97 protein-coding genes, 2 tRNA genes and 1 pseudogene (1 of these 100 only partly in view) are annotated in these 114,747 nt (G+C 68.2%); 45 read left to right on the top strand and 55 right to left on the bottom strand.

Annotation, left to right across the window (positions count from 1 at the left end):
* The 19 genes from KF903_RS01960 to pnp form a co-directional block, all read left to right on the top strand.
* Positions 1–157 carry the final stretch of an NADH-quinone oxidoreductase subunit D gene (locus KF903_RS01960; RefSeq protein WP_291210317.1) on the top strand. The gene continues 1,097 nt to the left of window position 1, outside the view, so only the last 157 of its 1,254 coding nucleotides appear in the window; the start codon falls outside the window, past its left edge; its stop codon occupies positions 155–157.
* A complete protein-coding gene (gene nuoE, locus KF903_RS01955; protein WP_291210315.1) occupies positions 154–681 on the top strand; it encodes an NADH-quinone oxidoreductase subunit NuoE in 528 nt (175 codons plus the stop codon). The genes KF903_RS01960 and nuoE overlap by 4 nt, the downstream gene beginning before the upstream one ends.
* A 75-nt stretch (positions 682–756) precedes the next feature.
* Entirely contained in the window at positions 757–2,067 is a 1,311-nt protein-coding gene (gene nuoF, locus KF903_RS01950; protein WP_291210312.1) for an NADH-quinone oxidoreductase subunit NuoF, read from the top strand.
* A gap of 109 nt (positions 2,068–2,176) precedes the next feature.
* Positions 2,177–4,519, top strand: coding sequence for an NADH-quinone oxidoreductase subunit NuoG (gene nuoG / locus KF903_RS01945; RefSeq protein WP_291210308.1), 2,343 nt, complete (start codon positions 2,177–2,179; stop codon positions 4,517–4,519).
* 64 nt (positions 4,520–4,583) lie between these two features.
* The gene (gene nuoH, locus KF903_RS01940; RefSeq protein ID WP_291210639.1) at positions 4,584–5,576 is read left to right on the top strand and encodes an NADH-quinone oxidoreductase subunit NuoH; all 993 of its coding nucleotides are present in this window, start codon (positions 4,584–4,586) and stop codon (positions 5,574–5,576) included.
* Positions 5,577–5,586: 10 nt separating this feature from the next.
* The gene (nuoI, locus tag KF903_RS01935; protein WP_291210306.1) at positions 5,587–6,075 is read left to right on the top strand and encodes an NADH-quinone oxidoreductase subunit NuoI; all 489 of its coding nucleotides are present in this window, start codon (positions 5,587–5,589) and stop codon (positions 6,073–6,075) included.
* 16 nt (positions 6,076–6,091) lie between these two features.
* Complete coding sequence (locus tag KF903_RS01930) at positions 6,092–6,718, top strand: NADH-quinone oxidoreductase subunit J (protein ID WP_291210303.1); 627 nt, start codon at positions 6,092–6,094, stop codon at positions 6,716–6,718.
* Complete coding sequence (gene nuoK / locus KF903_RS01925) at positions 6,715–7,020, top strand: NADH-quinone oxidoreductase subunit NuoK (RefSeq protein WP_291210300.1); 306 nt, start codon at positions 6,715–6,717, stop codon at positions 7,018–7,020. The genes KF903_RS01930 and nuoK overlap by 4 nt, the downstream gene beginning before the upstream one ends.
* A gap of 141 nt (positions 7,021–7,161) precedes the next feature.
* Complete coding sequence (gene nuoL / locus KF903_RS01920) at positions 7,162–9,186, top strand: NADH-quinone oxidoreductase subunit L (protein WP_291210297.1); 2,025 nt, start codon at positions 7,162–7,164, stop codon at positions 9,184–9,186.
* Positions 9,187–9,208: 22 nt separating this feature from the next.
* Positions 9,209–10,717, top strand: a complete 1,509-nt coding sequence (locus tag KF903_RS01915; protein ID WP_291210295.1) for an NADH-quinone oxidoreductase subunit M — start codon at positions 9,209–9,211, stop codon at positions 10,715–10,717.
* Between the two features lie 8 nt (positions 10,718–10,725).
* Positions 10,726–12,198, top strand: a complete 1,473-nt coding sequence (gene nuoN / locus KF903_RS01910; RefSeq protein ID WP_291210293.1) for an NADH-quinone oxidoreductase subunit NuoN — start codon at positions 10,726–10,728, stop codon at positions 12,196–12,198.
* A 123-nt stretch (positions 12,199–12,321) separates the two neighbouring features.
* Positions 12,322–12,398: transfer RNA gene (locus KF903_RS01905), tRNA-Met, on the top strand.
* Positions 12,399–12,662: 264 nt separating this feature from the next.
* Positions 12,663–13,175, top strand: coding sequence for a ribosome maturation factor RimP (gene rimP, locus KF903_RS01900; protein WP_291210290.1), 513 nt, complete (start codon positions 12,663–12,665; stop codon positions 13,173–13,175).
* A gap of 238 nt (positions 13,176–13,413) precedes the next feature.
* Positions 13,414–14,907, top strand: a complete 1,494-nt coding sequence (nusA, locus tag KF903_RS01895) for a transcription termination factor NusA (protein ID WP_291210288.1) — start codon at positions 13,414–13,416, stop codon at positions 14,905–14,907.
* A 146-nt stretch (positions 14,908–15,053) separates the two neighbouring features.
* Positions 15,054–17,702 carry a translation initiation factor IF-2 gene (infB, locus tag KF903_RS01890; protein WP_291210286.1) on the top strand — a complete coding sequence of 883 codons (2,649 nt, stop codon included), beginning with the start codon at positions 15,054–15,056 and terminating at the stop codon, positions 17,700–17,702.
* Between the two features lie 110 nt (positions 17,703–17,812).
* Positions 17,813–18,157: a 30S ribosome-binding factor RbfA gene (gene rbfA / locus KF903_RS01885; protein ID WP_291210283.1), complete on the top strand. Its 345-nt coding sequence runs from the start codon at positions 17,813–17,815 to the stop codon at positions 18,155–18,157.
* Positions 18,158–18,258: 101 nt separating this feature from the next.
* Positions 18,259–19,155, top strand: coding sequence for a tRNA pseudouridine(55) synthase TruB (truB, locus tag KF903_RS01880; RefSeq protein ID WP_291210280.1), 897 nt, complete (start codon positions 18,259–18,261; stop codon positions 19,153–19,155).
* Positions 19,156–19,368: 213 nt separating this feature from the next.
* A complete protein-coding gene (rpsO, locus tag KF903_RS01875) occupies positions 19,369–19,638 on the top strand; it encodes a 30S ribosomal protein S15 (protein WP_291210277.1) in 270 nt (89 codons plus the stop codon).
* Positions 19,639–19,820: 182 nt separating this feature from the next.
* Positions 19,821–21,923: a polyribonucleotide nucleotidyltransferase gene (gene pnp, locus KF903_RS01870; RefSeq protein ID WP_291210274.1), complete on the top strand. Its 2,103-nt coding sequence runs from the start codon at positions 19,821–19,823 to the stop codon at positions 21,921–21,923.
* Between the two features lie 205 nt (positions 21,924–22,128).
* Here pnp and KF903_RS01865 read toward each other — a convergent pair whose 3' ends face one another.
* Positions 22,129–22,911: a PDZ domain-containing protein gene (locus KF903_RS01865; RefSeq protein ID WP_291210271.1), complete on the bottom strand. Its 783-nt coding sequence runs from the start codon at positions 22,909–22,911 to the stop codon at positions 22,129–22,131.
* A 165-nt stretch (positions 22,912–23,076) separates the two neighbouring features.
* Here KF903_RS01865 and KF903_RS01860 point away from each other — a divergent pair, with 165 nt between their 5' ends.
* Both KF903_RS01860 and KF903_RS01855 read left to right on the top strand, forming a co-directional pair.
* Positions 23,077–23,442: a PadR family transcriptional regulator gene (locus KF903_RS01860; RefSeq protein WP_291210268.1), complete on the top strand. Its 366-nt coding sequence runs from the start codon at positions 23,077–23,079 to the stop codon at positions 23,440–23,442.
* Positions 23,439–24,347 (top strand): sensor domain-containing protein, encoded by a 909-nt coding sequence (locus KF903_RS01855; RefSeq protein ID WP_291210265.1) that lies wholly within the window; start codon positions 23,439–23,441, stop codon positions 24,345–24,347. Before KF903_RS01860 ends, KF903_RS01855 begins: the two co-directional genes overlap by 4 nt.
* A 5-nt stretch (positions 24,348–24,352) precedes the next feature.
* Here KF903_RS01855 and pbpC read toward each other — a convergent pair whose 3' ends face one another.
* Both pbpC and KF903_RS01845 read right to left on the bottom strand, forming a co-directional pair.
* Entirely contained in the window at positions 24,353–26,725 is a 2,373-nt protein-coding gene (gene pbpC / locus KF903_RS01850; protein WP_291210262.1) for a penicillin-binding protein 1C, read from the bottom strand.
* A 108-nt stretch (positions 26,726–26,833) separates the two neighbouring features.
* Positions 26,834–31,762, bottom strand: coding sequence for an alpha-2-macroglobulin (locus KF903_RS01845; RefSeq protein WP_291210260.1), 4,929 nt, complete (start codon positions 31,760–31,762; stop codon positions 26,834–26,836).
* A 309-nt stretch (positions 31,763–32,071) separates the two neighbouring features.
* On the opposite strand from KF903_RS01845, the gene KF903_RS01840 reads away from it, so the two are divergent.
* Positions 32,072–32,461 (top strand): PsiF family protein, encoded by a 390-nt coding sequence (locus KF903_RS01840; RefSeq protein WP_291210257.1) that lies wholly within the window; start codon positions 32,072–32,074, stop codon positions 32,459–32,461.
* A gap of 209 nt (positions 32,462–32,670) precedes the next feature.
* Here the strand turns inward: KF903_RS01840 and KF903_RS01835 are convergent, their stop codons facing one another.
* Together KF903_RS01835 and rlmJ are read right to left on the bottom strand one after the other, a co-directional pair.
* Positions 32,671–33,258 (bottom strand): hypothetical protein, encoded by a 588-nt coding sequence (locus KF903_RS01835; protein WP_291210254.1) that lies wholly within the window; start codon positions 33,256–33,258, stop codon positions 32,671–32,673.
* Between the two features lie 91 nt (positions 33,259–33,349).
* Positions 33,350–34,201, bottom strand: a complete 852-nt coding sequence (gene rlmJ / locus KF903_RS01830; RefSeq protein ID WP_291210251.1) for a 23S rRNA (adenine(2030)-N(6))-methyltransferase RlmJ — start codon at positions 34,199–34,201, stop codon at positions 33,350–33,352.
* 78 nt (positions 34,202–34,279) lie between these two features.
* On the opposite strand from rlmJ, the gene KF903_RS01825 reads away from it, so the two are divergent.
* Positions 34,280–35,629 (top strand): replication-associated recombination protein A, encoded by a 1,350-nt coding sequence (locus KF903_RS01825; RefSeq protein ID WP_291210249.1) that lies wholly within the window; start codon positions 34,280–34,282, stop codon positions 35,627–35,629.
* Positions 35,626–37,269 carry a D-alanyl-D-alanine carboxypeptidase/D-alanyl-D-alanine-endopeptidase gene (dacB, locus tag KF903_RS01820; protein ID WP_291210246.1) on the top strand — a complete coding sequence of 548 codons (1,644 nt, stop codon included), beginning with the start codon at positions 35,626–35,628 and terminating at the stop codon, positions 37,267–37,269. The genes KF903_RS01825 and dacB overlap by 4 nt, the downstream gene beginning before the upstream one ends.
* Positions 37,270–37,712: 443 nt before the next feature.
* On the opposite strand, the gene KF903_RS01815 is transcribed toward dacB, so the two are convergent.
* Both KF903_RS01815 and KF903_RS01810 read right to left on the bottom strand, forming a co-directional pair.
* Positions 37,713–38,039: a hypothetical protein gene (locus KF903_RS01815; RefSeq protein ID WP_291210243.1), complete on the bottom strand. Its 327-nt coding sequence runs from the start codon at positions 38,037–38,039 to the stop codon at positions 37,713–37,715.
* Positions 38,039–38,683, bottom strand: a complete 645-nt coding sequence (locus KF903_RS01810) for a hypothetical protein (protein WP_291210240.1) — start codon at positions 38,681–38,683, stop codon at positions 38,039–38,041. The genes KF903_RS01815 and KF903_RS01810 overlap by 1 nt, the downstream gene beginning before the upstream one ends.
* A 242-nt stretch (positions 38,684–38,925) precedes the next feature.
* Between KF903_RS01810 and serS the strand changes: the two genes are divergently transcribed.
* Positions 38,926–40,203 (top strand): serine--tRNA ligase, encoded by a 1,278-nt coding sequence (gene serS, locus KF903_RS01805; protein ID WP_291210237.1) that lies wholly within the window; start codon positions 38,926–38,928, stop codon positions 40,201–40,203.
* A gap of 10 nt (positions 40,204–40,213) precedes the next feature.
* Here the strand turns inward: serS and KF903_RS01800 are convergent, their stop codons facing one another.
* The 3 genes from KF903_RS01800 to KF903_RS01790 all read right to left on the bottom strand — a co-directional run bounded on the left by KF903_RS01800 (position 40,214) and on the right by KF903_RS01790 (position 42,744).
* Positions 40,214–41,308: an ionic transporter y4hA gene (locus KF903_RS01800; RefSeq protein ID WP_291210234.1), complete on the bottom strand. Its 1,095-nt coding sequence runs from the start codon at positions 41,306–41,308 to the stop codon at positions 40,214–40,216.
* Between the two features lie 173 nt (positions 41,309–41,481).
* Positions 41,482–41,565 (bottom strand) — tRNA-Leu (locus KF903_RS01795).
* A 36-nt stretch (positions 41,566–41,601) separates the two neighbouring features.
* Positions 41,602–42,744 carry a homoserine O-acetyltransferase gene (locus KF903_RS01790; protein ID WP_291210231.1) on the bottom strand — a complete coding sequence of 381 codons (1,143 nt, stop codon included), beginning with the start codon at positions 42,742–42,744 and terminating at the stop codon, positions 41,602–41,604.
* 112 nt (positions 42,745–42,856) lie between these two features.
* On the opposite strand from KF903_RS01790, the gene KF903_RS01785 reads away from it, so the two are divergent.
* Genes KF903_RS01785 through KF903_RS01775 form a run of 3 tightly spaced genes read left to right on the top strand, consistent with a single transcriptional unit; the run spans position 42,857 to position 45,065 of the window.
* Positions 42,857–43,477 carry a CDP-alcohol phosphatidyltransferase family protein gene (locus KF903_RS01785; protein WP_291210228.1) on the top strand — a complete coding sequence of 207 codons (621 nt, stop codon included), beginning with the start codon at positions 42,857–42,859 and terminating at the stop codon, positions 43,475–43,477.
* Complete coding sequence (locus KF903_RS01780; RefSeq protein WP_291210226.1) at positions 43,474–44,421, top strand: phosphatidate cytidylyltransferase; 948 nt, start codon at positions 43,474–43,476, stop codon at positions 44,419–44,421. The genes KF903_RS01785 and KF903_RS01780 overlap by 4 nt, the downstream gene beginning before the upstream one ends.
* Before the next feature lie 2 nt (positions 44,422–44,423).
* On the top strand, positions 44,424–45,065 hold the full coding sequence (locus KF903_RS01775; protein WP_291210223.1) for a lysophospholipid acyltransferase family protein: 642 nt from the start codon (positions 44,424–44,426) through the stop codon (positions 45,063–45,065).
* 28 nt (positions 45,066–45,093) lie between these two features.
* On the opposite strand, the gene KF903_RS01770 is transcribed toward KF903_RS01775, so the two are convergent.
* From KF903_RS01770 to KF903_RS01755, 4 genes are read right to left on the bottom strand one after another with little or no spacing between them, the layout of a single operon-like run.
* A complete protein-coding gene (locus tag KF903_RS01770; protein WP_291210220.1) occupies positions 45,094–46,320 on the bottom strand; it encodes a hypothetical protein in 1,227 nt (408 codons plus the stop codon).
* Complete coding sequence (locus KF903_RS01765; RefSeq protein WP_291210217.1) at positions 46,320–46,829, bottom strand: cytochrome c-type biogenesis protein; 510 nt, start codon at positions 46,827–46,829, stop codon at positions 46,320–46,322. Before KF903_RS01765 ends, KF903_RS01770 begins: the two co-directional genes overlap by 1 nt.
* Positions 46,826–47,371: a DsbE family thiol:disulfide interchange protein gene (locus KF903_RS01760; protein WP_291210214.1), complete on the bottom strand. Its 546-nt coding sequence runs from the start codon at positions 47,369–47,371 to the stop codon at positions 46,826–46,828. Before KF903_RS01760 ends, KF903_RS01765 begins: the two co-directional genes overlap by 4 nt.
* The gene (locus tag KF903_RS01755; RefSeq protein ID WP_291210211.1) at positions 47,368–49,350 is read right to left on the bottom strand and encodes a heme lyase CcmF/NrfE family subunit; all 1,983 of its coding nucleotides are present in this window, start codon (positions 49,348–49,350) and stop codon (positions 47,368–47,370) included. The genes KF903_RS01760 and KF903_RS01755 overlap by 4 nt, the downstream gene beginning before the upstream one ends.
* A gap of 59 nt (positions 49,351–49,409) precedes the next feature.
* On the opposite strand from KF903_RS01755, the pseudogene KF903_RS01750 reads away from it, so the two are divergent.
* The 5 genes and pseudogenes from KF903_RS01750 to KF903_RS01730 all read left to right on the top strand — a co-directional run.
* Positions 49,410–49,594, top strand: a pseudogene (locus KF903_RS01750) (IS1634 family transposase); the annotation flags it as partial.
* A gap of 306 nt (positions 49,595–49,900) precedes the next feature.
* The gene (locus tag KF903_RS01745; RefSeq protein ID WP_291210207.1) at positions 49,901–50,119 is read left to right on the top strand and encodes a hypothetical protein; all 219 of its coding nucleotides are present in this window, start codon (positions 49,901–49,903) and stop codon (positions 50,117–50,119) included.
* Between the two features lie 112 nt (positions 50,120–50,231).
* Positions 50,232–50,819 carry a hypothetical protein gene (locus KF903_RS01740; protein WP_291210205.1) on the top strand — a complete coding sequence of 196 codons (588 nt, stop codon included), beginning with the start codon at positions 50,232–50,234 and terminating at the stop codon, positions 50,817–50,819.
* Between the two features lie 106 nt (positions 50,820–50,925).
* Positions 50,926–52,086: an ABC transporter permease gene (locus KF903_RS01735; protein WP_291210203.1), complete on the top strand. Its 1,161-nt coding sequence runs from the start codon at positions 50,926–50,928 to the stop codon at positions 52,084–52,086.
* A gap of 1 nt (position 52,087) precedes the next feature.
* Complete coding sequence (locus KF903_RS01730; RefSeq protein WP_291210200.1) at positions 52,088–53,278, top strand: ABC transporter permease; 1,191 nt, start codon at positions 52,088–52,090, stop codon at positions 53,276–53,278.
* A 72-nt stretch (positions 53,279–53,350) separates the two neighbouring features.
* On the opposite strand, the gene KF903_RS01725 is transcribed toward KF903_RS01730, so the two are convergent.
* From KF903_RS01725 to KF903_RS01640, 18 genes are all read right to left on the bottom strand, one after another.
* Positions 53,351–53,611, bottom strand: a complete 261-nt coding sequence (locus tag KF903_RS01725; protein ID WP_291210197.1) for a hypothetical protein — start codon at positions 53,609–53,611, stop codon at positions 53,351–53,353.
* 121 nt (positions 53,612–53,732) lie between these two features.
* Positions 53,733–53,861 carry a hypothetical protein gene (locus KF903_RS01720; protein ID WP_291210194.1) on the bottom strand — a complete coding sequence of 43 codons (129 nt, stop codon included), beginning with the start codon at positions 53,859–53,861 and terminating at the stop codon, positions 53,733–53,735.
* Positions 53,845–54,534, bottom strand: a complete 690-nt coding sequence (locus KF903_RS01715) for an ABC transporter ATP-binding protein (protein ID WP_291210192.1) — start codon at positions 54,532–54,534, stop codon at positions 53,845–53,847. The genes KF903_RS01720 and KF903_RS01715 overlap by 17 nt, the downstream gene beginning before the upstream one ends.
* 48 nt (positions 54,535–54,582) lie before the next feature.
* The gene (locus KF903_RS01710; protein ID WP_291210190.1) at positions 54,583–55,812 is read right to left on the bottom strand and encodes an efflux RND transporter periplasmic adaptor subunit; all 1,230 of its coding nucleotides are present in this window, start codon (positions 55,810–55,812) and stop codon (positions 54,583–54,585) included.
* Positions 55,813–56,022: 210 nt separating this feature from the next.
* A complete protein-coding gene (locus KF903_RS01705) occupies positions 56,023–56,373 on the bottom strand; it encodes a high-potential iron-sulfur protein (protein WP_291210187.1) in 351 nt (116 codons plus the stop codon).
* 300 nt (positions 56,374–56,673) lie between these two features.
* Positions 56,674–57,129, bottom strand: coding sequence for a cytochrome c (locus KF903_RS01700; protein ID WP_291210184.1), 456 nt, complete (start codon positions 57,127–57,129; stop codon positions 56,674–56,676).
* A 37-nt stretch (positions 57,130–57,166) separates the two neighbouring features.
* The gene (locus tag KF903_RS01695) at positions 57,167–58,300 is read right to left on the bottom strand and encodes a lipid A deacylase LpxR family protein (protein ID WP_291210182.1); all 1,134 of its coding nucleotides are present in this window, start codon (positions 58,298–58,300) and stop codon (positions 57,167–57,169) included.
* Positions 58,297–59,157: a TIGR00730 family Rossman fold protein gene (locus tag KF903_RS01690; RefSeq protein ID WP_291210180.1), complete on the bottom strand. Its 861-nt coding sequence runs from the start codon at positions 59,155–59,157 to the stop codon at positions 58,297–58,299. Before KF903_RS01690 ends, KF903_RS01695 begins: the two co-directional genes overlap by 4 nt.
* Complete coding sequence (locus KF903_RS01685; RefSeq protein WP_291210177.1) at positions 59,154–60,563, bottom strand: MBL fold metallo-hydrolase; 1,410 nt, start codon at positions 60,561–60,563, stop codon at positions 59,154–59,156. The genes KF903_RS01690 and KF903_RS01685 overlap by 4 nt, the downstream gene beginning before the upstream one ends.
* A gap of 7 nt (positions 60,564–60,570) precedes the next feature.
* The gene (locus KF903_RS01680; RefSeq protein WP_291210174.1) at positions 60,571–60,774 is read right to left on the bottom strand and encodes a DUF2892 domain-containing protein; all 204 of its coding nucleotides are present in this window, start codon (positions 60,772–60,774) and stop codon (positions 60,571–60,573) included.
* Positions 60,775–60,785: 11 nt separating this feature from the next.
* Positions 60,786–62,321, bottom strand: a complete 1,536-nt coding sequence (locus KF903_RS01675; protein WP_291210171.1) for an efflux transporter outer membrane subunit — start codon at positions 62,319–62,321, stop codon at positions 60,786–60,788.
* Complete coding sequence (locus KF903_RS01670) at positions 62,318–63,445, bottom strand: ABC transporter permease (RefSeq protein WP_291210169.1); 1,128 nt, start codon at positions 63,443–63,445, stop codon at positions 62,318–62,320. The genes KF903_RS01675 and KF903_RS01670 overlap by 4 nt, the downstream gene beginning before the upstream one ends.
* 3 nt (positions 63,446–63,448) lie before the next feature.
* Positions 63,449–64,615: an ABC transporter permease gene (locus KF903_RS01665; protein ID WP_291210167.1), complete on the bottom strand. Its 1,167-nt coding sequence runs from the start codon at positions 64,613–64,615 to the stop codon at positions 63,449–63,451.
* Positions 64,612–66,348 carry an ATP-binding cassette domain-containing protein gene (locus KF903_RS01660; protein WP_291210164.1) on the bottom strand — a complete coding sequence of 579 codons (1,737 nt, stop codon included), beginning with the start codon at positions 66,346–66,348 and terminating at the stop codon, positions 64,612–64,614. Before KF903_RS01660 ends, KF903_RS01665 begins: the two co-directional genes overlap by 4 nt.
* Before the next feature lie 34 nt (positions 66,349–66,382).
* A complete protein-coding gene (hlyD, locus tag KF903_RS01655; RefSeq protein ID WP_291210161.1) occupies positions 66,383–67,408 on the bottom strand; it encodes a secretion protein HlyD in 1,026 nt (341 codons plus the stop codon).
* Positions 67,405–68,013: a TetR/AcrR family transcriptional regulator gene (locus KF903_RS01650; RefSeq protein ID WP_291210158.1), complete on the bottom strand. Its 609-nt coding sequence runs from the start codon at positions 68,011–68,013 to the stop codon at positions 67,405–67,407. The genes hlyD and KF903_RS01650 overlap by 4 nt, the downstream gene beginning before the upstream one ends.
* Positions 68,014–68,103: 90 nt before the next feature.
* Positions 68,104–69,456, bottom strand: coding sequence for an ATP-binding protein (locus KF903_RS01645; RefSeq protein WP_291210156.1), 1,353 nt, complete (start codon positions 69,454–69,456; stop codon positions 68,104–68,106).
* Positions 69,453–70,118 carry a response regulator gene (locus KF903_RS01640; RefSeq protein WP_291210153.1) on the bottom strand — a complete coding sequence of 222 codons (666 nt, stop codon included), beginning with the start codon at positions 70,116–70,118 and terminating at the stop codon, positions 69,453–69,455. The genes KF903_RS01645 and KF903_RS01640 overlap by 4 nt, the downstream gene beginning before the upstream one ends.
* A 186-nt stretch (positions 70,119–70,304) precedes the next feature.
* Between KF903_RS01640 and KF903_RS01635 the strand changes: the two genes are divergently transcribed.
* From KF903_RS01635 to KF903_RS01625, 3 genes are all read left to right on the top strand, one after another.
* On the top strand, positions 70,305–70,592 hold the full coding sequence (locus KF903_RS01635; protein ID WP_291210150.1) for a PepSY domain-containing protein: 288 nt from the start codon (positions 70,305–70,307) through the stop codon (positions 70,590–70,592).
* Positions 70,589–71,131: a cytochrome b/b6 domain-containing protein gene (locus KF903_RS01630; protein WP_291210147.1), complete on the top strand. Its 543-nt coding sequence runs from the start codon at positions 70,589–70,591 to the stop codon at positions 71,129–71,131. The genes KF903_RS01635 and KF903_RS01630 overlap by 4 nt, the downstream gene beginning before the upstream one ends.
* Positions 71,132–71,253: 122 nt before the next feature.
* Positions 71,254–73,545, top strand: coding sequence for a heavy metal translocating P-type ATPase (locus tag KF903_RS01625; RefSeq protein ID WP_291210145.1), 2,292 nt, complete (start codon positions 71,254–71,256; stop codon positions 73,543–73,545).
* A 129-nt stretch (positions 73,546–73,674) separates the two neighbouring features.
* On the opposite strand, the gene KF903_RS01620 is transcribed toward KF903_RS01625, so the two are convergent.
* The 3 genes from KF903_RS01620 to KF903_RS01610 are packed head-to-tail and all read right to left on the bottom strand — an operon-like array spanning position 73,675 to position 78,040.
* Positions 73,675–74,391, bottom strand: coding sequence for a c-type cytochrome (locus tag KF903_RS01620; protein ID WP_291210142.1), 717 nt, complete (start codon positions 74,389–74,391; stop codon positions 73,675–73,677).
* A 10-nt stretch (positions 74,392–74,401) separates the two neighbouring features.
* Positions 74,402–76,972: an MtrB/PioB family outer membrane beta-barrel protein gene (locus KF903_RS01615; protein WP_291210139.1), complete on the bottom strand. Its 2,571-nt coding sequence runs from the start codon at positions 76,970–76,972 to the stop codon at positions 74,402–74,404.
* Positions 76,973–76,987: 15 nt separating this feature from the next.
* Positions 76,988–78,040, bottom strand: a complete 1,053-nt coding sequence (locus KF903_RS01610; protein WP_291210136.1) for a DmsE family decaheme c-type cytochrome — start codon at positions 78,038–78,040, stop codon at positions 76,988–76,990.
* A gap of 270 nt (positions 78,041–78,310) precedes the next feature.
* Between KF903_RS01610 and KF903_RS01605 the strand changes: the two genes are divergently transcribed.
* Positions 78,311–79,300: a LysR substrate-binding domain-containing protein gene (locus KF903_RS01605; protein WP_291210133.1), complete on the top strand. Its 990-nt coding sequence runs from the start codon at positions 78,311–78,313 to the stop codon at positions 79,298–79,300.
* Here KF903_RS01605 and ccmE read toward each other — a convergent pair.
* The 9 genes from ccmE to KF903_RS01560 form a co-directional block, all read right to left on the bottom strand.
* Positions 79,280–79,753, bottom strand: coding sequence for a cytochrome c maturation protein CcmE (ccmE, locus tag KF903_RS01600; RefSeq protein WP_291210130.1), 474 nt, complete (start codon positions 79,751–79,753; stop codon positions 79,280–79,282). The two genes, KF903_RS01605 and ccmE, sit on opposite strands and share 21 nt — an antisense overlap.
* Positions 79,750–79,938 (bottom strand): heme exporter protein CcmD, encoded by a 189-nt coding sequence (gene ccmD / locus KF903_RS01595; protein WP_291210128.1) that lies wholly within the window; start codon positions 79,936–79,938, stop codon positions 79,750–79,752. Before ccmD ends, ccmE begins: the two co-directional genes overlap by 4 nt.
* A complete protein-coding gene (locus tag KF903_RS01590; RefSeq protein ID WP_291210125.1) occupies positions 79,931–80,692 on the bottom strand; it encodes a heme ABC transporter permease in 762 nt (253 codons plus the stop codon). Before KF903_RS01590 ends, ccmD begins: the two co-directional genes overlap by 8 nt.
* Complete coding sequence (gene ccmB / locus KF903_RS01585) at positions 80,689–81,372, bottom strand: heme exporter protein CcmB (RefSeq protein WP_291210122.1); 684 nt, start codon at positions 81,370–81,372, stop codon at positions 80,689–80,691. The genes KF903_RS01590 and ccmB overlap by 4 nt, the downstream gene beginning before the upstream one ends.
* A complete protein-coding gene (gene ccmA / locus KF903_RS01580; protein WP_291210119.1) occupies positions 81,369–82,055 on the bottom strand; it encodes a heme ABC exporter ATP-binding protein CcmA in 687 nt (228 codons plus the stop codon). Before ccmA ends, ccmB begins: the two co-directional genes overlap by 4 nt.
* 295 nt (positions 82,056–82,350) lie before the next feature.
* Positions 82,351–83,817 (bottom strand): hypothetical protein, encoded by a 1,467-nt coding sequence (locus KF903_RS01575; protein WP_291210117.1) that lies wholly within the window; start codon positions 83,815–83,817, stop codon positions 82,351–82,353.
* 118 nt (positions 83,818–83,935) lie between these two features.
* Positions 83,936–84,490 carry an ECF-type sigma factor gene (locus KF903_RS01570; protein ID WP_291210113.1) on the bottom strand — a complete coding sequence of 185 codons (555 nt, stop codon included), beginning with the start codon at positions 84,488–84,490 and terminating at the stop codon, positions 83,936–83,938.
* A gap of 92 nt (positions 84,491–84,582) precedes the next feature.
* Entirely contained in the window at positions 84,583–87,480 is a 2,898-nt protein-coding gene (locus KF903_RS01565) for a serine/threonine-protein kinase (protein WP_291210110.1), read from the bottom strand.
* Complete coding sequence (locus KF903_RS01560) at positions 87,477–88,208, bottom strand: class I SAM-dependent methyltransferase (RefSeq protein ID WP_291210107.1); 732 nt, start codon at positions 88,206–88,208, stop codon at positions 87,477–87,479. The genes KF903_RS01565 and KF903_RS01560 overlap by 4 nt, the downstream gene beginning before the upstream one ends.
* Positions 88,209–88,350: 142 nt before the next feature.
* Here KF903_RS01560 and KF903_RS01555 point away from each other — a divergent pair, with 142 nt between their 5' ends.
* Positions 88,351–88,839 carry a peptidylprolyl isomerase gene (locus KF903_RS01555; RefSeq protein ID WP_291210105.1) on the top strand — a complete coding sequence of 163 codons (489 nt, stop codon included), beginning with the start codon at positions 88,351–88,353 and terminating at the stop codon, positions 88,837–88,839.
* A 70-nt stretch (positions 88,840–88,909) separates the two neighbouring features.
* Here KF903_RS01555 and KF903_RS01550 read toward each other — a convergent pair whose 3' ends face one another.
* Both KF903_RS01550 and KF903_RS01545 read right to left on the bottom strand, forming a co-directional pair.
* Positions 88,910–89,392: a C40 family peptidase gene (locus KF903_RS01550; RefSeq protein ID WP_291210102.1), complete on the bottom strand. Its 483-nt coding sequence runs from the start codon at positions 89,390–89,392 to the stop codon at positions 88,910–88,912.
* An 84-nt stretch (positions 89,393–89,476) separates the two neighbouring features.
* Complete coding sequence (locus KF903_RS01545) at positions 89,477–89,794, bottom strand: hypothetical protein (RefSeq protein ID WP_291210100.1); 318 nt, start codon at positions 89,792–89,794, stop codon at positions 89,477–89,479.
* A 78-nt stretch (positions 89,795–89,872) separates the two neighbouring features.
* Here KF903_RS01545 and KF903_RS01540 point away from each other — a divergent pair, with 78 nt between their 5' ends.
* From KF903_RS01540 to gorA, 3 genes are read left to right on the top strand one after another with little or no spacing between them, the layout of a single operon-like run.
* The gene (locus KF903_RS01540) at positions 89,873–91,129 is read left to right on the top strand and encodes an FAD-dependent oxidoreductase (protein WP_291210098.1); all 1,257 of its coding nucleotides are present in this window, start codon (positions 89,873–89,875) and stop codon (positions 91,127–91,129) included.
* A 39-nt stretch (positions 91,130–91,168) separates the two neighbouring features.
* Positions 91,169–92,083 (top strand): SPFH domain-containing protein, encoded by a 915-nt coding sequence (locus KF903_RS01535; RefSeq protein WP_291210095.1) that lies wholly within the window; start codon positions 91,169–91,171, stop codon positions 92,081–92,083.
* Positions 92,080–93,441 (top strand): glutathione-disulfide reductase, encoded by a 1,362-nt coding sequence (gorA, locus tag KF903_RS01530; protein WP_291210092.1) that lies wholly within the window; start codon positions 92,080–92,082, stop codon positions 93,439–93,441. Before KF903_RS01535 ends, gorA begins: the two co-directional genes overlap by 4 nt.
* Before the next feature lie 36 nt (positions 93,442–93,477).
* Here the strand turns inward: gorA and KF903_RS01525 are convergent, their stop codons facing one another.
* The 3 genes from KF903_RS01525 to KF903_RS01515 form a co-directional block, all read right to left on the bottom strand.
* Complete coding sequence (locus KF903_RS01525; protein ID WP_291210089.1) at positions 93,478–95,085, bottom strand: carboxyl transferase domain-containing protein; 1,608 nt, start codon at positions 95,083–95,085, stop codon at positions 93,478–93,480.
* Positions 95,086–95,219: 134 nt separating this feature from the next.
* On the bottom strand, positions 95,220–95,780 hold the full coding sequence (locus KF903_RS01520) for a hypothetical protein (protein ID WP_291210086.1): 561 nt from the start codon (positions 95,778–95,780) through the stop codon (positions 95,220–95,222).
* 136 nt (positions 95,781–95,916) lie between these two features.
* Positions 95,917–97,089 carry an acetyl-CoA C-acyltransferase gene (locus KF903_RS01515; RefSeq protein WP_291210083.1) on the bottom strand — a complete coding sequence of 391 codons (1,173 nt, stop codon included), beginning with the start codon at positions 97,087–97,089 and terminating at the stop codon, positions 95,917–95,919.
* Between the two features lie 146 nt (positions 97,090–97,235).
* Here KF903_RS01515 and KF903_RS01510 point away from each other — a divergent pair, with 146 nt between their 5' ends.
* The gene (locus KF903_RS01510) at positions 97,236–101,054 is read left to right on the top strand and encodes a two-component regulator propeller domain-containing protein (RefSeq protein ID WP_291210081.1); all 3,819 of its coding nucleotides are present in this window, start codon (positions 97,236–97,238) and stop codon (positions 101,052–101,054) included.
* A gap of 106 nt (positions 101,055–101,160) precedes the next feature.
* Here the strand turns inward: KF903_RS01510 and KF903_RS01505 are convergent, their stop codons facing one another.
* The 5 genes from KF903_RS01505 to KF903_RS01485 form a co-directional block, all read right to left on the bottom strand.
* Positions 101,161–102,636, bottom strand: a complete 1,476-nt coding sequence (locus KF903_RS01505; protein ID WP_291210078.1) for a DUF3369 domain-containing protein — start codon at positions 102,634–102,636, stop codon at positions 101,161–101,163.
* A gap of 384 nt (positions 102,637–103,020) precedes the next feature.
* Positions 103,021–104,178 carry an isovaleryl-CoA dehydrogenase gene (locus KF903_RS01500; protein ID WP_291210075.1) on the bottom strand — a complete coding sequence of 386 codons (1,158 nt, stop codon included), beginning with the start codon at positions 104,176–104,178 and terminating at the stop codon, positions 103,021–103,023.
* A 104-nt stretch (positions 104,179–104,282) separates the two neighbouring features.
* On the bottom strand, positions 104,283–105,599 hold the full coding sequence (locus KF903_RS01495) for a M20/M25/M40 family metallo-hydrolase (protein WP_291210073.1): 1,317 nt from the start codon (positions 105,597–105,599) through the stop codon (positions 104,283–104,285).
* Between the two features lie 86 nt (positions 105,600–105,685).
* Positions 105,686–107,461, bottom strand: a complete 1,776-nt coding sequence (locus KF903_RS01490) for a diguanylate cyclase (protein ID WP_291210070.1) — start codon at positions 107,459–107,461, stop codon at positions 105,686–105,688.
* A 37-nt stretch (positions 107,462–107,498) separates the two neighbouring features.
* Positions 107,499–108,602 carry a Glu/Leu/Phe/Val dehydrogenase dimerization domain-containing protein gene (locus tag KF903_RS01485; RefSeq protein ID WP_291210067.1) on the bottom strand — a complete coding sequence of 368 codons (1,104 nt, stop codon included), beginning with the start codon at positions 108,600–108,602 and terminating at the stop codon, positions 107,499–107,501.
* A 268-nt stretch (positions 108,603–108,870) separates the two neighbouring features.
* Here KF903_RS01485 and KF903_RS01480 point away from each other — a divergent pair, with 268 nt between their 5' ends.
* From KF903_RS01480 to KF903_RS01470, 3 genes are all read left to right on the top strand, one after another.
* Entirely contained in the window at positions 108,871–112,428 is a 3,558-nt protein-coding gene (locus tag KF903_RS01480; RefSeq protein ID WP_291210064.1) for a methylmalonyl-CoA mutase family protein, read from the top strand.
* A gap of 95 nt (positions 112,429–112,523) precedes the next feature.
* Positions 112,524–112,805: a type II toxin-antitoxin system RelE/ParE family toxin gene (locus KF903_RS01475; protein ID WP_291210062.1), complete on the top strand. Its 282-nt coding sequence runs from the start codon at positions 112,524–112,526 to the stop codon at positions 112,803–112,805.
* A 16-nt stretch (positions 112,806–112,821) separates the two neighbouring features.
* The gene (locus KF903_RS01470) at positions 112,822–113,112 is read left to right on the top strand and encodes a HigA family addiction module antitoxin (RefSeq protein WP_291210059.1); all 291 of its coding nucleotides are present in this window, start codon (positions 112,822–112,824) and stop codon (positions 113,110–113,112) included.
* Positions 113,113–113,547: 435 nt separating this feature from the next.
* Here KF903_RS01470 and KF903_RS01465 read toward each other — a convergent pair whose 3' ends face one another.
* Positions 113,548–114,588 carry an integron integrase gene (locus KF903_RS01465; protein WP_291210057.1) on the bottom strand — a complete coding sequence of 347 codons (1,041 nt, stop codon included), beginning with the start codon at positions 114,586–114,588 and terminating at the stop codon, positions 113,548–113,550.
* Between the last annotated feature and the right edge of the window lie 159 nt (positions 114,589–114,747).

Below are 114,747 nucleotides of genomic sequence, written 5' to 3'. Positions count from 1 at the left end.
GTCTGACGGCGCCAACAAGCCGTTCCGCATGCATTGCCGCGCGCCGAGCTTTGCCCACCTGTCGTCGATGGACACGATCGTGCGCGGGCACATGCTGCCGGACGTGGTGGCGATGATCGGTACCTATGACGTGGTCTTTGGAGAGGTCGATCGATGAAACCGACGGGCACCTACGCCGAGGTCAAGGACGTCGATCCGCTGGTCGTGCTCAGCGCCGACACGCGCGCGCACATCGACCATTGGCTCGGCAAGTTCCCAGCCGATCGCAAGCGTTCGGCGTTGATCCAGGGCCTGTGGGCGGCGCAGGAACAAAATGGCGGCCACCTGACCGACGCGCTGATCACCGCGGTGACGCGCTACCTTGGCCTGCCGCCGGTGTGGGGCTACGAGGTGGCGACGTTCTACTCGATGTTCGAGACGCAGCCGGTCGGTCGTCACAACGTGGCGATCTGCACCAACATCTCGTGCTGGCTCAACGGTGCCGAGGAGATCGTGCGCCATTGCGAGGAGAAGTACGGCATCAAGCTCGGCGAGAGCAGCGCCGACGGTCGCATCTACCTCAAGCGCGAGGAGGAATGCCTGGCCGCTTGTTGCGGCGCGCCGATGATGGTGGTCGATGGCCACTACCACGAGCAGCTCACGCTGGCCAAGGTCGACCGCATCCTCGATGAACTGAAATAGGCGGCCGCCGCTGCCGCTGCGCAGCGCGGCTTCCGTCCGCTCCCCAGACATTCTCACCACCTCCACGACTCCGACATGGCATACGGCAATCCACCCCAGGAACACCAGGTCGTCTACACGACGCTGCACTTCGAGCAGCCGTGGACGCTGGACAATTACCTGAAGGTCGACGGCTACAAGGCGTGGAAGAAGATCCTCGCCGAGAAACCCGATCCGGCGTCGATCATCGACGAGCTCAAGAAGAGCGGTTTGCGCGGTCGCGGCGGCGCGGGCTTTCCCACCGGGCTGAAGTGGTCGTTCATGCCCAAGGGCAGCATGCAGAAGTACATGCTGTGCAATTCCGACGAGTCCGAGCCGGGTACCTGCAAGGACCGCGACATCCTGCGCTTCAATCCGCATGCGGTGGTCGAAGGGCTTGCCATCGCCTGCTATGCGACCGGCACCAGTGTCGCCTACAACTACATGCGCGGCGAGTTCCACCACGAGCCGTTCGAGCATTTCGAGCAGGCGCTCAAGGATGCCTACGCGGCCGGCCTGCTCGGCAGGAACATCCAGGGCTCGGGCATCGACGTCGACATCCACGGCGCGCTTGGCGCCGGCGCCTACATCTGCGGCGAGGAAACCGCGCTGATGGAATCGCTCGAAGGCAAGAAGGGCATGCCGCGCTTCAAGCCGCCGTTTCCGGCCAATTTCGGCCTGTACGGCAAGCCAACCACGATCAACAACACCGAAACCTATGCCTCGGTGCCGACCATTCTCAACAAGGGCGCCGAGTGGTTCCTCGCCCAGGGCAAGCCCAACAACGGCGGCCCCAAGGTGTTCTCGGTATCGGGCCACGTCAACCGGCCCGGCAATTACGAGATCAAGCTCGGCACCCCGTTCCGCGAACTGCTGGACATGGCCGGCGGCGTGCGCAACGGCCACCAGCTCAAAGCCGTGATCCCGGGTGGCTCCTCGATGCCGGTGTTGCCGGCCGAAGTGATGCTGGAACTGACGATGGACTACGACGCGATCCAGAAGGCCGGTTCGGGTCTGGGCTCGGGTGCGGTCATCGTCATGGACGAGACCACCTGCATGGTGCGCGCCTGCCAGCGCATCAGCCGCTTCTACATGAAGGAAAGCTGCGGCCAGTGCACGCCATGCCGCGAAGGCACCGGCTGGATGCAGCGCATGCTCACGCGCATCGTCAATGGTCAGGCGCAGTTGTCCGACCTGGATCTGTTGCGCGAGGTGACCGGCCAGATCGAGGGCCACACCATCTGCGCGTTCGGCGAGGCGGCGGCGTGGCCGGTGCAGGGCATGCTGCGCCACTTCTGGCCCGAGTTCGAGTATTTCATCAAGCACGGACGTTCGATCGTCGACGACCGCGTCGGGGTGGCCGCATGAACCTGCGCGCGCACGAGGCATCCCGCGCCGCTGCGCCTGCGTCGGTGCGGCTGCGTGGCGGGATCGGCCTGCCGCTGCTTTCCGCCTTCCGCTTCCCGGCCTTGCAGTCATGAGCGCCCAGCCCGCAGTACCCGGCGTGCCGCCGGACCACGTCACCATCGAGATCAACGGCCAGTCGCTGGTCGTGCCGAAGAACTCGATGATCATCCAGGCTGCCGACAAGGTCGGCATCCCGATTCCGCGGTTCTGCTACCACAAGAAGCTGCCGATCGCCGCCAACTGCCGCGAGTGCATGGTCGAAGTCGAGATGGGCGGCCGCATGATGCCCAAGCCCGCACCGGCCTGCGCCACACCGGTCGCCGACGGCATGCGCGTTTGGACGCAGTCGGCCCGCGCGCTGTCCGGCCAGCGCAACGCCCTCGAATTCCTGCTCATCAACCACCCGCTGGACTGTCCGATCTGCGACCAGGGCGGTGAGTGCGAGCTGCAGGACCTGACCATGGGCTTCGGTCGCTCGGTCAGCCGCTTCGTCGAGCACAAGCGCACGATTGCCGACGAGGATCTGGGACCGCTGGTCGCCACCGAGATGACGCGCTGCATCCATTGCACGCGCTGCGTCCGCGTCATGGCCGAAATCGCCGGCACCAACGAACTCGGCGGCATGGAGCGCGGTGAACGCCTGCAGATCGGCACCTACGTCGGCAAGCCGCTCATGAGCGAGCTGTCGGGCAACGTCATCGACGTGTGTCCGGTCGGCGCCCTCACCAACAAGCCGTTCCGCTTCAAGGCGCGCGCCTGGGAGCTGATCGCGCGCGAGGGCATCGGTTATCACGATGCGCTCGGTTCCAACCTGTGGCTGCATACGCGCCGCGGCGAAGTGCTGCGCACGGTGCCGCGTGACAACGAGGCGATCAACGAATGCTGGTTGTCCGACCGCGACCGCTACAGCCACGAAGGCCTGGTGGCCGCTGATCGCGCCGCTCAGCCGCTGATCCGCAAGAACGGCGAACTCGTCGCGGTGCCCTGGGACGAGGCGATCGCATTCGTCGCCGCCGGGCTGCGCGCCGCCAATGGCGATCTCGCTGCGCTGGTGGCACCGCTCGCCTCGAGCGAGGAAGGCCATCTGCTCGGGCGCATCCTGCGCGGCTTGGGGAGTGATGCGATCGACCATCGCCTGCGCACCCAGGACTTTGCCGATGCGCCGTTCGCGCAGCCGTTCCAGATGTCGGTCGAGCACATCGAGAAGGCGCGTCACGTGCTGCTGCTGGGCTGCAACCCGCGCCACGAGATGCCGCTGCTGCACCAGCGCCTGCGCAAGGCCGTCAAGGCCGGCGCGCAAGTCCATGCGCTCAACCCGGTCGACTTCGACTTCGCGCTCGAACTGGCCGGCAAGCAGATCCTCGCCCCGTCGGCACTCGTCGACGCGGCCTTGGACCTTGCCAAGGCGGCCAACGATCTTGGCCACCTGCCGCAATCGACGGCGTTGGCGCGTCTGCTCGAAGGCCGTCAGGCCGGTGCGGCCGCCGCGGCGATGGTGAAGACGCTGGTCGAGCTGCGCGGCGACGCGGTGATCCTGCTCGGCGAGACCGCGCTCAACCATCCGCGCGCCTCGGCGCTGCGCGCCGCCGCGCACTTCCTTGCCAAGGTGACGGGTGCGGCCTGCAACGAGATTCCGTCGGGCGCCAACGCGATCGGCCTCGCCCGCGCCGGCGCGCAGCCGCGCAGCGGCGGCCCCGATGCAGCGGCGATCCTGGCGCGGCCACCGCGCAGCCTGGTCGTCTACCAGGCCGGCTCGCAGGACACCAGTGCGCCGGCGGCCTTCGACGCCGCGCGCAGCAACGCGCAGTTCTGCGTCTACATCGGCGCCTACGCCTGCAATGGCGTCAAGCGCACCGCGCATGCGGTGCTGCCGATTGGCCTGCCGCCCGAGGTGGAAGGCAGCTACACCAACGTCGATGGCATCACCCAGTCGCTGGCCGCCGGTGCCCGCTTGCCGGGCGAGGCCCGCGCCGGCTGGCGCGTGCTGCGCGCGCTCGGTGCGGCGCTCGCGCTGCCGCATTTCGACTTCGCCGACATCGGGGAACTGCGTGCGCAGATGGCCAAGGCCGATGCGCCGATGGGCGCCGCAACCGGTCGCATCGCCGATGCGGCACCCGCTGCGGCCTTCACCCGCGTCGCCACCACGGCGATCTACCGCAGCGATCAGGTCGTGCGCCGTGCGCCGTCACTGCAGGCGCACCCGCTGTCGCGCCAGGCCGGCGTAACGCTCAATCCGCAGGATGCGCTCGCGCTGGGTCTGGCCGATGGCGGCAGCGCCTCGGTGTCCGGCGTGGTGCTGCCGGTGACGATCTCCTCGGCAGTGCCGCCTGGCGCGGCCTGGATCGAGGCCGGCCATGCCGCGACGCGCGCGTTGCCGCCGCACGGCGCCTCCCTGGACATCGCCAAGGCGTGACGACGACATGAACTACATCATCGACGCCTACCAATTCTGCGCTTCGTACTTCCCGACGCTGACCATGGCGGTCGCGTTGCTGCTGTTCCCGCTGTTGCCGGTCATCATCGCGGTGGCGATGTACGTGTGGTGGGAGCGCAAGGTGATCGGCTGGATGCATATCCGGCTGGGCCCGAGCAAGATCGGTCCGTTCGGCCTGGCGCAGACCTTCGCCGACGTGTTCAAGCTGCTGCTCAAGGAAATCATCTATCCGGCCAAGGCCAACAAGGGCCTGTTCCTGCTGGCCCCGCTGTGGGCCCTGGTGCCGGCGCTGGCGGCGTGGGCGGTGGTGCCGATCGGCTCGCACGTGGCCTGGTCCGATGCCAACGCCGGCCTGCTGTTCCTGCTGGCGATGACCTCGATGGGTGTGTACGGCATCATCATCGCCGGCTGGGCCTCCAACTCGCGCTATGCGATGCTTGGCGCGATGCGCTCGGCGGCGCAGGTCGTCTCCTACGAGATCGCGATGGGCTTCTCGCTGGTCAGCGTGCTGATCCTGGCCGGCAGCCTCAACCTGTCCGACATCGTCAACGCGCAGGCCGGCAGCAAGGGCCTGTTCGATTGGTTCTGGCTGCCGCTGCTGCCGATGTTCATCATCTACTTCGTGTCGGGCGTGGCCGAGACCAATCGTCTGCCGTTCGACATGGCCGAGGGCGAGTCGGAAATCGTCGCCGGCTTCCACGTCGAGTATTCGGGCGCGCCATTCGCGGTGTTCTTCCTGACCGAATACGCGAACATGATCCTGGTCTCGTTCATGGTGCCGCTGCTGTTCCTCGGCGGCTGGCTGTCGCCGTTTCCGGTCAGCTGGGGTTGGCTCGGTGCGCCGGGTTGGTGGTGGTTGTTCGCCAAGATGTTCTTCTTCGCCACCGCCTACCTGTGGCTGCGCGCGACCTTTCCGCGCTACCGCTACGACCAGATCATGCGGCTGGGCTGGAAGGTGTTCATCCCGATCACGCTGGCCTGGGTGTTCGTGGCTGGCTGCATGAAGTACTTCGGTTGGGTCGTGGCGGGAGCTTGAGATCAAGACAATGAACAAGGTCGTCGATTACCTCAAGAGCCTGATGCTGCTCGAGCTGTGGGCCGGCATGTCACTCACGCTCAAGTATCTGGTGCGCCCCAAGTACACGGTGCGCTACCCGATGGAGCACATCCCCAAGTCCAACCGCTTCCGCGGCCTGCATGCGCTGCGCCGCTACCCCAATGGCGAGGAGCGCTGCATCGCCTGCAAGCTGTGCGAGGCGGTGTGCCCGGCACTGGCGATCACGATCGACTCGGCGCCGCGCGAGGATGGCAGTCGCCGCACCACGCGCTACGACATCGACCTGTTCAAGTGCATCTACTGCGGCTTCTGCGAGGAGAGCTGCCCGGTCGATTCCATCGTGCTGACCTCGATCCACGAGTACCACATGGAGCAGCGCGGCGAGAACATCATCACCAAGCCGCAGTTGCTCGCGATCGGCGACCGGTTCGAGAAAGACATCGCCGCGGCGCGCGCGCAAGACGCGCCGTTCCGCTAATGACGAGAGCGCCCGCATGACCTTTCCGCTCATCAGCTTTTACCTGTTCGCGGCGATCACCACGTTCGCTGCGCTCGCCGTGGTGTCGGTGCGCAGTCCGGTGCACGCCGCGCTGTGCCTCGTGCTGACCTTCTTCTCGGCGGCCTGCACCTGGCTGCTGGCCGATGCCGAGTTCCTCGCCATCGCACTCGTGCTGGTCTACGTCGGCGCGGTGATGGTGCTGTTCCTGTTCGTGGTGATGATGCTCGACGTCGACATCGACCCACTGCGCGAAGGCTTCATCAAGGCGTTGCCGGTCGGGCTGGCGGTGGCGATCGTGATGCTGGTCGAGATGCTCGCGCTGATCGGCGTGCGCTCGCTGCAGGTGCCGCAGATCGCCGACCCGGCGCTCGCTGCCGGCATGTCCAACACGCAATGGCTGGCGCTGGCGCTGTTCAACCAGTTCCTGCTGCCGTTCGAGGTCGCCGCGTTGATCCTGACGGTGGCGATCGTGGCGGCGATCCCGCTCACGCTGCGCCGGCGCAGCGGCGTGCGCATGCAGAACCCGGCGCAGCAGGTGCGCGTGCAGGCGCGCGAGCGCATCCGCGTGGTGAAGATGGCGGCCGAACGGCCTGCGCCGCAGCCGGAGACGACCACGCCATGATCACGCTCGCGCACTACCTCACGCTCGGCGCGGTGCTGTTCTGCATCGCGGTGGCGGGGATATTCATCAACCGCAAGAACGTCATCACGCTGCTGATGTCGATCGAGCTGATGCTGCTCGCGGTGAACACGAACTTCATCGCGTTCTCACGCTTCCTCGGCGACGTGTCGGGTCAGGTGTTCGTGTTCTTCATCCTGACCGTGGCGGCGGCCGAATCGGCGATTGGTCTGGCGATCCTCGTGGTGCTGTTCCGCAACCGCGCCACGATCAACGTCACCCAGATCGACGACCTCAAGGGGTAAGGCAACACATCCTTCCCCTGGCGGGGAGGGCGGCGCCCGGCGCCAGCGCAAGACCCGGTTGCCGGCAGTCGCCGCCAGCCGGTGCCGCAGGGCCCCTGCCGCCAACCGGCGGCAAGGGTGAACGAACTGATGGAAATGGTCATGATCCTGAGTACCACCGTCCTGTTGCTCATCGTCCTCGCGCCGCTGTTCGGCGCGGTGGTCGCGGGCCTGCTGCGCAACGTCATCGGGCGCGCCGCTTCGGCCGGCGTCACGATCCTCGGCGTGGCGGTGTCCTGCGCACTGTCGCTGCTGGTGTTCTACCAGTTGGTGTGGGGCGGGGCGGCCACCTACAACCACAACATCTACACCTGGTTCGAGGTTGGTCCGGTCAGTGCCCATATCGGCTTCCTGGTCGACCGCCTGACCGCGATGATGATGGTGGTGGTGACCTTCGTGTCGCTGATGGTGCACATCTACACGATCGGCTACATGGCCGACGACAAGGGATTCTCGCGCTTCTTCAGCCACATCGCGCTGTTCACGTTCTCGATGCTCATGCTGGTGATGAGCAACAACTTCCTGCAGCTGTTCGTCGGCTGGGAGCTGGTGGGCCTGGTGTCCTACCTGCTCATCGGCTTCTGGTTCGAGCGGCCGTCGGCGGTGTATGCGAGCCTCAAGGCGTTCGTGGTCAATCGCGTCGGTGACTTCGGGTTCATTCTCGGCATCGCCGGCGCGCTGTACTGGTTCGGTTCGCTCGACTACGCCAACGTGTTCGCAGCGGCCAAACTGCCGAGCGTGGCCGGCCGTACCGTCGAGATCTTCGCCGGCCATCCGTGGAGCGTGGCGACCATCGTCTGCATCTGTCTGTTCGTCGGTGCGATGGGCAAGTCGGCGCAGGCGCCGCTGCATGTGTGGCTGCCCGATTCGATGGAAGGCCCGACCCCGATCTCGGCGCTGATCCATGCCGCCACCATGGTCACGGCAGGCATCTTCATGGTGGCGCGCATGTCGCCGTTGTTCGAACTCAGCGAGACCGCGCTGAGCTTCGTGCTGTTCATCGGCGCCACCACCGCGCTGTTCACCGGCCTCATCGGCATCGTGCAGAACGACATCAAGCGCGTGGTGGCCTATTCGACCCTGTCGCAGCTTGGCTACATGACGGTGGCACTGGGCGTGTCGGCCTACGCGGGCGGCGTCTACCACCTGATGACCCATGCCTTCTTCAAGGCGCTGCTGTTTCTCGGCGCCGGCTCGGTCATCATCGCGATGCATCACGACCAGGACATGCGCCGCATGGGCGGCCTGGCCAAGTACATGCCGATCACCTGCATCACGATGTGGCTCGGCTCGCTGGCGCTGGTGGCGGCACCGGGCTTCGCCGGATTCTTCTCCAAGGACGCGATCATCGAGGCGGTGGCCGAATCGCACCGCGCGTTCTCCGGCTACGCCTACTTCTGCGTCATGGCGGGTGTGTTCGTGACCTCGCTGTACAGCTTCCGCCTGCTCTACATGACCTTCCACGGCAAGGAGCGCTTCGTGGTGGAGCAGGGCGGCCACGGCCACCATCACCACCACGAACCAGGTCATCTCGATCACCCGCCGCGCGAGTCGCCGTGGGTAGTCACCGTGCCGTTGATCCTGCTGGCGATTCCGTCGGTGGTGATTGGCTGGAATACGGTGGGCCCGGCGCTGTTCGGTGGCTGGTTCGGTGGTTCGATTCAGGTGCTGCCGCGCAACGACGTGCTGGCCGAACTCGCGCACGGATTCCATGGGCCGCTCGCGAGCGTGCTGCACGGCTTCACCCAGTGGCCGTTCTGGATCAGCCTTGCCGGCTTCGTGGTGGCAACCTGGATCTGGCTCTACCAGCCGTCGATCGCCGACAAGGCCGCCAAGGCGCTGCGCCCGCTCTACAACATGCTCGTGAACAAGTACTGGGTCGACGACCTCTATCGCGCGCTGTTCGTCGGCGGCGGCCAGGCGCTGGGACGCGGCTTGTGGAAGGGCGGCGACGCCGCCGTCATCGACGGCGCCATCAATGGCTCGTCGGCACTGGTCGACCGCACCGCCGGCGTCGTGCGCTGGGTGCAGTCGGGATACCTCTATCACTATGCGTTTGCGATGATCCTTGGCCTCATCCTGCTGCTTGGCGGGTTGTGGTGGACACTCGCGCACGCCGTGGCCTGATCGACACGGAACCGGACCCGCCATGCCTGCTTCACATCTACTGAGTTTGCTGATCTGGCTGCCGATCGTCGGCGCGATCCTCGTTCTCGTGTTCGGCCGCCAGGCGCAGACCGCGCGCTGGCTCGCGCTCGGGTTTGCGGCGGCCACCTTCGTGTTGTCGATCCCGCTGTGGACCGGCTACGACACCGGCGGACCGGTGATGCAGTTCGTGGAAAGCCTGCCGTGGATCAACGCGCTGCATGCCAACTACGCACTCGGCGCCGATGGCATCTCGGTCGCCTTGATCGTGCTGACCACGCTGGCGCACCTGCTGGTGGTGATCGGTTCGTGGGGCCAGATCAAGGATCGCGTGCCGCTGTTCATGGCGGCGCTGCTTGGCATGGAGGGCGTGCTGGTGGGCGTGTTCGCGGCCACCGATGCGTTGCTGTTCTACGTGTTCTTCGAAGCCATGCTGATCCCGATGTTCATCATGATCGGCGTGTGGGGCGGACCACGGCGCATCTACGCCACGCTCAAGTTCTTCATCTATACCTTCTTCGGCTCGATCTTCATGCTGATCGCGCTGATCTACCTGCACCTCAAGACCGGCGAGTTCTCGCTGGCGTCGTTCGCCAGCGCCTCGCTCAGCAGCAAGGAGCAGGCCTGGTTGTTCTTCGCCTTTGTCGCCGGATTCGCCATCAAGGTGCCGATGTGGCCCGTGCACACCTGGTTGCCCGACGCGCACGTGGAAGCGCCGACCGGCGGCTCGATCATCCTCGCCGCGATCATGCTCAAGGTCGGCGGCTACGGTTTCATCCGCTTTTCGCTGCCGATCACGCCCGACGCGAGCCTGGAATATGCCTGGGTGATGATTGCCGCCTCGCTGATCGCGATCGTCTACATCGGCCACGTCGCGCTCGTGCAGCCCGACCTCAAGAAGCTCATCGCCTATTCGTCGGTCGCGCACATGGCCTTCGTCACGCTGGGCACCTTCATTGCGCTGGCACTGGTGCGCGAGGCCGGCAACCCGGCGGGCGCGCGGCTCGGCATCCAGGGCGCGATGGTGCAGATGATCTCGCACGGTTTCGTCTCGGGCGCGCTGTTTGCGTGTATCGGCATCATGTACGAGCGCATGCACACCCGCCTGATCAAGGATTACGGCGGTATCGGCCACGTCATGCCGTGGTTCGGCGTGTTCTGGGTCCTGTTCGCGATGGCCAACTGCGGCCTGCCCGGAACCAGCGGCTTCGTTGGTGAATTCATGGTCATTCTGGCCTCGTTCCAGACCAAGCCGCTGATCGCCTTCATCGCCGCCTACACCTTGATCATCGGCGCCGCCTATTCGCTGTGGCTGGTCAAGCGCATCATCTACGGTCCCGTGGCGAACGACCACGTTGCGGCGATGCGGCCGCTCGATGCGCGCGAGTGGATCGTGCTGGCGGTATTTGCGCTGGGCGTGCTGGCCGTGGGCGTGTATCCGAAATTCCTCACCGACCTGATGGAGCCGGCCGTGCAGCAGATCGTCACGCAGCTGGGGCAGGCCAAGGTATGAACCCGACCATGATTGCCTTCAACAGTGCCGACCTGGCCACCCTGGCGCCGGAGATTTTCCTGCTCGGGGCGACCTGCGCGATCCTGCTCATCGACCTGTTCCTCAAGCCGAGCCAGCGCAACGTGACCCATGTGCTGGCCTTGCTGGCGCTGGTGGTGACCGCGGTGCTGCTGTGGCGCGGCGCGAGCGCGCCGCGTCTGCTGGCCTTCAACGGCATGTTCGTCCGCGATGGCGTGGCCGCGATCCTCAAGTTGTTCATCGTGCTGACCACGGCGCTGGTGTTCCTGTACAGCCGCAGCTACATGCGCGAGCGCAAGTTGCTGGTCGGCGAGTTCTACCTGCTGCTGCTGTTCGCGACGCTCGGCATGATGCTGCTGGTGTCGGCGGGCAGCCTGGTGACCGTCTATCTCGGCCTCGAGCTGCTCACGCTGAGTTCGTACGCGCTGGTCGCGCTCAATCGCGATTCGGTGCTGTCCTCGGAAGCGGCGATCAAGTATTTCGTGCTCGGCGCGCTCGCCTCGGGCATGCTGCTGTACGGTATGTCGATGCTGTACGGTGCCACCGCCACGCTCGATCTCGCCAAGATCCATGCGGTGGCCGATTTCTCGGCGGCCAGCCCACACCGCACGCTGCTTGCCTTCGGTCTCGTGTTCCTGGTTGCCGGCATCGGCTTCAAGCTTGGCGCGGCGCCGTTCCACATGTGGTTGCCCGACGTCTACCACGGTGCGCCCACCTCGATCACGCTGTTCATCAGCTCGGGCTCCAAGCTGGCGGCGGTCGGCATGGCCTATCGCCTGCTCGAGGGCGCGCTCGGCGGCATGAGCGGCGACTGGACCCTGATGCTGAGCGTGCTGGCGGTGCTGTCGCTCGCGGTCGGCAACGTGGTCGCGATCGCGCAGACCAACCTCAAGCGCATGCTGGCCTATTCGACGATCTCGCACATCGGCTTCCTGCTGCTGGGCTTCATCAACGGCACTGCCGCCGGTCTCGCCGCGGCGCTGTTCTACATGATCTGCTATGCGCTGATGGCCGCCGCTGCATTCGGCGTGATCATGCTGCTGGCGCGCGCCGGCTTCGAGGCCGAGGAGATCGATGACTTCAAGGGTCTCAACCGGCGCAGTCCGTGGTACGCGGGCATGATGGCGATCACGATGTTCTCGTTGGCCGGCGTGCCGCCGCTGTTTGGATTCTTCGCCAAGCTCATGGTGCTCAAGGTGGTGATCGACGCGGGCCACCTGTGGCTGGCGATCGTGGCGATCATCTTCGCCATCGTCGGCCTGTTCTACTACCTGCGCGTGGTCAAGGTCATGTACTTCGATGCGCCGGCCGATGACAGCGAACTGGCCTTGCCGGCCGATCTCCCGTTCCGTTGGGCGCTGTCGCTCAACGCCCTCGCGCTGGTCGTGCTCGGCGTGGCGTGGAGCCCGTTGCTGGACTGGTGCAACCAGGCGCTGGCGGCCTCGCTCTCGGCGTCGCCCTGAGGTCCTGCGTTGAACTGGCGCCTGGCGGCCCCATTTCGGTGGCCCGGTGCCCGGCGAGTTACGCTCGGATGCATCGTGGTTGTTGCCGAGGCTATGCGATTGCGGCTATCCTAGGCGACTCGGTGCGGGGTGGAGCAGTCTGGCAGCTCGTCGGGCTCATAACCCGAAGGTCGCAGGTTCAAATCCTGCCCCCGCTACCAAACAGCCTCGCCTGCCAGCGAGGCATGGTCAGGGAGGAGGCCGCGAGATGCGGCTTTTTTCTTGGCCTCGGTACGCCCAGGGACGCGGCGTGCAGTGGCGGTCAGGGACGATCGTGGTGAGGCATGGGCGCAGGATGCGCCGACTGCATTGCGCAGGCCGCCGATGTTGGATGCGACACAACGGCGAACGACGGAATGGGCCTCGGGCCCATTTTTTGTTTGTGTTTCCCGGAATTTGGTAGCGCGCGCAGCGCGTCAGGACGAATGGACAGCACGCAGTTGCAACAGTTGATCGAGCCGTTGGTCACCGCCCTTGGGCTGGAACTGGTCGGTATCGAATTCGCCACCGGTGCCGGTGGCGGGCTGCTGCGCGTGTACATCGACGAGCCCGAGCAGGGCGTCGGCATCGAAGATTGCGAACGCGCCAGCCGCGAGATTTCGGCCTTGCTCGACGTCAACGACCCGATTGCCGGGCGCTACACGTTGGAAGTGTCCTCGCCCGGTCTCGAGCGCCCGTTGTTCACGCCGGCCCAGTTCGAGCGTTATCAGGGCGAACGGGCCAAGGTCACGGTCGGCCTGCCGCTGGATGGGCGGCGCCGCTTCCAGGGGGTGATCGCCGCCGTCGAAGGCGACCACGTCACGATCGAGCAGGACGGCAAGGCGGTGTCGATCGCCCACGCCAACATCGTCAAGGCGCACCTCGTGCCTGACTATGCGGCGCTGGGACTGGCTCCGGCCAAGCCCGGCAAGACGGGTGGCGGCAAACGCGGCAAGTAGCGAGATCGCGCGCCGGCATCCGCAGGTGGCGGACGTGGGCGCGGCATGCGGCGGCAGGTGGATGCGCCGGTGCAGCACGGGATGGACGGCCCACCGGTGACCGGCGAGGCAGGCCAAGCAAGGCGACAGGACGTCGCGGCAACAGGCAAGACGCGCGGCCCGGCGCGCAACACGGGCGAACAATCAAGTTTCTGCATACCGGTCGGGCGACGCCGTGTCGTACCGAGGGAGTCAGGCAATGAGCAAAGAACTGCTGCTGGTCGTCGATGCGGTCGCCAACGAGAAGGGCGTGCCCAGAGGCGTCATTTTCGAGGCGATGGAAGCGGCGCTGGCGTCGGCGGCCAAGAAGCGCTACGCCGAAGAGGATGTTACGGTGCGCGTCGCGATCGATCGCGAGAGCGGCGCCTATGAGACGTTCCGGCGCTGGGAAGTGGTCGCTGATGACGTGGTGATGGAGTCGCCCGATCGTCAGTTGCGCCTGATGGACGCGGTCGACGAAGTGCCCGGCATCGAAGTCGGTGAGTTCATCGAGGAGCCGATCGAGAATCCCGAATTCGGGCGCATCGCCGCCCAGGCGGCCAAGCAGGTGATCGTGCAGCGCGTGCGCGAGGCCGAGCGGGCGCTGGTCGTCGATGCCTACAAGGATCGCGTCGGCGAGCTCATCACCGGCATCGTCAAGCGCGTCGAGCGTGGCAGCGTCTATCTCGACCTGGGCGGCAATGCCGAGGCTTTCGTGGCGCGCGACCGCAGCATCCCGCGCGAACCGGTCCGTACCGGCGACCGCCTGCGTGGCTATCTGTATGAGGTCAAGACCGAGCCGCGCGGGCCACAGTTGTTCGTATCGCGCACCGCACCCGAGCTCATGATCGAGCTGTTCAAGCTCGAGGTGCCCGAGGTTGGCCAGGGCCTGGTCGAGATCAAGGCCTGTGCGCGCGACCCCGGCGATCGCGCCAAGATCGCGGTGATCGCCCACGATAATCGCACCGACCCGATCGGCGCCTGCATCGGCATGCGCGGATCGCGCGTGCAGGCGGTGTCCAACGAGCTCAACGGTGAGCGCATCGACATCGTGTTGTGGAACGAAAATCCGGCCCAGTTCGTCATCAACGCGATGGCGCCGGCCGAGGTGCAGTCGATCATCGTCGACGAGGAAAAGCACTCGATGGACATCGCGGTGGCCGAGGACAAGCTGTCGCAGGCGATCGGTCGCGGTGGCCAGAACGTGCGCCTGGCCAGCAAGCTCAGCGGCTGGCAGCTCAACGTGATGACGGCCGATCAGGTGCGTGAGAAGAGCGAGGCCGAGCAGACTGCCGCCCGCGAGCTGTTCATCGGCAAGCTCGAAGTCGATGGCGAGATCGCGCAGATCCTCGTGCAGGAAGGCTTCTCCACGGTCGAGGAAATCGCCTACGTGCCGACCGCGGAACTGCTCGGCATCGAGGGCTTCGACGAGGACATCGTCGAGGAGCTGCGTGCGCGTGCGCGCGACGCGCTGCTCACCGACGCGCTGGCCGTCGAGGAGGGCATCGACCAGAACCAGCCGGCTGCAGATCTGCTGGGTGTGGAAGGCATGGACGAGCCGTTGGCGTTCGAGCTGGCCTCGCATGGCGTGGTCACGCGCGAGAACCTCGCCGACCTCGCCACCGATGAATTCATGGAGCTGGGCATCGACGGGATCGACGAGGACCAGGCAGCGGCGTTGATCATGGCGGCGCGCGCAGTCGAGGCCTCATAAGCACACCAGGGCAAGCTTCCGCTGCGGCGGAACAGTCGGCGGTAACGGGCGCGCCTGCGCCGTCCCGCCAGCGGCAGGCGTCAGTGCGGAGCGCCGCCGCGGCGACAACAGCCGCAGATTCGCACGGGTCACGGAGTACTCAATCGATGTCGGACGTCACCATCAAACAACTGGCCAAGGTGCTCGGCACCCCCGTCGACAAGCTGCTTGCGCAGCTTGGCGAGGCCGGCATGAAGTTCTCCGACCCCGATCAGGTCATCAGCAGCACCGAAAAGGTCAAATTGCTCGGCTTCCTGCGCCGTACCCACGGCAAGCAGGAGGAGGCATCGGCGCCGAGCGCGGCGGCGCCGCGCCAGATCACGCTCAAGCGACGCACGGTGAGCGAAATCACGGTGGTGCCGGGCCAGCGTGGCGCAAGCGCCAAGACGGTCAACGTCGAGGTGCGCCAGAAGCGGACCTACGTCAAGCGCAGCACGGTCGAGGAAGGGCAGTCGGTGGACCCCGAGCGCGAGGACGCGCTGCGCAAGCTGGCCGAATCGCAGCTCAAGCGCGAGGCCGAGAGCCAGGCGCTCGCCGACGCCGACCGTCGTCGTCATGAGGAAGATGCACGCATGCGCGCCGCCGACGAAGCGCGCCGCGCGGCCGCCGACGCGGCCGAGGAAGAGGCGCGCCGTCAGGCCGAGCAGGCCGTGGCGCCGAATCCTGCCGCCGTGGTCGACAGCGTGGCAGCGGCGGCACCGGCCGCCGAACGGCCGCGTCCGGATCGGCATCGCGAAGGCGGTGCCGGCGCGGCGGCGGGCGATGCGGCGCATCGGCCGCGTGTCAAGCATGGTTCGCATCGCATGCAGGATGACGGTGGCGGCGATGACGCCAGCGCCGGCGCCGGCGCCGGCGGGGCGCGCTATTTCGGCAACGAACTGCACCTTTCGCGCGAGGGGGCGGCGCGCCGCACGGGTCGCAAGAAGACCCGCACGCGCGTGGTCGAGCCAAGCCGTTCGGGCGGCAGTCATGCATTTTCGCGTCCGACCGCGCCGGTGGTCCGCGAGGTGGCTGTCGGTGAGACGATCACGGTGGCCGATCTGGCCGCACGCTTGGCGATCAAGGGCGCCGACGTGGTCAAGACCTTGTTCAAGATGGGTGTGATGGTCACGATCAACCAAGTCATCGATCACGATACCGCCGTGCTGGCGGCCGAGGAACTCGGCCACAAGGTGGTCGAGGCCGCCGACACCAGCGCCGAATCGACGCTGCTCGCGCGCCAGGCTGCCGACGAAGGCGAGACCGCCGCGCGCCCGCCGGTGGTCACGATCATGGGCCACGTCGACCACGGCAAGACCTCGTTGCTCGACTACATCCGCCGCACCAAGGTCGCCGCGGCCGAAGCCGGTGGCATCACCCAGCATATCGGTGCCTACCACGTGGACACGCCCAAGGGCGTCATCACCTTCCTCGACACGCCCGGCCATGCCGCGTTCTCGTCGATGCGTGCGCGCGGTGCGCAGACCACCGACATCGTCGTGCTCGTGGTCGCCGCTGACGACGGCGTGATGCCGCAGACGATCGAGGCGATCAATCACGCGCGGGCGGCGAAGGCCCCGCTGATCGTGGCGATGAACAAGATGGACAAGTCCGACGCCAACCCCGACGCGGTCAAGCAGGGACTGGTGCAACACGAAGTGGTGCCCGAGGAATGGGGCGGCGACGTGCAGGTGGTGCCGCTGTCGGCCAAGACCGGCATGGGCGTCGACGCGCTGCTCGATGCGATTTCGGTGCAGGCCGAAGTGATGGACCTCAGGGCCGTGCCCGAGGGCCGCGCCAGCGGCGCGGTGATCGAATCCAGCCTCGACAAGGGCCGCGGTCCGGTCGCGACCGTGTTGGTGCAGCAGGGCCTGCTCAAGCGTGGCGACTTCGTCGTCTGCGGCGTCGAATATGGTCGCGTGCGCGCGCTGTTCGACGAGACCGGAAGGCAGGTCGAGTCGGCCGGTCCTTCGATCCCGGTGCAGGTGCTCGGCCTGTCGGGCGTGCCGCAGGCCGGCGACGATTTCGTCGTGGTCGCCGACGAGCGCCTGGCCAAGGACGTCGCGCAGCAACGCCAGACCAAGCGCCGCGAGACGCGCCTGGTCAAGCAGGCCGGCAATCGCATGGAAGACATCATGGCGCAGATGGGCGAGGGCACCGCTCAGCTCACGCTCAACATCGTCGTCAAGGCCGACGTGCAGGGTTCGGCCGAAGCGCTGCGTGAGGCGCTTGGCGCCATCAGCACCGACAAGATCAAGGTCAACGTGGTCGCTTCCGGCGTCGGTGGCATCACCGAGTCCGACGCCACGCTGGCGGCGGCGTCGAAGGCCGTGATCATCGGCTTCAACGTGCGCGCCGATGCCTCGGCGCGCAAGGTGATCGAAGCCAATGGATTGGACCTGCGCTACTTCTCGATCATCTACGACGTGATCGACCAGGTGAAGCAGGTCGCCACCGGGCTGCTCGGCACCGAGGTGCGCGAGGAGATCATCGGCATCGCCCAGGTGCGCGACGTGTTCCGTTCGTCCAAGTTCGGTGCCATCGCCGGCTGCATGGTGGTCGAGGGCGTGGTCAAGCGCCACAAGCCGATCCGCGTGCTGCGCGACAACACGGTGATCTTCGAAGGCGAGCTCGAATCGCTGCGTCGCTTCAAGGAGAACGTCGACGAGGTTCGCAACGGCACCGAGTGCGGCATCGGCGTCAAGCAGTACAACGACGTCAAGCCGGGCGACCAGATCGAATGCTTCGAACGCATCGAGGTGCAGCGGACGCTGTAACGCGCGAGCCATGATTGGTGATTCGTGATTGGCCAGTGCAAACAACGCGACACGGAATCGCGGCTGCGGCTTTCCCGAATCACCAATCACCAACCACCCATCACGACCCCATGCCCGCCAAATCGTTCAACCGCTCCGACCGCGTCTCGGCCGAACTGCGCCGCGAACTGGCCGTGCTCGTGCACGCTGCGGTGCGTGAACATGCGCTGCCCTCGGTCAGCGTGTCGGACGTGGAAGTCACGCGCGATCTCGACGTCGCCACGATCTACGTGACCGCCTTGCTCGGCGACGAGGGGCCGGCCGCCACCAAGGCACTCAATGCGCTGGCCAAGGACTTCCGCCGCGAGCTGTCGCGGATGATGAAGCTGCGCCGGGTGCCCGAATTGCGCTTCCGCTACGACGACTCGGTCGACAAGGGCGAACGCATCGAGCAGTTGTTGCGCGAAAAGCCGTGATCGGTGATTCGGAAAAGCCATCGGCGCGCCACCGGCGGGTGCGGCGAGCCTCCTCCACATCGCCGCCGCGCGGCCTCGAATCACCAATCACGAATCGCCCATTGCGGCCGCTGAGCGGCATCCTGCTGCTCGACAAGCCGCAGGGCCTGAGTTCCAACGCGGCCTTGCAGAAGGTGCGCCATTTGCTGCGCGCTGCCAAGGGTGGCCATACCGGCAGTCTCGACCCGCTCGCCACCGGCCTGCTGCCGCTGTGTTTCGGTGAGGCGACCAAGATCGCCGGCCTGCTGCTCGGCTCGCGCAAGGCTTACGATACCGAGGCGCTGCTCGGGGTGACGACGACGACCGACGATGCCGAAGGCGCGCCCGTCGCGCGGCGCGCGGTGCCGCCGCTCGACGCCGCGGCGATCCGCGCCGCACTCGCGACGCTGACCGGTCGCATCGTCCAGGTGCCGCCCGTGTACAGCGCGCTCAAGCAGGACGGCGAACCCCTGTACCGGCGGGCGCGCCGCGGCGAGGAAGTCGTCGCCGCGCCGCGCGAGGTCGAAGTGGCGCGCTTCGAGCTGCTCGCCCACCAAGGCGAGCGGCTGCGCCTGCTGGTGGAGTGCGGCTCGGGCACCTATGTGCGCAGCCTGGTGCGCGACCTTGGCGAGCGGCTCGGCTGCGGCGCACACGTGACCGCGTTGCGGCGCCTGTGGGTGGAGCCGTTCCTCGCCCCGCGCATGTACACGCTCGACGAGCTCACGCGACTGGCGGATGACGATGCGGCACTCCAAGCGCTGCTGCTGCCGTTGGAACAGGGACTGGCCGGCTACCCCCAACTGCGGGTCGACGCGGCGCAGGCAGGGCGTCTGCGCCAGGGGCAGGCGATCGACTGGCCCGGCGCCAGCGGCCGTGGCGTCGCCCTCGACGCCGCCGGGCGCGCGGTGGCATTGGTCGAGGTCGAGGCAGGCCGGATGCGCGCGCTGCGTGGCTTCAACCTCGCCCCTGGCCTGGATTGACATCGCATCGTCTTGATCGTGGGGTTGTTTTCGTGCCGGGCCAGCCGTGTGGGCGCTGCCGCCAATGTCACGATCGGTGCCGCGCCCGCCGCGCTTGTCGCATGTACCCCGGAAAAGCCTTACAATGAGCGGCTTTTTCAAGCACTTCACTAACGTGGTCTGTGCTGTCGACAGGCCGGGCCACGCCGGACGTCTCATCACGAGGTAATCATCATGTCGCTTTCCACCGAACAGACATCCCGCGTCATCGCCGACTTCGGTCGTGGCAAGAACGATACCGGCTCGCCGGAAGTCCAGGTCGCGCTGCTGTCGGCGCGCATCGAGCACCTGTCCAAGCATTTCGCCGACCATGGCAAGGACCACCACTCGCGCCGCGGCCTGCTCAAGATGGTCAACCAGCGCCGCAGCCTGCTTGCCTACCTCAAGAAGAAGGACGGCGAGCGTTACAAGGCGCTGATCGAGCGTCTGGGCCTGCGCCGGTAATTGCCCTTCCCCCGCAGTGGTGGTCTGCCGGTGCGTTCATTCCTGGACGCAACCGGGTGGGCTCCATCACGGGGGGATGGCGTTTTACGCTGCATGCAACTCCAGAGCGGCCACCCGTGGCCGCACTCTTCAAATAGAGCGCGTTCCATGGGGGGCGCGCTTTCCCAGACAGGACAACCAACGTGGCGAAAGTAAGCAAGTCGTTCCAGTACGGTAAGCACATGGTGACGCTGGAGACGGGTGAAATCGCCCGCCAGGCGTCCGGCGCGGTGATGGTGTCGATGGACGGCACCGTGGTGCTGGTCACGGTCGTTGCTGCCGCCAAGGCAAAGGAAGGCCAGGATTTCTTCCCGCTCACGGTCGACTACGTCGAGAAGTTCTACTCGGCCGGCCGCATCCCGGGTGGCTTCTTCAAGCGCGAAGGCCGCCCGACCGAGAAGGAAACGCTGACCAGCCGCCTGATCGATCGCCCGGTGCGTCCGCTGTTCCCCGAGGAATACAAGAACGAAGTGCAGGTCATCGCCCAGGTGGTCTCGCTCAATCCCGAAGTGGATGGCGACATCCCCGCCATGATCGGCGCCTCGGCAGCCCTGTCGCTCGCCGGCATCCCGTTCCAGGGCCCGATCGGCGCTGCCCGGGTCGGCTACGCCGATGGCCAGTATCTGCTCAACCCGACCGCCAGCGAGCTCAAGGCTTCGCAGTTGGATCTGGTCGTCGCCGGCACCTCCAACGCGGTGCTGATGGTCGAATCCGAGGCCAAGCTGCTCAGCGAAGAGGTCATGCTCGGTGCGGTGGTGTTCGGCCACAAGGCCCTGCGCGCGGTCATCAACGCGATCAACGAGCTGACGGTCGAGGCTGGCACCAAGCCGTCAACCTGGCTGGCGCCGGCCAAGAACCAGGCGCTGATCGGCGCACTCAAGGACGGCGTCGGCGACAAGCTCGCGCAGGCATTCCAGATTCGCGACAAGCTGCAGCGCCGCGATGCGATCAGCCAGCTCAAGCAGGACACGTTGGCCGCACTGGCCGGTCGCGCCGAGGCCGAAGGTTGGGCCGCAGCCGAACTGGCACGCGAATTCGGCGAACTCGAATACCGCACGATGCGTGACGCCGTGCTGGCCAGCAAGATCCGCATCGACGGTCGCAAGCTCGACGACATCCGCCCGATCACGGTGCGCGTGGGCGTGCTGCCGCGCACGCACGGCTCGGCGCTGTTCACGCGCGGCGAGACGCAGGCGCTCGTGAGCGTCACGCTTGGCACCGCGCGCGATGCGCAGATCATCGACGCGCCGGAAGGCGAGTCGAAGGATCCGTTCCTGTTCCACTACAACTTCCCGCCGTTCTCGGTTGGCGAGTGCGGTCGTTTTGGTGCGCCCAAGCGCCGCGAGATCGGCCATGGGCGCCTGGCCAAGCGCGGCGTGCAGGCCGTCAAGCCGTCGATGGAGCAGTTCCCGTACGTGCTGCGCGTGGTCAGCGAGATCACCGAGTCCAACGGTTCCTCGTCGATGGCCTCGGTGTGCGGCTCGTCGCTGGCGATGATGGATGCCGGCGTGCCGCTGACGGCGCCGGTGGCTGGCATCGCGATGGGCCTGGTCAAGGAAGGCAGCAACTTCGTGGTGCTGTCCGACATCCTCGGTGACGAGGATCATCTGGGCGACATGGATTTCAAGGTGGCCGGGTCGTCGGCGGGCATCAGCGCGCTGCAGATGGACATCAAGATCGACGGCATCACCGAGGAAATCATGCAGGTCGCGCTGGAGCAGGCCAAGCGTGGCCGCCTGCACATTCTCGGCGAAATGGGCAAGGTCATCAGCACCTCGCGCAGCGAGATGAGCGAGTTCGCCCCGCGCCTGCTGACGATGAAGATCCATCCCGACAAGATCCGCGAGGTCATCGGCAAGGGCGGCGCCACCATCCGCTCGATCACCGACGAGACCGGCGCCACCATCGACATCAGCGACGATGGCACGGTGGTGATCGCCTCGGTCAACCGCGATGCCGGCGAAGCCGCGAAGAAGCGCATCGAGCAGATCGTGTCCGACGTCGAGCCGGGCCGCATCTACGAGGGCAAGGTGGCCAAGCTCATGGATTTTGGCGCCTTCGTCACGATCCTGCCCGGCAAGGACGGCCTCGTGCATGTGTCGCAGATCTCCAACGAGCGCGTCGAGAAGGTTTCCGACAAGCTCAAGGAAGGCGATATCGTCAAGGTCAAGGTGCTCGAAGTCGACAAGCAAGGTCGCATCCGCCTGTCGATGAAGGCCGTGACCGAGGACGGCGACGGCAACTGATGGGCTGATCTCAAGTGGTGAACGAAGAAGCGGACTGCGGTCCGCTTCTTCGTTTGCGGACCGGTGCCGCGCGCTGGCCGCCACCATCACCGGCGCTGGCCATCGCCAGTGCGCCGATGTAGATCGTCGCCGCGGGGTCACCTTTGCTGACGGCCGGTTCGGCGCGATGCGGGCGGTGGCCCGCCCCGCCAGTTGTTGCGCAGCCTTAGCGCCGTGCCGGCTCCTCGGGCCGCGTGCCGCCGGCCGCTGGCGCCTCGCCGAGACGCACGATGCGCTGCGAGGTCTCGCCATTGCGCACGGTGGTCAAGGTGATGCTGCGGCCCGCGTTGGCGCGCAATTCGGCCGCGAATGCAGCCTTGTCGGCGATGGCGCGATTGTCGATCGCGATCACGTAGTCGCCGGCCATCAGGTTGGCACGTGCGGCCGGCGTACCGCCCATGACGCTGCCGATCTCGACGCCGCCCTTGCCGCCCAGATTCGTGCGCTCATCCTCGCGCAGGTCGCGGAAGGTGGCGCCGAAGGCGAGCCGGTAGCGCACGTAGTAGGTCGCGCCCCAGGCGTCCGCGCCGGGCTCATTGGCCGCCGATTCGAGCATGGCGGCTGGCGGATAGACGATGACCCGCTCGGCACCGGCTTCGGCGGCATGCTGGTCGATCGCCTTGCGCACGAAGGACTCGCTCCCGTGGTAGACGCCATGACCGATACGCACGAAGCCGGCCATGCCGAGGCGGTCGTCGTCGGCGTCGAAGGAGTGACCATTCTCGATCGTGGCCGCGGCCGGCGGTGCGCTGCTGCGCATGCGCGCGACCTCGTCGGCGTCGCGGTCGGGCACGTACTGCGCGACCGGTTCATTGGCGGCCGCTGCCGCCGGAGGCGGCGACGCAGTGACCGGCGGCGTGGTGCTGACATGATGCGACACGCTGGCGCAGGCGCCCAGCATGAGCGAGGCGAGGGCGGCGAGCGCAGGGCGCGGACAGGCTGGAGTCATTGCGGTTCCCGATTTCGGCAGAGCCAAGGTGCACATTGCAAACTCCGGCGCCGTTTGGCAACTGCTGTCACAGGCGCGCTGCCGATGCCGACATGACTTCCGACCCATGCACTAGTATCAAGTCAACACTATTATGGTGTCGTAACTAGCGCAGCGGGGTGGGCCATGGCCACAGCCGAAACCGAAGTCCACCTGTGGAAGTTCCACAAGGAGCTCTCGGCCGGCATCGTGTCGCTGGTGTTGCTCGGCGTGCTGGCTGCGGCCCGGCAGCCGATGTACGGCTACCAGATCGCACGCCAGCTCGAGCTGACCGGCGAGGGCGTGCTCAGCGGCAAGCAGAGCGCGTTGTACCCGGTGCTGCGCAATCTCGATACCGCCGGTCTGCTCGCCAGCGAAGTCGAGCCGTCGGTGGCGGGGCCGCCGCGGCGCTATTACCGCATCACGCCGCTTGGTCGGCGCGTGCTCGAACAGTGGACCTATGCGTGGGCGACCACGCGCGATTTCGTCGATACGGTGCTGGAGGGAGCATGAACACGCCCGCGACCATCCGCGAGTACCTTGCACAACTGCGCGCGGCGCTGGCCGGCGCCGATCCGGCCTTGGTGCAGGATGCGCTGTATGACGCCGAGGATCACCTGCGCTCGGAAATGGCCGACCATCCCGACACGCCCGAGGCCGAGCTGCTGGCGCGCATCGTCAACAGCTATGGTGCGCCGGCCGAGGTGGCGGCGATCTACGTCGACCAGGAGCGCGTGGTCGAGCAGGCGCTGCGGCCGCCACAAGTGCCGGCGCGGCGCAGCGCATTGGGCCGCTTCTTCGGGGTCGCCGCCGACCCACGCTCCTATGCCGCACTGTTCTACATGCTGCTGTCGCTGGCGACCGGCGTGTTCTACTTCACCTGGGTGGTGGCCGGGCTGTCGTTGTCGCTCGGACTGTCGATACTCATCATCGGCATCGTGGTGCCGGTCGTATTCTTCGGTTCGGTGCGCGTGTTGGCCTTGGTCGAGGGCCGCATCGTCGAGGTCCTGCTCGGCGAGCGCATGCCGCGCCGCCCCGTCTACGCCGATCGCGAACGACCGCTGCTCAAGCGCATCGGCGCCATGTTCACCGATCCGCGCACCTGGTCGACACTGCTTTACATGCTGCTCATGCTGCCGCTCGGCATTGCCTATTTCACGATCGCCGTGGTCGGTATTGCGCTGTCGCTGGGGCTGGTGTTCGCGCCGGTCGCGGTGCTGCTGTCGCAGTATGGCGCGTTCGACGGCAACGTCGGCATCCAAATCGACGGCGAAATGATCGTGCCGCCGCTGATGGTGGCGCCGGCCGCCTTGATCGCCGGCGTGATACTGCTGTTTGCGACGCTGCACGTCGCGCGTGGCGTCGGGCGGCTGCAGGGCGCGTTGGCCAAGCACCTGCTCGTGCCGTCGTCGCGCTGAGGTGCTCAGCGCAGCACGCGCACCTGCACCTGCGCGGTAGCGCCACCGGAGCCGAGCGCGGTGATCGTCTGCGCGCCCACGTCCGGGAACGCGTGCTCGATCGTCGCGCTCGCGAGCGTGGTGCCGATGAGGCGGCCATTGACGAGCCAAAGCACTTCGTCGCGGGCGCCGAGCGCGCGCAGGCGCAGCGTCGCCGGATTGGTGCTGTTGGGCGCACGCGCGATCGTGGCGCCATCGGCGACGCCATCGATGCGCAGCGATTGGGTGGCATCGAGGCCATCGTCGGCGCAGCCCGCGGCGAGTGGCGGCAGACTGGCACGGCGACGCAGTTCGGCGGGCAGCCATGGGTAGGCCAGCGCCGGCCAGCGCGCCACCTCGACCTCGCGCTCATGCGCGCGCGTGCAGCCCGCGCTGAGCCGCGCGCCGCTGCGGGCGTCGACGCGCACACGCACGAGACCGGCATGCCAGTTGTGCGCGTCGCGCTCGGGCAGGGTGGGTGCAATGACGCCGTCGAGGACCCAGGCCGTTTTCTTGAGGTGGCACAGTTCGGGATGTTGCGGATCGGGCGCCAGGCCGAGCGGCCAGCAGATGTCGACCTGGCTCACGCTCGCGGGTGGCGGTGAAGGGGTCGCCGCGATCGCGCTGCGTGGCAGGCCGTCGATGATCTGGAACAGCAGCGGCAGTGCAGTGACGGCACCGTACTGGCCCGGCAGTGGGGTGCCGTCGGGACGGCCGAGCCACACCGCCACGGTGTATTGGCGCGTCGCGCCGATGGCCCAGGCATCGCGAAAGCCGTAGCTGGTGCCGGTCTTCCACGCTACCCGTGGCCGCGAACCGGGGTCGAAGGTGCCCGGCGCATAGCCGGGGCGCGGGTTCGCTTCGAGAATGTCGCGCACGATCCATGCCGCGCCGGCCGAGAACAGATGCCGGTCGAGCACGGGTTCGTCGCTGCGGTAGCGCACGCGACCAGCCACGCCCGCGCGGTTGAAGGCGGTGTAGGCACCGACCAGATCTTCCATGCGTGCGCCGACCCCACCGAGGATGATCGGCAGGCCCGGGGTGGCACCGCGCGGCAGGCGCAGGTCGAGCCCGGCGTTGGCCAGCCGCGCCACGAAGCGCGCCGCACCGACGCGGTCGAGCAGGTCGACGGCGGGCACGTTGAGCGACAGGCGCAGCGCCTGCGCCGCACCGATCGGACCGTTGTAGGCGCCATCGAAATTGCCGGGGCGATAGTCGCCGAATGATTGCGGTGCGTCGATCAGGAGGCTCTCGGAGTCGATCAGGCCGTCATCGAGTGCGAGCGCGTACAGGAACGGCTTGAGCGTCGAGCCGGGCGAGCGCGCCGCCCGCACCATGTCGACATGGCCCAGTCGCCGCGCGTCGCCGAACGCGCCGGAGCCGACGTAGGCGCGCGCCTCGAGGCTGGCGTTGTCGACCACCAGCACGGCTGCCGAGGTGCGTTCGGGCAGATGCACGAGGTACTGCGTCACGCGTGCCTCGAGCGCGTGCTGCAGCGCTGCGTCGATCGTGGTGGCGATGCGGCGCGCGCGTGGCTGTTCGACATGCAGGCGCTCGGCAAGCAGAGCCGCGCTCAGCGGCGGCTGCAGGCTGCGCGCAGCCACCGCCTCGATGCGCGCGTCGCGCACTTGCGCCGGCGACCACACACCAAGCGCGGCCATGCGCTCGAGGACCTTGTCGCGCGCCGCCTGCGCCGCCTGCGGATTGCGGTCGGGACGCAGCCGGCTCGGCATCTGCGGCAGCACCGTGAGCAGCGCGGCCTCGGCGTGCGACAGGCGTGCGGCCGGCTTGCCCAGGTAGGCCCATGACGCCGCCTCGACGCCCTCGATGGTGCCGCCGAACGGGGCGTGGTTGAGGTAGAGCGCAAGGATCTGCGCCTTCGACAGATGGGCTTCGAGCTGCAGTGCGCGCAGGATTTGCAGCAGCTTGCCGCCGAAACTGTGCGGCGTGCCGTCGAGGATGCGCGCCACCTGCATGGTCAGCGTCGAGCCACCCGAGACGAGGCGCCGATGGCCGATCCACTGCGCGAAGGCACGCCCGAGCGCGAGCGGGTTGACGCCGGGGTGACGGTAGAACCAGCGGTCCTCGTAGGTCAGCAGCGCCTCAACGTACAGTGGCGACACGTCCGCCGCCTGCACCGGGTAGCGCCATACGCCGTCGCGATCGGGGAATGCGCGCAGCGGCGTGCCGTCGCGCGCCAGGACCACGGTACTGCCGCCGTTGGCATCGGGCAGCGGCAACGGGAACAGGCGGTCGAGTGCGAACGCGACGACGAGCAGCGCCAGCAACGTGACCGTGACCCGCCTGAGCCAGCGATGACGGATCCGGAACGTTGACGTCCGACTGCGGGGGGCTGCCATGTCCATCCAAGCCTGCGTGGCGGCGCGCATCGCCTGCCACGCCGCTGCGGGTTGCGGTGGCTGCGCCGGCCTTGCCGCGTCACGGGCAAGGCCGGCGCAGCCACCCGATTACGGTTGAACCACCTTGATGCTGGCCGGGGCACTCTTGCCGACGCCGCGCACCTGCGGCCGATACATGTCCTCGATCAGCGGCGGCGGCACCTGGAACGTGCCCGGGCTGACCGCGCGCACGAGGTAGAACACGTGCGCCTGTTGGCCCTTGTAGAGGTTGAGCGCCGCCACGTAGCGATCGTCGCGGAATTCCTCATGGCGCACTTCGGCGGCTTGTGCGCGGTCGGTGATCGTGATGCCGTCGACCACCACGTCGGCCCACTGGCGGGCATCGGTGAGGTTGAAGTTCTCGATCTCCAGCCCACCCGGAAGCAGGTCGGTGAGCAGTGCGTCGGGCATCGCCTCGCGCGCCTCGATGCGCAGGCCGACGATGAGCCCGTCGCCCTCCTTGAGCGGCGCCGGCTCCCACGGCTTGCCGTCGAGCGTGTAGAACGTGCGCCGGATCGATATCTGGCGGTCGTCAGGCGTCGGCGCGACCTTCGGCACGCCGACCACGTCGGTGCTCACGTACAGCGGCAGATCGCCCTGCGGCATGAAGCGCACGCCGGCGGCGAGGTCGGCCGCAGTGAAGTTGCGGCTCCACAAACGCTCCGGACTGATCGCGCTGCTGTTGCCGCCGATCGCAAGCGTGCCAGCCACCGCCGTGTCGCCGTCGGCGATCAGCGCCTTGCCCAGACGCGCGATCGCCACCTGCTCCTGCGTGCTGTAGTAGTGCCACTTCTCGTCATTGCGCGAGGTCAGGCTGCGCGCGAGATCGAACACGCGCGCCTCGTACTCGGGCTTGGACAGGCCGTACTGGTGCACGAGGGCGATCATCAGCGCGGTGTCGCGCAGGTCAGAGCCGTAGTCGCCGAGATACCACGGCCGCTCGACCTTCTTGGCAAAGGCTTCGGCGACGGCCTTGTCGGCGCGCTGCTGGTCGCCCATGAGCTTGAGCGCCACACCCAGGTGCACCAGCGGCAGCGCGGTCAATGATTTGCCGCGGTCGTTGTCGAACAGTGCGCGCAGCGTGCCCAGCGGCGCGCGGTTGACGCGCGCGAGCACGTAACCGGCATAGGCCTGGTTGGCAAACCGCAGGTGGTCGCTTTGCTCGTAGCCGTAGAACGGCTGGCCGCCCGACAACAGATCGTCGTTGAGGCGCTTGAGCGACTTCTGCAGCATGTCGTCGGGGACCAGGAAACCGGCATCGCGCGCGTCTTCGAGGAACTCGACCACGTAGGGCGTGATGAACTCGCTGACGTAGCTGTCGCCGCCCCAGAACGAGAAGTTGCCATTGGGCACTTGCATCGAGGCGATGCGACCGATGGCGCCGTCGACGCGCGCCTTGCGCTGCTCGACGGACAGGCCCGTGGTGTGCAGGTTCTGCGCCAGTTTGTCGTCGAGCAGCAGGCTGCCGTAGCCCTTGCTGGTGGTCTGTTCGATGCAGCCGTAGGGGTACTTGAGCACGTCCTGCAGCACGGTCGCGAACGGCAGTGGCGGCAGGCTCGACACGGTCAGCCTGGCCAGCGCAGAGTCGGCCAGCAGGTCGCCGATGGCGCTCGTGCCGAGCGTCACCGGCTCGAGCTGGTCGAGCTGGCGCGGCGTCGAGCGCAGCACGCTCGGCCAGGCCGCGCGCACGGCGAGTTCGAAATGGCGGTTGAGTTTGATGTCGCCACCGCTGGCGGTGAGGCTGATCTTGCCCACGCCGTAGCCTTCGAGCGCGGTCAGCGGGAAGTTCAGTGTCGCCTTGGCGCCATCGGCGAGCTTGAGCTTGCGTTCGCCCTGCGCGACCGACAACGGCTTCTCCGCATTGACCTTGAGCGTGAACTCGCGTTCGCTGCCGGAGAAGTTCTGCAGATCGAGCGTGAGTTCGGAGCGGTCGCCCGGTGCCAGCACGCGCGGGGTGGAAATCTCCGCCACCAGCGGGGCACGCACGATCGTTTCCGCATCGGCACCGCCGTACTGGGTGTCGCTGAATGCCTGCGCGGTCACGCGCACGGTGCCGTTGAAGTCGGGCATCTTGAGCGCGATCCTGGCTTCGCCCTTGGCGTCGAGCGCCACCGGTCCCGAGAACAGATCGACCGTCAGCACCTTGGCCGTCGGGCGACGCGCCTGCGGCAGCGGACCCAGCGCCATGTCGCCGCCATAACGCAGCTTGGCGGTGGCGCCGTCGAAGCTCTCGATGATGCGGCCATACAGGTCGTAGGCGTCGATGCCGAGCGCACGCTGGGCGAAGAACCAGGCGTTGGCATCGGGTCGTGCGAAGCGCGTGATGTTGAGGATGCCGACATCCACTGCCGACACGGTCACATAGGCCTGCTTGCCGGCCAGCGCCGGCGCCTTGACCGTGACCGGCAGATCGGTTTCGGGTTTCATCTGCGGCGGCGCTTCGATCGCGACATCGATCTTGCGCTCGCTGCGATCCATCTTGACCCAGGCTTCGCCGATCGCGCGTGCCGGCGTGATCTTTTCGGCGGCCGAGCCGCCGCGCAGCACGAGCGCGGTGACGTACACGTCGTGGCGCTCCCAGTCCTTGGTGACCGGGATCTCGAACGTGGCACCGGGTCGGGCGTCGATGTTGCGCGTGTACAGCAGGTGGTCGGACTCGACCAGCAGCACGCCCGGTCCCGACTGCGGTGGCGTCACCGTGACCTTGAGCGTGTCGCCGGCGCGATAGCTGGGCTTGTCGAGCGCGAGCTTGACCTTGTCGGGGCGTGCTTCCTTGCCGCGGTTGTCGTCGCTCCAGCTCCAGCCGGCGTAGAACGGCAGGCGCGTGGTGAGCTTGGTCGCCGGATCGAACACCTCGAGCCGATAGTTGCCCCAGTCCACCGATACGTCGAACTTGACGGCCTTGCCGGCTTCGGCACTGATCTCGCGCTTTTCCGCCTCTTCGTAGCGCGATGCGTATTCGAAGTGCCAGCCATTCGCCTTGTCGAAGCTCCAGTGGAAGTCGCGGTACTCGCGGATCAGTGCGATGCGCAGGCCGCTGCCGGCGACCAGTTCGCCCTTGGCATCGCTGCGGATCAGTTCGAAGGCGGCCCTGCCACGGGCGTCGGCGCCATCCTTGAGGTCGAACAGCGGACGCACGCCGACCAGGGCAGTGGCCGGCCAGACGCTGCGCTTGAGCGTGCGCGTGACGGCGCGACCGCCGGTTTCGTGCACGCTGCCCGAGATGATCGCCGCTACCGGGGTCGCGGCCTTGGCGGCTTCGCCAAGATCGATCTGGGTGCTCAACGCCCCGTTCTCGTCGAGCACGTCATCGACGACATCGTCGGCCTGCTTGGGAATGTCGATGGTCGGATCGCCGAACCAGAAATCCTTGTGTGCCTCGACTGGATGCTGGTCGACGGCGAGCGTGAGGCGCGCGGTGAAGCGGTTGCCGGCGGCCGGTGCGCCGTACAGGTAATCGCCCTGTACCTCGAGATCGAACGGCTCTCCGGGCTTGATCGTGTCCTGCGCTGTCGTCAGGGCCAGCTTGAGGCGCTCGGGCAGGAATTCCTCGATGCGGAACGTCATCCCCTGCGCCGCTTCCTTGGACTTGGGGTCGGTGCGGAACTCGACCTGCCAGCGCCCGGTCGGCGCGTCGGCCGGAATCAGGTGCGACCACTGGAAGTAGTTGAGCTCCTGCGGGTCGAGCCGCGCCTGCGCGAACTCGCGGCCGTCAGGCTGCTTGAGCGTGATGAACAGTGGCTGCGGCTTGATCGGGTTGCCGTCGAAGTCGCGCAGCAAGGCGCTCAGCGCGATCGTTTCGCCGGGGCGGTACAGGTCGCGGTCGGCCCAGGCAAACACTTCGAACCAGGTCTGCTTGCGGCCGGCCACGGCAAAGTCCGACAGGTCGAGCGCGGGTTGGTTGAACGGCAGCAGCGACACGTCACGACCGCTGCGACCGACCAGCACATGGGAGCTGTCGAGCGAATAGGCCAGCTCGGCATTGCCGTTGCCGTCGGTGCGGCCGCTGACGAGGTTCTCACCCTTGTCGTCGAGCACGCCCAGGTCGACGCCGCTGATCGGCGCGCCGGACTTGAGCGAAGCCGCGTGCACGAACAGCGTCTTGCCGTAGCTGCGCACGTGCAGGCCGATGTCGCTGACGAAGAAGAAGCTGGTCTCCTTTTCGTCTTCGAACGTGCCGGCTGGTTTCATCACCGCGAAGTACAGACCCGGCTGCGCCAGCTGGGTGATGTTCTGGATCGGGATGTAGTTGAGCGCGCGCTCGTTTTCCTTGCCGGTGAGTGCGAAGCGGTTGGCGTACACCGAATCGGCGATCTGCACGATCGGTGCGCCGGCGCGGCCCCAGCCCCAGCGCGGATCGAGCTCCCACGAGCCGCGCTTGCCGTTCTTCTGGTAGGCCGCGAAGAAATTGGCGACCTCGTTGTCGCGCACGCGCAGGAACTCGATGTCGACATCCTTGACGTTGACCGACACCACCGGCAGGCCGCGGGTGTCGCGCGCCGGCAGCACGCTGCCCTGCGAGGCGAATGCCGCGTTGGGCTGCATCGGCCCGCTGTAGACATCCTTGACGACCTCGCTGCCCAGCGTCTTGCCATCGGCCGCCGCGAGCTCGCCCTTGATGTGCACGCTGTAGCTGCGGTCAGCCTGCACGAAGGGGAAGTACAGGGTCTTGCCATTCTCGTCGAGCGACCAGCTGCCCTCGACGCTGGCGCCCTTGTCGTCCTTGACCGTGATGAGCGTGTCGAAGGCCTGGGTGCCGACCAGCGGCTGGCTGAATTCGAGCATGAGTGCGAGCGAACCGTCGCGCTGGGCGGCGTGCGCCGAGGCCAGGCCGAAGCCTTCGATCTTCGTCGCCTGGCCCGTGGCCGCCGGTTTTGCCGGCGCAGCGCCCTGCGGCGCCGGCACGGTATCGGAGGAGGGCTTGCAGGCGGCAAGCGCGAGGGCCAACAGCAGGCCGGAAAACACGCGCAGCAAGGCGCCGGGTGAACGCAATTCCATTGTGAACTCCCACGGTGTTTGATCGCTTGCAGTATAGCCGCAGGCATGTGGCAAACCGCGGGCAGCAGGCTTGCAGAAACGTGGCGTGGTTCATGCGTGGCGCGCGTGCCGCGTCACGCAGTGGCGATCGGCCGGAGCCTGCGATGGCGGTGATTTCCTACATCGTGGCGGCCGCTTTCCACGCCGCCCACGCGACCGTTTCCGGCGCCAGCTCGCGCAGTCCTGCGCTGTTGCCGGCGCACGCGTCGCCCGACACTGGCCCTGCCGTCGCCAACCGGCGCGGACACCCACTTCGACAGGAGAATTCCCATGCAGTCCAAGACGATTTCGCTGTTCGCACTGGCCCTCGTGCTCGCCATCGGCGCCGGCGTCGGCCACGCCGAGGAAACCACCAAGACCGGCAAGCCGCTCACCGTGCAGCAGGCCCGCATGAAGTCGTGCAATGCCCAGGCCAAGGCCGACGGGCTCAAGGGCGACGCGCGCAAGTCCTATCTGAGCAGCTGCCTCAAGGGCCAAGGCAAGGACGCTGCCGCCGATGCCGCGCCGGCGCCGGTGCTTGCCACGGCACCGAGCCCCAAGCAGGAGCAGCGCAAGGCCTGCGGCGCCGAGGCCAAGGCGCAGGGCATCAAGGGCGATGAGCGCAAGGCCTTCGTCAAGCAGTGCATGCAGCGACCGCTTGCTGCCAGCGCCGAGGGTTGAGCGTCCTGGCGGTGGCGGCGCCACGGCGGGCCATCCACGGTCACCGCGGTGCCGCTGCCGCTGCGGGTCCGCACGCTGCGCGGTCGCGGCATCGATTGGCGTACGGCATCGGCTCGGTTCACTGCCGCGCCGTGAACGGGACCGGGCCTGCGCCGGCGCCGCTGCCGCCGTGTCGGGAGAGTGGCGCAACCCACTTTCCCGGCTGCGTGCTAGTCCATCAGTGTGACCACGCGCACGATCCAGTACGCCTGGTAGGCGATGTGGACGCCGACGACGGCCAGCTGGGTGGAGGCTCGGGTCGAGGCGCAGGCGATGATGCACAGGGCGAAGCCGAGCGGAACCTGGATCACGTAGTCGACACTGAGGTTGCTCCAGTGCGCGTCGCCCTTGATCAGGGTGTCGACGATGTCGAGCACGAAGGTCAGTGCGAGCAGGCCGAAGAACCAGTAGCGCCGCCGCATCAGGTAAGCCTCGTAGCCGCCATACTCGTCGATGTCGTCGGGGAACAGCAGCGCAGCCATGAGATACAGCGTGATCGTGTAGCCGATGAGGAAGGCGAACGTGCCGAAACTCCAGCGCGGTAGTTGCGAGAGCTGGAACTCCCACCACCAGAACAGCACGAGTTCGACCAGGATCGAGCCGGCCCACAACAGGTGCACGGCCGACAGGCGGTACCGGCCCGGATGCTGGATGAGGCCGGCAAAGCCGGTCAGGAGCTTGGACATCGCCAGGCCAACGACCATGCCCATGACGATGCGGATGTGCGGAAACAGCTGGTCGGTGAACTGATCTGCCACGCGTGTTCCTGCACGATTTCCGGGGGGGGGGAGTATGCACCGGCTCATGTCCGCCGTGCAGCAGGTGCGCCACCGTGCAGGCGCGGCGCGGTCAGCGCTTGAGCCACTCGATGCGGTGCCGGGCCCCGCCGGCATCGCCGGCGAGCAGGGTGGTGAGCGATGGCAACCACTGTGCGAGCGCCTGATCGAACTGCCATGGCGGGTTGATGATGGCCATGCCGCAGCCATTGAGGCGCAGTGGCGAGTTGTCCGGGTGCAGTAGCAATTCGGCCTGCACCACGTCAGCCGCGCCCGTGAGCGCGCCCAGCCAGCGCTGGAACGGCACGATCGTCTCGCGCAGCTTGATCGGATACCAGATCGCGTAGATCGCATTGGGCCAGCGCGCCAGTGCCGGCGTGAGCGCCTGCTCGATGGCGGTGAACTCGCCGCCCTGGGCCTCGAACGGCGGATCGATCAGCACGAGACCGCGGCGGGGCGTGGGCGGCAGCAGGGCCTTGAGCGCGGCATAGCCGTCGCGCTCGTGCACGACGATGCGCGCGTCACCGTGCATGAGCGCACGCAGCGCAGCGGCTTCTTCAGCCTGCAGCTCGCACAGGATCGCGCGATCCTGCGCGCGCAGGCACTCGCGCGCGAGCAGCGGCGAGCCCGGATAGCGCGCGAGCCTGCCGTCCGCGTCCATGCCGTAGGCGAGGATCCGTGCCGCATAGTCGGCCAAGGCCGGCGGCAGCCGTTCGGCGCGCAGCACGCGGTCGATGCCGCCCAGGTATTCGCCGGTGCGCTGGGCCGCGTCGCCGCCGAGGTCGTAGCTGCCGCGGCCGGCGTGGCTGTCGACATAGCAGAACGGTGCCGGCTTGGCGCGCAGCGCGTCGAGCAGGCCGAGCAGGATGACGTGCTTGAACACGTCGGCAAAGTTGCCGGCGTGGAAGGCGTGGTGGTAGTTCATGCGCGCAGGCGGGACGATCCGGCGCGCATTGTCGACCGCGGCGCGCTGGCGCGCCAGCGGCTGGCTTATCATGTGTCGATGTCGCGCCGTTCCTCCGCCCCGCGGCCCAGCGCGGGCCTGTTCGCCGAATCGACTGCGCTGCAGCCGCTGGCCGAACGCATGCGCCCGCGCAACCTCGACGAGGTCGTCGGTCAGCCGCGCCTCTTGGCGCCGACCAGCGCGCTGCGCCGGTCGCTCGAGGCCGGCCGCGTCCATTCGATGATCCTGTGGGGCCCGCCCGGCTGCGGCAAGACCACGCTGGCGCTGTTGCTGGCGCAGTATGCGCAGGCGCAGTTCCAGGCCCTGTCGGCCGTCATGTCGGGCCTGGCCGAGGTGCGCGCCGCACTGGCGCAGGCGCAGGCGCGCCACGAGCAGGGCCTGCGCAGCGTGCTGTTCGTCGACGAGGTGCACCGTTTCAACAAGGCGCAACAGGATGCGTTCCTGCCCTGGATCGAGCGTGGCGTCATCGTCTTCGTCGGTGCCACCACCGAGAACCCGTCGTTCGAGCTCAATTCGGCGCTGTTGTCGCGCTGCCGTGTGCACGTGCTCGATGCGGTGCCGGCCGAGGCGATCGAGCTGGCGCTGCGGCGCGCGCTGGAGGATCGCGAACGTGGCCTGGGTGAGCTCGGGCTGGAGGTCGATGCAACGACACTGGCGACGCTGGCGCAGGCTGCCGACGGCGATGTGCGGCGCGCACTCACGTTTCTCGAGATTGCCGCCGAGCTCGCCGTCGATGGTCGGATCGACGAGGCCACCCTTGGCCACGTGCTGGCCGATCGCACGCGACGTTTCGACAAGGGCGGCGAGCAGTTCTACGACCAGATCTCGGCACTGCACAAGTCGGTGCGCTCGTCCGATCCGGATGCCGCGCTGTACTGGCTCGTGCGCATGCTCGATGGCGGCTGCGACGGCGCCTATCTCGCGCGGCGCATCACGCGCATGGCGATCGAGGACGTCGGCCTCGCCGATCCGCGCGCCTGGCCGCTGACGCTCGACGCCTGGAACACCTGGGAACGGCTCGGTAGTCCCGAGGGCGAGCTCGCCCTGGCGCAGGCCGTGCTCTATCTCGCGCTCGCGGCCAAGAGCAATGCGGGCTACGCCGCGTTCAACGCCGCGCGCGCCTGTGTCGGCGAAACCGGCACGCTCGAGGTGCCGCTGCACCTGCGCAATGCGCCGACCCGCCTCATGAAGTCGCTTGGCTATGGTCGCGGCTACCAGTACGACCACGCGGTCGCCGGTGGCGTCGCGCTCGACCAGCAATGCCTGCCCGACGCGCTCGTTGGGCGCGAGTTCTACACGCCGAGCGAGCGCGGCCTGGAGGCGCAGATCGCGGCGAAGCTCGCGAGCCTGCGCGAGGCGCGCCGCGCGGCGCGGGAGCGCAAGCCATGAGGCGCACGCTGATCGGGGCGGCATGGCTGGCGATGTGGCTGATGGCCGGCGCCGCGGCGCAATCGCCGCCCGCTGCCAGCCCGCCAGTTGCTGCGCCACCAGCGGCACCCACGGCGGCGCCCACCGCGGCGCCCCAGCCGGCAGCCCAAACCGCCGCACCGGCGGGTCTGGCCGAGCGCATCGACGTGCATATCGGTGCGCCGCGGTTCGCCGCCGCGAGTTGGGGCATCGAGATCATCTCGCTCGACAGCGGGCGCATCTGGTATGCGCACGATGCACAGCGCCTGCTGGTGCCGGCCTCGAGTGCCAAGCTCTACACCGCCGCGTTGGCGCTCGACAGTCTCGGCGCCGACTACCGTTTCGCCACCAGCCTGCTCGCCAGCGCGCGGCCACTGCGCGATGGCACGCTGCGCGGCGATCTCACCCTGTATGGTCGCGGCGACCCGACGCTCGGCACCGAGATGCATGCGCGCTGGGCCGAGGAGCTGGCCGAGGCGCTGCGCAAGGCCGGCGTGCGCAAGGTCGACGGCGATCTCATCGCCGACGCCACCTGGTTCGCCAACGCGAGCTTCGGCGGCGGCTGGGAGGCCGACGACCTGCAGAGCTGGTTCGCCGTGCCGGCGTCGGCACTGAGCATCGGCGAGAACGTCGTGCGCGTGTACGTGGCGCCTGGCGCCAAGGCCGACACCAGCGCGCGCCTGCGCTTCGATCCGCCCGTGTTCGCGCAGGCATTCGAGCTCGACAACCGCTTGCGCACGGTGGCGCCGCCGGTGCGCAGCGACATCGGCCTCATCCGCCGCCCGGGCGAGCATCGCCTCAGCGCGTTCGGCCGCGTCGCGCTGGGCGCCGCCGAGACCGAGTTCCGCCTGTCGCTGCCCGACCCCGCGCTGTTGGCGGGCCAGCTCCTGCGCCAGGCACTGGCCGATCGCGGCATCGAGGTCACCGGCAAGCTGCGCAGCGTGGCCTGGCCCCGCGTTAACGAGGCGCTCGCGGGCGAGCGGGTCTGGCACATTGCCGACAGCTGGTCGCCGCCGCTCGAGCGCGTGCTCGAACGGGGCCTCAAGCTGTCGCAGAACCTGTACCTGCAGAACCTGCTGCTGACGGTCGGCGCGCAGGAGCGCGAGCGCGCGGCAGCCGCGGCGAACGGGCAGGACGCCGCCACTTTCCTGACCAGCGAGCAATATGGGTTGCGTGCGATGCGTCGCTATCTCGGTCGCATCGGCATCGATCCGGGCGAAGTCGTGCTCGACGATGGCGCGGGCCTGTCGCGACGCAACCTCAGCAGTGCCGCTGCGTTCGTCAAGCTGCTGGTGGCCAACGCCGATGCCCCGGCGCTGCGGCCGTTCCGCAGTGCCTTGCCCGAAGCCGGTGTCGACGGCACGCTGGCGCGGCGGCTCAAGGACGAAGCCACGCGCGGTCGCGTGTTCGCCAAGACCGGTGCGATGCGCAACGTCGCTTCGCTGGTCGGCTACGCGACTGCGGCTAGCGGCGAGCGACTGGCCTTCGCGCTGATCCTCGACAACTACGTGCGCGCGGCCGACGCCGAGCGTGCGAGCGCCGAGCTCGATGCGATCGTCGCGATGCTGGTCGAGGCACCGCGCAGCGGCCCGCCCACGGTGCTGGCCGCGCCGCAGCCATGAATCGCGAAGTGCGTTGATGCAAGCCGCCGCGATCGGGGTGGCGCAGGATGGCGCGCACCGACGCAAGGGACAACGCCGAGAACGGCGCAACGGCCAGCCCTGGCCAACCACACCGGCCACGCCCCGGATCAGGCGCGGTGTCACGCGCTTGCGCCGCCTCCAGCCATCCCGGAGACGGCGCGAAAGGGACGAGTGGATTTCCCGTGCGTCCGCGCGAGACTGGCTTTCCGGTCTGCAATGCGCACTACGGTCGGATACCGGGATGTTGCGTTTCGATGCGAGTGGCGGCGAGCCTGCCATGGCCAGCCGCGGGACAGGTCCGCCTCGTTCAGTCGAAACCGTTGCAGCAGATGCGGTCACTTCCAGCCGGCCGCACCATCACGGCGGCGGGATCGCCTCCAGCTGGCCGCAAGGCGGCTCTGCGCAAGACGCTTCCGCCGACCTCACGGTCCGTCGAAGCCGTTCCGGAAGATGATGTCATGGGCGGCGCTGTGCGGGTTCCACAGCCCCGTGGTCAAGCGGTAGCTGGCACTGGTACCGGCAGCGCCGAACACGGCGTCCCCCAGCGACGAATGCAGGACGTAGCTCGACGACATCATGACATCGGCGCCAGCGTTCAACGTCGATATCGGGATCGAGTAGCTGACGCTGGATGGGCCAGCAGCGAAAGCGAAGGGAGCCAGCAGGACGGCCATGACCGCGGCCGTCCGTGCCGATGGTTTTGCCTTGCGGCACCCGGCATGTTTGCCAGCAAGGTGATGCATGGCCATCAATTCTCCCGTGCCGGGACGCGGCAGCATTGCACCCACGCGCGCGTGCTCTGCGCGGTGCTTCCGAGGTTGTAGGTGAAAATGGTTGCGCTCCCGTTGCTGATCACAGAATCCGCCACCACCACGTTCGCCGCGGCTTCGATACCCATTCCGGTCGCGGTATAGCCAGTTGGGCAGACTGCCGACACGCCGAAACCATACCTGTTGGCGGGCACGTTCACGAAACTGCCGAACTGACGCGTGCATTCGATGGCGAACGCATCGGAGCTCGCGGCGCGGATGGCATAGGCGCTGGCGCTGATCGGTTGCCGCGGCGACAGCGTTTCGCCGTTGATGATGATCTGCAAATAGGTGGGGCCGGTGAACGTCACACTGGAGACATCGAGCGCGACGTTGAACACGCCATTGGTGACGGCGACCGAGGCAAAGGTATTGCTGGCAAGCTGCGTGCCGCCGCTGGGTTGGTCCCAAATGGAGGCGATCAGCGTGGCGACGCCGTTGATCGGCGTTCCACCCGGCGATGTCAGGTATCCCTGGTAATTGAGCGTGCGTGGCACCTGTGCCATCGCGGTGGTGGCCGCAGCCAGCGTCAGCACGAGCGCGGCAAGCCCGCGCGAGATGAATCGTCGGTACATCGACAGCATGACCCTCGCTCCCTGACACGCCGCAACGCATGGGCAACTGGAGGTGCCTCGCGCGCAGGTCGCGGTTCTGCGTCGGGAGCACGCGGCAATCTAGTCCGGCTCTTTCGGGTGGTCAATGCCGAAGGCGCGAGCGCCGAGTCCGATGCGGTCGTCGTGCTGCCGGTCGCGGCGGCGCGGCCACGGTGCGGGCTGCGCCGCAGCTATAATCAGCGGCTTGCATCGTTCCAGCCGGAGCCCATTCCATGCTCGATCCCGCCCTCCTGCGCGGCCAGTTGGCCGACACCGCCGCGCGGCTCAAGACGCGCGGATATCTGCTCGACGTCGCCGCGTTCGAGGCGCTCGAAGCCGAGCGCAAGCAGGTGCAGACCCAGACCCAGGAGCTGCAGAACCTGCGCAATACGCGCTCCAAGGCGATCGGCCAGGCCAAGGCCAAGGGTGAGGACTGCGCCGCGCTGATGGCCGAAGTGGCCGGTCTGGGCGACCAGCTCAAGGCCAACGAGCAGCGTCTGGGCGAAGTCCAGGAGCGCGTGGCTGCGCTCGCGCAGGGCATCCCGAACCTGCCCGACGCGGCCGTGCCGCTCGGCAGCGACGAAGGCGGCAATGTCGAACAGCATCGCTGGGGCACGCCGCGGCGCTTCGACTTTGCGGTCAAGGATCACGTGGAGCTGGGTGCGCGTCACGGCTGGCTCGATGGGGACGCCGGAGCCCGGCTGTCGGGGGCGCGTTTCACGGTCCTGCGCGGCGAGCTGGCGCGCCTGCACCGGGCGCTGGCGCAGTTCATGCTCGACCTGCACGCGGGCGAGCACGGCTACCTCGAATGCAACGTGCCGCTGATCGTCAACGCCGACAGCATGCGCGGCACCGGGCAGTTGCCCAAGTTCGAGGAAGACCTGTTCTCGACCACGGTCGGCGACACCCGGCGCTACCTGATTCCGACCGCCGAGGTGTCGCTCACCAATCTCGCGCGCGAGGCGATCGTCGAGGCCGCCACGCTGCCGCAGCGACTGACCGCGCACTCGCTGTGCTTCCGCGCCGAGGCCGGTTCGCACGGCCGCGACACGCGCGGCATGATCCGCCAGCACCAGTTCGAGAAAGTCGAGCTGGTCAGCATCACGCAGCCGGCCGACAGCATGGCCGAGCATGAACGCATGACGCGCTGCGCCGAAGTCGTGCTCGAGCGGCTTGGCCTGCCGTACCGGCGCATGTTGCTGTGCACCGGCGACATGGGGTTCTCTGCCGCCCGGACCTACGACCTCGAAGTGTGGCTGCCCTCGCAGGACAGCTACCGCGAGATCTCCTCGTGCTCCAACTGCACCGACTTCCAGGCACGGCGCATGCAGGCACGCTGGCGCAATCCCGAGACCGGCAAGCCCGAACTCGTGCACACGCTCAACGGATCGGGCGTTGCGGTCGGCCGCGCGCTCATCGCGGTGATGGAGAACTACCAAAACGCCGACGGCTCGATCACCGTGCCCGAGGTGCTGCGGCCATGGCTCGGTGGTCTCGCCCGAATCGCCTGAGGCGGGCCGCTCAGGGCACGATCGACAGCACGAGGAAGATCACGAAGATGCCCAGATGCACCGCGCCCTGCAGGATCGTGGTGCGTCCGGTGCCCAGCGTCAGCAGGCTCGTGAACAGCGTCAGCAACAACAGCACCTGATGCTCGGCCGACAGGCCCAGCGTCAGCGGTCGCCCGGTGCCGATCGCGATCGCGGTCACCACCGGAATGGTCAGGCCGATGCTGGCCAACGCCGAACCGAGCACGAGGTTGATGCTGTTCTGCAGATCGTTGCGGATCGCCGACAGCGTCGCAGCAAGGCCTTCGGGTGTGAGCACCACGGCGGCGATCACCACGCCGACCACCGACTGCGGCAGACCGGCGGCATCCACGGCCGAATCGAGCGGGAACGACAGCAGCTTGGCCAGCATGATCACGGCGATGAGTGACAGCGGCAGCAGGATCGCGCTTGCGCGCAGCACCTTCGGCAGCGGCGGCGCGTGGGGCTCGGCATGCTTGCCCGCCGCGGCCAGCGGCAGGAAATAGTCGCGGTGCCTGACCGTCTGCACGAACAGGAACACGACATAGAGCAGGAATGTCACCACCGCCACCGCGATGAGCTGCAGCGATGAAAAACGGTGCTCGCCGCCCGACGGCACGTAGTTGGGCAGGATCAGCACGAAGGTCGCCAGCACGCCGAGCACGGCCATCGCGCCGCTGGCCGCATCGAGGCGGAACACCTGTTCGTGGTGACGCCGTCCGCCCAGCAACAGGCACAACCCGATCACGCCGTTGAGGACGATCATCACCGCCGAGAACACGGCATCGCGTGCGACTTCCTCGCTGCCCTCGGCGCCAGCGAGCATCAGGGTGGCGATCAGCGACACCTCGATCACGGTCACGGCCACTGCCAGCAGCAGCGAACCCAGCGGCTGGCCCACGCGCAGCGCAACGATCTCGGCATGGTGCACGGCTGCGAACACCGCGCCGCCGAGCAACACCGCGGCCAGCAGGAGCAGCCATGCCGGCGCGGCGCCAGTCGCCAGCGCGCCGGCGCCAAGCACGAGCGCGAGCACGGGCCACAGCCAGGCCCACAGCGGCAACTGCTGCAGATGAGCTTCCTTCATCGACGTGGTCCCCCTGACCAACCGGTGCGGCGCCACCGCGCCGCGCAGCGCTCGACGCTAGCACGGCACCGTGCATCGGCACCACGGGTGGACGATCGCCCTTGGTCGCCGCGCAGCGGGCCGGATTGCACGCGCGATACGCATCATGGGCTGGCGCGTGGAGCAGGATTGTGTGCCGAAGGTGGGACTCGAACCCACACGCTTTTAAGGGCGGCGGATTTTGAGTCCGCTGCGTCTACCGATTCCGCCACTTCGGCCCGATCCGGCAACGGCGCGGGGTCGCGCAGTATATGTCACGAGGCTTGGCCTGCGCGAGCGGGCTGGGTGCCGGCGCCGGCCATCGTGGCCAGGAAGCCACCGATCGCGGCACCGAAGCGCACCGTGTCGACGAGAAAGGAGTCGTGGCCCTGCGGGCTGTCGAGCGCAACGAATTCGACCTCGGCGCCGGCCATGCGCAGACCATCGGCGATTTGCTGCTGCTGGCGCAGCGGAAACAGGATGTCGCTCTCCACGCCGATCACGAGCGCGCGCTCCACGCCCAGACCCTGCAGCGCGGCCTCGACCTTGCCGTGGCCGTATTCGGCCAGATCGAACCAGTCGCTGGCACGCGACAGGTACAGGTAGCTGTTGGGATCGAAGCCACGCACGAAGCGGGCCGCATGGCCGGCCAGGTAGGACTCGACCTGGAACTCGAAACCGAACGGATCATCGTCGCGCTGGTCGGCATCGAGCCGGATGCGCGCGAAGCGGCCCTTCCACTCCATCGCGGAGCGATAGGTGATGACGCCGAGCTTGCGCGCGATCGACATGCCCGCTTCGGGGTAATGCGCATCGTCATAGTTGCCGCCGTTCCAGTTCGGGTCGAGCCGGATCGCCTCGCGCTGCAGCGAGCGGATCGCGATCGCGAACGGCTGCGCCTGGGGTGCGGTGGAAATGCTGATGTGGCTGCGCGCGCTGCCGGGATGGTGGGTGAGGTAGGCCAGCGCGGCCATGCCGCCCATCGAATTGCCGAGCAGGCAGGCCAGCTTGTCGATGCCGAAGCTGCGCACGAGCTCCCAGGCGGCGTCGGCGGTGTCTTCGAGCGTGATGTCGGGAAAGTCGAGCCGGTAGGGACGGCCCGTGCGCGGGTCGAGATCGGCCGGGCCGGTCGAGCCCTTGCAACTGCCGAGCGTGTTCGGGCAGATCACGAACCAGCGCGTGGTATCGATCGCCTTGCCGGGACCGATGATGTCCTCCCACCAACCGGGCGAGGGGTCGCCGGCACTCGATGCGGCATGTGCACTCGGCGACATGCCGGTGAGAACGAGCACCGCGTTGTCGCGCGCGGGTGCCAGCGTGCCCCAGGTTTCGTAGGCAAGCCGCGCGCCGACCAGTTCGCCGCCGCGTTTCATGCGCAACGGCGAGGGCAGGTTGAAGTAGCGGCGGGCATCGGCCATGGCGGGCGCTGGAACATTGTGGGTCTGCCACTGTAGCGGTGCCCGCAGCACAGGCCAAGATCGGCGCCTGCATATCGTTCTGCTATGTTGGCGCGCGTTGCCGGGATCCCTCATGCCAAGCATCTATCAGCTCAAGCCGATGTTCCAGCGGCTGCTGCGACCGCTCGTGCGCGGTCTCGCGCGCGCCGGCATCAGCGCCAACCAGGTCACGCTCGCCGCCGTGGTGCTCGCCGCCGCAGTCGGCGCCAGCGTCATGGTCGAACCCGATCGCCGCGTGTTGTGGCTGTTGCCGGCGGCCTTGTTCGTACGCATGGCGCTCAATGCGATCGACGGCATGCTCGCGCGCGAGCATGGCCAGATGTCGCGGCTTGGGGCGATCCTCAACGAGCTGGGCGACGTGGTGGCCGACGCCGCCATGTACCTGCCGCTGGCGCTGCGTCCGGAGTTCGCGCCGATCGCGCTCGTGTTGCTGGTCGTGCTCGGCATCCTCGTCGAGATGACGGGCGTGATCGGGGTCCAGATCGGCGCCAGCCGCCGCTACGACGGTCCGCTCGGCAAGAGTGACCGGGCCTTCTTGTTCGGTGCGCTCGGCCTGCTGCTCGGCAGCGGCGTGCCCAGTGGGGCCTGGCTGGCGTGGCTGCTGTGGCTGGCGGTGGGCCTGTCGGTGCTGACCGTGGTCAACCGCGCGCGCGGCGCGCTGACCGAACTGCGCCAGCGCGGGAGCGCGGCATGAACCCGCTGCAGTTGTGGGTGCCGCCGAGCGTGCTGTGGGTGGTGGCGGCGGTCGTTGGCGTGCTCGTCGTCGCCAGCGTGATCGTGGCGGTCTTGCGCCGCGGCGATGACGCGGGCCGGCATGCCGAGCTTGCCGCGCGGGTGCGGTCGTGGTGGGTGCTGGTGACGATCTTCGCGCTGGCGATCTCGTTCCGCCGCGGCATCGCGATCGCATTCTTCGCGCTGTTGTCGTTCCTCGCGCTCAAGGAATACCTGTCGCTGATCCCGACGCGGCGTGCCGATCGCCGCGTGCTGTTCTGGGCGTATCTGTGCGTGCCGCTGCAGTATTTGTGGGTCTGGCAGCAGTGGTACAACATGTTCCTCATCTTCATCCCGGTGTGGGCATTCCTGTTCATCGCGATGCGCATGGTGCTGCGTGGCGAGACGCGCGATTTCCTGCGCGCGGCCGGTTCGATCCACTGGGGTCTGATGACGATGGTGTTCGGTCTGAGCCACCTGGCCTGGCTGCTCGTGCTGCCGGGCGCCGCCCCGGTGGCGGCACATGGCGCGGCGCTGTTGCTGTTCGTGGTGCTGCTGACCGAGCTCAACGATGTCATGCAGTACGTGTGGGGGCGCACGCTGGGTCGGCACCGGATCATCGAGAGCGTGAGTCCAAAGAAGACCGCGGAGGGACTCATCGGCGGCATACTCACGACGACACTGCTGGCGGTCGCGCTGGCGCCGTTGCTGACGCCGCTCACCCGCACCGACGCGATCGCGGTCGGGCTCATGATCGGTTGCGGCGGCTTCATCGGCGACGTCACGATCTCGGCCCTCAAGCGCGACATCGGCGTCAAGGATTCCGGCACGCTGATCCCGGGGCATGGTGGCATCCTCGATCGCGTCGACAGCCTGCTGTTCACGGCGCCATTGTTCTTCCACTTCCTCATGTACTTCTATTTCTGACCATGGGCGCGCTGCTCCGGCTGTTGTTCTACGGCGTGCTCGTGCGCGGCGTGGTGCTCATCGTGCTCGGCCTCAACGTGCGCCACCGCGAACGCCTGCCCACGCGGGGGCCGGCCATCCTCGCCGCCAACCACAACAGTCATCTCGATGCGATGGCGCTGATCAGCCTGCTGCCGCTGCGCCTGTTGCCGCGCGTGCGGCCCGTGGCGGCCGCCGACTACTTCCTGCGCAACCGGTGGCTGGCCTGGTTTGCGCTCAACGTGGTCGGCATCGTGCCACTCAATCGGCAGCGCCAGCATGCGCATGACGACTTGCTGGCACCGGTGGCGGAAGCGCTCGAGCGTGGCGACATCCTGATCTTCTTTCCCGAGGGCTCACGCGGTGAACCCGAGCAACTGGCCGAGTTCAAGACCGGCCTGGCGCGCATCGCCGAGCGCCGGCCCGATGTGCCGGTGATCCCGGTGTACACCTACGGCCTCGGCAAGGCGCTGCCGAAAGGTGAATGGATGATCGTGCCGTTCTTCGTCGACATCTTCGTCGGCGAACCGTTGCGGTTCGACGGCGATCGCGGCGCATACATGGAGCGCTATCGCAGCGCGATGGCTGCACTTGCGCTCGAGGAAAAACACGCCGACTGGACCTGAGCGGGCAGGGCGCCACGTGGCGGTCCGCTCAGGGCACCACGCTGTCGATCGTGAGCCGGATCGGTTCGCTGCGGTGCACGTCGAGCGGCGCCGTCGACGCCTGCAGGTCGCCACTCTGCGGCGTGGCCTGGCCCGAGCGCGAGATGCGCGCGCCGACGATGATCTCGGGGACGTCGGAGAGTTTGAGCGATGGCAGCATGCCCATGCTGTCGTCGAGCTTGACCGTGGTGGGCAGGTCCGCTGCCTTGAGGCGCGCGATGGCCAGCGGCATCGGCGGGCCATTGGCGGCGCGGGCGAACACGAACAACGTGGCATTGCCATCGACCCGCGCGGCGAGCTTCGGATCGACGCGCACCTCGACGGTCAGGGCAACGGGCGGGGCGGCAGCCGCAGCTGCAGTGGCCGCCGACGCGCCGGCGGGTGCCCGAGCGGGCGCCGGTGCCGGTTTGCCATCGAGTTGGGCCTGCGCCTGGGCGATCTGCGCGCGCACCGCGTCGGCCACGTTGGCGTTGTCCTTGACCAGCGGCAGCAGCGTGTTCCAACGCGCCACCGCCGCGGCGAAATGGCCGTCCTGGTAGTCGCTGATGCCGAGCAGCCACAGTGCGCGTTGATTGTTGGGTTCGATGCCGGCAACCGCTTCGAGCAACTGGCGCGCTTCGCCGGCGAGGCGATGATCGGGCGCGGCCAGCGCCAGCGCCTGGGCAAGTTCCACGCTGAGCGTGGTATCGGTCGGTGCGAGGTCGTGGGCGTGGCGCCAGGCGTCGACCGCAGCCGCCGCATCGCCCATCGTGGCGTAGGCACGGCCGAGCAGGGCCCAGCCTTCGACATCGCCCGGTTCCTGCTTGAGGCGCGCGGCCAGCGCGGCCACGGCCTGTTGCATGTCGGCGGCGCTGGCGTGCTCGCCCGCGCTGCCGGCAGCGCTGCCGACAGCGCGCGGCGCCTGCGGCACGAGCGCGGCCGGCGTGCCGACCCAGCGGTAGAGCACGACACTCGTGGCCGGCACCAACAGGGCCACGCCCAGGATCAAGGCCAGCGGCGCACCGCGCGCCGCTGGCGAGGCTGCCGGCGCGGGGGGCAGTGCGGCGCGTTTGCGCGCGTATTCCTCGCCATCGAGCACACCGGCCGCACGCACCGCATCGAGTGCGCGCAGACGTTCGTCGCCGCCAGCGGAACGGCGGCGGGTGAGCGGCAGCAGCACGAAGGCGAGCGCCGCCAGGGTCATGGCGACGGCGCAGGCGACAAACAACAAAGGCATTACCAGTCGTCCTCGGCAGGCGGTGGTGGGTGGTCGGCCCGATGGGCCAGGCTGCGCTTGCGCACGGTGGCGAACACGATCGCGCCACCGATGATCACGATGAGGGCAGGGCCGAACCACAACAGCGACGTGCCCGTGCGCAGCGGCGGATCGTACAGCACGAAATCGCTGTAGCGCTCGGTGAGCCAGGCCTTGATCTGCTCATCGCTCTTGCCGGCCTGCATCTGCATGAACACTTCACGGCGCAGGTCGGCGGCAAGCGGGGCCGAGGAATCCTGCAGACTCTCGTTCTGGCACACGAGGCAGCGCAACTGCTTGGCGAGATTCTGGAAGCGCACTTCCTGCGCATGGTCGGCGAATGGCAGCGGATCGACCGCGGCGACGGCCAGCGTGGCGATGGTCAGGCACAGCGCAAGCAGGACGTGCGCGAGCCACGACCGGTGCCGGCGCGAGGGCCGTGCCGCCGACGTGGCGTCGGCCTGCCGCGCGATGTCGAGCGCGGCGGTCATCGCGCCGCCTCCTTCATCGCCGCGATGCGCGGCAACAGCTCCCGCTCGATCACCTCGGGCGTGATCGGACTGATGTACTTGAAGCGAATGATGCCCTTGCCGTCGACGAGGAACGACTCGGGCGCGCCGGTGACGCCGAAGTCGATCGCCACCTTGCCCGGCAGGTCGGCGATCACGACGTCGTAGGGATTGCCGTACTGCGCGAGCCAGCGCTTGGCGTCGCCCGGCTCGTCCTTGTAATTGAAGCCGACCAGCCTGATGCCGAGGCGCTTGCCCTCGCGCATGAGGATCGGATGCTCGTCGCGACAGGCGAAGCACCAGCTTGCGAACACGTTGAGCAGGTAGGGCTGACCGGCGAGATCGCGGCTGCCGAGCATTTTCGAGGGGTCGTCCAGTTCCGGCAGCGTGAACGTCGGCGCCGGCTTGTCGATCAGCGGCGACGGCACTTCGCGCAGGTCGTGCGTGCTGCTCCACCAGATGCCGAAACCGAGCAGTACCACCAGCAGGCCAAAGCCGAGCAGCGGCAACACACGTGCGTTCATGCGTGGGAACCCTGGGCAGGCAATGGCGCTGCGGTGGCTGCTGCGGCCTGCTTGCGGCTGGTCGAGTGGACGCGGAAGCGCTTGTCGCTCGCGGCGATGAATCCGCCCAGCATCATCAGCAGTGCACCGAGCCAGATCCAGCGCACGAATGGTTTGACGTAGATGCGCACCGCCCAGGCGCCGTCCGTGCCGACCGGTTCGCCGAGCGCAACGTAGAGGTCGTGCACGAGGCCCGGCTTGAGCGCGGCCTCGGTCTGGATCTGCGAGTTGCGCAGGTACTGGCGCTTCTGCGGCGACAGCGTGGCGATGAGGCGCTCCTGCTCGAAGACCTGGATCGTGCCCTGCTGCGCGCTGAAATTGGGGCCGCGCGTGTCATGCACTCCGTCGAACTGGAACCTCAGCGCACCGATCTCCACGCTCTTGCCGGGTACCATGCGCACGTCACGCTCGATGCTGGTCGACTCGACCACGAGCACGCCAGCCACGAACAGCGCCACGCCGAGGTGCGCGCAGATCATGCCGACCATCTCGGGTGTGTAGCGGCGCCCGGCCGGCGCATTGCGCCAGCGCGACAGCGCGTAGAGCACGATGCCAAGGCCGATCCACAGCGAGCCCGCCGTACCGGCCAGCGCCTTCCACGGCAGGTTCGCCACCAGCAGCCAGGCCGCGGCGGTCGCGACCATGGCGAGTACGAATGCGGGCAGCAGCGCGCGCGCCGCCTTGCCGAGATCGGCGCTGCGCCAGTGCAGGAACGGGCCGAACGGCAGCAGCAGCACGATCGGCAGCATGAGCAGGATGAACATGAAAGCGAAGTAGGGCGGCCCGACCGATACCCGCCCCAGCGACAGTGCATCGCCGATGATCGGGAACAGCGTGCCGAGCAGCACCATTGCCGCGGCGCAGCCGAACAGCAGGTTGTTGATGAGCAGCGCGGTTTCGCGCGAGGCCGCCGCGAATGGTTCTCCGCCGGCAACCTTGGGTGCGCGCAGCGCATAGATCAGCAACGAGCCGCCGACGACGACCGTGAGGAAGGCAAGGATGAAGATGCCGCGCTTGGGATCGGTGGCGAACGCATGCACGCTGGTGAGCACGCCCGAGCGCACGAGGAAGGTACCCAGCAGCGACAGCGAGAAGGCGAAGATCGCCAGCAGCAAGGTCCAGGCGCGGAACGAGCCGCGTTTCTCGGTCACGGCCTGCGAGTGGATCAGCGCGGTGCCGACCAGCCACGGCATGAACGAGGCGTTCTCGACCGGATCCCAGAACCACCAGCCGCCCCAGCCGAGCGTGTAGTAGGCCCACCACGAGCCGATCGCGATGCCGAGCGTGAGAAAGGCCCAGGCGACATTGGTCCACGGCCGCGACCAGCGTACCCAGGCGACGTCGAGGTGGCCGCCGAGCAGCGCGGCGATGGCGAAGGAAAATGCGACCGAAAACCCGACGTAACCCATGTACAGCATCGGCGGATGCATGATCATGCCGGGGTCCTGCAGCATCGGGTTGAGGTCGATGCCATCGACCGGCGCCGGCAGTACGCGGGCGAACGGGTTCGACGTCACCAGCGTGAACAGCAGGAACCCGGCGCTGATGAAGCCGAGCACGCCGAGCACGCGCGCGATGAAGTCGGCGGGCAGCTTGTGGCTGAACGCGGCGACCGCCGCGCTCCACAGCGCGAGAATGAGAACCCACAGCAGCATCGAACCTTCGTGGGCGCCCCACACGCCCGAAAAGCGGTAGAACCACGGCAGCATCGAGTTGGAGTTCTGCGCCACGTAGGCGACCGAGAAGTCCTGGCTGAGGAACGCCCAGGTCAGCAGCGCGAAGGCGGCGGTGACGAACACCGCCTGGCCCGCGACCGCCGGGCGCGCCACCGCGATCAGGGCGGCGTTGCCGCGCTGGGCGCCGACCAGCGGCAGCACGCATTGCAGGACGGCAAGGATGAGCGCGAGGATCAGCGCGAATTGGCCTAGTTCGGGAAGCATGCACACACCACGCCAACGGGACGTGTCAGCTTACTCGACCTGGCCGCGGAGGGGGTAGCATCCTCAAGGCCGAGCCGCATGCCGACCTCTTGAGCTTCTCGCGCGACGAGGCGTCGCTGGCGCAGGCCGAACGGCTCGACGGCAAGCTGCTCCTGATCACCAACACCACGGTCGCGCCCGCAGTAGTCGTCTCGCGCTACAAGGCCTCGCTGACATCGAGCGCGGCTTCCGGGTGCTCAAGAGCGTCTGCAATCCTCGCACGGCACGCATGGGCGTCACTCTTCTTCTGGTTTTGTCGACCCGAAGCGTGCGCCATGCGCGAACTTTCATCCACTCGATCGTGTCGCAACCCATTGAGTTTCTTCAGCACAACGTGGCGGAAGGTCGGACTCTGACTCCGGTTTTCTCACATGCTCGACGCCCCGGACTCTTGGGCGCTCGGCGGCGAGCAGGTGATGCGCAGCGGCCAGACGAGCCTTTCGTTCTTGACAAGAAAGAGAAGGGGGGGGTATGAACAATGTTACAGGGGAACACAAGTAAGGAGATCATCATGAAGATCGTATCTACTTCTTCCCTCACGCCGAGGGCGCTGACACTGAGCATGATCTTGGGAGCCTGCGCATTCGGCGGTACGATGCTGGCGACATCGGCGATGGCCAGCAGGGTCGCCATCAATCCGGGCGCGACGATTCAAGGTTGCACTACCACCTGCGGCTGGAGCCAGTCTCAAGGTTGGCACTGCGAAATCACTTGTACCTTGCCGTTTTAATAGTGCCAAGGCAGCAGGAGTTCATCTGAACCTTGCGAATGTCATGACTTGACCCCGCCGCGTATCTTCATGCAGACCACGCGCGGCGGGGTCCCTGTTGAAGGGAATGAACATGAAGGCTCAAGCATCGATAGGTACGCTTGCATTATGGCCGGCGCTGTTACTGCTTCTCTTGCCGCTCGGATTGCAGGCAGCCGACGCCGCGAAGGGCTCCGACAAGGGGTTGGCGCAATTCATTCAAAACCAGGAAGAAGCGCCCGGCCCGAACATCGGCAAAGCACTTCCAGCGAATATTGAGGTGAAGGACAGTGCCGGCAAGAGCGTTGAACTGCGCACGCTTCTGCACGGACCGGCCGTCGTCGTCAAGACCTTGGACGGTTGCCCTCCCTGCAGTGCGCTGACCGATTACTTGAAGGCCCACGGCAAGGAGTACATGAAAACCCATGGAGTGCAAATCGCGGTACTGACGCTCGGTTCCAACAACCCCGATGTCGCCGGCGCGAGCTACCCGGATGGCGTGCAGGTATTGCACACGCCGAGCATGCTGATGGACACCCTGATCGGCGGAACGACCGTGCCAGCCGTGTATTTCTTCGACAAGGATCTGACCTTGGTCGGCACGCACAGCGGCCTGTACAACGACCGCGAGGACGCCATCACCGCAGCGCTCGCCTTCCCGAAGGCGGCGTCCGCGCAATAGGGCACAGCACGGCTTTGCAAGCTCAGGGATGAGCTTCGACCCACTCGAACAACCTTCAATTGCCCGTGTACAGCCTCCCGATACGCTTTCGTGACCTGTGCGCGCCATGATCGCCATGCGTTTTGCCGCCCGCGCGATCATCGACGCGCCAGGCCGAACGAGCTATCTCGTACTCGTCCTCGCCTTGGCCACCATCGCCTGGATCACGTTGAGCGTGCTGGCGGCACCGTTTGTGCCGACGCGCGATGCGGGTAACCGCATGCGCGTCACCCTCGCCGTCAACAACGCCAATTCGGGCCAGCCATTGCCACTGCGTTACGCGAAGCGCATTGAAACGATACCGGGTGTGAACGGTGTCGTGTATTCGACGGTTTTGGTCGTCACCTGCAAGGACAATGCGCCGGCCGTATCGATCCAGGCATTTGGCGGGTCGCTGCAGGGAGTCCTGAATATTCCCATATGGCCACCGGCTTCACAGGAGCTTGATTCGCTGCAAAAGAAGTGGCTCGCCGATCCGATGGCGATCCTGGTTGGGGCACGGGCGGCCAAGGACTGCGGATGGCGGGCTGGCATGGGCGTATCGCCCAGGAATTTCTTTACCAGCCGACCGATCGAGATGCATGTCGCGGGTGTTCTCCCACAGCAGGAAGATCCGATTGGCAATATCGTCAGCTTGGGCCATTACGATTATTTCAACCGCGCCGCGGCCGTCCCCGGGCGCGACGATAGCGTCGGGGAAATCATCGTTTACCCGCGCGATCTGGGTGACGTCAACGTGGTGGCCGCGCGCATCGAGGAAGCGTTGGCGCACGACGACCCGCCGATCCAGACGAATACGGAATCCATGCTGCAGAATGCACTGGCGCGCTACGGACAGGCGCAATACGTACTCGGTTATGTGATGTTGGCGACGTTCCTGTGCGCGGGACTGGTCTTGATCAGCGTACTCGCGCACGCGATCGCGCAGCGCCGCGCACAGATGGCGATCGTACAGGTCCTGGGGTTTTCGCGCGGTGTTCTATTGCGCGCGTTCGTGTTGGAAAATTTCTTCATCGTAATTTCTGGCGCCGGCCTGGGCGTTGCTTGCAGCTTGCTGTTGCTACACCTCCTGCCCGCTGAAATGGGCCTGTTTTTCGGCAACTTCACCATCCCCGAGTGGACGTGGCTGGGATTGCCGATCTGGCTCGCCGCAGTGTCGATCGCGGCGCTGATCGTTCCGGCGATCACGATCGCCGCGCTGCGGCCCGTAGACGTGCGGGTCGCCTGAGATGCGCGGCCTGCGTGAAGTCCGCGGCGCACTCGCGCAGGCCCTGCTGGCCACGGTGGTCCGACCGCGTCACGCCTTGCTGAGCGGCGCCGGATTCCTGATTTCCAGCGCGACCCTGCTCGGATTGTTGACCATCCCAGCGGGGCTTTCCGGACTGGCGGCGCACACGGGCCGGGATGACATCGCCGTGGTCATGACCGGCAATCAACCCAGCGAAGCCGTCGGCGGCATGAACGATGCGGAAAAAATCACCTTGCTCGGCAACCTCCCCGGAGTGGCACACGCCACAGACGGCTCTGCGCTGGTGGCCCCACAGTTGGTGGTTAACATCAAGTTGCGTCGGCGTGACGGAACACCCGCCGACGTAATCCTGCGCGGCGTGTCGCCGCTGTTCTGGCAGGTGGTCGGCGATGACGCACAGATCATCCATGGCCAGTCGTTCAACGCAGGCCTGCGGGAACTTATCACTGGGGTCGGCGCGGGGCAGGATTTCGTCGCGCTCGACACCGGTGCGCAGGTGCTGATCCGCAAACGCCCTTGGCGTGTCAGCGGCGTATTCAACGCTCGCGGTGGGCTGTGGGAATCGGAACTGTGGACGGATCTTGGCAGCTTGCAATCTGCGTGGAATGCGCCGGGCCGGGTCAGTACTTTGTGGGTGAAACTGACCTCACCCGCTGCGTTCGGCACCTTCGAGGCCGCCCTGTCGAACAACCCGTCGCTCAAGGGCCTGTCTGCGGTGTCGCAACGCGATTACTATCGCTTCCAGGTCGGTTTCATCTACCGCTATACGCAGATCGCCACCTGGGGTATCTCGATCCTGCTCGGACTGGCCGCGCTGCTAGCCATCGCCAATGCATTGCACATGGCGCTGGGAGCGCGTCGCCGCGAGACCGCACTTCTACGCGCGCTGGGATTCCGCAAGCTTCCGTTGGCCATGGCCATGCTGATCGAGGTGATCGTCATCGGCTTGGCCTGCGTCGGCATCGTGATCCTCGCCGGCTGGCTGCTACTCGACGGGCGCAGCATCGCCAGCGCAACGTTCTTCCAGTCTATCCAGTTCCCGCTTCGTGTCAGCGCCGGCGTGATGTGGTGGACCGTTCTGTATACGGTCGTTCTGGGTGTGCTCGCGGCACTGTGGCCGATCGCGAGCGCGCTGCGTGAACCGCTGGCGAGATCGGCTGCCGAGCACTGAATGCATGCGCCGGCCGCACCGCAACCTGCACATTCCAATCCTGAAATGAGCCTGTAGCAACCGGTGTTGGGGTCACGCGGCGGCAGTTTTGTGGATCAGGACGAAGAGGGCTTTGCGCTCGGTGTTGAGCTGGCTTGCGGCTTGGCTGCCGGTCATGGCGTGGGCGAGCTGATCGAGTCGTTCAACGGTGACGCCGGGCTTGAGGTACTGGTCGGCATTGGGCAGTGAGCTGAGCTGTTCATAAGAGGGCATGGTTTCGTAGCGGTAGCGGCGGCGCTGCCGGCCCTTCTCGTCGAGGCGGATCTCTGGGAAGAGCAGGGCCGGTAACGGCATCGACCATGTTGATGAGGTAGATGCCCATGATGCGGTCGAAATCGCCTTGATGGACGGGATCCACGCGCAGGAGGTCTGTCTGGCGGTTGGGGTGGGGGCGGCGCCGCTGGCCGATCGGGACCTAGGTAGAGCGGGTCGGCTCGATGTGGCCGAGCTGGCCGCGATCGCCCGCGCGGCGTCGCAGCTTGTACAGGTGGGCCATCGAGATCGTGGCCAGGCGTGCATGGGTGGCTTCAGGCAGCAGCGCCACTCTCCACGAGCGTGCCCTTGTCCAGATGCAAGGTGTGGGTCGCGTATTCGGCGGCCTTGGGGTCGTGCGTGACCATGATGATGGTCTTGCCGTGCTCGCGATTGAGCATCTGCAGCAGGCCCAGCACGTCTTGCGCCGACTGGCGGTCCAGATCGCCGGTCGGCTCGTCGCAGACCAGCAGGTCGGGGTCGGAGACGATCGCGCGCGCGATCGCCACGCGCTGCTGCTGGCCGCCCGACAGTTCGCTCGGCTTGTGGCTCACGCGGTCGGTCAGGCCCACCAGTTGCAGCGCGATGGCCGCGCGACGGCGCCGCTCGGCGGCACCGAGCCGCGTCAGCAGCAGCGGCAGCTCGACGTTCTTCTGCGCCGACAGCATCGGCAGCAGGTTGTAGAACTGGAACACGAAGCCGACGTGCTCGCTGCGCCACTTGGCCAGCGCCCCTTCGCCGAGCCGGTCGATGCGCTCGCCGTCGACCACGAGCGTGCCCTGGCTGGGCGAGTCGAGTCCGCCGATCAGGTTGAGCAGCGTGGTCTTGCCCGAGCCCGACGGCCCCATCAGCGCGAGGAAATCGCCCTGCGCGATGTCGAGATCGATATGGTGCAGCACCTCGACTTTCTGCCGGCCGCGCTCGTACACCTTGCTGAGGTTGCGGATTTCAACGATGTTGCTCATGTCGGCTCCTGCAGGTGGTGATGCGCGCCTGCGCAACGGTTGCATGCATCAATGACGCGCGCTGTCGACGCGCGCACCATCGCCGAGTTCAGCGCCCGGCTTGCGCACCACGCGCACGCCGGCGCTGATGCCCTCGACGAGGCGCTGGTCGGCAAAGACCTGTCCGGGCGTGACGGCGCGCCGCCGCGCGCGATCGCCCTCGACCACGAATACGACGCTCTTGCCGTCGCGCTGCACGATCGCATCGCTTGGCACGAGCACGCCGCTGGGTGCCGGTGCCGCGCCAGCGCCGTCCTTGTCGTCCTCGAGGAAGGACACCCGGACGCCCATGTCGGGCACGATGCGCGCATCCTTCTGGCCCAGGCCGATGCGCACCTTGACCGTGGCCTTGCCGCGGTCGGCCGCGGGAATGATCGCGATCACGTGCGCCGGGATCTTCCAGTCGGGATAGGCGTCGAGCACGGCCTCGACCGGCTGCTGCGCGACGACGCGCTGGATGTAGGCCTCGTTGACATCGACCTCGATCTCGAGCGAGTCCATGTCGACGATCGTGCCGACGCCGGTGCGCGTGAAACCACCGCCGGCCGACAGCGGCGAGACGATCTCGCCGACCTGGGCGGCCTTGGCCGTGACGACGCCCGCGAACGGCGCGCGCACCGTGCAGTAGTCGAGCTGCACCTGCGCCGCGTTGACATTGGCCTGCGCCACCTCGACCTGGCGCGCCTGCGCATCGGCCTGGGCGCGCTGACTCGCCACCTGGGTGCGCGCCAACTCCACGGCCTGTTGCGACACCAGGTGGCGCCCGACGAGCTCGGCCGCCCGCGTCGCGTCGCGCTCGCTCTGCGCGAGCTGCGCGCGCACCTGCACGAGCTGCGCCTGCGCCGCGCGCAGGCCGGCCTGCGCCTGTGCCAGCATCGCCTTCTGCGCCGCATCCTCGAGCGTGGCCAATACCTGCCCCGCCGCGACGCGCTCGCCCTCCTCGATCAGCACCTGGGTCAGCGTGCCCGTGATCTGCGCCGACACGGTCGCCTGCCGCCGCGCGGTCACATAGCCCGTTGCCTGCAGCACGGCCATGCTGCTGGCGCCGGCAGCCTGCGGCGCACTGGCCAGCGCGGTCTCCACCGGCAGCGCGCGTGTGCCGCGCAGCAGCCACCAGCCGCCGGCCGCGACGACGAGCACGAGGGCGACGCCGGCGACGAGCCACGGGCCACGCGTCGATGGCCGCACCGGGGTGCTGCGGTCGATGCGTAATTCCGTGAGCAACTTCGATTGATCCATGGATTTGGACGCATGCCAATGGGGAGCGCGGGCTTGTCAGAGTACGATTGCGCACAGTGCACGCGCGGTGACGATGCGACCACTCCGCGTGGGAACGGGACGGCGCACGCGGCCGCGGCGAATCGACGCGGGCGGCGCGGCCATCGGCAGGCATGAAAAGCGCGGGAGCAACGCGTGCTCCCGCGCCGGGTGGGACTGCCGAGGCGGGGATCAGGCCTTGTTGGCGTGCGCCGAACACCAGCCCTTGGTATGCACCGACTTGCCCGGGAACAACTGGCAGGGACCGTACTCACCGCTGCCTGCGGTGAAGAACTTGCAGTTGGCACAGTCCTGGGTCGGCTTGTGCATCGGGAACTTCTTGTCGTCGACCGTGTTGGTGTCCTCGGTGTAACCCAGCGCCGCAGCCGTCGGATCGGTGACCTGCAGGTGCGGCAGATCGTCGGCACGTGCATGCCTGGGCAGGACGCTGGCCACGAGCACGGCGCTTGCGCCGATGCTGGTGGTCTTGAGGAAGCGGCGGCGACCCTGGTCGATGCTGCCTGGCTTGTTGTCGCTGGACATCGTCTGTCTCCTGTCTGGCTCAGCCCACGCTGAGGCGGGAACCATGCGCCGATTGGTGCGGCGTTTCAAGTGGTCGAACGAGTGCGTTCGGCAGCGCGAACGATCGCCGCCAGCAGTACGGTGCACGGCCCGCGCTGCACCCAGCAGCGCGCGCCAAATCACCATGGATTGCACTGCAACCGACTCGCAGGCAACGCTCACCTCCTACGGTCGTGTTGCAACGAGGGCACCCGTGGCGCGGCCTTCCGCGAAGGCGGGAACGCATCGCGGCCGGCGCACCCGCCATGAGCCCGAACGCCGTTACGGTTTCGTGCCCCGGAAATGCGCCCCGAAGGCCGCGCGGAATTCGCGATGGCACTGCAGGCAGGCACGCTGGGTGCTCGCGAATGCGGCAATCACGGCCTCGCCGTCGGTCTGCGCCGCGGCGGCGGTGAGCGCCGCGGCCGCATCGTGCACCTGGCTGTCGTAGCTGCGGAACTTGCCGGCATTGCTGCCCAGCCAGCCGAGTATGCGCAACTTCTCCTCCGTGGCTGGCTGCGGATGGCGCGCAATGGCGGGCGCAGTGCTGGCCACCAGCGCCCAATCCTCGGTGGCGATTGCCCCCACGATGGTTTGCATGTCGCGACCCAGTTGCTGCATCACGCCGCGCAGCGCCAGATCGGTTGCGGGTGGTTCGGCGCGTGCGCCGCCGATGGTCGCGGCGCCGCCGAATGCGAGCAAAGCCAGTGTTGGCAGCCGTGGTGGGATGGACCTCATGTCGATTCCAATGCTTGATGCGGTACGGGGCGCATCTTCAATACTCCAGGCTCAGGGCGATCGAGCCGAACGCGTGGTTGCCGTGTTGCCCTCGGAACTCGCGGGTGCGCCACACGCGCATGACTGCAAGACGCATGCCGTGGCCGGCGACGAGCCATTGGCTGCTGATGCCCACCGCGGCTTGCATCAGCAGCGGCCGGCGAGTGACATGGTGGCTGTTGCGCCACAGGTTGCCGTCGAGCGAGAAATCCCAGGCGACCGCCTTGGCCTCGACGCTCGCGAATGCATGCGTGCCAGGTCGCGGTGCCTGCGCGGAGCGCGGCTCGCTGGTGCGCAGCGCGGCCGTCACCGATGGCGGTCGGTTCTCGGCGCCAGGCCGGATCGGATAGCTGCCGAAGTCGTTGGGCAGGTTCCTCCCCGCACGCCACTCGATCGTCGCGCTGGCGGCTGTCTCGATGTTGCCCAGGCGCAGTGCGTGGCCGACGATCACGTCGCTGGCCCAGCCCGGCTGGATCGCGCCTTCGGCGAGGCGGCGGTACCTGCGCTCCATCGCCACTTGCACGGCCGGCTCGCTGTGCAACTGGTGCGACCAGCCGCGGAAGCGTTCGATGCCGCGCAGCCGATGCACGAGCTGCTGCGACTCGCGCGCGAGTGACCATGGGCCGATCACGCCGAAGTTTGCCTCGCGGCTGTCGAGCCGTTCCCAGTCCGACCCCGCCGGTTGCGAGCGCCGGTTCCAGGTCAACCCGGCGTACAGCAACCCCGCATAGGGGCGATCGTCGACGATGAGGTCGCGCCGCTGATGATCGGCCGGCGTGTACATGGCCTGGCCAGCGCGCACCACGAGGTTGCGCGTGGTGCCGGGCTCGCCGTGCCAGAAGCCGGGGTCGAGCGCGGCGATGAAGTTCGCGAAAGTGCGCGCGGGCCGCGGCAGGCATGGCCGGCCGCCGTCGTCGATGTCGTGCGACACGCGGGCCAACGCGACACCGTTGGTGTAATTGCGATCGGTGCCGGCGAACAGGTCATTCTCCAGGCGAAGCGTGGCGCCACGCCAGCCGATGGCGCCGTCACACGCCGCGACCGTGGGTACGGCGCCGAGGGCGAGCCAGGCCGCGATGGCAGCGGCCGCACGCTGCCGCAGCCGGCGTAGTGGTGGCGATGGGGCGGTCACGGCGCGCACTGCATCTGGCCGCCGTGGAAGCGTTCCAGCGCCGCGATGATTTCCTCGGCGCTGTCGACGCAGTCGAACAGCTCGGTGTCGGAGGCGGCGATGTAACCCTCGTCGACCAAGTAGGGGAAGTCGACCACCCGCCGCCAGAACTCGCGCCCGACCAGCACCACAGGGATCCGCGGCATCTTGCTGGTCTGGATCAGGGTAAGCACCTCGAACAGCTCGTCGAGCGTGCCGAAGCCGCCCGGGAACGCGACGAGGCCGCGCGCATGCATGAGGAAGTGCATCTTGCGCAGCGCGAAATAGTGGAAGCGGAACGCGAGTTCCGGCGTCATGTAGGGATTGGGCGCCTGTTCGTGCGGCAGCGTGATGTTGAGGCCGATCGAACGCGCACCGGCCTCGAACGCACCGCGGTTGGCGGCTTCCATGATGCCCGGGCCGCCTCCGGTCACGACGACGAAATCGCAGCGTTCGCGTTGTTGGAAGCGCTTGGAGATCATGTTGGCGAACCGCCGCGCCTGTTCGTAGTGATCCGCCTGGTCGACGCGTCGGCGCGCCCGCGCCAGCTCGTCGGCGAGCGCACTACCGGTCGTCGTGCTGGTGGCCTGGCGCTGCAGCGCCGCCAGCCGCTCGCGTGCGCTGTCGGCATCGCGGATCCGCGCGCTGCCGAACACCACCACGGTCGAGTGCACGCCCTGTTCGCGCAGCGCGCGTTCGGGTTTGAGCAGTTCCAGTTGCAGCCGCAGTGGCCGCAGGTCGTCTGCGCCGAGCAGATCGAGGTCCTCGTAGGCGAGCCGGTAGGCGGGCGACTGCAGGATCGCCCGCCGGCGTGCGTCAAGGTCATGGTGGTCGCTCATGGCGCACTCGGGCCCCGCGGCGGCCAGTCCAGCAGCTGGCCGCGCGTGGGCACGTCCACGCGCCAGCCATGGCGTGCCCGCAGCGCGTCGTGTAGCGCCTGCGCGGCAGCCAGTTCGCCATGCACGATGAAGCAGCGTGCGGGCGGCCTGCGCAGGGCACCGGCCCAAGCGAGGAGCGCGGCGTGGTCGGCATGCGCCGACAGTCCGCCAACCTGGTGGATTGCCGCGCGCACCGGCACATCCTCGCCGAACAGCCGCACCTGACTCGCCCCATCGAGCAGGCGCCGCCCGAGCGTGCCCTGCGCCTGATAACCAGGGATCAGCACACTGCATTCGCGGCGCGGCAGGTTGTGGCGCAGGTGATGGCGGATGCGGCCCGCGTCGCACATGCCGCTGGCGGAGATGATGATGGCGCCTGCGCGGATCCGGTTCAGGGCGATCGATTCGGCAACGCTGGCTGTGAAGCTGAGATAGGGCAGATCAGCGCCCTGAGCGTGCCAGTCCGCGAGGTTCCGCGCCTGCGCGTCGAACAGCGCAAGGTGCGCACGCGTGATGCGCGTGGCCTCCGCTGCCATCGGCGAGTCGACGAAGATGCGCAGGTCATGCAGGCGGCCGAGGCGGGTGAGCCGATGCAGGTGGTAGAGCACCTGTTGGGTGCGGCCGACCGCGAACGCGGGCATCACCACGTTGCCGCCGCGCTCGAACAGTGTCCGCTCGACGATGTCGATCATCGCCTGTTCGGTCGCGGCAAGGTTGGCGTGCAGGCGGTCACCATAGGTCGACTCGAGCACGAGGATGTCGGCGCTGTCGATCGGGGTCGGATCGCGCAGGATCGGTCGGCCCGGCTGGCCGAGGTCGCCGCTGAACACGAGCTTGGTGGTGTGGCCGGCTTCTTCCACCCACAGTTCGATGATCGCCGACCCGAGGATGTGCCCGGCATCGCGGAAGCGGGAGCGGATGCCGTGGCGCGGCGCGAATTCGCGATCGTATGCGACGGCCTGCAGGTGCGTAAGGCAGCGCTGCGCGTCGGCGAGCGTGTACAGTGGCACCGCGGCATCGTCGCGCCCGCGCTCGCGCGCACGACGAGCCTCGCTTTCCTGGATGTGCGCGCTGTCGGGCAGCATCACGCCGAGCAGGTCGATCGTCGCCGCAGTGGCGTGGATGCGGCCCGCGAAGCCGTCGCGCACGAGCTTGGGTAGCAGACCGCTGTGGTCGATGTGGGCGTGCGTGAGCAGCACGCAGTCGATGTCGGCGGCTGTGAACGCGAAGGGCTCGCGGTTGCGCGCCACCGCGGCACGGCCGCCCTGCACCATGCCGCAGTCGATGAGCAGGCGGCTGCCGGCCGCCTCGAGCAGGAAGCACGAGCCCGTGACTTCGCCAGCGGCGCCGAGGAACTGGAGCCTCACGTCATGCTCACTCGGGCTTGCGCAGGTGGCAGGTGTTGAGGCCGAGCAGGCGATAGCCCGGGCAACGCCCAGCCAGGCCGGTGGCCAACGGCATGATGCCGATGAGCCCGCCCCAGCGCCACGGTGAGTCCAGCCACAGCGGCAGGCTCAGCAACGCCAGTCCGATGATGATGCGCGCTGCGCGGTCTAGGGTACCGACGTTGATCTGCATGGTCTTCTCCTTCAGTAGGCCGCAGTGTGCGGGGGTGGGGTGGCGGCAAGGGCGTGGCCCGGCGATGGCGCCTGTACCGAGGCGGCGTCCGCGCCCCAGCCACCACCCAGTGCCTTGTAGAGCGCGACCAGCCGGGTCGTAGCGGCGGTTTGCGCCTGCGTGCTGGCCAGTTGCGCTTCCTGCAGCGTGCGTTCGGCGACGAGCACTTCGAACAGCGCGATGTCGCCGGCGGTGTGGCGTGCGCGCGCGTGGTCGCAACTGCGGCGCGCAGCCGCCAGCGCATGCTGCTGGCGCGCGAGGGTGTCGAGGCTGGCGCGATACTCGGCGAGCGCGCGCTCGGCCTCGCCCAGCGCGGCCAACACCACCTGTTCGTAGACGGCTGCTGCCTGGCGCTGCGCCGCCTCGCGCGCGCGGATTTCCGCACGCACTCGCCCGCCGTCGAACACGCGCCAGGAAATCAGCGGCAGGAGCGAGAAGCGGCTGCTCGATCGATCGAGCCACTGGCTCGCGTCGAGTGCCTGGAAGCCGCCGCCGACAGCGATCGAAAGACGCGGGAACAGCTCCGCGGTGGCAACGCCGACGTCGGCACTGCTGGCGGCCAGCCGCCGTTCGGCGGCTGCCACATCGGGGCGGCGCCGCAGGATGTCGGCGCGCTCGCCCACCGGCAGCGGCAGCAGCCGCGGGGCCGCCGGGGGCGCATCGAGCAGCGCGAGCTCGCGCTCGGGTGGAGCGCCCAACAGTACGGCCAGTCCCAGTACCGTGGCGCGCTGGCGCGCCTCGATCGCGGGCAGCAGCGCGTCGGCGGCGGCCCATTGCGCGGTCGCCGTGTCGAGGTCGGCTCTGGCGGCATCGCCGTTGGCGAGGCGCTCGCGAGTCAGCGCGAGCGTCTGCGCGCGCAACTGCACCAGTGCACGCTGGCTTCGTAGTTCAGCGGCCGCGCCGCTGGCCTCGTACCAGGTACGCGCAACTTCGGCGGTGACGCGCATGCGCACACCGCTGGCATCGGCCGCCATCGCGGCCAGCCGTGCGTCCGCCGCCTCCAGCGCACGCCGCTGGCCGCCCGCGAGATCGATTTCCCATGCCGCGTCGAAGCCCACGTCGTGAATCGTTTGGGTGGCGTCGAGACCGGGCAGGGCGCCGACAGGGAGCGGCCCGTGACGACTCTGCTGGCGGCGATTGACGTTGCCCGAGCCGGCCACGACTGGCTGGCGTCCGCCGGCCGCGCGGTCGCGTAGCGCGCGTGCCTCGTCGATGCGCGCGGTGGCCTGGCGCAGGTCGAGGTTGTGGCGCAGGGCGGCATCGATGAGCCGATCCAGTTGCGGGTCGCCGAGGTTGCGCCACCACTGCGCTAGATCGGGCGCTGGCGTGGTCGCCGGCGGCGGGTCGACCCAGCCATTGCCGACATCGACCGCGGGCGGTGCTCGGTAGTCGGGTCCAGCCGCGCAACCAGCGAGCATCGCGGTGGCCAAGAGCAGCACCAGCGGCCGCCGTGGTGCGCGCGCCGCTCGCGCCAAGAGGTGCGGGTCCTGCCGGTCGAATTGATTCATTGCAATCGCCCCCGGACGAACATCGCGGCCATGCTGAGCGTGGCGATGGCGATGAGCGCCAACGGCCACAGGTTGCCGAGGACGTCACCCGCCGACATCGCCTTGAGGAAGCTGCCTTCGACGATGATGAGGAAGTGGGTCAATGGGATGGCCTGCGCGGCCCATTGCAGCGCCAGCGGCATGTTCTCCACCGGTGTCGCGAAACCCGACATGAGTACGGCCGGGACCCCGATCGCGAACGCGCCGAGGATCGCCTGCTGCTGGGTCATGCTGACGGCCGAAATCATCAGGCCGATGCCGACGGCCGACAGAATGAACAGCACGAGGCTGGCGAGCAGCAGCACGAACGAACCGCTGAACGGGATGCCGAACGGCCCGGTCGCGGCGGCGACCATCAGCAGACCCAGCAGCGTGCCGATGGCGAGCGCGGGCAGCGACTTGGACACGATGATCTCCAGCGTCGAGGTCGGCGATACCAACAGTTGGTCGAAGGTGCCCAGCTCGCGCTCGCGCGCAATCGACAGCGAGGTGATGAGCAGCGCGCTGAATAACGCGAGGATACCGGTCAGTCCTGGCACGATGAACCAACGATAGGTGAGGTTGGGATTGAACCAGTGGCGCACCACCACCGCCGGACTGGCCGCGGCGCCGTCGGTGTCGGCCTGCGCGCCGAGCTCGGCGGCGATGCTCGCGAGGTAGCCGACCGTGATCTGGCCGGAGTTGCTGCGGCGGCCATCGACCAGTACCTGCACATGGGCGGTGCCGCCCGCGGCGATCGTGCGCGAGAAATCCGCCGGTATCGCGAGCGCGGCGATGACCTTGCCGCGGTCGAGCAGGTCGCGCACCTGCGCGGGATTGTCGACGACACGCACCTGGGCGATGAAACGGGCGCTGTGCAGGCGCTGCACCAGTTCGTGCGACCAGCGTCCGGCGTCCTGGTCGTAGACCGCCACGTCGACGTTGCGCACCTCGAGCGTCGCCGCGAAGGCGAACACCACGAGCTGCAGCAGCGGCGGTGCGAACACGATCATGCGGCTGCGCGGATCACGCAGGATGCTCAGCACTTCCTTGATGAACTGGGCGTGCAGGCGGGTGAAGGACAGCGAGGAGGGTAACCGGCGCATGGGTCACGGCTCCAGGTTCTTGCGCGTGGCGCGCTTGGCAAACAGGAAGAACACCGCGCCGATCGCCGCCATCGCGAACAGGTTCGGCAGGAACACGCACCACACGTCCCCGGCGAGGAACACGGTCTTGAGCGAGGACACGAAATGGCGGGCGGGAATGAGCCAGGTCATCGTGCGGATCGGCGCTGGCATTGCGTCGATCTCAAACAGGAAGCCCGACAGCATGAAGGCCGGCAGGAATCCCGAGAACAGCGCGATCTGCGCCGCGAGGAACTGATTGCGGGTGAGCGAGGAGATCAGCAGTCCCTGGCCGAGCGCCGGCACCATGAACACCGCCGACAGCAGCAGGAGCGCGGCCAGCGAGCCGTGCAGCGGCACCGCGAAGGCGAACGTCGCCAGCGCGGTGGCGGTGAGCATCGACAACATGCCGAGCGCGAAATAGGGCAGTAGCTTGCCGACTAGGATCTCCACCACCGAAGCAGGTGTGGACAGCACCGCCTCCATGGTGCCGCGCTCCCACTCGCGCGCGACCACCAGCGCGGTGAGCATGGTGCCGATGATCGTCATCACGATCGCGATCGCGCCGGGCACCAGCGCGCGGCGGCTCTCGAGCTGGGCGTTGAACCAGTAGCGTGGCTCCAGTGCCAGCGGAGTCGCACTCGCCGCGCCGTCGCGCCCCGTTCGCCAGGTCTGCACCACGCCCTGCGCGTAATTGCCGACGAAGTTCGCGGTGTTGGGGTAGGAGCCGTCGGTGATGATCTGCAGCAGCGGCCCGTCGCCGGGGCGCGCGAGGCGCTGCTCGAAGTCCTGCGGGATTACCACGAAGCCGCGCAGCGTGCCGGCCACCAGCGCATCGGCGACCTCGCGACGATCATGTGCGAAGTGCGCGTCGAGATACTCGGTAGCCGCGAATGCGGCGGCCAGCGATTGCGCGGTGGCGGCGGGTGATTCCACCACCACCCCGATGCGTACGTGACGCGCGTCGAGCGATACCGCGTAGGCGAACAGCAGCAGGAGCACCACCGGTAGCACGAATGCGATCAGCAGCGTGGACGGATCGCGCAGGGCCTGCAGGCTTTCCTTGTACACGAGTGCGAGCAGGCGCCGGCCGTCGAAGCGCCGTAGGTGCGCGCCGACCAGTGCCTGCATGCGGGCGCGCGGTGTGCTCATGCCGCGGCCAGTTGCAGGTCGGCGGCCTCGACGAGATGGATGAAGGCATCCTCCATCGTCGGGTCGGGTCGGGCGCTGTCGATCGCGCGCCGCTTGAGCTGGTCAGGCGTGTCCAGCGCGATGAGCCGCGCGCGGTACAGCATCGCCACACGGTCGCAGTACTCGGCCTCGTCCATGAAATGCGTGGTGACCATGATCGTTACGCCCCTGCGCGACAGGCCGTTGATGTGGGTCCAGAACTCGCGGCGCGTGATCGGGTCGACACCCGAGGTGGGTTCGTCGAGGAACAGCACCGGCGGCCGGTGCATGAGCGCGCAGGCGAGTGCCAGACGCTGCTTGTGGCCGAGCGGCAGCGCGTCGGGTGCCGCCGCCAGCCACGGGCCGAGATCGAAGGTGTCGATCATGTCTTCGATGCGTCCGCGGCGCGTGGCGCCGTCCAGCCCGTACACGCCGGCCGCGAATTCGAGGTTCTGCCGCACCGACAGCAGCCCATAGAGCGAGAATTTCTGCGCCATGTAGCCCAGCCGGCTCTTGGCCGCGCCCGTCGCATGCCGCAGATCATGCCCCGCAACCTGCGCCTGGCCCGAACTGGGCTTGAGAAGGCCGCACAGCATCTTGAACGTAGTCGACTTGCCCGCGCCGTTCGGACCCAGCAGGCCGAAGATTTCACCCTGGCGGACCTCGAAGCTCACACGGTCGGTGGCGGTGAAGTCACCGAAACGCTTGGTCAGGTCGCGGCACGACACCGCGCTTGGGGAATCCAGCTCCACCGGCGGCAGCCGTTCGGCGAGCGCAGAGGTGCCGCCCGGGCCGCCGCCGAGCAGGTCGATGAAGGCGTCCTCGAAACGCGCGGGGACCGCGGCGAGCTCGACCCGCGCCTGTGCCGCGAGGGCACGGATGTCGTTGCTGGCGGCACCTGCTCGCAGCACCACGCGCACGCCGGCGCCCTGGATCACGCCGTCGCTGACACTGTCCAGGTCCAGTGCGGCGGTCAGCAACGCGCGGCGGCCGGCACCGACGTTCTCGAGCCGGAAACTGCGCTCACGCAACTGCGCGGTGAGCCGCTGCGGCGGGCCGTCGAACAACAGCCTGCCCTCGTGGAGCAGCAACACGCTGTCGCAGCGCTCGGCTTCGTCGAGATAAGCCGTGGACCACACCACGGCCATGCCATCGTCGGTGAGCGCCTGCACCATGCGCCACAGGTCCTGACGGCTCACCGGGTCGACGCCCACGCCGGGCTCGTCGAGCAGCAAGACCTTGGGCCGCGCCATCAACGCGCAGGCGAGGCCGAGCTTCTGCTTCATGCCACCCGACAACTTGCCCGCAAGCCGCGCGGTGAACGGCGCCAGCCGCGTGAACTCGAGCAGCTCGGCGAACAGATCGGCGTTGCGGGTGGTGTCGAGCCCGCGCAGCCGCGCGTACAGACGCATGTTCTCGAGCACGGAGAGGTCTTCATACAGGCCAAAGCGCTGCGGCATGTAGCCCGTCGCGTGGTGGATCGCATCGTTGTCGACGACCACATCGAGCCCCGCGACGCTGGCACGTCCCGTGCTCGGCGTAAGGAGTCCGGCAAGGATGCGCAGCAGCGTGGTCTTGCCGGCACCATCGGGGCCGACCAGGCCGGTGAGACGCCCGGTATGGATGGTGGCGCTGACGGCGCGCAGTGCGGTGAGTGCGCCGAACTGCTTGTGCAGCCCGTCGATCACCACCGCCGGTGCGGGCGTGGCGGTCATCGTGGATGGGCTGGTCTGGCCTGCCACCGACATCTCAGCGGCTCCGCGGTGGTGCCGCGCCGGCATCGATGTCGACCGTCACCGGCATGCCCTGGCGCAGCGCCAGATCGGCATCTTCGATGACGATGCGAAGACGGTACACGAGGTCGGTGCGCAGGTCGGGTGTCTCCACCGTCTTGGGCGTGAACTCCGCACGCGGCGAGATGAAACCGATCCGGCCGCGATAGCTGTGCGCGGAGGAATCGGTGCGCACCTGCACGTGCATTCCCGGCGCGATACGCCCCAGGTGCGGTTCGCCGACATAGGCGCGCACGTAGACCGGTTGGTCGAGGCTGAGGCTGTACACCGGGGTCTGGCTGGCGACCATGCTGCCCGGCTCGCGAATGCGCGCGATCACGGAGCCGGTGGATGGCGCCACCAGCTCGGTGTCGGCGAGTGCAGTGGCGGCTTGAGCACGCGTGGCCTGCGCCGCGGCGACCCGTGCTTCGGCAGCGGTGATGTCCTCATGGCGAAAGCCCTCGCGTGCCTGCGACAGCGCCGCAGCGGCGGACTTGGCGGCGGCGGCAGTCTGGTCGCGCAGCGTGCGTGCCGCGTCGACGGTGCGCTGGCTGCTGGCGCCAGTGGCGAGCAGGCTTTGCTGGCGCAGGAAGTTGCGCTCGGCATCACGCGCGGTCGCAGTCGCTTGGTGGTATGCCTGCTCGGCCTGATCGATCTCCTGCGGGCGCAGGCCGCGTCGCAGCTTGGTCAGTTCCGCCTGCGCAACCCGTACCGCGGCGTCGGCGGCAGCCAGGGCATCGGCGTAGGGTTGGGCATCGAGCGTCGCGAGGCGCGCGCCGCGGCTGACGGTGTCACCCTCGTCGAACTCCATCGACGCGATGCGACCCGGTTGGCGGAAGGCGAGCTGCACCTCGCGGATGTCGACGTTGCCATACAGGCGCAGCGTGGTGCCGGATTTGTGGCCGCGGTACATCCAAGCGGCCGCCGTGGCCGCGATGACCAGCAGCGCTACGAGCGCGGTGATGATGCGTTTGACGCCGGTGCGCTGGGCTAGGCCGCTCATCGGTGCACCCCAATGCCACGACGGTAGATCGCAAATGCCGCGGCGGCATCGCGGCGCATGCGCGTGGTGGCGCCGGCGAGCAGCGATTGCACGACCAGACCCTGGATCGTGCCGATGAACAGCGTCGCGGCGGCGTCGACATCGAGCTGCGGGTCGATGTCACCCGCAGCCTTGCCCGCGTCCAGCAGCTTGCGCAGCCGCTCACCGTAGTGGCGGATCATCGTCTGCACGAGCTTGCGCGGCAGGCTGTCGCGGCCGCGCTGCAGTTCGGCGAACACCATCCGAGGCACTCCGGGGTGGCGCGCGACGAAGTCGACGTGGGCCATGAACACCGCCTCAAGCGCGGCAAGCGGCGAGCCTGCCGCGGCGGCAGCCTCGTCGATGCGTGCGAGCAGGCGCTGGCTGACCCATGACATGGTCGCCTCGAGGATCGCTTCCTTGGTGGGGAAGTGGCGGAACAGCGCGCCCTGGGTCAGTCCCATGCGCTCGGCAATCGCGGTGGTGGTGATGTCGGCCGGATTCTGCTCGGCCGCCAGTTTGACCACGGTTTCCACGGTAGCCGTGCGGCGCTCTTCGGCTGGCAAATAGGTCGGACGTGAGGTCACCGGCAATCCAAAAGTAAGTGAGCAATTACTAACATATAGAGAAAGTGCGAGCCGTGCAAGTGGCGCCGCAGCGGGCAGCGTCCGGACTGGTCAGCTAGGGGTGAAGCGAACGCTGACGCCGAATCCGGAGCCGGGTGTGAGTCCGCTGCCAAACTCGACGCGCGCGTGGTGGGCGGCCGCGACGCGATCGACGATCGACAAGCCCAGCCCGCTGCCGGTGGCGCGGTTGTCGCTGCCGCGGAAGAAGCGGTCGCGCAGGCGCTCGCGCTCGTCCGGTGCAACGCCGGCACCGTCGTCGGCCACGCGCAGCAGCAACACATCGCCGTCGGGCCGCACCTCGACCACGGCACGCCCGCCGTGGTTGCCGTACTTGATCGCGTTGTCGAGCAGGTTATCGATGAGGACCGAAAGCATCGCCGCGTTGCCACGCAGCGTCGACCCTGCGCTCGCGTTCAGCTCAAGCTCGATGCCGGCGCGGAGGGCTGCGTCGGCGTGTCGCGCTATCGCGTCGGCAGCGAGCTGCGCGAGATCCATGTGGGCCTGCCCCCCAGCGGGTGCGTACTCCAGTCGCGCCAACAGCAACAATTGCTCCGCAAGGTGGCTGGTGCGATTGACCGCGGCGATCACCTGCGCGATCGCCGTGCGTCGCGCCGCCTCGTCCGTGGCGCGCAGCGCGACCTCGGCCTGCACCTTGATCGCGGCCAGCGGCGTGCGCAGTTCGTGCGCGGCATCTGCGGTGAACGTGCGTTCCCGATCGAGCGAGCGCGCGAGCCGCGCCAGCAGGTCGTTGAGTGCTGCCACCAGTGTGCCGACCTCGCGCGGTATCCGCTGCACTTGCAACGGTTCGAGGCGGCCGGCATCGCGCGCGGCGAGTGCGTGCGACAGCCGGGCCAGTGGCTGCAGGCCTCGACGGATGCTGGCCCAGGTGAGCAGGGCGAGCAGCGGCAGCGACCATAGCAGCACCTGACCCATGCGTCCGGTAAGCTCACGCACCGGGTGTTCGCGCACGTCCAGCGGTTCGAGCACGGTCACGCGGTAGGCGTGATGCCGGTCCACCACGCTGTAGCTGCGCCAGGCACGCCCGTCGATCGTGCGCGTGGCGTAGCCGTCCGCATCCGCATCCGGGATGGCCGGCGCGCCGGCACTGGCCAGCAGCAGCTCGCCGCGATCGTTCCACACCTGGAACGCCAGTGGCTGCACGCTGTCGTCGCGGTCGGCGTCGAACGCTTGCATTGCTGCCGCGCCAGCCTGTACAAGCCGCGCGAGCCGTTTGAGGTCGAGCACGAGCAAGGTGCGAGCGGCCTGCTGCAGGCGCACGTCGGCGAGTTCATTGATCTCGGCGCGTGCCTTGTCGTGGCCCGCGACCAGCATCGCCACCCATACCAACAGCGCGCTGCCGACCAGCAGCAGCAACAGGCGGCGTTGCAGCGAGAACCGCGTCATGGCTCATCCCGCGGAATCAGGTAACCCACGCCGCGGATCGTCCGGATCAGCTCGCTGCCGAGCTTGCGCCGCAGGTTGTGGACGTGCACCTCGATCGCGTTGCTCTCGATCTCCTCATTCCAGCCATAGAGGCTCTCCTCGAGCCGGGTCCGCGACAGCGCTGTGCCTCGATGGTCAAGCAGTTCCACGAGCACCGCGCACTCTCGCCCTGACAACGCGATCGTCTCGCTCCCGCGCGTCACCGTGAGGCTCTGCGGCTGCAGCACGAGGTCGCGATAGCGGATCGCATCGACGCTGCGGCCGTGCGCGCGGCGCAGCAGGGCGCGGACACGGGCGATGAGCTCGGTGAGGTCGAATGGCTTGACGAGGTAGTCGTCGGCGCCGGCCTCAAGCCCGTCGACGCGGTCAGGAATGGTATCGCGCGCGGTCAGGATGAGTACCGGCACGTCACTGCCTCGGGCGCGCAATTGGCGCAGTACCTCGATGCCGTCCACGCGGGGCAGGCCGAGGTCGAGCACGACAAGTTCGTAGGCGGTGGTCTGCAGCGCGAGTTGCGCGCTGCGTCCGTCGTGGGCCCAGTCGATCGCGAAGCCGGCCTGCCTGAGGCCGACTTCGATGCCGTTGCCCAAGTGCGGATCGTCTTCCACCAGCAGGAGGCGCATCGTCGGGATTCCGTGTTGGACGCCGACCGGTATGGTCGACCCAGCTTAAGCGCTTCTGAAGCACAACGCTGCACCGGCGCCCACGCGACGGGGCCTTAAGACTGACTTCAGCCGCCGCGCTCACCGTGCAGCTGTGCCGTGCGGCACACCGGAATCGCCGGATCACTCCAGAAATGAGGAATCATCATGCACGTCAATCTGCTCCCTCTCGGCATCGCGTTTGCGCTCGCCGCCGCCACACCAACGGCGCATGCCTCCACCTACGACGGCGACTGCACCGACAAGCCCAAATCCGAATGGCTGAGCACCACCGAGGTCAAGGTGCGCTTCGAGGCGCAGGGTTACGTGGTCGGCAAGGTCAAGTCCAGCGGGACCTGTTACGAGGTGTACGCGCGCGACAAGGATGGGGCGAAGGTCGAGCTGTTCGTCAGTCCCGCCGACGCACACGTGGTCAGCCAGGCGGGCGCAAAATGAGCACATCCTCGCCGGTCGGCCACGCTACGGTGCTCGTATGGGACATCGCGGTGCGGGTGTTTCATTGGTCGCTCGTGATCGCCTTCGCCGGTGCGTGGCTGCTCGCTGAGGACGGCGGCAGCCTGCATCAGGCGTTCGGCTATGGTGTGGTCGGCCTTGTCGCGTTCCGGATCGCGTGGGGGTTCGCCGGTACCGCCCATGCGCGATTCACGGACTTCGTGCCCTCGCCGCACAGCCTGCTCGCCTACCTGCGGGACGTGATGGCGCGCCGCGAGGTGCGCCATCTCGGCCATAACCCGGCCGGTGCGGCGATGATCCTCGCGCTGTTGCTGTTGCTGACCGCCACCGGCGCCACCGGTTGGCTGCAGACCACCGACGTCGGCTGGGGCAGCGAACTGCTCGAGGAGGTGCACGAGTTGTTCGCAACCACCACGCTGGTCTTCGTCGGCCTGCACGTGGCCGGCGTGATCTTGAGCAGTGTGCGGCACCGCGAAAACCTCGTGCGGGCGATGTTCACGGGGCGCAAGCGCGCCGGATGAGGTGCTGGCGCGGCTGCACAGCGTCGCCGCAAACACGTATGCTCGCGTGTGGTGCCGGTTGCCGGCGGCGGCACCACGCGTTGCGGACGGGCTTCGCGCCGGCGTGTCATGCGGGGCTGGCCGTGTTCGATCGCTGGCGTGTGGATCTGGGCGTTTTCGTCATCTGCGGTGGCGGGCTCGTGCTCGGTGCGCTCACGTGGCTGCTCGGCGAGCGTGCCGTCGCCACCGCGGCCTGGATCCTCGCGGCGATCGCGGCGCTGCTGCCGCTGGCGTGGCAGGTATTGGGCGCGCTGCGGCGGCGCGAGGCCGGGGTCGATGTGCTGGCGCTGGTCGCAATCGGCGGCGCACTGCTGCTGCACGAGCATCTGACCGCCGCCGTGATCGCGCTCATGTTCGCTGGCGGCACGCTGCTGGAGAGTCATGCCGAACGGCGCGCGCGGCGCGAGCTGTCGGCATTGCTCGCGCATGCGCCGCGCAGTGCGCAGCGCTATGAGGGCGGCGGGCTCGTCGACATCCCGCTCGAGGCGATCGCGCCGGGCGACCGCCTCGTGGTGCGTCACGGCGAGGTGCTCGCGGTCGATGGCACGCTCACCGCCGAGCGCGCCGTGCTCGACGAGTCCACGCTCACCGGCGAGTCGCTGCCGGTGACCTGGTTGCGTGGCGATCGCCTGCGCAGTGGCGCGATCAACGCCGGCGATGCGTTCGACATGGTGGCCACTGCGGTCGTTGCCGACAGCACGTTCGCGGCCGTGGTGCGCCTGGTCGAAGCGGCGCAGCAATCACGCGCGCCAGCGGTGCGGCTCGCCGATCGCTACGCGCTGTGGTTCGTGCCGCTCGCGCTGCTGCTGGCGGCGCTGGCCTGGCTCGTGAGCGGCGATCCGCTGCGCGCGCTCGCGGTGCTGGTGGTGGCCACGCCCTGTCCACTGCTGCTGGCCGTGCCGATCGCCGTCGTGGCCGGCATTTCGCGCTGTGCGCGCCGCGGCATCCTGGTCAAGGACGGCGCCGCCCTCGAAGGCCTCGCGGCGAGCCAGACCCTGTTTTTCGACAAGACCGGAACATTGACCGGCGGTCAGGCGCGCCTGATCGGCATCGAAGGCGTGGCCACGGCGGATGCCGACCACCTGCTTGCGCTGGCGGCCTCGCTGGAGCAGTTGTCGAGCCACGTGATCGCGACCGCCGTGGTCGGCGCCGCGCGCCAACGCCAGCTCGCGCTGCAGGTACCGCGGGAAGTCAGCGAGAGTGCCGGCGCCGGCATCAGCGGCCGCATCGATGGCGCGCGCGTGAGCGTGGGCTCGCTCGATTACGTGAGCCGCGTGGCGAGCGTGCCGCTGCCGATGCGCGCGCTGCTGGAGCGTTCACTCAACGAGGGCGCGTCGGCGGTGCTGGTTGCGGTCGATGGACAGTTTGCCGGCATGTTGTTGCTGGCCGACCAGCTGCGCGTGGAAGCGCCGCGCGCGCTGCGCCTGCTGCGGCGCAGTGGCATCGGCCGCATCGTGATGCTCACGGGCGATCGCCGCGAAGTGGCCGAGGCGATCGGCGCGGGCCTGGGTGTGGACGAGGTGCTGGCCGAGCACACGCCGGCCGGCAAGCTCGCGGTGATCAAGGCCGCGCGTGCCAACGGGCGCACCGTGATGGTGGGTGACGGCATCAACGACGCGCCCGCGCTGGCCGCCGCCGACGTCGGCGTGGCGATGGGCGCACGCGGTGCCACCGCCTCGGCCGAGGCGGCCGACATCGTCCTCATCGCCGACCGCCTCGATCGCCTGGCCGAGGCGCTGCGCATCGCGCGCGACACGCGCCGGATCGCGCTGCAGAGTGTATTCGCGGGCATGGGCTTGTCGTTGTTGGCGATGGCTGTGGCCGCGCTCGGCTACCTGCCGCCGTTGTATGGCGCGGCGCTGCAGGAGGCGATCGATGTGGCGGTGATTCTCAATGCGCTGCGCGTGCTGCGCATCCAGCCGCTGCGCACGAGCCAGTATCGCCTCGATCCGGCGCAGGTCGAGCATTTGCATGCCGAGCACCGCGAACTCGAGCCCGTGCTCGACCGCCTCAGCGCAGTGGCCGATCGCCTGCCGACACTGCAGGGCGACGCGTTCGTTGCCGCCGTGCGGGAGGTGGAGGCGATGCTGCGCGAACGCGTGCTGCCGCACGAGCAGGCCGACGACCACGAGGTCTATCCGCAGATCGCCGCCTTGCTCGGCGGCGACGACCCGCTGGCGGCGATGAGTCGCAGTCACCGGGAAATCTTCCGCCTGCACCGTCGTCTGGCTGGCCTCGTCGCTGGGCTGTCAGCGCCGCAGGTCGATGCGCGCGCACGGCAGGAACTGCAGCGCACGTTGCATGCGCTCGATGCGATTTTGCGCCTGCATTTCCTGCAGGAAGAAGAGATCTACCAGAATCTGGCGCCGGACTGACGGCCCGCCGCGCCGAACCGGCACGCGGATCGGTGGTCGGCGCACGCCGACCCGCCGCTCGCTGCAGCGCAGCGCCGACACCGATACCGGCAGCGGGCGTCACGAGTGCCGCGCGTGGCGGCGGCACGCTTACTGGTGCTGCGTGCCCCCGCGCGACACCAGCCACGCGGCAAGGCCATCGATGGCGGCGTCGTCGAGCCCGCGCGCGACGCCGTTCATGATGAAGTCGTTGCTCGAGTTGGGTGGGTCGCCATCGCGATAGGCGCGCAGGCGCGCGGCAAGGTAGGCGGGGTGCTGGCCCTGCAGGATCGGCCAACCCGGACGCTGCGCGATGCCGTCGGCGTTGGTGCCGTGGCAGCCCTGGCAGGGCGGCACGCCGCGCTGCGCGTCGCCGCTGTGGAAGATTCGCTCGCCCAGCTCGATGGCGGCCGGATCAGCACTGGCGTCGTGGGCGTGAGCCAGCGGCTGCGAGGCGAAAAAGGCCGCAAGATCGCGCACGTCCTGATCGCTGAGTGGCGCGAGCTGTTCGGTCATCGGGGACTGGTAGCGATATCCGTGCTTGAGCTCGATGAGTTCCCAATACAGGAAATCGGCCCGCTGACCGCCGAGGTTGGGAAACGTCGGCACCGGCGTGTTGCCGTCCTGGCCATGGCAGGCCCGACACACTTCGGACTTGGTCTGGCCCGCGGCGGCATCGCCGTGGATCGGCGCATGGCCGCGCTTGTCGAGCCATTTGCCCGCTGCGGTCGGTTTGGCCGTCGATTGGGCCTGCGCGCTGACGGCGGCCGCCAGCAGCAGCGGCAGCAGGATGAACAGGGCGCGGCGGGGCATCGTGTTCGCATTCATCTCGCCCACCTCACAACTTCACGTTGAGGAGCACGCCGACGAGGTTCGCGCGGTAGCTCTGCGGACCGCCATCGGTGTAGACGCGATGGTCGTAAATGCGGTTGGCGTCGAAACCGGCGTAGTGCCAGTCGCTGACGTGGCCGCGCTCGTAGTAATCGAACACGCGCAGCGACACGCGCTGGTGGATCGGTACGGTGACGCCCACCGTGAACGATTGCACGCGGTAGGTCATGGCGGGGAAGCCGCCGCTGCCGGGTCCGGTGCCGGTCACGGTGCCCGGGTACGCCAGTGCACTCGAGCCGGCGTAGCTGTAGTCGTCGAGCCCGCGCGATTGCACGTAGTTCCAGTTGGCGTCGATGCGCACGTGGCCGATGCGATGGTCCAGCGTGGCGCCGCCGTAGAGGTTGCGCTGCGAATCGCGCAGCCACCACTGGCCGATCAGTGCGTAGTTGGGGCCGCCCAGCGACGGGTCGACGCCGGCACCGGCCTGTTGATCCTGCACATTCGACAGGCTGAGCTGGGAGCGATCCCACGCGCCGTAGAGGCTGAGGCTCGTGGTCGGTCGTGGCTGCCATTCCCACTGCAACGTGGCGCTGTTGGTATTGAGCGCGCGCCGACCGATGACGGCATCGTAGGAGTTCCAGTCGCCGCGCAGCGAAGCGCTGATCGTCATGTCGTCGCGCGGCATGACGGTTGCCATCACGTCGACCTTGTGCGTGCGTCGGCTCGACAGGTCGTATTTGCGCATCGCCTCGACCGTGTGCGAGGGCGTGCCTGCGGCCGGCGGAACATAGCCGGGCAGACTGGTGGAATAGAAGTGGTGATAGGGATCGAAGTTGTAGCGGTCGCCACTGGAGTCCTTCCATGTGTAGTTGACGCGCAGGGTCAGCCAGTCGGTGGTGCGATTGACCCAAGTCAGCTTCAGGCTGGTGTCGTCGAGCCGGGTCCGTTCGCGATTGGTTGGTTCGAAGCGGTTGAGCGCGAGCGTTGCGCCGAGTGTGTTGGCGCTGCCAAGGCGCCAGTCGGCGCCGACATCGGCATCGATCGTCTGCAGATCGAGCGGCATACTGCGCACTCGGGTGAGGTTGGATGCCATCCTCAACGGATTGAACAACCCCACTTCGCCAGGCACGATGCTGCCCTGGGATCCGTTCTCCGCGATGTAGCCATAGTCGCCGGTCAACGGATTCCACGCCAGGTAGCCATTGCGGTAGTCATCGCGATTGAAGCGCAGCCCGCCACGCAGCGACAGCGTTGCGGTGGGGCGTAGCGAAGCCCGCGCATCGAGCAGCGTGGTGTCGATGCTCATGTCGGCCGTGCGCCGTGACAGTGCAGCCGGCGTGTTCCATTTCGAACAGTCGAACAGGAATGGGTTGGCCGGGCCGAGTGCGAGGTTGCCACCGAGCCCGATGCCGAACACGCCTTGGCAATCGATCGGTGCGATCAGCGTGTCGTCCTGGCTCATGCGACCGGCCGAGGCGGTGAGCGAGAGCTCGCCATCCAACGGCAGCTTGCGCGTGAAGCTGGCCTTGACGTTGTGGTAGTCGTTGTCGGGCTCCATCGCCATCTGACCGGTGGTCAGTGGCGCCGACGCCGAACCGGGAACGACGGCCCACAGCGCGAACGGCATCTGGTAGGTGTAGCGCGTCCAGCGGTCGCGGTAGAACGAGCCGCTGTAGCCTAGTTCCATGCGCCAGCTGCGGCTGGCATAGCGCAGGCCGGCGTTGAGGTTCAGCGTGTGGTCGTCGATTGGCTTGGGGGTTTCCAACACCCCACCGTTGGCCGGGAACGGGTAGTTGAAGAAGAATGGCCCGCCATAAGGACGTGCGCCGCTGCGTTGCTCATCGGCGAGGTTGGCATAGGCCGTCCACTGCGAACTCAGGTACATGTTGAAGCCAAGGCCCTGCTTGGAACGCGTGACCGACAGGCTCTGATCGGGCCGCGCCGCGATGACGGTTGCGACCTGTTGCGGCGTGCTCGCCGCGGGTGTGAGTCCGGCCGGTAGTGTCAGCGTGTTGCTGCCGACGCCGTCCCACAGCGAGCGCGCGTTGCGGCTGAGCACGTTCGGCATGTCGCGCAGGAAGGCCTGTACCTTGTAGCTGCCGGCGCGGCCGAACACCGCCTGGTAATACTGGTCGTCCTCGCTGATGCGACTGGCGCGCACGTTGGCGTAAGTGCCATCGGCGGGGCGCTGCCAGGTGTAGTCGAGCAGGCCGAGGACGAGGCCGCTATCCCAGTCGACGTAGCGATTCCACAGCGCGTTGCGATCATCGCCCGAAGTCGCGACAGCGCCGATCTGCAGCACGCCGTAGCCGATCCAGGCGCCGAAGTCGTCGACATGCGGGTCTTCCGCCGGGCACATGTACAGGTACCCGGTCGGCGTGCGCAGCTCGCCTGAACGCAGCCAGCTCGTGCCGCGATGGTCGACCGACTGGCTGGCGGCACCGGCACTCGGATCGAACTTGTTGGCGCGCCAGGTATCGACGCCGACACCGGTGTCGGCGGCGATGGCGGGTGCAAGGGCGAAGGTCAGCGCGAGCGGCAGCGCACGCAGTGGCAGGGGCAGGCGTATCGTGGACATGGTCGACCTCCTCCCTCACTCGTGGAAGCGCGGGCCCGACGGCGCGTTGGAGCCGTGGATGTTGGCGTGGCACGTCAGGCAGCCACGTCCCATGACCCGTTCGTCCGGCGTGCTGCCCGTTGCCAACGACTGCGCCGTGTGCAGGTCGTTGGGGTGGCGCTGACCGGTGTGACACTGCTGGCACAGGAACGGTACCGGCGCCACCAGCAGCGTGTTCTGGTTGGAGCCGTGCGGCGAGTGGCAATTGAGGCAGTTTTCGCGCACCGGTGCGTGCTCGAACAGGAACGGACCGCGCTTTTCGGCGTGGCACTGGTAGCAGGTTTCATTGACCGTGTTGGTCTTGAGCAGGGGGTTTGTGATCGAGCCATGCGGATTGTGGCAATCGACGCAGCTCATCTGCCCTTCGGGCAGCGGCATGTGCGAGCGGCGGTTGAACTGCAGACGGACGTCCTTGTGGCATTGCGCGCAGGTGTCGTTGATCGAGTTCCTGGCCATGAAGCCCTCGGCCGAGAAGTTGGCCATCGGGTTGTGGCAATCGCTGCACGACAGGTCGTTGCGCTGGTGCACAGAGCCGCTCCAGTGATCGCGCGGCCCGCCTTTGTGGCAGTTGAGGCAGGTGGCCGTCTGCACCTCGGTCGGGGTGCCGCCACCCTTGGTGAAAGCGATGATGAGTCCCTTTTCGAACGGCGCCTGCGCGTGGCGCGAGCCTGGGCCATGGCAGGCCTCGCAGACCGGGATCGAGGCGTCGGCCTGGCTGGCCGCATGCAGGCCCAGCGCATGCAGGGTATGGGTGAAGTGATTGGCTTCGAGCTGGTGGCAGGACGTGCAGGTTGCTTCACCGACTGCGGTCGCATCGGCGGCGGCGGGATTGCTCGCCACACGCGCCCGCGCGAAGCCGGGCGCCGCGAGCAGGCTCGCCTGCGTGGCCTGCACATCGGTGCCGCTGAGGTTGGACGAAGGCAGACCGCGCGCGAGTTGCTCGCGTGACTGCTGCGCATGGGCGCCGTTGCCGTGACTGAACAATGCTCCGCCAAGGAGCAGGATCGCTGTGATGCGCAGCAGGCTCATCGTTCGCTTCCCCCGGTTGCCGGCGAACAGTGGCAATGTCGCGCCCCTCGCGCGGTACGCACCCGGTTTGTGACCGGGTGCGACAAATTGCCCTGCATGTCCCGAGTGTCGGCCGTGAACGGCGGCTTGACCAGCCCGCATTCGGGAAAAGATCGTTCTGGTATTCGAACGCTGCGGCTATTCTTTGCGCACAACTGAATGTTGCGGTGAACAATCGGGTTGCTGCTTCACATTGCTATGCTGGTACCGCCACGGCCGCCGGGGTGCGCGATGGGCAACGATCTCAACGACCTGCTGTACTTCGCGCGCATCGTCGAGCACGGTAGCCTGAGTGCGGCGAGCGACGCGCTGGGCGTCTCCAAGTCGCTGCTGAGCCAGCACTTGGCGCGCTTGGAGGAGCGCATCGGCGTGCGCCTGATCCATCGCACCACGCGCAAGCTGCACATCACTGAAGTCGGCCAGCGCTACTACGAGCGCTGCCGCAGTGTGCTGGAGGAAGTCGCCCGCGCCGACGAGGTGATCGAGGATGTGCGCGGCGTACCGCGTGGCATCGTGCGGGTCACCAGCCCGGTCAATTTCGCCCAGGCGGTGCTGGCGCCAGTGTTCTGCGACTTCATGCGCGACTACCCGGAGGTGGAAGTCGTGCTCGAGGTCACCAACCGCGAAGTCGACCTCATCAGCGAAGGCTTTGACGTGGCGTTGCGCATCGCGCCGAGCGTGCGCACCTCCAGTTGCGTGGTGCGCACGTTTCCGGTGCCGCGTCACGTGCTGGTGGCCAGTCCGCAGCTGCTTGCCCGATACGGCGAGCCACGCGAGCCGGAGGACTTGCGTCAGTTGCCGAGTGTCTCGGGGATGCGCGGCTGCGCCGATCGGCCGCTGTGGCAACTCGATGACGGTCGCGGCACAGTCCGCCAGATCGCGCATCGGCCACGTCTGCGCACCGAGGACCTCATCATGCTGCGGCACGCCGCGCTGGCCGGCTGCGGCGTGGCCGAGTTGCCACCGTTGTTGTGTCGTGCCGACCTGGCGGCCGGGACGCTGGTGCGCGTGCTGCCGAAATGGGCGCTGCCGGAGATGAATCTGTATGTGCTGTTCCTGTCGCGCGCCGGCATGACACCCGCACTGCGCTGCTTCATCGACTTCCTTTCGCTGCGCATGCGCGAGAACCTGCGCAGCGCGATCGAAGGCAGCATGTCGATGAACCTGACCGCTCGCGAAGCGGGCCCAGCAGCGGGGGCGTCACTGCGCCGCGTGGGTTGATGCCGCCGGCGCGGCGCCAGCCGCTTCGACGTGTTTGGCCTTCTCGATCGCATCGCGCACTTCCGGCGGCATGTAGGTCTCGTCGTGCTTGGCGAGCACCTCGGTGGCGACGAAGCGGCCGCCTTGCAGAGTGCCGGTCGCAACGATGCTCTGACCTTCGCGGAACAGGTCGGGAAGGATGCCGGTGTACTCGACCGGCAGCTGCCGGATGCGATCGGTCACGATGAAATCGACCTTGAGCGAATCACGGGTGCGCTCGATCGAATGCTCGAGCACGACGCCGCCGAGACGGAAGCGCGCGCCGGCCGGGGCATGGCCCGCCTCGACTTCGCTCGGAGAATACAGGTAGGTCATGTTCTGCTGCAGCGCGAGCACGGTGAGGCCGGTGGCGACGCCGACCGCGGCCAGCACGAGCGCAATGAGGATGAGGCGGCGCTTGCGAACCGGATTCATGGTGCCTCCCCGCGTGGCGGCTGCGCACGCGCCGCGCGGCGCTGCAGGCGGCCACGGATCTCGCTCAGCACGCGGCGGCGCTGCGCCAACGGCGCCAGTGCCTCTGCTGCGAGCACGCCGAAGAACACCGCGACCGAAGTCCACACGTAGAACGCATAACCGCCCATTGCAATGAATTCAGTCATTGCCCGCACCCTCGTCGAGCGCCACCCTGCGCACCCAGTCCTTGCCGCCTTCCAGTTGCAGCAACGCGATGCGCGCACGCATCAGTACGCTGCCGAAGAACCAGATATGGGTCGCCAGCGCCATCAGCAAGAGCGGCCAGACCATTGCCGCATCGATCTTCGATGGTCCCATCAATCGCACCGTCGAGCCCTGGTGCAGCGTGTTCCACCAGTTGACCGAGAAATGCACGATCGGCAGGTTGACGATGCCGACCAAGGCCAGGAATCCGGCCGCGCGTGCGGCTTGACGCCGATCCTCGATCGCGGCGTTGAGTCCGATCACGCCCAGATAGAGGAACAGCAGCACGAGTTCCGAAGTCAGGCGTGCATCCCAGGTCCACCAGGTGCCCCACATCGGCTTGCCCCACAACGCGCCGGTGACGAGCGCGATCAGGGTGAAGGCGGCGCCGATCGGCGCGCTGGCGATGGCGAGGATCTCGCTCAGCTTGATGTGCCACACCAGCGCGATGAAGGCATTGGCTGCCATGAAGGCATAGGCGAACAGGCTCATCCATGCGGTCGGCACGTGCACGAAGATGATGCGGTAGGCGTCACCTTGCTGGTAATCGCGCGGCGCGAGCACGAGGCCGCCGTACAGCGCGACGAGGCCAAGCACGAGGCCGATGCCATAGCACCACGGCAGCAGCAGGCCGGCCAGACGGTAGAAGGTCGGGGGTGAGCCGAGCTTGTGGAACCAGAGCAGCAGGATGTTCATGAGATCGAGATCCGCAGTGCCGCGGCGCAGGCCAGCGGCGCCAGCACGAGGGCAAGGACGAGGGCTGCCGCCAGCCACAGCAGCGGAGCGAGCGACGGCAGGCCCGCCTGAGCGGCGTTGCAGGCACCGGCGCCGAAGATGAGGATCGGCACGTACAGCGGCAGTACCAACAGGGCCAGCAGCATACCAGAGCGGTGCATGCCAACCGTGAGCGCGACGCAGACCGCGCCGATCAGGCTCAGCAGTGGCGTGGCCAGCAGCAGCGCGACCACGAGCACGCCGCGCACCTCGCCCGGCAGGTGCAGCAGTTCACCGAGCAGCGGTGCCAGCACGATGAGCGGCAGCGCCGTGGTCAGCCAGTGCACGCCGATCTTGCAGGCCAGCAGCAGCGACAACGGGTGGGGCGACAGCACGAGCTGTTCGAGCGAGCCGTCCTCGTAGTCGCTGCGGAACAGTGTGTCGAGCGCCAGCAGCCCAGCGAGCAGCAGGGCCACGAACACGATGCCGGCGGCGATGCGGCGCAGCTGTTCGGGCTCGGGGCCGAGTGCGAGCGGGAACAGCGCCACCACGATCAGCGCGAACAGCAGCGGGTTGAACGCATCGCCGCGGCGGCGCCATACCAGCGTGAGATCGCGGCGCAGCAGGGCGGCGCAGGCGGCGGGCGTGCTGCCGGGGGTCATGCCATGGCTCCGGTCGGCAGTGTCATGGCGGCGCGCTGCGCATCATGCAGCGCGATGCGCCGCGGCGCGCCCGAGGTGTAGGCGTACGCGCCGTGCGAGGTGATGAGCGCCGCACCGCCATCGTGCGCATGGCGCTCGAGCAGACGGTTGACCAGTTCGATGCCGCTGCGGTCGAGGTTGGCGTAAGGCTCGTCGAGCAACCACAACGCCACCGGCGCCAGCAGCACCCGCGCGAGCGCCACGCGCTTTTTCTGTCCGGCGGACAGTTGCCGCACGGGCACGTCGCCATAGCCGTCGAGTCCAACCGCGGTCAACGCGCTCGGCGGCGACATACCCTTGCGTTGGCCGACGAGGCCGGCGGCGAAACGCAGGTTCTCCAGCGCCGTGAGTTCGAGTTTGAGCCCGCCCTGGTGCGACAGCAGCACGACCTGCGGCGACAGCCGCGCCAGCGTCAGCGGTTCGCCGTGCAGGCGGATTTCGCCACTGGTCGGCGCCAGCAGGCCCGACAGCACGCGCAGCAGGGTCGTCTTGCCGGCGCCGTTGTCGCCTTCCATCAGTACCACTTCGCCGGCCGACAGCGTGAAGTCGAGCGGGCCGAAGATCGGCTCGTCGTTGCGTGCGAAGGCAAGCGCGCGCGCTTCGAGCAGGGCAGGTCGCGCGTGGGTTTCGTCGAAGACAGGCATGGGCCCGGCATGCTAACCGCATGCGTGACGCATGACCATGCCACGGCCGCTGTTGCCGCAGCGGCGGAACGACGCACGCGGGCGCCGATCGCATGACGAGGGCGCCATGCGCCGGGGGTGAGGCCGCGCCGCTGCCGGCTTGCGCCCTCGGCGCAGCGGCAAGCCCGCCCTCGAACGCCGTCGCCGCAGGGTGGGGTTGGCCTGCCTGCGTCCTGTCGACCGCCTTCTCCCGACCTGGGAGAAGGGGCGATCGGTCGATGCCGGGATTCCGCAGGCGCTGGTGGGGTGCGCGGTTTCAGTATTGGACCTGGAACCCGTCGGCGAAGATCAGATCGCTGCGCAGACGCGTGAGGATGCCGTCGAGATCGGTCACGGGAACGATGGAGAAGCTGGAGGTTCCCAGCAGCACGGGCCGACTGCCGGCGAAGCTCACCTGGCTGATCCAGGTGTAGTACGCCGATGAGTTGCCAGACGGCACATCGATGGTCGCATTGCCGCCGTCGCCAAATCCTCCATCGATCGTGCCGTTGGCATTGAGTTGCACCAGCAGGCCGTGCATCGGTGGCGCCGAACCCTGTGGTTCATGTGCGTCGGTCGACAGGCCGATCGGCATGTGGGTGGTGCTGCCCACGAGCATCATCTGACCATTGGGAGCGATCGCCGCCGAGCCAGCCATCGCCGACGGTGTGGCATCGACGAAGGTATGGCTGAACGAGGCTGGGCCGCCACCAATGAAGCTGGGGTCGGTCTGCAGTGTGCTGTACTGCGAGCTGTTGTTTTCGGTGCCGGCCTTGATGCGCGTGGCTGCCAAGCGGTCGCTGCTGGTGCCGACCAGCAGGATCGTGGTCGAGTCGACCAGCACCGCATCGGTCAGGGTATCGAACAGCGAGTCGTCAGCAGCGGGCATGTCGATCGGAAAGGTTCGCGACCCCACGTAGCCGGCCCATTGCGATCCGCTTGGGGTCAGGATGCGTGCCGCGAAGTCGGTGTCGGTGGAACTGAACGACGAGGTGCCGGCGACCACGTAGTAACCACGGTCGATGCGCAGGATGCGCCGTGCATGGGCGTCTTTGCCTGCAGCGAACCCATCGCACGTGCCACGCTTGCCGCCGGCACCGTCGGAGATGCTGCCCCAGGTGTTGTCGATCGAACCGTCGACATTGAGACGCAACGCGCAGAATTGGGCCTCCGTTCCCGTGGCGTGCCAGTCGCCGGCGACGACGATCTTGTCGGCGGCGTCGATCAGGACCGAAGTGGGATTATCGTCGGTGTTCAGCCCTGGGTGATCGAAGCCGACAGCGGTGCCGCCGTCGCCGGCGAAACTGGTATCGTCACTGCCGTCGGGATTGAACCGCACCACGCCGAAATCACTGCGGCCGCCCTGGCCGGGCGTGGCGCCGATGACGACGATGCGGCCTTGCGAGTCGATTGCCATGCCGGTCACGCTGGTCAGCCAGGCATCCTTGATGACCTGGCCACCGACGCCAAAGCCGCTGCTGACCGGGTTGCCGTCGGCATCGTGCCGGAACAGTCCGATGCGCATGCCCGTGCCGCCGGCGGCGCCGCCACCCGGAACTTCGAGCGCGACCACGTAGCCGCCATCGGCGGTGCGAGCATGGGCCACGGCGATCTCGCTCTGACTGCCGCCGCCGGTCTCGAACAGGCGCCGCCAGCCGAAGCTGGGGTCGACCGTTGGCGCGGCAGCCTGGACATGGGCCGTGAATGCGAGCACGGCGGCGGACAGCAGGTATCGTCTGGACATGGATGTTCCCATTCGCGGTGGCGGGTGCCATTCCAATACGCGATGCCGCCCGCGATCGGGACACTGTCCGGTGCATCCGGCCATGCGGCCGTGCGTTCCCGCGTGGTGTGGCGCGGGCTCAGGCGCCGGCGTTCATGCATTGCGCAAGCATGAGGCGCGCGGCCTGCCAGTCGCGCTTGATCGTGCGCTCGCTGAGGCCTTCGAGCTCGGCGATCGAAACGAAGCTGAGGCCGCCGAAGAAGTGCAGGTTGACCACACGCGCGGCGCGCTCGTCAATGCGCTCGAGCTCGACCAGGGCCTGGTCCAGCGCGAGCACCTCGGCCGCCTCGAACGGCGCCTCGTCGCTGCGCTCGTCGAGCGTGACCAGCACGGCCCCGCCGCCCCGCTTCTCGGCACCGACGCGGCGCGCGTGATCGACCAGCACCTGGCGCATCGCGCGCGCGGCCAACGCCATGAAATGCTGGCGACTGTGCAGTTCGAGCGCGTCGGATGTCGCCAGCTTGACGTAGGTCTCGTGCACCAGCGCGGTGGTCGACAGGGTCTGGTTGGCGCCGCGCAACTGGCGATGTGCGCAGCGGCGCAGCTCCTCGTAGAGCAGGTCGAACAGCGTGTTGCGCGCGCGCTCGTCGCCGCCCGCAGCGGCTCCAAGCAGTTCGGTCACGGAGTCACTCATCGTCGGTCGATCCACTTGGCATTGCGCGCTGGACAGCATCGCCGCCGCTGCGGACGAGGTCAACGGCGTACCGCGTGCGGTCGCGTTGGCCATCAGTGGCGCTCGATCTCGGCCAGCAGGAACGGGTCGGCGTGGGGCAGGCGCGCGGCCAGCGCACGGGCGGCGGTGCGCTCGTGGCTGGCGGGGCCGGGCTGGCGGCGCGCGTCGGCGATGCGCGCGAGCAGGACATGGGCGTTGACGAGGTCGGCGAGGTTGCCCGCTCGCGACGGGTCGTACCCGGCCAGCTCGCGCGTGGCCAGCGCCTGTGCCTCGTCGAGCCGACCCAGGTCGAGCAGCGCTTGCGCCCGTGCTGCGCGCGCCATCGGCAGGCGCGGCTCGTCGGCGGCCAGTGCGGTCAGCGTCGCGATCGCGGCGTCGGCCTGCGCCAGGCCCTCGTCGGCATGCCCGGCCCGATTGAGCACGGTGGCGGTCGCGATGCGCACGTAGGCGCCTTCACGCGGCGGGCTGGCGGCGGACGTCGCAATGGCCAGCGCGCGCCGCGCATAGTCGACGGCCGCGTCGAGCCGGTTGCGGCGCAGCTCGAGCTGTGCCAGCGAGTTGAGGTCGCTCATCACGATCGGATGTGTCGGGCCGACCGCCGCCAGGTGCACCTGCAACGCATGCAACGCCAGCGGTTCGGCTTCGTCGTAGCGCCCCAGTTGCAGCAGGATGGTGGCGAGGTTGTTGCTTGCGGTTGCGGCGGGCGGGGTGTCGGCCTGGCCCAGCGCACGATAGATGTCGACCGCTTCGCGGAATGCAGGCTCCCCCTGCGCGGGGCGCCGCTGCGAGAACGCCAGCATGCCCAGCGAATTGAGCGTGTTGGCAACCAGCGGGTGGCGTGGGCCGAACACGCTGCGCTGGATGCGCAGCGCATCCGTCAGTGCATCGCGGGCCGCGTCGAACCTGCCCTGCGCGCGCAGTGTGGCGCCGAGGATCTGCTCGGTCTCGGCCACCGCGGCGTGATCGTTGCCCAGGCGCTGGCGGCGGATCGCCAGCGCTTCGCGCAACACGGCTTCGGCTTCGGCGCTGCGGCCTTTGGCGTGGAGCGCGCCACCATAGTCGTTGAGCATGAGGGCGACGCGCGTATCGCCGTCGCCATGCACGGCGCGGGCGGTGGCCAGCGCGCGCTCGAAGGTCGCCTGCGCCTCGTCATGGCGCGCCAGCCGCGTCAGCATCAGCGCCGCGACCTGCTGGTCACGGGCGAGGTCGGCGCGGGCCACGGCGCCGCGTTCCGCATCGACCTGCGCCGCTGCGGTGGCGTCGGCCAGCGCCTCGTCGAAGCGACCTTGTTTCTCGCGCAACTGGGCGCGTTCGACCAGTGCCCGCGACCGCAGCGCCGGGCCCGTCGCAGGTGACACGGCGGCGATGTCGGCCTCGGCGGCGTCGAGCTGGTCGAGCTCGCGCGCCACCGCGGCATGCTCGAGCGAGGCGCGGCTGGCCGCCTCGACGGCGCCCTGTTGCGCGAGCGTGGCATGCGCCGCGGCCAGCAGTTGCTCGGCCTGCGTGTACTGGCCGAGCTGTGCGTAGAGCGTGCCGAGCGTGAGCTGCATTTGGCCGCGCAGGCGTGGCTGGTCGGCCAGTTCAGTGGCGATGCGCTCGCTGCCGCGGTCGAGCAGCTCGCGCGCGGTGACCTGGGCACCGGCAGCGGTATCGGGCGCGCTGGCTTCGAACACGCTGCTGAGGAAGTCCTGCGCGGCGAGCGCGAGCCGCGCCTCGGCGGCGGCGCGGTGCGCCTGCCACAACGCCAGCGCGCTGCCACCGACCACGGCGACGATCGCCAGCAGCGCCGCTACGCTGGCCAGTCGATGGCGGCCGATGAATCGGCGCAGACGGTAGCCGCGGCTGTCGGCGCGCGCGGTGATCGGGTGCCCCGCGCGCCACGCCGCGACATCGGCGGCGAGTGTGGCCACCGTGGCATAGCGGCGCTGCGGCTCGGGATCGGTGGCGCGGGCCACGATGATGCCGGCATCGCCGCGCAACCGCGCGGGCGGAATCGGCTGCGCTCGGCCCGCCGTCGCCGACTGGCGCGCGCGCACCAGCCAGCCCGATACCGACCCGCCTGCGCGGCTGGGGTCGAAGCGCGCGTCGGTCAGCAGCTCGAACAGCAGGACGCCGAGCTGGAACACGTCGGTGGCGGTGGTGGCACGCTCGCCGGCCAGTTGTTCGGGGGCGGCATAGGCGCGCGAAACGAATCGCGCCTGGGTTGCCGTGTGGTCGTCGCCGGCCTCGCCTTCGAGCAGGCGGGCAATGCCGAAATCGAGCAGCCGCGCCTGGCCGTCGCGGTCGATCAGCACGTTTTCGGGCTTGATGTCGCAATGCACGATCAGGTGCCGATGGGCATGGGCGAGTGCGGCGCAGATCTGCAGGAACACGTCGATGCGCGCGTCGACGTCGCGAGCAAGCGCCGCCAGCCACTGGCGCAGCGTGCTGCCGTCGACGTACTCCATGACGAAGAACGGCTGGCCATCGCTGCTGATGCCGCCGTCGAGCAGGCGCGCGATGCCCGGATGTTCGAGCCGCGACAGGATCTGCCGCTCGCGGCGGAAGCGCGCCAGCACGGCGTGCGAATCCATGCCGCGTTTGACGAGCTTGAGCGCGCCGCGCTGCTGGTAGCCATCGCCGGCACGCGTGGCCAGATACACGTGCCCCATGCCGCCATGCCCGAGCAGGCGCTCGACCGTCCAGGGGCCGATATGCGTGCCGGCTGCCAAGTGGTTCACATCGGCATCGGCTGCGACCAGGCGCATGGCCACCGCATCGGCCGCATCATCGAGCAGGCGCGGCGCCGCCGCGGCGAGCAATTGGCGCAGCTCGGTGCCGAGCGCTGCGTCGCCGTCGCAATGCGCGGCGATCCAGGCCTCGCGCTCGGCCGGATCGACCGCGACCAGCTCGCGCAGCAGCGTGAAGGCGCGGCGCCGGCGTTGCAGGATCGGATCGGAATCGCCGGTCATCGGTCGGCCACGCTGCGCGTGTCGCTGCCGCGAGCGGGCAGCGCGGCCGCGACGCCGCCGGCCTGGCGGCTGCCGGGCCGACGCGCCACGATCGCGTAACTGTTGAATGGGGTGCCGCGCCACAGCGGCGCCACCTCCACCTCGAGGCCGGCGGCACGCAGCGGCTGTTCGAGCTCCGCGCGCGTCGGGTAGTGGCGCACGGCGGCGCGCATCCAGCCCAGGCTGCGGATCAGCCATTCCTCGGCGCGCGTGATGCGGAAGCGCCAACCCGGCGCGCGCAGCACGTTGCGGATCATCAGCAGGCCACCGGGCGCCAGGCGCTGGGCGGCTTCGCGCAGCAAGGCCTGTTGCGACTCATGTGGCAGGTAGTGCAGGACGTCGACCAGCGCGACATGGCCGGCTCCCGGCGGCAGTGGCGGCACCGTGCCGGTGACGCAGTCGAACCCGCCGAGCGCGGCGGCGGCCGCCTGCGCCGCGGCGATCTTGGGCGCATCGAGGTCGATGCCGTGATACGCGCCGCGCCAGCCGCGTTCGCGCAGGTACTGGCCGAGCAGGCCGAGGCCGCAACCGATGTCGAGCAGCGGCTGGTCGTCGCCCTCCAGCCAGTCGGCGATGGCGGCGAACACCGGGTCATGGCGCAGCTTGCCGCGCGCGTAACCGGCGTGGAAGCGGCCGGGATAGCGTGCGGCGATGCGCTCGATGGCGCGGTTGTCGGCGGCGGGTGGCATGCGGGCTCCGGCACGGCAAAGCCGCAGCCTAACGGCGACACGGAGCGGCCGGAAGCGGGCCGCGCGCCGGCGCCGATGGCGCGGTGACGCAAACGCCGCCGCCTGCTATGCTCGCGCGCTTTTTCAAGGTGCGGAGCAGCGCGTGAACGTCGAGGCCAACAAGGTCGTGTCCTTCCACTACAGCGTGAGCGACGGCGGCAGCGAGCCGGTCGATTCCTCGCGCGAGCGCGGCGAGCCACTGAGCGTGCTGATCGGGCACGGCAACATCATCCCGGGACTCGAGCAGGCCCTGCTGGGGCGCGCGGTCGGCGATCGTTTCGAAGTCAGCGTCGAACCGGCGCAGGCCTATGGCGAGCGCCGCGCCAACTTCACCCAGCGCGTGCCGAAGAAGTATTTCGACCGTGGCGAGCGCCTGCACGCGGGCGATGTGACCGTGTTGCACACGCGCGAAGCCGGGCCGCGCACGGTGGTCGTGCTCAAGGTCGGCTCCAGCGTGATCGACGTCGACCTCAACCATCCGCTGGCCGGCAAGACGTTGAGCTTCGATGTCGAGATCACGGCCATCCGCGACGCGAGCGACGAGGAAATCGCCCACCGCCATGCCCATGGCGCAGGCGGGCACGAACACTGAGCCGCGGCGCCGCGGCGCCGCGGCACGGCGCGGCGATGCCGCCTGCTGCCGACGCCGCGCGGCATGCGCCTCACCACACGCGCTTGCCGTAGCTGAAGTGCGCGCGCCACCAGCCGTCGAGCGCGTCCAGGCGCACGGTGCCGCCGCTGTTGGGCGCATGCACGAAGCGGCCTTCGCCGACGTAGATGCCAACGTGGTCGACATGGCGGCCGCTGGCGAAGAACACGAGATCGCCTGATTGCAGATCCGCCGCCGCAAGGCGGCGGCGACCGAGCTCGGCCATCGCGCTGGACTGGTGCGGCAGCGCCATGCCGGCGGCGTCACGGAACACGTAGCTGACCAGGCCGCTGCAGTCGAAGCCGCCTTGTGGCGTGTTGCCGCCCCAGCGGTAGGGGGTGCCGACCAGTGACATCGCGCGGAACAGGACGGCATTGGCGGCGTTGGCCTGGGCCGAGGCGATGGCCGGCGAGGCATGGCGCGGCGGGGTACTGGCGCAGGCGCCGAGCAGCAGGCCGAGTGCGCAGCAGGTGAGGAGGGGGAGGCGGCTGTCCACCGACGAACGGTCGCTTGCGGCGGACCGGTGGTCAAGCCCTGCGGCGCAGCAGGGTCGCCTGCCGCGCCGGTGTGACAGCCATCGTCAGCCGTTGGCGACGCAAAGTGTCAACTTTGGACGTTTCGGCTCGGCCACGACCGGCGCCGGGGCGAGCTCCGCTTCGATGAGGTCCTCGTAGGCGTCGCGCAGGCTGTCCTCGAAGCGCGCGAGCCGCTCGTGGGCCGCGGCCAGCACCGGCGGTGCGAGTCGCTCGGCGTCGAGCAGGCGGTGCACGAGGTCGCGCTGCGTCGCGGAAAAGTCGGGGTCGCGCTGGGCCTCGTCGAGCGCGCAGACGAGGGCCGCCAGCCAGCCGGCATTGGGAGCGCGCAAGGCGAGCAGGACTTCGGGAGTGGCAACTTTCATGGTGGACCCCTGTGACGATTCCGCAGCAATGCTTTGCATGTTCGATGCCAACCGCGGCCGGCGCCGTACAATCGGCCGATGAATTCACGCCCGGATCGTGACGTCCTCATCCTTGGCGGCGGTGTCATCGGCCTCGCCTGCGCCTGGTACCTGTTGGCCGCCGGCCGCGCCGTCACCGTGCTCGACCAGGGGGCGGTCGGCTGCGGCAGCTCGCACGGCAACTGCGGCACGCTGACGCCGAGCCACGCCATGCCGCTGGCGGCACCCGGCACCATCGGCAGCGCGCTGCGCTGGTTGCTGCGGCCCGCTGCGCCGCTGCGCATCAAGCCGAGTCTCGATCCGGCCCTGCTGCGCTGGCTGCTGGCGTTTGCACGGCGCTGCAACTGGCGCGATGCGGCGCGCGGTGCCGCGGCCAAGTTGCCGCTGTTGGAGCTGTCGCGGCGCCTGATCGAGGATCTCGTGCGCGAACAGCAGCTGGACTGCGAGTTTTCCACGCCCGGCACGCTCAACGTGTACCGCGACGCGCGCGGCTTCGCGCACGCCTGTCGCGAGCACGAGCGCATGGCCGACCACCTGCCGCGCTACGAGGTGCTCGATGGCGCCGCCGCGGTCGCCCGCGAGCCGGCGTTGCGGCCCGGCGTTGCCGGCGCCTTCTTCAACCCGGGCGATGCCTGCCTGCGACCCGACCGCTATGTGGCGGAACTGGCCCGCATCGTGCGCGCGCGCGGCGGCGTGATCGAGGAGGGCGTCCGCGTCGAGCGCATCGAGCGGGAGGGCAGGCGCGTGGCGCGCGTGGTGACCGCGCGCGGCACGTTCACGGCGGCCGAGATCGTGCTCGCGCTTGGTGCCTGGTCGCCGCAGTTCGCCGGCGCACTCGACCTGCGGCTGCCGATCCAGCCCGGCAAGGGTTATTCGATCACCTGGGCGCGGCCACGCCTGTGTCCGCGCGTCCCGCTCAGTCTCAAGGAACCAAGCGTGTGCGTGACGAGCTGGGGCTCGGGCTATCGGCTCGGCAGCACGATGGAGTTTGCCGGCTACGATACGACGCTCAACCGCACGCGGCTCGACGCCCTGCGGCGCGGCGCCGCGCAGTTCCTGCACGAACCCGAAGCGGGTGAACCCGTCGAGCAGTGGTACGGCTGGCGGCCGATGACATCCGACGACCTGCCGATCCTTGGCCGCGCGCCGCGGCTCGACAACCTCGTGCTGGCGACCGGCCACGGCATGCTCGGCGTGAGCATGTCGGCCGGCACCGGCCTGCTGGTCAGCCAGATCGTCACCGGGCAGGCGCCGGCGCTGCCGATCGACGCCTTTGCGCCGCAACGCTTCGGCTAGACTCGCGCGGCTCTTCATCCCGACTCCGAGAGGCTCGCAATGGCAGTGGTGACTTCGATGGGCAATGCGTTCAGGCAGGGGCGACTCGTCGTCCAGCTCGTGCTGCTGGTGATCGTCGGGCTTCTGTTGTACGCATTCTGGCCATTCCGCACCGTGCCGACCGGTTCGCGCGGCGTGCTCACGCAGTTCGGCGCGATCAAGCAGATCGAGCCCGAAGGCCTCGTGCTGGTGATGCCGTGGCAACGCCTCGCGCTGTTCAGCGTGCGCGCCGAATCGGCGCAGATCGACAATGCCGACGGCAGCACGAGCGACCAGCAGCCGGTCAAGGTGAGCCTGACCGTGCGCTACAGCATCCTGCCCGACAAGGTGTCGGAGGTGTACGAGAAATACAGCCACGACGGCGACCTGTCCTCCTACGTGCAGACCGCGACGCAGGAGGTGTTCAAGGCCGTGACCGCGCGCTACAACGCGCCCGATCTCATCGCCAAGCGCTCGCAGGTGTCCAACGACATCAACCAGGCGCTGCGCCAGAAGCTCGACACCTACGGCGCCCAGGTCATCAACATCGACATGCGCAACTTCTCGTTCTCCGACACCTACATGCACGCGATCAACGAGAAGGTGACCCAGGAACAGTTGCGCCTGGCCGCCGAGAACAAGGTCAAGACGGTCGAGGCCGAGCAGCGCGCCAAGGTCGTCACCGCCGAGGCCGAAGCCAACGCGCTCAAGGCCAAGGCCGACGGCGAAGCCTACGCGACGGTCAAGGCGGCGACGGCGCAGGCCGAGGCGCTGCGCGTGCAGAACGAGGCGCTGGCGCGCAACAAGGACGTATTGGAACTGCGCCGCATCGAGGTCGAGCAGGTCAAGGCCGAACGCTGGAACGGCCAGTTGCCGCAGAACGTCTACGCCGGCACGCCGATTCCGTTCTTCAGCGCACCGACCCATTCGCAATGAGCGCGGCGGCGGCGCTGGCCGAGCCGTTCGACCTGGTCGTGCTCGGTGCCGGTTCAGGCGGCATCGCGATGGCGATCCGCGCCGCGCGGCATGGTGCGCGCGTGGCCGTGGTCGAGTCGGGTGCGCTTGGCGGCACCTGCGTCAACGTCGGCTGCGTGCCGAAGAAGGCGATGTGGCTGGCGGCCGAGCTGGCGCAGGCCCAGCACACGGCGCACGAAGTCGGTTTCGACCTGGCGCCGGGCGACCTGTGCTGGGAGCGCTTCATCGCCCGGCGCACGGCCTACATCGACAACATCCACGCCAGCTATCGGCAGCGCTTCGCGCAGCTCGGCATCGAGCTCGTGGCCGGACATGGCCGCTTCACCGCGCCGCATCGTCTCGCGGTCGGCGCGCGCGAGCTGCAGGCACCGCACGTGCTCATCGCCACCGGTGCGCGGCCGCGGCGCGAGGCGTTGCCGGGCGGCGCGCTGGGCATCGACTCCGATGGTTTCTTCGCGCTGCGCGCCTGCCCGCGCCGCGTCGCGATCGTCGGCAGCGGCTATGTCGCGGTCGAACTCGGCGGGGTGCTGCGCGCGCTCGGCGCCGAGGTCACCTTGCTCGCGCGCGGCGAGCGCCTGTTGCGCCAGTTCGACCACGAGACCGGCGACGCCCTTGCCCAGGCGATGCAGCAGCGCGGCATCGACCTGCGCTTCGCGCACCCGCTCGAGAGCGTGGCACGCGCGGGTGACGGCTATGTGCTGCACTGCGCCGGTGGCGAGGTGCTGCGCGGCTTCGACGAACTGCTGTGGGCGACCGGTCGCGCGCCGAACACGCAAGGCTTCGGGCTGGAAGCCACCGGCGTCGCGCTCGACGCACGCGGCTGCATCGGCATCGACGCCTGGCAGAACACCAACGTGGCGGGCCACTATGCGGTCGGCGACGTCACCGACCGCGTCGAACTCACGCCGGTGGCGATCGCGGCCTCGCGGCGCCTCGCCGATCGCCTGTTCGGTGGCCAGCACGAGGCGCGGCTCGACTGTTCCAACATCCCCAGCGTGGTGTTTTCGCACCCGCCGCTCGCTACCGTCGGCCTGTCGGAACAGGTCGCGCGCGAGCGCTTCGGCGACGCCGTGCGCGTGTACCGGGCGCGTTTCCGGCCGATGCTGGCTGCGCTGGCCGGCGACAATGAGCGCACCCTGATGAAGCTCGTCTGCGTCGGCGACGACGAGCGCATCGTCGGCATCCATCTGCTCGGCACGGCGGCCGACGAGATCCTGCAGGGGTTCGCGGTCGCGCTCAAGATGGGTGCACGCAAGGCCGACCTCGACGCCACCATCGCGATCCATCCCACGTCGGCCGAGGAACTCGTGCTCATGTGAGCACGCTGCGGCCGCGCAGGCGGATCGCGCCCGGCGCTACATGCGGAACACGCCGAAGCGCCCGGCTTCGATCGGCGCGTTGAGCGCGGCCGAGATGCCCAGGCCAAGCACGCGGCGCGTGTCGGCCGGGTCGATGATGCCGTCATCCCACAGCCGCGCGGTGGCGTAGTAGGGGTGTCCCTGGCGCTCGTACTGCGCGCGGATCGGGGCCTTGAATGCTTCTTCCTCGTCCGCGGACCAGTGCTTGCCGGCCGCCTCCAGCCCGTCGCGCTTGACGGTGGCAAGCACGCTCGCCGCCTGCTCGCCGCCCATCACGCTGATGCGCGCGTTGGGCCACATCCACAGGAAGCGCGCCCCGTAGGCGCGGCCGCACATCGCGTAGTTGCCGGCGCCGAAGCTGCCGCCGACCACGACCGTGAACTTGGGTACGTGCGAGCAGGCCACCGCGGTCACCATCTTGGCGCCGTCCTTGGCGATGCCGGCCTGCTCGTATTTCTTGCCGACCATGAAACCGGTGATGTTCTGCAGGAACACCAGCGGCACGTTGCGCTGGTTGCACAGCTCGATGAAATGCGCGCCCTTGAGCGCACTCTCCGAAAACAGGATGCCGTTGTTGGCGACGATGCCGACCGGATAGCCGTGGATATGGGCAAAGCCGGTGACGAGCGTCTTGCCGTAGCGTGCCTTGAATTCCTGCAGTTCCGAGCCGTCGACGATGCGCGCGATCAACTCGCGGATGTCGAACGGCTTGCGGGTGTCGGCGGGCACGCAGCCGTAGAGCTCGCTGGCCGGGTACAGCGGTTCGCGCGGCTCGCGCAGTGCCAGTGGCATCGCCTTGCGGCGGTTGAGGCTGGCGACGATGTCGCGCGCGAGCTCCAGCGCGTGGGTGTCGTTCTCGGCGAAATGGTCGGCCACGCCCGATACCGCGGTGTGCACCTCGGCACCGCCGAGCGTTTCGGCATCGACGACTTCACCGGTCGCCGCCTTCACCAGGGGCGGGCCGCCGAGGAAGATCGTGCCCTGTTCCCGCACGATGATCGTCTCGTCGCTCATCGCCGGCACGTAGGCGCCGCCGGCGGTGCACGAGCCCATCACCACCGCGATCTGGGCGATGCCGGCCGCACTCATGCGGGCCTGGTTGTAGAAGATGCGGCCGAAGTGTTCCTTGTCGGGGAACACCTCGTCCTGCAGCGGCAGGAAGGCGCCGCCGGAGTCGACGAGGTAGATGCAGGGCAGGTGGTTGTCGAGCGCGACCTCCTGCGCCCGCAGGTGTTTCTTCACCGTCAGCGGGAAGTAGGTGCCGCCCTTGACGGTGGCATCGTTGGCGATCACGAGCACCTCGCCGCCGTGCACGCGGCCGATGCCGGTGATGAGGCCGGCGCACGGCGCTGCGTCCTCGTACATGCCATGCGCCGCCAGCGGCGACAGTTCGAGGAATGGCGAGCCCGCGTCGAGCAGGGCGCGGATGCGCTCGCGCGGCAGCAACTTGCCGCGCTCGACGTGCCGTGCGCGCGCCTTGTCGCCGCCGCCCAGTGCGGCGGCGGCCAGCACCGTCTGCCAGTCGTGGGTGACGCCGCGCAGGTGCTCGGCGTTGGCGAGAAAATCGGCGGAGCGCAGGTCGAGCGCGGAACGGATGACGGACATGGCGGGAACCCGAGGGCGACTGGCAGCCCGATGTTAGGTGATCGGCGGCGCAAGCGTCATCGTTGCGCGTGGCCAAAAACGACATCGGCCGCAATTGCGGCCGATGCGTTGCCTGGTGCGGTGTGCGCGGCGCGTCAGTGGCCTTCCTTGTGCACGGCATCGGCGGCGGCATCCTTGGCGTCCTTGGCCGTCTCGACGACCTTTTCGCCGACCGCCTTGGCGCCTTCCTTGATTTCGTGACCGGCGGCCTTGGCGGCATCGACGCCGGTCTTGGCGGCGTCGCTGGCGGCCTGGCCGACGGCGCTGGCGCCTTCCTTGATCGCGGTGCCGGCGTGGCTTGCCGCGTCCTTGCTGGCATCGAGCGCGTTGCTGGCGGCTTCCTTGGCCTTGTCGGCGGCGCTCTGCGCGCTGTCACCGGCCTGGTTCATGGCGTCGGCCGTTGCGGCGGCGGCCGTGTGGGCGGCATCGGCAGCGGCGTTGGCACCGGCTTGTGCGGCCTCGCTGGCCTTGCGTGCGGCTTCGGCGGCCTCGGCCTTCACCTTGTCGGCGGCGGCGGCGGCGTCGGCGGCCGCCTGCTTGGCGGCAGCGGCGGCGGCGTCCTGAGCCTGCTTGGCCTGTTCCTGTGCGCTGTCGCTGCAGGCGGACAGGGCCAGGGCGAGGGCGGCGGCGATGGCGAGCGGCTTGAGCTGTTTCATGGGACGGAGTCTCCTGGAGTGACGCCGCCGGGATGGCGGCAGCAGTGAATCGATGGAATGGGTCGGATCAGGATCGCACGTTGGAGCAGGGCGTATCGGCGTTGCGTGGACGCGGTCCGCGCCGCCACGACGCTGGTCAGGGCAGCTCCACCGCGATCGCGGTCGCTTCGCCGCCGCCGATGCACAGCGAGGCGACGCCGCGCCTGGCGCCGCGCTCGCGCATGGCGTGGATCAGCGTAACCACGAGGCGCGCGCCGCTGCAGCCGATCGGATGGCCGAGCGCGCAGGCACCGCCGTGCACGTTGACGCGATCGTGCGCGATGCCCAGGTCATGCATCGCGGCCATCGTCACCACCGCGAAGGCCTCGTTGATCTCGAACAGGTCGACGTCGGCAACCTTCCAGCCGGCCTTGTCGAGCACGCGGCGGATCGCATCGACCGGCGCGGTGGTGAACCACTGCGGCTCCTGCGCGTTGGTGGCGTGGGCGACGATGCGCGCCAGCGGCTTGAGGCCGCGCTTGGCGGCCTCGTCGGCGCTCATCACCACGGTCGCCGCGGCGCCGTCGGAAATGCTCGAGGAGCTGGCGGCGGTGACGGTCCCATCCTTGGCGAAGGCGGGCTTGAGGGTGGGAATCTTGGCCGGGTCGGACTTGCCCGGCTGCTCGTCGACGGCGTACTCGACCTCGCCCTTGCGGCCGGCGACCTTGACCGGAACGATCTCGCCCACGAATGTGCCGGCGGCGATGGCCGCCTGCGCGCGGCGGACCGATTCGGTCGCAAACGCATCCTGTTGCTCGCGCGTGAAGCCGTACTTGCCGGCGGTGGCCTCGGCGAACACGCCCATCGACTGGCCGTCGTAGGGGTTGGTGAGTCCGTCCCAGGCCATGTGGTCGACGAGCTTGCCCTCGCCGTAGCGGATGCCGGTGCGCGCGGCGACCATGTGCGGCGCATTGGTCATCGACTCCATGCCGCCGGCCACGACGATGCTGGCCGAGCCGGCTTTGACCAGGTCGTGCGCCAACATGATCGCCTTCATGCCCGAGCCGCAGACCTTGTTGATCGTGGTGCAGCCGGCGCCCTTGGGCAGGCCGGCCGCCAGCGCCGCTTGTCGCGCCGGTGCCTGGCCGAGGTTGGCCGGCAGCACGCAGCCCATGATGACCTCGGACACGTCGCTGGCGGCAACGCCGCCGTGCTCGAGCGCGGCCTTGATCGCAGCGGCGCCGAGCGTGGGCGTGGGTACGCCGGTGAACTGGCCGAGCATGGAACCGATGGCGGTGCGCTTGGCGCCGACGATGACGATATCGGACATGGTGGACTCTCCGTGATGGACCGCGGCGGTCGCCTGACGCGCGGCAATGGAAGCTGCGATTATGCGCGTGCCATGGCCTTGCCACAATCGACGGGCGCCAGCCGCGGTGCCTTGTCGCTGGCCGACGATGCGGCTAGCCTCGCCCCATGCATGGCCGGGGCTGCCCGCTCCTCACCGCGGTGTTGCGCGCGCTGGCGCTCGCGCTGGCCTGCGCCTGCGCGTGTGCGGCCGGCGCCGACGTACCCGGTATCGAACGCATCCGCTTCCGCAGCTGGAGCACCACCGACGGACTGCCCCAGGCCACCGTGCGTGCGCTGGCGCAGGACCACAGCGGTTTCCTCTGGCTCGGCACGCAGAATGGCCTGGTACGCTTCGATGGCTACAGTTTCCAGGTCTATCGCCACGACCGCACCGATCCGTGGTCGCTGTCGGAGAACCATGTCACCGCGCTGGTGGCCGACGACGACGGCGGGCTGTGGGTCGGCACCTTCACCGGCGGGCTCAGCCACTACGATCCCGATCTGGACCGCTTCACGAGCTTCCATGGCGATCGCGGGCAGGCGGGCACGCTGGCCTCGGACAACATCACCGCGCTGCTGCGCGACAGCCGCGGACGCCTGTGGGTCGCCAGCACCGGCAGCCGCCTGCAGTGGTTCGAGCGTGGCTCCGACCAGTTGCACGAGTCGGCGCTCGGGGAACGCAGGGAACTGCGCATGGTGCGCACGATCCGTGAGCTGGACGGCGGTGACCTGTTGCTGGGCACGCTCGATGGCCTGTGGCGCTTCGACGTGGCGGCCGGAACGCTGCACGAGATCCGTGCCATCGCCGACCGTTCGCTCGACGTGTACGCACTGGCGTTCGGGCCGCGTGGCGAGTGGTGGGTGGGCACGGCCGATGCCGGCCTGGTGCGCTTCGATGCGCAAGGCAGGCTGCTCACCCGCTACCGGCACGATGCGGCGGCCGATCCCGCCACGACGCTGCACGACGACGCCGTGCGCGCGCTGTTGTTCGAGGGCGATGACGCACTGTGGATCGCCGGCGATGCACACGGCCTGGCCCGCATGGATCTGGCCAGCGGCCGGTTCACGCACTTTGCCCCGGATCGGGCACGTCCCGGTGGCATCGCCGGCAACCGCTTGTATGCGCTCATGCGCGACCGCGACGGCATCCTCGTGGTCGGCTCGTGGACCAACGGCTTCAGCATTCACGACCCGCGCACCGAGGCCTTTGCGCATATCGTCAGCCTCGCCGGCGACGCCCGCACGCTGCCCGCGCGGCCCGTGATGGGCGTGCATGCCGACCCCGACGACAGCCTGTGGCTGGCGCAGTCGGAGGGGGGCGGGCTCGTGCATTTCGACCTGCAGCGCGGCGTGCTGCAGCATTACAGCCATTCTGCCGCCGACCCCGGCAGCCTGGCCCATGATTTCGTCCGCCACGTCACGCGTTCCCGCGACGGCAGCCTGTGGGTGGCGACGCAGGGTGGCGGCATCGATCGGCTGGCGCCCGGCGCGGACCGATTCGAACATCATCGCCACGATCCCAATGATGCGTCGAGCCTGGCGTCGGACAACGTGCTCGGTTTTTTCGAAGACAGCACCGGCGTGCAGTGGTTCTTCACCAACGATCGCGGCGTGGACGAGCGTTGCGTCGGCTGCAGCGCATTCCGGCACCACGCGCACGACCCTTCCAATCCGGACAGCATTGCCGACAACAGCGTGACGATCGTCATCGAAGCGCGTGATGGCGCGCTGTGGTTCGGCACACGCGCCGGGCTGGACCGCTATGACCGCCAGCGCCAACGTTTCGAGCACCTGCGCGCCAGCGTGCACGATCCGGCCGCGCTGAGCTCCAACTCGATCAGTACGCTGTTCGAGGACAGTCGCGGCGACCTGTGGGTCGGTACCCAGGGCGGCGGCCTGAATCGGCGCATCGTGGCGGCCGATGGCAGCTCGAGTTTCGAGGTGACCGACACCGGCGAAGGGCTCGCCTCGGGCGCCATCGGTGCGATTGCCGAGGACGGCGCCGGCAATTTGTGGGTATCGACGAGCGCCGGCATCAGCCGCATCGATACGCAGCGGCAGCTGGTCAATTTCAGCGCCCGCGACGGCGTGCAGGGCCTTGGTTACTGGGTCAATTCGGTCGGTCGCATGCGCGACGGCCGCATCGTGTTCGGCGGCCTCGATGGTGCCACGGTGTTCCAGCCCGAGCAGGTCACGGTGCGCCCGGTGCCGGCGCCGATCGTTTCGGGACTGCTGTTGCGCAACGTGCCGGTGCGGATGCGCTGGCAAGTGCCCGACTCGCCACTGCGGCGCAGCCTGTGGCGCGGTGGCGACGTCCATCTGAGTCATCTGCAGAGCAATGTCACCTTCGAGTTTGCCGCGCCCAGCTTCGGTGATCCCGAGGGTGTGCAGTACGCCTATCGGCTCGCTGGCCACGACTCGCAGTGGATCGAGACCGCGGCGAGTCGGCGCCTGGCCACCTATACGGATCTGCCGGCCGGCCACTACGCCCTGCAGGTGCGTGCGCGCAGCGGCGGCAGTCCGTGGAGCGATCCGCCGGCTTCGGTCGACATCACCGTCGACCCGGCGCCGTGGGTGTCGCCGCGCGCCTACGCGCTGTACGCGTTGGCACTGCTGACCTTGCTGGCGCTGGCCGTGCTGCAGGCACGCGCTGCGATGCGGCGGCGGCATGCGGTGCAGGAGTCGATCCGTCTGAGCGAGGAGCGGCTCAAGCTCGCGCTGTGGGGCAGCGGCAGCGAGCTGTGGGATCTCGATCTGGCAACCGGGCGCATGCATCGCGACAACCAGTTGCCGCATCTGGCGATCACGCGCGATGGGACCGACGACAGCATCGCGGCGCATCGGCCATTCATGCATCCCGACGACGTGGGGCGCTTCGAGCAGGCGCTCGAGCGCCATGTCAGCGGCGCGACGCCGACCTTCGAGGCCAGCTTCCGCACGCGCGACGTCGACGGCGGCTGGGTGTGGCTGCTGGCGCGCGGACGCCTCGTCGCACACGATGCGCAAGGCCGGCCGCAGCGCGTGATCGGGACCAGCTCCGACGTCAATGCACTCAACCAGGCGCTGGAGGCGCTGCGCACGCTCAACGAGCAACTCGAGTCGCGGGTTGGCCAGCGCACGGCCGCGCTGCAGCAGGCCAACGCCGAATTGCGCACCACGCTCGAACAGTTGTCGCTGGCGCAGCGCCAGCTGTTCGAAGCCGAGAAGCTCGCCTCGCTCGGTGGCCTCGTCGCCGGCATCGCCCACGAGATCAACACCCCGCTTGGCATCGGCGTGACGGCCGCCTCGCACCTGCATGAGGAGGCGCAGCGGCTGTCGCGCCGCCTCGCGGCGGGCGAGCTCGACGCGGCCGAGCTCGCGCGCTTCGAGCGCACCGCGTGTGACAGCGCGCAGCTCATCCTGCGCAACCTGCAGCGTGCCGACCGCCTGGTCAAGAGTTTCAAGCAGGTCGCGGTGGACCAGTCCAGCGAGGAGCGCCGCGTGGTCGACCTGCATGAATGCCTGGGCGAGATCCTCACCACGTTGGGGCCGAGCCTCAAGCAGACCGCGCATCGCGTCGAACTGGAGTGCCCATCGGGCATCGTGGTCGAGACTGCGCCGGGGGCGCTGTACCAGATCATCTCCAATCTCGTGATGAACTCGCTCACGCATGCCTTCAGCGCTGACCGTGCCGGCACGATCCGCGTGGTGGCCGGAATTGCCGATGGCGTGGTGCGGATCGACTTCCGCGACGACGGACGCGGCATGGAGGCGGCGGTGTGCGCGCGCATCTTCGAGCCATTCTTCACCACGCGCCGCGGCCAGGGTGGCTCGGGGCTTGGCATGCACATCGTCTACAGCCTCGTGACCCAGGTGTTGCATGGGCAGATCGAGTGCGACAGCGTGCCCGGCGCGGGCGTGCACTTCGCGATCCGCTTTCCGGTCCAGGCGGCGCGCTCGGCATGATCGCGCGGGTCACCGTGTGCGGTGCACGCGCGCAGACGGCGGCCATCACAACCGCGCCTCATGCGCTCCATCGTGCTGGCCCGCGGCGCGCACGCGGCCAGGTGTTTCAGTCGGGCAGTTCGAGTCGCAGCGCCAACGCCTGGTCCCAGTGTTCGAGCAGGCAGTCGACGACCGCGGGTGCAAACTTGCGGCCACGCTGCTCCAGCATGAAGGCGCGAATGCGCTCGGCCGGCCACGGTTCCTTGTAGCAACGCTTGTTGCCCAGCGCGTCGAACACGTCGGCGACCATCGTGATGCGCCCGCTGATCGGAATGGCCTCGCCGGCCAGGCCCTTGGGGTAGCCGCCACCATCCCAGTCCTCGTGGTGCGAGGCGGCGATCTCGGCGGCCAGTTGCAGGATCGGCTGGCGTGACTGCCCCAGCAGCTGCGCGCCGAGCGCGGCGTGGGTGCGCATGGTGGCCGCCTCGTCCTCGGTATGCGGGCCGCGCTTGTTGAGGATCGTGTCGGGAATGCCGATCTTGCCGATGTCGTGCAGTGGCGCGGCGTAGCGCAGATCGGCGCAGGTCTTGTCAGGGAGCCCGAGCGCTCGACCGAGCATCTCGGCCAGGCGGCCGACGCGGTGCACATGGCGGGCGGTTTCCTGCGAGCGCGTTTCGGCCGCACCGGCCAGCAGATAGACCATTTCCAGTTGCGAGGACAGCAGCTCGTCGTTGAGATGCAGGTTGTCGAACGCGATCGAGACGTTGGTGCAGAACAGTTCGATCAACTGGAAGTCGAGCGGCGACAGGTTCCACGCTTCGCCGACGAACAGGAGGCTTTCGGTCTGGTGGCTGTCGGTGAAATGCAGCACGTAGTGGTTGCGGTCGAAACGATGGCTCTTGTTGCGGTAAGCGCCGCGCATCGCCTCGACGATCGGTGCTGGCAGTGCGCTGGTCGCATCGTCGTCCTGCAGGCTGCGGTAGTCGCCGCTGGTGGCCGCGATGCGAAACTTCTCCTGCTCGGTGGCGCTGCGGTCGACCATGCAGTACAGCGCGCCACGCTCGAGCCCGACCAGTGCGGTCAACTGTTCCAGCACTGCGTTGGCAAACTCGCGCGTGTCGCGCTGGGCGAAGATGCGCGCCGAGCTGCGGATGACGTTTTCCAGCCCGATGCGATGGGCCTCGATCGCGCGCATGTCGCGATAGGCGCGCAGCGCCGCGAACATGGTGGTGGCCAGCCGCGGCGCGGTGAGCTCGGTCTTTTCCTTGTAGTCGTTGATGTCGTAGGTGGCGATGACTTCCTGCTCGGGAGCCTGGCCCGCCTGGCCGGTACGCAGCACGATGCGCACGAACGCATTGGCGAGCTGCTCGCGGACATGGCGCACCAGTGCCAACCCGGCCTGTTCGGATTCCATCACCACGTCGAGCAGCAATACCGCGACGTCGGGATGCTGTTGCAGCAGATTTCGCGCCTCGGCCGCGCTGTAGGCGCTGAGGAACTCCAGGCCGCGCTCGGCGAAGCGGAAGTTGCCGAGCACGAGGCGCGTGACTTCGTGCACCTCGGGCTCGTCGTCGGCGATCAACACCTTCCACGGCCCTGGCACGGGGTGGACCCCGGCTGGTCGGAAAGGCGATTCGCGCGGCTCGTTACCCACGTCCAACCCCCCATTTGGCGGACGCCGCCAGTGTACTCCGCCGTTGCGGATGGGAAAGTCCGGTGGCTGGCATGGCGCGGCGCCGCCGGCGCGCAGCGCGGGGCTTGCCGCATCGACCGCAGGCGCGGCAGCGGCGGTGCCGGCGCAATCCGCCGCGGCGCGGTGGGCCGCGTGGCAGCGCCATTCGGGCGCTGCCGCCGGCTGTCGCCTGGACCCGGCCGGGTCAGCACGGTGCCGACCCGACAGGCGCGGCGGCGCCGCCGCGGGCAAGTCCGCCAAACGTCAACAAGTGCAAAAACGCGCGGCGGCGCAACGTCGCCGCCGGTTGGAGAATCAGGATTTGCCGTGGAACAGTTCGCGCCCGATCAGCATGCGGCGGATCTCGTTGGTGCCGGCACCGATCTCGTAGAGCTTGGCATCGCGCAGGATGCGCCCGGTCGGGAACTCGTTGATGTAGCCGTTGCCGCCGAGCGACTGGATCGCCTCCAGCGCGACCTGCACCGCGTTCTGCGAGCAGTGCAGCAGGCACGAGGCCGGGTCGATGCGTGAACGTGCGCCGGCATCGTAGTTCTGCGCGACGAGATAGGCGTAGGCGCGCGAGGACTGCAGCGCGGTGTACATGTCGGCGACCTTGGCCTGCATGATCTCGAAGGTGCCGATCGGCGCATTGAACTGCTTGCGTTCGCGCACGTAGGGCAGGGTGATGTCGAGCGCGGCCTGCATGAGGCCGATCGGCCCGCCGCTGAGCACGAGGCGTTCGGTATCGAGCCCGCTCATCAGGACGCGCACGCCCTCGTTGACCTCGCCGATGCGGTTTTCGTCGGGGATTTCGCAGTCGGCGAACACGAGTTCGCAGGTGTTGCTGCCGCGCATGCCGAGCTTGTCGAGCTTCTGCGCGGTGGAGAAGCCGGACATGCCCTTCTCGACGAGGAAGGCCGTCATGCAGCGACTGCCAGCCGGGCGATGCGCGGTGCGCATGTAGACCAGCAGCACGTCGGCATCGGGACCGTTGGTGATCCACATCTTGTTGCCGTTGGCGATCCAGCGGTCACCCTTGCGTTCGGCACGGCAGGTCATCGAGCCGACCACGTCGGAGCCGGCCCCCGGCTCGCTCATCGCCAGCGCGCCGACGAATTCGCCGCTGCACAGCTTGGGCAGATATTTCTGCCTCTGCGCCGGGCTCGCGTTGTGGAAGATGTTGTTGATGCACAGGTTGGAATGGGCGCCGTAGGACAGCCCGACCGAACCCGAGGCGCGCGAAATTTCCTCCATCGCCACGAGGTGGGCGAGATAGCCCATGCCCGAGCCGCCGTACTCGGCCGACACCGTGATGCCGAGCAGACCGAGCTCGCCGAACTTGCGCCACAGGTCGGATGGAAAGGCATTGTCGCGGTCGATCAGGTCGGCGCGCGGTGCAATCTCCTTGTCCGCGAACGCGCGCACGGTCTCGCGCAGCAGGTCGAGTTCTTCACCGAGGGGAAATGGGCGCATGGATCGGGCTCGTGGCTGGATGGGGTGGAAGTGTTCGCGCAGCGTGCGGGGGGCGGTTCACGGCGCCATGCGGCGGCCGGTCGCTGCCGGCCGGCAGCAGCCGGTCATTGCTCGAAGCCGTCGACGAAGATGACGTCGTTGGTCGGGGCGTGGGTCTTGGCCAGTTCGCCGAGGAAGGCCAGGCCGAACTGCGCGAACGGCGCGCTCGGCGCGGCCGTGTCGTTCATGTTGGCGAGCGTGTCGTTCATGGTGTGGATGTACGGGAAATCGGCCATGTCGCCCGGATACGACGGCGGGCGTCCGGCTTCGAAGGCCATTCCGGCGGCAAAGCCATGCTCGCTCCACGAGGCATGGTCCGAGCAGCCGTAGCCACATTCGACCGCGCCGCGCACGAGTCCGCGCGGCGCCAGATAGGTGTCGAACAGCTGGCCGAAGTAGGCCAGCAGGGCCGTATCGGAATTGTCGGTGATGAAGCGCAGGTCGTTGGCGGCGCCGGCCTTGTAGTTGGTCATGTCCAGTTGCAGCACGCCGACCACGTCGATGCCGTCGCTGTCGTAGCGGCTGGCGATCGCCTCGGAGCCGTTCAGACCCACTTCCTCGGCCGCATAGCCCATGAACTTGACCGTGCGCTGCGGCCGCCAGCCGTCGGCGAGCGCGATGCGGATGATCTCGGTCACCGTGGCGATGCCCGATGCATCATCGTCGGCACCGGGCGCGCGATGGTTGGGGTTGGACGCGTTGTTCCAGTTGACCGAGTCCAGGTGCGCGCCGATCACCACCACCTCGTCGGCCAGTTCGTTGCCGGCCACGGTGAGGATCACCGATGGCTGGGTCGAACAGTTGCTGCAGTCGGTGAACAGCTCGGCAGTGACATCGCTGCGGCCGGCCGCCAGCGCCTGCCAGGTGTCACGGATCCACACCGCAGCATCATGTCCATGGGGGGTCGAGTAAAAACGGTTCTGGAACGCCGCCAGGCTGGCGATGGTGCCGTAAATGTTGGTTGCGTCGACCGCGTCGAGCCATGGCGTCACGGTGCCCGGATTGTCGATCGTGTAGGTCGCGGCGGCAGGCGCCCGAGTGGCGTCGATAAGCCGATCGCGCGCGACGAAGGCCTCGGCCTGTTCGCGGCTGGCGAAGGCGAAAAAGCCGCCACAGCGATGTTCGACGTCGTGCACGTACTGCGCCAGCGTGATGACCGCGGACGGGTCGAGCTCGGCCACGGCCAGCGCACGCCCGTTGTGGTCGAGCAGGATGCGGGCCTGCCGACCCGGCAGTGCGGCCCGGTAGGTGTCGCGCGCGGTCACCACGTGGACCGGCGCCGCTGCGGCGCGCGTCGCCGCCGGAACGTCAGGCGCGGCCAGCGCTGCGAGCGGCGCGGCAAGCAGCAGGGTGGCGGTGGCGGCGAGGTGGCTGCGGTTCATGGGCTGTCCCCGGATCAGGTGGGCGGCGTGCCGGACGTAGCCGGCATCTGCGCGAGTATACGGTGGCCGCGGTGCGCGTCGCGGGCTCAGGGCGCGTCCGCGCCATCCTCGTTGGCACTGGCCAGCACGACGCGGTCACGTCCGCTGCGCTTGGCGGCGTACATCGCCCGGTCGGCGCGACGCAGCAGCATCGGCATGGTTTCATCGCGCAGCAGTGCGGCCACGCCGACACTGATCGTGGCGCGCGCCTCGCCGGGTTCGTAGCGGGTCAGCAGCGTGTTGCGGATGCGCTCGGCGATTTGCACGGCCTGCGCGGCAGCGGTGGCCGGCAGCGCGACCACGAACTCCTCGCCGCCATAGCGACCGCAGACATCGTCCCTGCGCAGTTCATGACGGATCGCGTCGGCCAGCCTGCGCAGCACGATGTCGCCGGCATGATGGCCGACGCGGTCGTTGAGTTGCTTGAACAGGTCGATGTCGATGAACAGCAGCGACAGCGGCGCTCCGTCGTGGGCCGCGGCCTCCAGGTGCGCCGCGCGCAGGCTCCAGCCGCGTCGGTTGAACAGGCCGGTCAACGGATCCACGTCGGCCTGCAGGCGCGCCTGCTCGTAGGCCAGGCGCAGGCCCAGCGTGCGATAGGCCAGGGCGAGCGAGAACACGAGCGCTTCGACGGCACCGCATACGAACGCCGCCTCGTCAGACCAGATCCAGCCGCGCGTCACCCCGTACAGCTGTGCGCTGCCCAGTACGGTGGCCAGCAGCAGTGGCGTCCAGCCGAGCATGAACAGTCGGGCGTAGAACGACCCGCGCCAGGCCGCCAGCGCGGCGACGCCGAGGAACAACACGGCGCCGAGGATCAGCAGCGGATTGATGAGGAGCCGCCCGAGTTCGCTGCCGCCCGGCACGAAGCCGGCGAGCGCGAGCACGCCGACGATGGCGACATAGCCGAGCAGCAACCGCCGGGCGCGCAATGAATAGCGCTCCAGGTCGACGAAATGCATGAAGAACAGCGCGGCCGCGACAATGCTCAGCGCGACCGTGCAGCGCCCCCACAACCGCGGTTCCTGCGCGAGCGCCGACCAGCCCAATGGCGCATACACGTAGCCGCTCTGCAGCGCGAGGACGAAGGCGTAGCCGGTGATGAAGATCGCGTAGTAGAGGAACGTCGGGTCGCGCAGGAGCAGCGCGAACAGCAGTGCGACCACGGCCATGGCCAGCATGATCGCGAGACAGGCGCTGGCCAGTGCCAGCCAGATGCCATCGCTGTGCACGAAATCGCCCGCCGGCTGCGCCGCGAAGCGCATCGGCGCAGCGATCGCGCCGCGACTGTCGACGCGCAGGAGCAGCGGCGCGTCCGCAGGCAGCGCGCTCGTGAGCACGAACGCGAGGCGGCCATGCGCCGGCCAGGCCGAGCCTTCGCGCCAACCCAGTCGCGCGCTGGCGACGGGCTCGCCGTCGGGCGCATGCAGGATCACCGTCTGCAGGCCGACGTTGATCACGCTCAGTACCCACGGTGGCTGCGGCCAGCTGCCGCCGGCGGGGCGCAGCACGAGCCAGGCCTGCTCATCGGGGTTGGCGAAGCGCGTGAACACCGCCGGATCGAATGTTTGCCAGCCGGCGGCGTCGGCAGCCGGTGGCGGTGGCGGCTCGGTCGTGTCGGCGCTGCGCCATTGGCCCTGCAGCGCGCTGCTGGTCGCCAGCGCGGGCCGGGCAATCACGAGCAGCAAGGCACACAGCAACAGGCCGGCCAGCACTGGGCCGGCCGACCGCCACCAGCGCCGACGCCGCGCGCAGCGCAGGATCGTGGTCGAGCGCAGCGGCGGCGTCGGCCGCCGCGATCGCGAGCCGGGCGACGCGCGCATGCGGCGCGCCGCTTGCCGCGCGCCCGACGGCATGGGGCTACTGCCCGCGCATGCGGCCGAGGAAGCGCGGACCGCTGTTGCCCATCATCGGCAACTTGATCCTGCCGATCGTCGCGATGCGCTCTTCGGCCATGCGGTCGGCCGCCTTGTAGGTCGGGATGTGGTCGCGATCGGCGATCTGGAAGATGCGCGAGAGGTTGTAGTAGATCGTGCGCATCATGCGCATCGCGCGCTCGCGGTTGTAACCGTCGATCTCCAGTGACACGTTCATCACGCCGCCGGCATTGACCGCGTAATCGGGTGCGTACAGCACGCCGCGCCGCGCGAGTTCGTCGCCGATCTCGTCGGTGGCGAGCTGGTTGTTGGCCGCGCCGCAGATGATCTTGGCCTTGATGCGGTCAATGGTCTTCTCGTTGAGCGTGCCGCCGAGGGCGCAGGGGCTGTACACGTCGGCGTCGACGTCATAGATCTCGTCGAGGCCGACCGCGGTGCAGCCATGCTCGTCGACCGCGCACTGCACGCGTTCCTTGTGGATGTCGGTGACGAACACCTTGGCACCCTGCTCGCGCAGCAGCTTGACGAATTCCATGCCGACGTGGCCCAGGCCCTGCACCGCGAAGCTGTGCTTGCCCACGTCCTCGTTGCCGTACTTGTGGTTGAGCGCGGCCATCAGGCCCTGCAGCGTGCCGAACGCGGTGAACGGGGAAGGATCACCCGAGCCGCCATGCACCTGGTGCACGCCGGTGACGAATTCGGTCTCGCGGAACACGTATTCCATGTCGTTGACGTCGATGCCGACGTCCTCGGCGGTGATGTAGCGGCCGTTGAGCGAGTTGACGAAACGGCCAAAGGCGCGGAACAGCGCCTCGGACTTGTCCTTGGACGGATCGCCGATGATGACCGCCTTGCCGCCGCCGAGGTTGAGGCCGGCGACCGCGTTCTTGTAGGTCATGCCGCGCGACAGGCGCAGCACGTCGTTGAGCGCTTCCTGTTCGCTCTTGTACGGCCACATGCGCAGGCCGCCGAGCGCCGGCCCGAGCACGCTGTTGTGGATCGCGATGATGGCCTTGAGGCCGGCGTCCTTGCTGTGGCAGAACACGACCTGTTCGTGGCCGGTGGTGGCGAGCGTTTCGAAAAGCATGGCGACTCCTGCGCGGGCCCGTGATGCGTGCGGTCGCGCGACACATGCGCGGGCGTTGGGTGGGTGGAAGGTGCAGCGACAAGGCGGCCGGTGCGGCCGTGCAGGGCGCGTAGTGTAGTGGCCCGGCTCACGCGGCGACAGTCTGCGCCGCAGCATTGACGCGCCTGCACAAGGCGGTCATGGGGCCACGCCGGCATCCGCGCGGCCGCTGCACGGGAACGTAGTAAAATCGGCCGTTCCGGCGCATCCAGCCCACGAGCGGTCGATCATGAGCCTACCTGCCAGTTCCGTTTCCGCACCGGCCACCGACGCCGCGCCGCTGCGCTTCGTCACCGCCGGCAGCCTGTTCGACGGTCATGACGCCGCCATCAACATCATGCGCCGGTTGATCCAGGCGCAGGGTGCCGAAGTGGTGCACCTGGGCCACAACCGTTCGGTCGAGGACGTGGTGCGCGCGGCGCTGCAGGAAGATGCCGACGCGATCGCGCTGAGTTCGTACCAGGGCGGCCACATGGAGTATTTCCGCTACATGGTGGACATGCTCAAGGAGCGCGGCGCCGCACACATCCGCGTGTTCGGCGGCGGCGGCGGCACCATCACACCCGAAGAGATCCGTGAGCTCGAGGCTTACGGCGTCGAGCGCGTCTACCACCCCAACGACGGCATGCACATGGGCTTGGTGCCGATGATCGAGGACGTCGTCACGCGCGCACGTGCGGCCGCGCAGGCGCGCCGCGGGCGCGAGGCGCAGTTGGCGGCGCCGCCGGCCAAGGTCGCGATCGACGACGAAATCGCGGTCGGCCATGCGCTCACCGCGCTCGAGGAAGGGCGCCATGACGGCCACACGCTCGAACATCTGCGCAAGCAGTGGCAGCTCGCCGGCGGGCGCACGCCCGTGCTCGGCGTCACCGGCACCGGTGGCGCGGGCAAGTCGAGCGTGGTCGACGAACTCCTGCTGCGCTTCCTGCACGCATTTCCGCAGATGCGCATCGCGGTGCTCGCGGTCGATCCGACGCGGCGCCGCTCGGGTGGCGCGCTGCTGGGTGACCGCATCCGCATGAACTGCCTGCGCAGCCATCGCGTGTTCATGCGTTCGATGGCGACCCGGCGCCAGCACGCGGCGACCAGCGCGATGCTCAAGGACTGCGTGGCGTTCCTCAAGGCGCAGGCATACGACCTCGTCATCGTCGAAACCGCGGGCATCGGCCAGTCGGATTCCGAAATCGTCGATCTGGTCGATTTCCCCGTGTACGTGATGACGAGCGACTACGGCGCGGCCAGCCAGCTCGAAAAGATCGACATGCTCGACTTTGCCGAGCTCATCGTGCTCAACAAGTTCGACAAGCGCGGCGCCGAGGATGCGCTGCGTGACGTGCGCAAGCAATGGAAGCGCAATCGCGTCGCGTTCCAGACCCCGGACGACCAGGTGCCGGTGTATCCGACCATCGCCAGCCAGTTCAACGATCCCGGCGTGAGCTGGATGTTCGTCAACCTGTGCCGCCTGCTGCGTGGCAAGCTGGCGGCCGGTGCCGACGGCGCCGAGGTGGCCCTGTCGGCGCACTGCGATTTCCGCCCGCAACTGGACACTGCGATCAAGGAGCCGCGCGCAACGGTGCTGATTCCCGGCAGCCGCGTGCGCTACCTGGCCGAGATCGCCGAGCAGGGCCGCGCGCTCAATGCGCGGGTGCAGGCGCAGGCGCTGCTGGCCGATCGCGCGCAGGCCTGCTGGCAGGCATTGCACGAGCTCGGCGACGCGCAGCAGCCCAGCGCGCTCGACCTGTACCCGGATGCGGCGCTGCGTGAGGGCGAAGCGACGCTGCGCACGCTGCGCCGGCGTTACAACGAGGCGCTGCAGGCGCTCGACGCCGACGCCCTGCAGCTGTTGCGCGAGTGGCCGGCACGGCGTGCCTCGATCAGCGCCGACGTCAACGAGTACGAGGTGCGCGGCAAGACCATCCGCGTGGAAAACTACCGTGAATCGCTCAGCCACCAGCGCGTGCCGAAGATCGCCGCGCCCAGCTTCAGGGGCTGGGGCGAACTGCTGGTGTTCCTGCTCAAGGAAAACCTGCCCGGAGCGTATCCCTACACGGCGGGCGTGTATCCGTACCGCCGCACCGGCGAGGATCCGATTCGCATGTTCGCGGGCGAGGGCACGCCCGAGCGCACCAACCGCCGCTTCCACTATCTCAGCCAGGGTCTGCCGGCGGCGCGGCTGTCGACCGCGTTCGACAGCGTGACGCTGTATGGCGAGGACCCGGCATCGCGCCCCGACATCTACGGCAAGATCGGCAACTCCGGCGTCAACGTGCCCACGCTCGACGACATGAAGAAGCTCTACTCGGGCTTCGACCTGTGCGCGCCCAACACCTCGGTGTCGATGACGATCAATGGCCCGGCGCCGATCATCCTCGCGATGTTCATGAACACCGCGATCGACCAGCAGATCGAGAAGTATCTGAAGGAAGATTCCGCGCGCTGGGCCGCCGCGCAGGCGAAGATCGAGAGCCTGTTCGAAGGGCGTCAGCGGCCGCGCTACCACGGCGAACTGCCGGCCGGCAACGATGGCCTCGGGCTCGCCCTGCTCGGCGTGACCGGCGACCAGCTCGTCGATGCCGATACCTACGCGCGGATCAGGGCGCACACGCTGTCGACCGTGCGCGGCACCGTGCAGGCCGACATCCTCAAGGAGGACCAGGCGCAGAACACCTGCATCTTCTCCACCGAGTTCGCGCTGCGCATGATGGGCGACATCCAGCAGTTCTTCGTCGACCACAAGGTGCGCAATTTCTACTCGGTGTCGATCTCGGGCTATCACATCGCCGAGGCTGGCGCCAACCCGATCTCGCAGCTCGCCTTCACGCTGTCCAACGGCCTCACCATCGTCGAGTACTACCTCGCGCGTGGCATGCACGTGGATGACTTCGCGCCCAACCTGTCGTTCTTCTTCTCCAACGGCATGGACCCGGAGTACACCGTGATCGGCCGCGTCGCGCGGCGCATCTGGGCGCGCGCGATGCGCGAGCGCTACGGCGCTAACGAGCGCAGCCAGATGCTCAAGTACCACATCCAGACCTCGGGTCGCTCGCTGCACGCGCAGGAAATCCAGTTCAACGACATCCGCACCACGCTGCAGGCGCTGTACGCGCTGTTCGACAACTGCAACAGCCTGCATACCAATGCCTACGACGAGGCGATCACCACGCCGACCGAGGAAAGCGTGCGTCGCGCGGTGGCGATCCAGATGATCATCAACAAGGAGCTGGGCCTGAACTACTGCGAAAATCCGTGGCAGGGCAGCTTTGCGGTCGATTACCTCACCGACCTGGTCGAAGAGGCCGTGTACCGCGAGTTCGAGGCGATCAGCGAACGCGGCGGCGTGCTTGGCGCGATGGACACCATGTACCAGCGCGGCAAGATCCAGGAAGAGTCGCTCTACTACGAACACAAGAAGCACGACGGCAGCCTGCCGCTGGTCGGCGTCAACATGTTCCTGCCCAAGGAGCACGGCGGCGAGATCGCCACCCAGATCGAGCTGATCCGCTCGACCGAGGAGGAAAAGGCGCAGCAGATCGACAACGTGCGCGGCTGGCAGCTCAATCGCAACCACCTCGCGCCGAGCGGTGAAACCTCGCACCAGCACGGCACCGACGTCGACGAAGCCGACACCGATGCGCATGACGGCCACGGCCTGCGCTACCTGCAGGACACGGCGCAGGCGCGCCAGAACGTGTTCGCGACCTTGATGGAGGCGGTCAAGACGCACAGCCTCGGGCAGATCAGCCATGCGCTCTACGACGTCGGCGGCGAGTACCGGCGCAACATGTAAGCCGTTTGGATCACGCAACGAACGAAGGCCCGCCGTTTGGCGGGCTTTCGCCATGACGACTTGCGTCATATGACGGAGCCCGTTATGGTTTCCCCGTGATCAGAAACTTTGCCGGCAAGGAAGCGGAAAGGATCTGGGGCGGAACGCCTTCCCGGCGGTTGCCCGCCGATATCCAGTCCGTGACCCGCCGCAAGCTGCGCATGCTCAACAATGCCGCCTCGCTGGACGATCTTCGCATCCCGCCGGCCAACCGTCTGGAAGCACTCAAGGGCGGTCGCAAGGGCGAGCACGGCATCCGCATCAACGATCAATGGCGGATCTGCTTTCGCTGGATCAACGGAGACGCCCACGACGTGGAGATCGTCGATTACCACTGACGCAAACGAGCCGACCATGAGTACCCTGCCCAACATCCATCCCGGTGAAGTGCTGCTGGAGGAGTTCCTCACTCCGATGGGCATCAGCCAGAACGCGCTGGCCCGTGCCGCCGGTGTGCCGCCGCGTCGCATCAACGAGATCGTGCTCGGCAAGCGTGGCATCACGGCGGACACGGCCGTGCGCCTGGCCGCCGCCTTGGGTACCAGCGAGCGGTTCTGGCTCGGCCTGCAGGCTGACTACGATCTGGAAGAAGCGCATCGTGCGCTGGGCAATGCGATAGGGAAAATCGAGCGACTTGCCGCGTAGGCGATCAGTGCCGAAGACCTGCACGGTTTCCGGTTGCAGGACTTCGTCAACAACCCGTCCCGCACGCGCGATCGCGACACTATCCGGGAGTTGCTGCGGACACGGCGTGGAAAGCTCAACATGGCCGATGTACGCGACTACTTCGCCTTGTTCGTCCGCACGGAATGGCTCGATGAACTCCTTGCGCCTTGCCCAACTGGCCGACCGAGCGCCCTGACCCGGTAGCCGAGCCCTTGGCCGGAAGCCGCATCGCGTCGGCGTCGCTGCCGGGGAAGCGTGATCTTTCCGATTGGGTGGAATTGACGGAGGCGGTTGAGCCGTTGTGCCCGGTGTGGCCGGAGAGGCATGTGGCGTGGAGCGCAACGAAATGCCTACTCCGACCGCAGCTCCCCCAGCACGCATTGCCGCGCAGGCTGCGCGTGGAAGGCGAACGCATCAACCTCGCATTCCGTCGGATCGAGGCGGGGCAGGCGAGTCCAGCGGACTCAGCACGCCGCGCCCGCCGCGATTGAGCACGTGCGTGTAGATCTGCGTCGTTGCCACGTCCTTGTGACCGAGCAATTCCTGGATCGTGCGGATGTCGTAGCCGCTTTCCAGCAGGTGCGTGGCGAAGCTGTGGCGCAGCGCATGCGCGCGCAGCGGCTTGACGATGCCTGCCGTCAGGCGCGCGCGCCGCAGCGCACGGGACAGGATCGCATCGTCGAAATGATGGCGGCGTTCGTGCCCGTCCAGCGGGTCGGTCGAGCGATTCACAGAAGGAAACACGAATTGCCAGCCGAATTCGCGCCCGGCGCGCGGATATTGCCGCGCCAGCGCATGCGGCAGCCGAGCTTCGCCGAATCCTTCCGCCAGGTCGCGAGCGTGCAGCAGGCGCGCGCGCTCGATCTCGCGCATCAACGGCTCGTGCAGGGAACGCGGCAGCATCGTCCGGCGATCCTTGCCTCCCTTGCCATCGCGTATGCAAATCTCGTTGCGTGCGAAATCCACGTCCTTCACACGCAGCCGCAGGCATTCCATCAATCGCATGCCGGTGCCGTACAGTAGGCTGGCGATCAGCCACGGCCGACCCTCCATGGCCGCCAGCAATCGCCGCACCTCGTCCTGTGACAACACGATCGGCAGGCGTCGTGGCCGCTTCGCGCGCACGACCCCTTCCATCCACGGCAAGTCGAGCCGAAGCACCTCGCGATACAGGAACAACAACGCCGACAGCGCCTGGTTCTGCGTGCTGGCCGCAACACCGCCCTGTACGGCCAGGCCGCTCAGAAACCGCTCCACGTCCGTGGCGCCGAGTTCGCGCGGGTGGCGCCTGCCGTTGGCCAGGATGAACCGCCGTATCCACCCCGTGTACGCCTGCTCGGTGCGCAAGCTGTAGTGCTTCAACCGGATCCTGCGCCGAACTTCGTCCATCAGGCGCGGAACCTGCCGCCTCGACGGTTCGCCGGATACGCCTTCGTTTCCAAGCCTGTAACTCATTACGCCCTCATCCATGCCGGATAACGCAGCCATATTCAGGCAACGCGGCGAGCGAAAGGAATCGGCAACTTCCTGAGTTCGTGTAGGAAAGCGGCTTGACCACGAGGTGGCCCTGGCCGACTATCCAGTGCTACGCCCCGCTTACGGGGTCTACTTGGC

The organism is Dokdonella sp. (assembly GCF_019634845.1).
Taxonomy (GTDB): Bacteria; Pseudomonadota; Gammaproteobacteria; order Xanthomonadales; family Rhodanobacteraceae; genus Dokdonella_A.
Note: the sequence above shows the minus strand (reverse complement) of the source record. Positions and strands in the feature narration are given on the sequence as shown.

Coding starts and splice junctions, on each gene's coding strand:
- KF903_RS01715 (WP_291210192.1), bottom strand. CDS start 54,534: ATGAGCAACATCGTTGAAATCCGCAACCTCAGCAAGGTGTACGAGCGC.
- hlyD (WP_291210161.1), bottom strand. CDS start 67,408: ATGAGCGGCCTAGCCCAGCGCACCGGCGTCAAACGCATCATCACCGCG.
- KF903_RS01500 (WP_291210075.1), bottom strand. CDS start 104,178: ATGCGCCCATTTCCCCTCGGTGAAGAACTCGACCTGCTGCGCGAGACC.
- KF903_RS01790 (WP_291210231.1), bottom strand. CDS start 42,744: ATGGCCGATGCCCGCCGCTACTTCAACCTGCCCTCGCCGTTGCGCATG.
- nuoH (WP_291210639.1), top strand. CDS start 4,584: ATGGCGGTCGCGTTGCTGCTGTTCCCGCTGTTGCCGGTCATCATCGCG.
- KF903_RS01590 (WP_291210125.1), bottom strand. CDS start 80,692: ATGAACATCCTGCTGCTCTGGTTCCACAAGCTCGGCTCACCCCCGACC.
- KF903_RS01785 (WP_291210228.1), top strand. CDS start 42,857: ATGCCAAGCATCTATCAGCTCAAGCCGATGTTCCAGCGGCTGCTGCGA.
- KF903_RS01630 (WP_291210147.1), top strand. CDS start 70,589: ATGAGCACATCCTCGCCGGTCGGCCACGCTACGGTGCTCGTATGGGAC.
- KF903_RS01570 (WP_291210113.1), bottom strand. CDS start 84,490: ATGAGTGACTCCGTGACCGAACTGCTTGGAGCCGCTGCGGGCGGCGAC.
- KF903_RS01760 (WP_291210214.1), bottom strand. CDS start 47,371: ATGAACGCACGTGTGTTGCCGCTGCTCGGCTTTGGCCTGCTGGTGGTA.
- infB (WP_291210286.1), top strand. CDS start 15,054: ATGTCGGACGTCACCATCAAACAACTGGCCAAGGTGCTCGGCACCCCC.
- KF903_RS01495 (WP_291210073.1), bottom strand. CDS start 105,599: ATGAACCGCAGCCACCTCGCCGCCACCGCCACCCTGCTGCTTGCCGCG.
- KF903_RS01490 (WP_291210070.1), bottom strand. CDS start 107,461: ATGCGCGCGTCGCCCGGCTCGCGATCGCGGCGGCCGACGCCGCCGCTG.
- KF903_RS01755 (WP_291210211.1), bottom strand. CDS start 49,350: ATGCTTCCCGAACTAGGCCAATTCGCGCTGATCCTCGCGCTCATCCTT.
- pbpC (WP_291210262.1), bottom strand. CDS start 26,725: ATGGCAGCCCCCCGCAGTCGGACGTCAACGTTCCGGATCCGTCATCGC.
- KF903_RS01815 (WP_291210243.1), bottom strand. CDS start 38,039: ATGGCCATGCATCACCTTGCTGGCAAACATGCCGGGTGCCGCAAGGCA.
- dacB (WP_291210246.1), top strand. CDS start 35,626: ATGAGGCGCACGCTGATCGGGGCGGCATGGCTGGCGATGTGGCTGATG.
- KF903_RS01615 (WP_291210139.1), bottom strand. CDS start 76,972: ATGTCCACGATACGCCTGCCCCTGCCACTGCGTGCGCTGCCGCTCGCG.
- KF903_RS01800 (WP_291210234.1), bottom strand. CDS start 41,308: ATGAAGGAAGCTCATCTGCAGCAGTTGCCGCTGTGGGCCTGGCTGTGG.
- KF903_RS01640 (WP_291210153.1), bottom strand. CDS start 70,118: ATGCGCCTCCTGCTGGTGGAAGACGATCCGCACTTGGGCAACGGCATC.
- ccmA (WP_291210119.1), bottom strand. CDS start 82,055: ATGCCTGTCTTCGACGAAACCCACGCGCGACCTGCCCTGCTCGAAGCG.
- KF903_RS01610 (WP_291210136.1), bottom strand. CDS start 78,040: ATGAGCCTGCTGCGCATCACAGCGATCCTGCTCCTTGGCGGAGCATTG.
- KF903_RS01745 (WP_291210207.1), top strand. CDS start 49,901: ATGAAGATCGTATCTACTTCTTCCCTCACGCCGAGGGCGCTGACACTG.
- KF903_RS01810 (WP_291210240.1), bottom strand. CDS start 38,683: ATGCTGTCGATGTACCGACGATTCATCTCGCGCGGGCTTGCCGCGCTC.
- KF903_RS01705 (WP_291210187.1), bottom strand. CDS start 56,373: ATGTCCAGCGACAACAAGCCAGGCAGCATCGACCAGGGTCGCCGCCGC.
- rimP (WP_291210290.1), top strand. CDS start 12,663: ATGGACAGCACGCAGTTGCAACAGTTGATCGAGCCGTTGGTCACCGCC.
- nuoG (WP_291210308.1), top strand. CDS start 2,177: ATGAGCGCCCAGCCCGCAGTACCCGGCGTGCCGCCGGACCACGTCACC.
- KF903_RS01515 (WP_291210083.1), bottom strand. CDS start 97,089: ATGTCCGATATCGTCATCGTCGGCGCCAAGCGCACCGCCATCGGTTCC.
- KF903_RS01840 (WP_291210257.1), top strand. CDS start 32,072: ATGCAGTCCAAGACGATTTCGCTGTTCGCACTGGCCCTCGTGCTCGCC.
- nuoN (WP_291210293.1), top strand. CDS start 10,726: ATGATTGCCTTCAACAGTGCCGACCTGGCCACCCTGGCGCCGGAGATT.
- KF903_RS01765 (WP_291210217.1), bottom strand. CDS start 46,829: ATGACCGCCGCGCTCGACATCGCGCGGCAGGCCGACGCCACGTCGGCG.
- KF903_RS01690 (WP_291210180.1), bottom strand. CDS start 59,157: ATGAGCGACCACCATGACCTTGACGCACGCCGGCGGGCGATCCTGCAG.
- KF903_RS01645 (WP_291210156.1), bottom strand. CDS start 69,456: ATGACGCGGTTCTCGCTGCAACGCCGCCTGTTGCTGCTGCTGGTCGGC.
- serS (WP_291210237.1), top strand. CDS start 38,926: ATGCTCGATCCCGCCCTCCTGCGCGGCCAGTTGGCCGACACCGCCGCG.
- KF903_RS01915 (WP_291210295.1), top strand. CDS start 9,209: ATGCCTGCTTCACATCTACTGAGTTTGCTGATCTGGCTGCCGATCGTC.
- KF903_RS01525 (WP_291210089.1), bottom strand. CDS start 95,085: ATGTCCGTCATCCGTTCCGCGCTCGACCTGCGCTCCGCCGATTTTCTC.
- rlmJ (WP_291210251.1), bottom strand. CDS start 34,201: ATGAACTACCACCACGCCTTCCACGCCGGCAACTTTGCCGACGTGTTC.
- KF903_RS01700 (WP_291210184.1), bottom strand. CDS start 57,129: ATGAGGTCCATCCCACCACGGCTGCCAACACTGGCTTTGCTCGCATTC.
- nuoK (WP_291210300.1), top strand. CDS start 6,715: ATGATCACGCTCGCGCACTACCTCACGCTCGGCGCGGTGCTGTTCTGC.
- KF903_RS01520 (WP_291210086.1), bottom strand. CDS start 95,780: ATGAAACAGCTCAAGCCGCTCGCCATCGCCGCCGCCCTCGCCCTGGCC.
- nuoF (WP_291210312.1), top strand. CDS start 757: ATGGCATACGGCAATCCACCCCAGGAACACCAGGTCGTCTACACGACG.
- ccmB (WP_291210122.1), bottom strand. CDS start 81,372: ATGACCCCCGGCAGCACGCCCGCCGCCTGCGCCGCCCTGCTGCGCCGC.
- KF903_RS01510 (WP_291210081.1), top strand. CDS start 97,236: ATGCATGGCCGGGGCTGCCCGCTCCTCACCGCGGTGTTGCGCGCGCTG.
- KF903_RS01605 (WP_291210133.1), top strand. CDS start 78,311: ATGGGCAACGATCTCAACGACCTGCTGTACTTCGCGCGCATCGTCGAG.
- ccmE (WP_291210130.1), bottom strand. CDS start 79,753: ATGAATCCGGTTCGCAAGCGCCGCCTCATCCTCATTGCGCTCGTGCTG.
- ccmD (WP_291210128.1), bottom strand. CDS start 79,938: ATGACTGAATTCATTGCAATGGGCGGTTATGCGTTCTACGTGTGGACT.
- nuoL (WP_291210297.1), top strand. CDS start 7,162: ATGATCCTGAGTACCACCGTCCTGTTGCTCATCGTCCTCGCGCCGCTG.
- KF903_RS01665 (WP_291210167.1), bottom strand. CDS start 64,615: ATGAGCACACCGCGCGCCCGCATGCAGGCACTGGTCGGCGCGCACCTA.
- KF903_RS01480 (WP_291210064.1), top strand. CDS start 108,871: ATGAGCCTACCTGCCAGTTCCGTTTCCGCACCGGCCACCGACGCCGCG.
- KF903_RS01865 (WP_291210271.1), bottom strand. CDS start 22,911: ATGACTCCAGCCTGTCCGCGCCCTGCGCTCGCCGCCCTCGCCTCGCTC.
- KF903_RS01565 (WP_291210110.1), bottom strand. CDS start 87,480: ATGACCGGCGATTCCGATCCGATCCTGCAACGCCGGCGCCGCGCCTTC.
- nusA (WP_291210288.1), top strand. CDS start 13,414: ATGAGCAAAGAACTGCTGCTGGTCGTCGATGCGGTCGCCAACGAGAAG.
- KF903_RS01675 (WP_291210171.1), bottom strand. CDS start 62,321: ATGAATCAATTCGACCGGCAGGACCCGCACCTCTTGGCGCGAGCGGCG.
- KF903_RS01635 (WP_291210150.1), top strand. CDS start 70,305: ATGCACGTCAATCTGCTCCCTCTCGGCATCGCGTTTGCGCTCGCCGCC.
- KF903_RS01825 (WP_291210249.1), top strand. CDS start 34,280: ATGTCGCGCCGTTCCTCCGCCCCGCGGCCCAGCGCGGGCCTGTTCGCC.
- KF903_RS01775 (WP_291210223.1), top strand. CDS start 44,424: ATGGGCGCGCTGCTCCGGCTGTTGTTCTACGGCGTGCTCGTGCGCGGC.
- KF903_RS01485 (WP_291210067.1), bottom strand. CDS start 108,602: ATGCTTTTCGAAACGCTCGCCACCACCGGCCACGAACAGGTCGTGTTC.
- KF903_RS01465 (WP_291210057.1), bottom strand. CDS start 114,588: ATGAGTTACAGGCTTGGAAACGAAGGCGTATCCGGCGAACCGTCGAGG.
- KF903_RS01735 (WP_291210203.1), top strand. CDS start 50,926: ATGATCGCCATGCGTTTTGCCGCCCGCGCGATCATCGACGCGCCAGGC.
- nuoE (WP_291210315.1), top strand. CDS start 154: ATGAAACCGACGGGCACCTACGCCGAGGTCAAGGACGTCGATCCGCTG.
- KF903_RS01740 (WP_291210205.1), top strand. CDS start 50,232: ATGAAGGCTCAAGCATCGATAGGTACGCTTGCATTATGGCCGGCGCTG.
- KF903_RS01680 (WP_291210174.1), bottom strand. CDS start 60,774: ATGCAGATCAACGTCGGTACCCTAGACCGCGCAGCGCGCATCATCATC.
- KF903_RS01730 (WP_291210200.1), top strand. CDS start 52,088: ATGCGCGGCCTGCGTGAAGTCCGCGGCGCACTCGCGCAGGCCCTGCTG.
- KF903_RS01540 (WP_291210098.1), top strand. CDS start 89,873: ATGAATTCACGCCCGGATCGTGACGTCCTCATCCTTGGCGGCGGTGTC.
- nuoI (WP_291210306.1), top strand. CDS start 5,587: ATGAACAAGGTCGTCGATTACCTCAAGAGCCTGATGCTGCTCGAGCTG.
- KF903_RS01930 (WP_291210303.1), top strand. CDS start 6,092: ATGACCTTTCCGCTCATCAGCTTTTACCTGTTCGCGGCGATCACCACG.
- KF903_RS01770 (WP_291210220.1), bottom strand. CDS start 46,320: ATGCCTTTGTTGTTTGTCGCCTGCGCCGTCGCCATGACCCTGGCGGCG.
- KF903_RS01710 (WP_291210190.1), bottom strand. CDS start 55,812: ATGGATCAATCGAAGTTGCTCACGGAATTACGCATCGACCGCAGCACC.
- KF903_RS01845 (WP_291210260.1), bottom strand. CDS start 31,762: ATGGAATTGCGTTCACCCGGCGCCTTGCTGCGCGTGTTTTCCGGCCTG.
- KF903_RS01575 (WP_291210117.1), bottom strand. CDS start 83,817: ATGTCCAGACGATACCTGCTGTCCGCCGCCGTGCTCGCATTCACGGCC.
- rbfA (WP_291210283.1), top strand. CDS start 17,813: ATGCCCGCCAAATCGTTCAACCGCTCCGACCGCGTCTCGGCCGAACTG.
- KF903_RS01545 (WP_291210100.1), bottom strand. CDS start 89,794: ATGAAAGTTGCCACTCCCGAAGTCCTGCTCGCCTTGCGCGCTCCCAAT.
- KF903_RS01470 (WP_291210059.1), top strand. CDS start 112,822: ATGAGTACCCTGCCCAACATCCATCCCGGTGAAGTGCTGCTGGAGGAG.
- KF903_RS01855 (WP_291210265.1), top strand. CDS start 23,439: ATGAACACGCCCGCGACCATCCGCGAGTACCTTGCACAACTGCGCGCG.
- KF903_RS01535 (WP_291210095.1), top strand. CDS start 91,169: ATGGCAGTGGTGACTTCGATGGGCAATGCGTTCAGGCAGGGGCGACTC.
- KF903_RS01860 (WP_291210268.1), top strand. CDS start 23,077: ATGGCCACAGCCGAAACCGAAGTCCACCTGTGGAAGTTCCACAAGGAG.
- rpsO (WP_291210277.1), top strand. CDS start 19,369: ATGTCGCTTTCCACCGAACAGACATCCCGCGTCATCGCCGACTTCGGT.
- gorA (WP_291210092.1), top strand. CDS start 92,080: ATGAGCGCGGCGGCGGCGCTGGCCGAGCCGTTCGACCTGGTCGTGCTC.
- KF903_RS01725 (WP_291210197.1), bottom strand. CDS start 53,611: ATGCCGTTACCGGCCCTGCTCTTCCCAGAGATCCGCCTCGACGAGAAG.
- KF903_RS01670 (WP_291210169.1), bottom strand. CDS start 63,445: ATGCGCCGGTTACCCTCCTCGCTGTCCTTCACCCGCCTGCACGCCCAG.
- KF903_RS01560 (WP_291210107.1), bottom strand. CDS start 88,208: ATGCCACCCGCCGCCGACAACCGCGCCATCGAGCGCATCGCCGCACGC.
- KF903_RS01660 (WP_291210164.1), bottom strand. CDS start 66,348: ATGACCGCCACGCCCGCACCGGCGGTGGTGATCGACGGGCTGCACAAG.
- KF903_RS01780 (WP_291210226.1), top strand. CDS start 43,474: ATGAACCCGCTGCAGTTGTGGGTGCCGCCGAGCGTGCTGTGGGTGGTG.
- KF903_RS01620 (WP_291210142.1), bottom strand. CDS start 74,391: ATGAATGCGAACACGATGCCCCGCCGCGCCCTGTTCATCCTGCTGCCG.